This window comes from Actibacterium naphthalenivorans (assembly GCF_014196965.1).
In the GTDB taxonomy this organism is placed as follows: Bacteria; Pseudomonadota; Alphaproteobacteria; order Rhodobacterales; family Rhodobacteraceae; genus Actibacterium_A; species Actibacterium_A naphthalenivorans.
In genome coordinates this window covers 1,010,717-1,121,060 of sequence record NZ_JACIEQ010000001.1, presented here as the reverse complement: position 1 = coordinate 1,121,060, position 110,344 = coordinate 1,010,717, and the positions used below count along the sequence as shown (strand labels likewise).

Sequence of the window (110,344 nt, the reverse complement as noted above, 5' to 3'; positions counted from 1 at the left end):
CGCACGCAGGAGCTTGCCACGGCGCATGAACTCCTGCCGCAGAAGCTTGTAGTCGATATCAAACCCGAGCGCCTTCGCAGCCGCATAAAGGTTTGATCCGTCAATGAACAGCGCGAGCCGTTCGTCTCTGTAAAACATATACTGTCCTTCCGGTAGATGTCCCGCAGCGTGTGAGTGAGTGGTGGGAAATGCGAGAGACTGGCACAAAAAATGCTCGGAACGTCGAGGGGAGTTAGGGTATTCGGGCCGCTGCGGCAACCCTTGGCCCGTCATCAAACTGATACATTGTCCAAAAGGCCAGTCTGGAATTCCGATTTCGGCGATTCCCGGCCTATTCACCAGATGTCAGCGGCGCTACGACGCGCCCGGGGCGGCTTGCGACACTGCAAGGCCGGATAACATAGCGCTGACAAGGCAATCTGCTCTTGTCAAGCGTTTTGCGAGTCAATAGATAAGGCACTCCACTTTCCAGATGGATTGGAGTATCCCATGGCCCGCGTGACGGTCGAAGATTGCGTTGACAAGGTTCCGAACCGGTTTGAGCTGGTGATGCTTGCTGCCCACCGGGCGCGAGAGATCACGTCTGGCAGCGCCCTGACCGTGGACCGGGACAACGACAAGAACCCGGTGGTCGCCCTGCGCGAGATCGCCGAAGAAACCCAGTCTGCCGACGCTCTGCGTGAACGCATGATCGAAAGCAACCAGACCCAGATCGAAGTGGACGAACCCGAAGAGGATTCGATGGCACTTTTGATGGGTGGCGAGGCTGACAAACCCGCCGATGACGATATGTCTGAAGAAAAGCTGCTGCGCGCATTGATGGACGCGCAGGGCCAAAGGTAAGGGCGAACCGCCCTCATAGGATGCGGACCGGATGCCGAGGATCGATGTCGAAGACCTGATCGCTCTGGTCCGCAACTACAATCCCAAAACCAACGAAGCGCGGCTGCGCCTTGCCTATGACTATGGCGAGCGCATGCACGAAGGGCAGACCCGCCAGTCGGGCGACCCCTATTTCACCCATCCCGTCGCCGTGGCCGCCATCCTGACAGAGATGCATCTGGATGATGCGACGATCATCACCGCGCTGCTGCACGATACGATCGAAGACACCAAATCCACCTATGGCGAGATCGCGACGCTGTTCGGCGAAGAGGTGGCGGAGCTTGTGGATGGGGTCACCAAGCTGACCAACCTGCAACTGTCTTCGTCCGAGACCAAGCAGGCCGAAAACTTTCGCAAGCTGTTCATGGCGATGTCCAAGGATCTGCGGGTGATCCTCGTCAAGCTGGCCGACCGTTTGCACAACATGCGCACGATCAAATACCAGCGCCCCGAAAAGCAGGCCCAGAAAGCGCGCGAGACGATGGATATCTATGCGCCGCTGGCCGGCCGCATGGGCATGCAGTGGATGCGCGAAGAGCTGGAGGATCTGGCCTTTCGGGTGCTCAACCCCGAGGGGCGCAATTCCATCATCCGCCGGTTCATCACGCTGCAGCGCGAAACCGGCGATGTGGTGCATCAGATCACGCTGGATATCCGTACCGAGCTGGAAAAGGCCGGGATCGAGGCGGATGTCTTTGGCCGCGCGAAAAAGCCCTATGCGATCTGGCGCAAGATGCAGGAAAAGAACCAGGGCTTTTCCCGTCTGTCCGATATCTACGGCTTCCGCATCATCACCGACAGCGAGGCGGATTGTTACCGCGTGCTGGGGGCGATGCACCGCCGCTGGCGCTCGGTTCCGGGGCGGTTCAAGGATTACATCAGCCAGCCGAAATCGAACGGCTATCGTTCGATCCACACCACGGTTTCGGGGCGTGACGGCAAGCGGGTGGAAATCCAGATCCGCACGCGCCAGATGCACGAGGTGGCCGAGGCCGGCGTTGCGGCGCACTGGTCATACCGCGACGGCGTGCGCGCCGAGAACCCGTTTGCCGTCGATCCGGCCAAATGGCTGGCGGCGCTGACCGAACGGTTCGGCAATGCCGAGGATCACGATGAGTTCCTCGAGAACGTCAAGCTCGAGATGTATTCCGACCAGGTGTTCTGCTTCACGCCCAAGGGCGATGTGGTGAAGCTGCCCAAGGGGGCGACGCCGCTGGATTATGCCTATGCGATCCACACAAGGATCGGCGACAGTTGCGTGGGCGCCAAGGTCGACAACATCCGGGTGCCGCTCTGGACCCGGCTGAAGAACGGCCAGTCGATAGAGATCATCACCGCCGAAGGCCAGCGCCCGCAGGCCACATGGATCGACATCGTGGTGACGGGCCGCGCCAAGGCCGCGATCCGCAAGTCGCTGCGCGAGGAAGACCGCGAGCGCTTCATCAAGCTGGGGCGCGAACTGGCGCGGGTCGCGTTCGAGCATATCGGCAAGAAATCCACCGACAAGGCGCTGAAGACCGCCGCCAAGACGCTGGGGCTGGACGGGCCGAAAGAGGTGCTGGCACGGCTCGGCTCCGCCGAGTTGCGCGCGCAGGAGGTGGCCAAGGCGCTCTACCCCGAGCTGGCCGCTGTTACCGGTGACGAGGTGGACGCCTCTCGCGCCGTCGTCGGCCTGTCGGCGGATCAGAGCTTCAGCCGCGCGCAATGCTGCCAGCCCGTGCCGGGCGAACGGATCGTCGGCATCACCTATCGCGGCCGCGGTGTTATGGTGCATGCCATCGACTGCCCCGCCCTGGCCGAGCTGGAGGAAGAGCCCGAGCGCTGGATCGACCTGCACTGGCATTCGGGCAAGCATTCTGCCGCGCATACGGTGACGATGAATGTCACGATCCGCAACGACGCCGGCGTTCTGGGCCGGATCTGCACGCTGATCGGCGAGCAGAAGGCCAATATCTCGGATCTGCACTTTGCCGACCGCAAGCCCGATTTCTATCGCCTGCTGATCGACGTCGATCTGCGCGATGTCGAGCATCTGCACACCGTCATGACCGCGATGGAAGCCGAGAGCGACGTGGCCGCCATTGAGCGATATACCGATCCCGACCGCAAACCCTGAACCGCCGGAAGGAGCCCTGGCTTGGTTTTCAAGCGCCGCGAAAAACGCTCTGTGCTGCAATCCGTGATCGGCTTCATCTATCCGCGTGGCGGGTGGGGGCGGGCCTTTCACTACATGCGTCACAGGGTGCGGCGGCTGCCAGACAGCCCGCAGCGCATCGCACGGGGGGTATCTGCGGGGGTGTTCACCACCTTCACGCCGTTCTATGGCCTGCACTTTGTCGTCGCCGTGCTGATCGCGCGGATCATAAACGGCAATTTGCTGGCGGCGCTGGCGGGCACGTTCTTCGGCAACCCGCTGACCTATATTCCGATCGGTGTGATCTGTCTCAAGGTCGGGCATTTCCTGCTGGGCACCCGGTTCGACGAGGATCTCGACAGATCGCTCGTGGCCAAGTTCTTTGACGCGGCCTATGACCTTTATGAAAATTCCATCGCCCTCTTCACCTCTGCCGAGGCCGACTGGAGCCATCTTGCACGGTTCTTCCACGAGGTCTTCGTGCCCTATATGGTCGGGGGTGTCCTGCCGGGGCTGGTCGCGGCGGTGGTGGCCTATTATCTGAGTGTGCCGGTGATCGCCGCCTATCAAAAGCACCGCCGGGGCCGGATCGCGAAGAAGCTGAAAGAGCTGCGGGAAAAGGCGGCGGCGGCCGCGGCGAAAGAGAATTCATAGCCGCGCCTGGGCGGTTCGAACGGGAAGGGACAAGAGATGGCGGAAGGTCTGGTCAGGCCGCTGGGGCGGCTTCGGCTCGGGGTCAATATCGATCACGTGGCCACCGTGCGCAACGCGCGCGGCAGTGCCTATCCCGACCCGGTGCGCGCCGCGAAACTGGCCGAAGAGACCGGCGCCGACGGTATCACCGCCCATCTGCGCGAGGATCGACGCCATATCTCGGATGCCGATATCGAAGGGCTGATGGCGGCGCTGACCCTGCCGCTGAACTTCGAGATGGCCGCGACGCAAGAGATGCAGGCCATCGCCCTGCGCCATCGGCCCCACGCCGTGTGCATCGTTCCCGAAAAGCGCGAGGAGCGCACCACCGAGGGCGGGCTGGAGGTGGCGCGCGAAGAGAACCGGCTGGCGCATTTCATCGCGCCGCTGGCCGAGGCCGGTTGCCGGGTGTCGATATTCATCGCCGCCGACGCGCGCCAGATCGAGGCCGCGCATCGCATCGGTGCCGCGGTGATCGAGCTGCACACCGGCGCCTATTGCGACGCCCATGCCGAAGGCCGGTTCGAGGAACGCGACGCCGAGCTGGCGCGCCTGCGCGAGATGTCGGCCTATGCCCATTCGCTGGGGCTGGAGGTGCACGCGGGCCACGGGCTGACCTATGACACGGTGCAGCCCATCGCAGCCTTCCCCGAGGTGATGGAGCTGAACATCGGCCATTTTCTGATCGGCGAGGCGATCTTTCGCGGGCTTGGCCCGGCGATCGGCGAAATGCGCCGCCTGATGGATGAGGCGCGGGCATGATCGGACAAGCCGGCCTGATCTGTGATATGGCGGGCTATCCCCCCGTCTGCGCGGCGCGTTCCTGATGATCCTCGGCATCGGCACCGATCTGGCGAATATCGAGCGGATCGAGCGTACGCTCAACCGATATGGAGACCGGTTCCGCAACCGCGTGTTCACCGAAACCGAACAGCGCAAGGCCGAGCGTCGCGCCGACACGCCGGGCACCTATGCCAAACGCTGGGCCGCGAAAGAGGCCTGTTCCAAGGCGCTGGGAACCGGCCTGCGCATGGGGATTTCGTGGAAGGACATGGCGGTGTCGAATATCGACACCGGCCAGCCGCAGATGCATGTCACCGGCTGGGCGGCCGAGCGGCTGGCGCAGATGACGCCGGCGGGCCACCGCGCCATCATTCACGTGACCCTGACCGATGATCACCCCTGGGCGCAGGCTTTCGTGGTGATCGAGGCGCGGCCCGTGGCTTGACTCCCCATCCCCGCCCGCTCATGTAGCGGTGAACCAGTTAAAAGGCAGGGCAGAACGCATGGCGACCACGGACAAGAAGGCAGAAGGCGGCATCGTCGAGACGATCAAGACGGTGGTCTATGCGCTGCTGATCGCGGGTGTGTTCCGGACGCTGTTCTTTCAGCCGTTCTGGATTCCCTCAGGCTCGATGAAAGACACGCTGCTGGTCGGCGACTTTCTGTTCGTGAACAAGATGGCCTATGGATATTCGCAATATTCCTGCCCGTTCAGCCTGTGCCCGATCAATGGGCGGCTGTTCGGCTCCGAACCCGAGCGGGGCGATGTGGTGGTGTTTCGCCATCCGGTGAACGGGTCCGACTTCATCAAGCGGCTGATCGGCCTGCCGGGCGACACGATCCAGATGGTCAACGGCGTGCTGCACATCAACGGCGAGGCTGTGAAGCTGGAGGCGGATGGTACCTTTGCGGAGCCTTTCGCCAAGCAGGGGCCGGTGGGCTATTACCCGCGCTGCTCCAACAGCCCGGTGGGCGAGGGCGGCACCTGTGAAAAGGAAAAATGGACCGAGACCCTGCCCAACGGTGTCCGCCACAGCATCCTGAACGTGGGCAACGGCTTTGGCGACAACACCAAGGTGTTCGCGGTGCCCGAGGGCCAGTATTTCTTCATGGGTGACAACCGCGACAATTCCGAAGATAGCCGCTATGCGCAGGTCAGCGGCGGCGTGGGCTTTGTGCCGGCCGAATATCTGATCGGCCGGGCCGACCGGGTGATGTTCTCTTCCGCCGGACGGTCGCTGTTCTTCTTCTGGACGTGGCGCCCGGACCGTTTCTTCAAGGCGGTCGAGTGAAGCTGTCGGTCGAGATCAGCGCCTTTTCGGGCAGGCTGGGCCATGCTTTTACCCGGCCGGAGCTGTTGCTGCGCGCCCTGACCCATTCCTCGATCTCGTCGGCGACGCGGCCCGACAATCAGCGGCTGGAGTTTCTGGGCGACCGGGTGCTGGGGCTGGTGATGGCAGAGGCGCTTCTGGCGGCCGATCCGGAGGCAGCCGAGGGGCTGCTGGCGCCGCGGTTCAATGCGCTGGTGCGCAAGGAAACCTGCGCCGATGTCGCGCGAGAGATTGATCTGGGTGTGGTGCTGAAGCTGGGCCGTTCGGAGATGCTTTCAGGCGGGCGGCGCAAGGAGGCGCTGCTTGGCGACGCGATGGAGGCGGTGATTGCCGCCGTCTATCTCGATGCCGGGTTCGAGGCCGCGCGGGATGTGATCCTGCGGCTCTGGGGCGCGCGCGTGACCGCTGTCGAGGCCGATGCGCGCGATGCCAAGACGGCGTTGCAGGAATGGGCGCAGGCGCGCGGCCAGCAGCCGCCGCGCTATATCGAGCTGTCGCGCGAGGGGCCGGATCACGCGCCCGTCTTCACGATCGCCGCGCGTCTGGAAAGCGGCGAGGAGGCGACAGCCGCCGCCGGTTCCAAACGCCAGGCCGAACAGGCGGCCGCCAAGACGCTGCTGAAACGAATGGAGCCGGAACATGGCTGAGACACGCGCGGGCTTCGTGGCCCTGATCGGCGAGCCCAACGCGGGCAAATCCACCCTTCTGAACCGGATGGTGGGGGCCAAGGTTTCCATCGTCACCCACAAGGTGCAGACCACCCGCGCCCGCATTCGCGGCGTGGCGATGCAGGGCGACGCGCAGATCGTGTTCGTCGATACGCCCGGGCTGTTCCGGCCGCGCCGGCGGCTCGACCGCGCCATGGTGGCGGCGGCCTGGGGCGGGGCCGCGGATGCCGATATCATCGTTCTGCTGGTCGAGGCGCATCGCGGCGTGACCGAAGGCGTCGAGGCGATCCTGGAGGCGTTGCGCGAGCGGGTGAACGAGGGGCGCACCGTGGTTCTGGCGATCAACAAGATCGACCGGGTGAAGGCCGAGGTGCTTCTGGCCCTGTCGGCCAGGCTGAACGAGGCCTACCCCTTTGCGCAGACCTTCATGATTTCCGCCGAGCGCGGGCATGGGGTGGATGATCTGCGTGAATGGCTGGCGGCGCATCTGCCCGAGGGGCCGTGGCTGTATCCCGAGGACCAGATCGCCGATCTGCCGATGCGGATGATCGCCGCCGAGATGACGCGCGAAAAGCTGACCCTGCGCCTGCATCAGGAACTGCCCTATCAGATGACCGTTGAGACCGAGAACTGGGAAGAGCGCGACGATGGCTCTGTCCGGATCGACCAGGTGATTTATGTGGTGCGCGACGGGCACAAGGGCATCGTGCTGGGCAACAAGGGCGAGACCATCAAGGGCGTCAGCCAGGCCGCCCGCGCCGAGATCGCCGAGTTTGTCGGCCGCCCGGTGCATCTGTTTCTGCAGGTCAAGGTGCGGCCGAACTGGCTGGAGGAATCCGAGCGCTATTCCGAGATGGGGCTGGACTTCAAAGACGGGAACACATGATCCGGCTGACCGCCGATTTCTGGGTGCGGGCCTATCTGGCCCGGTTGCGGCTGGCCGACATTCCGGCCTTTGTGACGGCCAGGGGAGATCCGACCGCGGGCGCGGTTGTGGTGAAGCTGAACACGCTGGACGGGCAGGCACAGGCGTTTCAGAGGTCTTTCGATCTGACAAGCGGCGAGCGGGTCTGGGTGGTGCTGGCGCAAGGGGACGAGGCCGAGGTTGACGCCTCTGTCGCGCGGCAGCGCGGGTTTGACCCGGATCTGTGGGTGATCGAGGTCGAGGACCGCGCCGGCCGTCATTTGCTGGACGAACCGGGGCTTTCGTGACTTTCTTGCCTCCGGCGGGGATATTTTCGGAAAGATGAAGCCGGAATGCGGGTGCGGTGATGGAATGGCGGGATCAGGGGGCCTTGCTGAGCGTTCGGCGCTATGGGGAAAGTTCCGCCATCATCGAGGTGTTCACCGCCGAGCACGGGCGCCATGCCGGGGTCGTGCGGGGCGGGGCGGGCCGGAAGATCGCGCCGGTGTTGCAGCCGGGGGCGCAGCTTGATCTGACATGGCGGGCGCGGCTGGAGACGCATCTGGGCAGTTTCACCGTGGAACCGGTTCGGTCGCGCGCGGCGGCGGTGATGGGGGACCGGCTGGCGCTGTCGGGGCTGAACGCGGTGACCGCGCTGCTGGGCTTTGCCCTGCCGGAGCGCGAGGCGCATCCGGCGCTTTATGCCCGTTCGGTGACGATGCTGGATCTGCTCAGCCATGCCGATGCCTGGCCCTTGGCCTATCTGCGCTGGGAAATGGCGCTGCTGGAGGAGATGGGGTTTGGTCTCGATCTGACCCGTTGCGCGGTAACCGGCAGTCGGGATGATCTGGCCTATGTTTCGCCGAAGACCGGCCGGGCGGTCAGCGCGGAGGCGGCCGGCGAGTGGGCCGACCGGCTGTTACCATTGCCGTTTTGCCTGTTGGGGCAGGGGCCGGTCAGCGCGGCCGAGGTCGGCGAAGGGTTGCGGGTGACCGGGCATTTTCTGGCGCATTGGCTGGCGCCATCGCTGGGCAACCGGCCCTTGCCCGAGGCGCGGGCGCGGCTGATCGATCTGCTGGAGCGCGCCGCGGGCTGATCTGTCGTGCCAGTGTCATGCTGGGGCGGTTATCTGGCGGGGTGGCGTGCGTGGGGGCTGAGCATGACGTTCATTCTTGAGGTTACGGTCGCGGGGCCGGGTGCGGGGCGCCTGTTCGCGCCGATCGGCCTGATGACGCCGCATCTGCGGCCGGAGGTTTTCGTATTGGAAGGGGCCGGCTACCACCTGGCGGCCGAGGCGCGGACCGGCCAGTGGGTTGCGGTGCTCGAGGGCGTGACCGGCCCGGTGCGGTTCTGCACCAGTTTCGCGTCCGGGGGCGAGGCCTATCCCGAGGCGCTTTTCGTGCATCGGCCCAACCGTTTCACCGAGGCGGCGGAGGCATTGATCGGCGCCGCCCGCGCCACCGCGCAGGCGGCCGGCGGCGGGCAGGCCGGGCTGCGGGCCATCGTCAACGACGTGGCGGCGCAGTTTTCCTATGGTCACCCGGAGCAGCGGTTCTATGACGGTGAAGACAGTATTCCGGCGCTCTGCGGGCTGACCGAAGGTTCCTGCGTCGACATCAACACCTATCTGATCGCGTCTTTGCGGGCGGCGGGGTATGAGGCAGGCTATGTCACCGGCTATTTCTTCCCCGAGGAAAAGCGCGGGCGCTGTGACGACATGCATTGCTGGGTCGTCACCCGGCATGACGGCGCGGTGCAGGAGTGGGACATTGCCCATCATCTAAAGCTGGGGCTGCGCGAGATTGCGCCGGGGCTGAACCCGAAGCCCGGTGTGCGGGTGCCGGTGGCGCATTCGATGGGGCTGGACATTCCGGCGCTGGGGCTGACGGGGCTGAAGCTGCTGTCGCAACCGATGTGGCTGGCGCCCGACGGCACGGCGCGTTGGGCCGAGGTCGAGATTGCGCTCAAGGGTTACGACATGCTTGCCGCGCTTGGCGGAACGGGCCCCGAAAGGCCCGCCGGCGGTTAGCCCAGAAGGCGGCGCGCGATCACCTGGGCCTGGATTTCGGCCGCGCCTTCGAAGATGTTCAGGATGCGCGCGTCGCACAGGATGCGGCTGATCTGATATTCCAGTGCGAAGCCGTTGCCGCCGTGGATCTGCAGCGCGTTGTCGGCGCAGGCCCAGGCCACGCGGGCACCCAGCAGCTTGGCCATGCCGGCCTCGAGGTCGCAGCGCTTGTCGTGATCCTTTTGCCAGGCGGAGTGATAGGTGAGCTGGCGTGCGACCATGATTTCCACCGCCATCATCGCCAGCTTGCCGGAGACGCGCGGGAAACTGATCAGCGGCTTGCCGAACTGCTTGCGGTCAATGGCGTATTGCATGCCGACCTCGAGCGCGTTCTGCGCCACGCCGATGGCGCGGGCGGCGGTCTGGATGCGGGCGCTTTCGAAGGTTTGCATCAGTTGTTTGAAGCCCTGCCCCTCGACCCCGCCCAGCAGGTTCTCGGCCTTGACCTTGAAGCCGTCGAAGCCGAGTTCGTATTCCTTCATGCCGCGATAGCCCAGCACCTCGATCTCGCCGCCGGTCATGCCGGGGGTGGGGAAGGGATCGGCATCGGTGCCCGGCGTCTTTTCGGCCAGGAACATCGACAGGCCCTTGTAGTTGGCGGTGGCCGGATCGGTACGGGCCAGCAGCGTCATCACATGGGTGCGCGCGGCGTGGGTGATCCAGGTCTTGTTGCCGGTCACGACGTATTCGTCGCCCTCCCTGACCGCGCGGGTGCGCAGGCTGCCGAGATCCGAGCCGGTGTTGGGCTCGGTGAAGACGGCGGTGGGCAGGATTTCGGCGCTGGCCAGCTTGGGCAGCCAGTGTTCCTTTTGCGCATCGGTGCCGCCACACAGGATCAGCTCCGCCGCGATTTCGGAGCGGGTGCCAAGCGACCCGACGCCGATATAGCCGCGCGACAGTTCCTCGGACACCACAACCATCGAGGCCTTGGACAGGCCGAAGCCGCCGAACTCTTCGGGGATGGTCAGGCCAAATACGCCCATTTCGGCCAGTTCCTCGATGATCTCCATCGGGATCAGCTCGTCCTTGAGGTGCCAGTCATGGGCATTGGGCGCCACGCGATCATCGGCGAAGCGGCGGAACTGTTCGCGGATCATCTCCAGCTCTTCGTCCAGACCGGAGGCGCCGAAGGTGGCGTGGCCGGCATTGTCCTGCATCAGCGCCACAAGGCGGGTGCGCGCGGCCTGGCTGTTGCCCGCATTGCACAGGGTCATCACCGCGTCGGTCATCAACAGCCGCTGGTCGTCCTGGCCCAGGCCGATATCCTGCAGCCGGGCGATTTCGCCCTGGCTCATCGGGATGCCGCCGTAGATCTGCCACAGGTATTCGCCGAAGGCGATCTGCAGGATCAGCTGTTCCATCTCGCCGAACCTGCCCTCTTCGTGCAGCCGCCCGGCCCAACTGTGCATCTGCCGCAATGCCTCGACATAGGTTGCCAGCCACGACAGGGCATGCGCGCCATGCTGGTGCGCCTCCAGCGCCGCGGCGGACACGCGCCCCTCTATGCTGACGCGCGCGCGCAGCGTTTCGGTGGCCTTTTCCAGCAGCGCGCCGGCGGGGGCGATGGCGGCCTCCGTCAGGGCCAGAAGATCGGGCAGCAGGGCGTTCGCGGCGTCGTTCTGGGGCAGTTCCTGTCCGTCATGGGGCATGAGTCGGCTCCTTTTTCCGGGGTTCCGCTGGAAATAGTGTTTTTGCAGTTGCAGCGCAACAAAAATTCAATGAGCGCTGGCGTTTTGAAGCAATATGTCGCGCGTATAATTGCGGTGCGGCGTGGCACGATCCACGATATAGCCGGGGAAACCTGAAAGGCACCCGATGGACAGCATGATTTTCGGACTACCCGTTGTTTTCTTCGCGGCAGCGGTGGCGGTGGCGCTGTTTGCCGGGGTGGTGAAGGGCGCGGTGGGCTTTGCCATGCCGATGATCATGATCTCGTGCTATTCGATCTTCCTGCCCGCGCCGACGGCGCTTGCCGGGCTGATCATGGCGACGGTGCTGACCAATTTGGCGCAGGCGTTCCGGCACGGATGGCGCGCGGCTCTGGGATCGCTGCGCAAATACTGGCGGCTGATCGGCATGGTGGTGCTGTTCATCGGGCTCAGCGCGCCGCTGGTCAGGGTGCTGCCGCCGAATGTGCTCTATCTGCTGCTGGGCGTGCCGATCTTTGCGTTTTCACTGTCGCAGCTTCTGGGCCGGCAATTGATCGTCAATGCCGTGCATCGCAACCGGGCCGAGATGTTGATGGGCGCGGTCGGCGGGTTCTTCGGTGGCATTTCGGGGGTCTGGGGGCCGCCGGTCATCGCGTATCTTCTGTCGTTCAACACCGAAAAGACAGAGATGGTGCGCGTGCAGGGGGTGGTGTTCCTGATCGGCGCCATCGTGCTTCTGGCGTCGCATCTGACCACGGGGGTGCTGAATGCGCAGACCTTGCCACTGTCGGCGGTGCTGGTGATCCCGGCGCTCGGGGGCATGTGGATCGGCTTTCGCGTGCAAGACAGGCTTGACCCCGCGAGGTTCCGCAAGGCCACGCTGTTCATTCTGGCCATCGCGGCGCTGAATCTGATCCGCAAGGGGCTGATGGGATAGAAAAGGCCCCGCGCGGGGCGGGGCCTTTGTTTGTCTGTCGCTTCGGCCGGATCAGCCGATGGCGGCGGCTTTCACGTCATCGTCGATGAACGGCACGTATTGCGCGAAATTGTCGGCGAACATGGCCACCAGTTTCTGCGCCTGCGCGTCATATTCCTCGTTCACGCTCCAGGTTTTGCGCGGGTCCAGCAGAACCTCCGCCACGCCGTCCACGTGCACCGGAACCTCGAAGCCGAAGTTCGGATCCTTGCGGAACTCGGCATCGTTGAGAGAGCCGTCCAGCGCCGCGGTCAGCAGCGTCCGGGTCGAACGGATCGGCATGCGCGAGCCAACGCCATAGGCGCCGCCGGTCCAGCCGGTGTTCACCAGCCAGCAGGTGGCGCCGTGCTTGGCGATCTTCTCGCGCAGCAGGTTGCCATAGGCTTCGGGGCGGCGTGGCATGAAGGGGGCGCCGAAACAGGTGGAGAAGGTGGGCTCGGGCTCTGTCACGCCCTTTTCGGTGCCGGCCACCTTGGAGGTGAAGCCCGACAGGAAGTGATACATCGCCTGGGCCGGGGTCAGCCGCGCGATCGGGGGCAGCACGCCGAAGGCATCGCAGGTGAGCATGATGATGTTCTTGGGATGCCCGCCCAGTGAGGTTTCAGAGGCGTTGGAGATGTATTCCAGCGGATAGGCGCAGCGCATGTTGGCGGTCAGGCTGTCATCCTCGAAATCCAGTTCCTTGGTCTCGGGGTCGAACACCATGTTCTCGATCACCGTGGCGAACCTGGTGGTCGTGGCGAAGATCTCCGGCTCTGCCTCGGCGCTGAGGTTGATGGTCTTGGCATAGCAGCCGCCTTCGAAGTTGAAGGTGCCCTTGTCCGACCAGCCATGTTCGTCATCGCCGATCAGGGTGCGCGACGGATCGGCCGACAGGGTGGTCTTGCCGGTGCCGCTCAGGCCGAAAAACACCGCGGTGTCCACCGGGTTGTCGATGGCGTGGTTGGCCGAGCAGTGCATCGCCATGATGCCCTTGCCGGGCAGGATGTAGTTCAGCAGGGTGAAGACCGATTTCTTGTTCTCGCCGGCATATTCGGTGCCGCCGATCAGGATCAGCTTCTGATCGAAGTTCAGCGCGACGACGGTCGAAGACCGGCAGCCATGCTTTTCGGGATCGGCCTGGAAGCTGGGGCAGTTGATGATCGTGTATTCCGGCACGAAGCTGTCCAGCTCTTCGCGCGAGGGGCGGCGCAGCAGGTGGCGGATGAACAGGCCGTGCCAGGCCAGTTCGGTGACCATGCGCACGTCAAGCCGATGCTCGGGATCGGCGCCGCCGTAGAGGTCTTCGACGAAGTATTCGCCGCCCTTCATGTGCTCGAGCATATCGGCATGCAGCTGATCGAACGCTTCGGGCGTCATCGGCTTGTTGTTTTCCCACCAGATCGTGTCTTCGACCGACGGGGTGCGCACCACGAACTTGTCCTTGGGCGAGCGGCCGGTATGTTCGCCCGTCGACACCAGAAGGGCGCCGCCATTGCCAAGTGTCCCTTCGTTCCGCTTCAGCGCGGCTTCGACCAGCGCAGGATTCATGAGGTTGTAGTGAACCTGACCCAGCCCGCTGATGCCCTGATCTTCGAGACGCTGCTTGGGGTTAACCCGTCCAATCGTCATATGCTCGCTCCTGACGCCGTCGCTCGCGGCGGTCCCTTAAACTGACTTCGGCGGCGCGCTGGCCGCCGACCCGCGCTGAACGGCGCGGGTGGCACCGTATATCACGCAGCTTCCGTGAGGGAACAGGCTCTGGGCCGTAGGTTAGCGCAAACCGAGCGAAGTTTAGCGCAACCGGAGTCGTGAAGTGATGCAATTTAGCAATGCGTCACCTTTTTTCGGTTGTAGTCGGGCACGTGCCGCCGGTGATTCGCAGTTAGGAGTTGATTCCATGGGGGGAATTGGGAAAAATATGGCAAAAAATAGGCACAGAGCAGTATAAAGGTAATTCCCACATGTCTAGGATTGCGCTCGTTGACGACGACAGGAATATCCTGACTTCGGTTTCCATGACCCTAGAGGCTGAAGGGTTCGAGGTGGAGACCTACAATGACGGCCAGTCGGCCCTTGATGCATTCAACAAGCGGCTGCCGGACATGGCCGTGCTCGACATCAAGATGCCCCGGATGGACGGGATGGATCTGTTGCAGCGGCTGCGCCAGAAAACCAGCATGCCGGTGATCTTCCTCACCTCAAAGGATGATGAGATCGACGAGGTGCTGGGCCTGCGCATGGGCGCCGACGACTATGTGAAAAAGCCGTTTTCCCAGCGCCTTCTGGTCGAGCGTATCCGGGCGCTTCTGCGCCGGCAGGATGTGATCGCGGGCGATGAGGTGGCGACCACCGAAGAGACCAAGGTCATGATCCGCGGCGAGCTGACGATGGACCCGCTGCGCCACGCGGTGAAATGGAAGGGCAACGACGTGTCGCTGACGGTGACGGAGTTCTTGTTGCTTCAGGCTCTGGCCCAGCGGCCCGGCTTTGTCAAAAGCCGCGATCAGCTGATGGATGTGGCCTATGACGATCAGGTTTATGTGGACGACCGCACGATCGACAGCCATATCAAGCGTCTGCGCAAGAAGATGCGCCAGGCCGACGATGAGTTTTCGGCGATCGAAACGCTTTACGGCATCGGTTACCGTTACAACGAAGAATAAGCTTTCACGAAACGCCCGCACCGGGGGTGCCCTTGCGCGATTCCAGATCATCCAGCGAAGGCTATGTTCTCTTGGGAGAGGACTGGGTTGCGCCGCCTCGGGACGATGGCGAAATCCGGGCGCGGCGGCGCAAGCGGGGCATCATCTCGCTGAACCGCTCGCCGCTGGCGCGCAAGATCATGACGTTCAACCTGTTGGGGCTGATCGTGCTGGTGGCCGGTGTGCTCTACATGAACCCCGGCCGCGACAGCCTGGTGCAGCAGCGCGAAGAGGCGTTCATAAACCAGGCCGAGCTGATCGCCGATGTGTTCGAGGCGCAGCTTCCCAGGGTCGGCCCGGTCAGCTTTGCCTCTGGGGATGGTGTCGATGCGGTCGAAACCATGGCCGGTCTGGATCTCGGCCGGGGAGTCGAGGTGTTTTTGTTCGAGAACTCCGATGCGCTTGTGGCCTCTTCGGTCGGGATGCCGCGCCGCGCGCCACCCCCGCGCGAGGCGGATGAGCGTTCGACGCTGATCACCGATTTCCTTGACAGGATCCTGCGGGGCATGTCCCGCGTGATCCGCCCGCAGAAGACGCCGCCGCCGCAGATCGGCCCTGCCGACCACGCGCGCCGGCTGGTGCCTCATACCCTGGCGGGCGCGACCGTTTCCCAGACGGCGACGGATGGCAATGGCGATACGGTATTCTCGGTCGCCACGCCGGTCATGCGCGACGGGCAGGTTCTGGGCGTTGTCGCCGTCACCTCGGCCGCGGGGGCGATCGATCAGCTTGTCAGGGTCGAGCGTGAGCAGGTTCTGCAGATGTATATCATCGCGATGCTGGTTTCGGTCGGTATGTCGCTGGTGCTGGCCAGCACGATCGCCAATCCGCTGTCCGATCTGGCGGCGGCGGCGGAAATCGGGCGCGACAAGAACTCTCAGAAATTCAGCCCCAGCCGGGTGCGCATCCCCGATCTGACGGCGCGCCCCGATGAGATCGGGCGCCTGTCGGGCGCGCTGCGCGGCATGGTGACGGCGCTGTATGACCGGATCGACGCGAACGAACAATTCGCCGCCGATGTCGCGCATGAGATCAAGAACCCGCTCGCCTCGTTGCGGTCGGCGGTGGGTACGCTGCATGTCGCCAAGCGCGAGGATCAGCGGATAAAGCTGCTGAACGTGATCGAGCATGACGTGCGCCGGCTGGACCGGCTGGTCAGCGATATCTCCAACGCCTCCCGGCTCGACAGCGAGTTGGTGCGGGAGGAGGAGGAAAGCTTCAACCTGCTGAAACTGCTGGAAAGCCTGGCCAATCACCTTGGCAATGATGCGCGCGAGAAGGGCGTTGATTTCATTTCCGATCTGCCGCCGGAGCCGATCATCATCAATGGTCTGGAGGCGCGGCTGGCGCAGGTTTTCGTGAACCTGATCACCAATGCGATCTCCTTCTGCGAAGAGGGCGACGCGGTGCGCATCTGGGCGCGCAAACGTGAAAACCGCGTGCTTGTGGTGATCGAGGATACCGGCCCCGGCATTCCCGATCAGGCGTTGACCAAGATTTTCAACCGCTTCTATTCCGAACGCCCCGTGGGCCAGTTCGGCAACCATTCCGGCCTGGGGCTGGCCATCTCCAAGCAGATCGTCGAGGCGCACGGCGGCGTGATCTGGGCCGAGAACATCCGCCCCACCGATGCCGATATCACCTCTGACCCGCTCGGCGCGCGTTTCGTCGTCGGCCTGCCGGTCTAGGCCGGTTGCGGCCGGGTGACCGGAATGTCACCGCCCGATGCCCCCGCCATCCTGCACGCAAGCTGCGTGGCGCTTGGCGCGTGCGGGGTGCTGATCCTGGGTGCCTCGGGCGCGGGCAAATCGGCGCTAGCGCTGGAGCTTGTGGCGCGGGGGGCGATGCTGGTGTCGGATGACCGCACCCGCCTGGAGCTGCGCGATGACATCCCGGTGGCCACCGCACCCGACGCCATACGTGGCATGATCGAGGCGCGTGGCGTCGGGCTGCTGCGGGCCGAGACGGTGCCCTGCGCGGCCATCACCCTTGCCGTGGATATGGACCGGGTGGAAACCGAGCGCCTGCCGCCGCGACGCGAGGTCACGCTTCTGGGCCGGCCGATCACCTTGCTTCACAAAGCGGAACATGCCCATTTTCCCGCGGCGATCGTGCAATATCTTAAGGGAGGGAGAGCAGCATGAGCGATACTGTCACATCCCGCCCGCCCGCGGCGGCGGATCATCAGCTGGTGCTGGTCACCGGGCCGTCGGGCGCCGGGCGCTCCACCGCGCTTGCCGCGCTGGAGGATCTGGGCCACGAAGCCATCGACAACATGCCGCTGTTGCTGATCCCGCGCCTGCTGGAGGGGCCGCCGCACGGGCCGCCGCTGGCGCTTGGCGTCGATACCAGAAACCGCGATTTCAGCGCCGCCGCCCTGAGCGATCTGTTCGCGCAGCTTCAGTCCGATGCCCGGGTTCAGGTCGTGCTTTTGTATCTGGACTGTTCGGCCGAGGTGCTGCTGCGCCGCTTTTCCGAAACCCGCCGGCGGCACCCGATGGCGCCCGCCGAAAGCCCGGCCGACGGCGTGGCGCGCGAACTGGACCTGCTGGCCCCGATCCGGGCCCAGGCCGATATGCTGATCGACACGTCAGAGCTGACGCTGCACGATCTGCGGGCCGAGCTTGCGCTCTGGTTCGGGCAGAAGGACGGATCGCGGCTGGCGGTCTCCGTTCATTCCTTTTCCTACAAGCGCGGGGTGCCGCGCGGCGCCGATATGGTGTTCGACTGCCGGTTCCTGCGGAACCCCTATTGGGAGCCGTCGCTGCGCGGGCTGAACGGCCAGTCGGCCGAGGTGGCGCAATACGTTGCCGCCGACCCGCTGTTCCACCCTTTCTTCGACAAGGTGCGCGACCTGACGGAACTGCTGCTGCCGGCCTACCGCGATGAGGGTAAATCGCATTTCTCGATCGCCTTCGGGTGCACCGGCGGGCAGCACCGTTCCGTCACAGTGGCAGAAAAACTTACCGATGCGCTTGCGGCGGCCGGATGGCGGGTGTCTAAAAGACATCGTGAACTCGAGCGGCAGGCCGGGAGCGGCGCTGCCATTCAGCAGACGGGGAAGACCGCTTGATCGGTATTGTGATTGTCGCGCATGGAGGACTGGCCAGGGAATACCTTGCGGCGGTCGAGCATGTTGTCGGCAAGCAGGACGGAATTCTGGCCATCTCGATCGAGCCGGATCATGATCGCACCGCCAAGCAGGCCGAGATCCGCGCCGCCGCGGATTCTGTGGATGACGGGCACGGCGTGGTTGTGGTGACAGACATGTTCGGCGGCTCGCCCTCGAACCTTTCGCTGAATGCCTGTGACCGGGACAACCGCAAGATCCTCTACGGGGCCAATCTGCCGATGCTGATCAAGCTGGCGAAATCCCGGCGGATGAATGTGGACGATGCCGTTGCCTGCGCGCTGACGGCGGGCCGCAAGTACATTGATTGCTTTGATGGCCACGCAGGTTGAAAGACAGGATGGCAATGCGGACTCTGGATATCGTCAACGAAAAGGGCCTGCATGCGCGCGCCTCGGCGAAATTCGTGGAAACGGTGGAATCCTTCGATGCGCGCGCCGAGGTCCGGCGTGACGGGCTGAGCGCGGTGGGAGATTCGATCATGGGGCTTTTGATGTTGGCAGCTTCCAAAGGAACCTCTATTGAGGTTGAAACCAGCGGGAACCAGGCCGACCTGCTGATGGACGCCCTCGCGGCACTTGTCGCCGACAAGTTCGGCGAAGAGTACTGAGACTGTGGCAGGGAGATCCGGACCCTTTGGTTGAGAGCTATCGACATAAGGCAATACCGGTGGCCAGCGCCGCCAGGGGCGCCCCGCCCCCGACCGAACAGCCCTATGACAAGCGCCGCCTCTCTTATGCCAATACCTTTACCAATCCGTGGAAGGCCAACACCATCCGCACGATGGAATGGCTGACCGGCAAGCTGACCCTGCTGCGACTGATCCGCCGGTTCGAGGCGATGGGCGCGCCGCACGGGCAGGCGTTCTGGAAACAGGCGCTCGAGGTGATGGGCATCGCGATCAACACCCCGCCGGAACAGATCGCCCGCATCCCGGCCGAGGGGCCGCTGGTGGTGGTGGCGAACCATCCGCACGGGCTGGTCGATGGCATGCTTCTGGCCGAGATGGTCGGGCGGGTGCGCACGGATTACAAGATTCTGACCCGCTCGCTTCTGACCGGGGTGCAGGAGGTGGATCAGTTCATGATCCCCGTGCCGTTTCTGCATGAAGAGGACGCGCTGCAGAAGAACCTGCAGATGCGGCAGCGGGCGATGGATCTGCTGAACGCGGGCGGCGTGATCATCCTGTTCCCCTCCGGCGTGGTGGCCACGGCCGATACCCCTTTCGGGCCGGCGATCGAGGCAGAGTGGAACCCGTTCACCGCCAAGATGATCCAGCGCTCGGGCGCGAGGGTCGTGCCGATCTATTTCCCGGGCCAGAATTCGCGCCTCTACCAGATCGCCAACCGGCTGTCGCCGACCCTGCGGCAGGGGCTGTTGCTCTATGAGGTCGTGCATGCGCTGAACCGGCCGCAGGCGCCGGTCGTGGGCGATGTGATCGAGCGTACCGATATCGAAAGCTGGTCGGGAAACCCGCGCGGGTTCGTCACCTGGCTGCGCAGCCGCACCTTGTCGCTGGCCGGCTGACAGGGTGCCGGATCAGCGTGTCGGCACCGGCGTTTCGCCGCGGTAGTCGTAGAACCCGCGCTGCGTCTTGCGGCCCAGCCATCCGGCCTCGACATATTTGGTCAGCAGCGGGCAGGGGCGGTATTTGGTGTCGGCCAGCCCGTCATGCAGCACGTTCATGATCGCAAGGCAGGTGTCCAGCCCGATGAAATCGGCCAGTTCCAGCGGCCCCATCGGATGGTTCGCGCCCAGCTTCATCGACTCGTCGATGGATTTGACAGACCCGACCCCTTCGTACAGCGTATAGACCGCCTCGTTGATCATCGGCATCAGGATGCGGTTCACGATGAAAGCCGGAAAATCTTCGGCGCTGGCGGCAGTTTTACCAATGTTTTCAACAACTTTCAGGCAGGCCTGATAGGTCTGTTCATCGGTGGCTATGCCGCGGATCAGCTCTACCAGCTGCATCACGGGCACGGGATTCATGAAATGGAAACCCATGAATTTCTCGGGCCGGTCGGTGCGTGACGCCAGCCGGGTGATCGAGATCGAAGAGGTGTTCGACGTCAGGATCGTTTCGGGCTTCAGATGCGGCAGAAGATCCTCGAAGATCGCGGTTTTCACGGTTTCGCGTTCCGTGGCCGCCTCGATGATCAGGTCCGACGGGCCAAGATCGGTCAGCTTCAGCGTGGTCTTGATGCGCGCCAGGGCGGTGGCCTTGTCTTCGGCGGTGATCTTTTCGCGGCTGACCTGGCGTTCGAGGTTCTTGTCGATCTGGGCGAGGGCGCGCGACAGGTTGTCTTCGGAAATATCGTTCAGAAGAACATCATACCCGGCAACCGCCAGAACATGCGCAATCCCGTTGCCCATCTGGCCCGCGCCAACAACTCCGACCGACTTGATATCCATGGATTTCCCTCTGCGGATCACGGCCCGACCATAGGCCCCCCGCCGAGGCCGGCGCAAGCCTGAAGGCGCATCGGCATTCGATTCAAATGCACGGTTTAGGGGTTTGGAAAGGGTCGCGGCCCAGTCTTGGAATCGGGTGAGTCGAAATGCAACAGAGTGGGTGGCGTGATGTATGAACATCCGGGCGCTGGGGCGCTGAATTATTTTCCGTGCCGGTACGGCAATTCAAAGCTTATGTTCCGAGGCCCGCGGCGCAGGCTGGAAGGCGTGTTCTGCGCCATGACCGGCGGAACCGAGACCTATGGGAAATTCGTGAAAACGCCGTTTCCGGCGCTGGTGGAGGAGTTGACGGGGCACAGGATCGTCAATCTTGGCTGTGCCAACGCCGGGCCCGATATCTTTTCAGGCGAGGCGGCGGTGCTGACCCTGTGTGCGCCGGCGCGGGTGACGGTTGTTCAGGTGCTCGGGGCGCAGAACATGTCGAACCGGTTCTACGCGGTACATCCGCGGCGTAATGACAGGTTCCTGCGCGCCTCGCCGCAGCTCAAGGCATTGTTTCCAGAGGTGGATTTTACCGAGTTCCATTTTACCCGGCACATGCTGACAACCCTGAAAACCGTCTCGCTCCGGAAATTCGCGGCGGTCGAGGCAGAGCTGAAGACGGCCTGGGTGGCGCGGTTGAAATCCCTGACCGCGCCTCTGGCCGGGGCGAGCGTGCTGTTGCACGTGACCGGCGTCGGGTCGCGGGGTTTCGCGGATGGCGGGCTGGGGCCGGAGCCGCTGTTCGTCGATGACGCGATGGTGGCCGAGGTGGCGCCGGGGTTTTCGGAAACGGTGCGGGTGCGGGCCAGCGCCGCGGCGGTGGCGCGGGGAACGGAGGGGATGGTGTTTTCACCGCTGGAGGAGCCGGCGGCGATGGCGCTGCCGGGGCCGGAGGTTCACGCCGAGATCGCCGCCGCGCTGGCGCCGGCGATCGACCGGTTCATGGGCCCTGCCTGACGAAACAGGCCCGCCGGAAAGGGCGGGCCTGATCGTGCATTCGGTACATTTCGCACCGTGGTTCGGTACGAAAGCGGCTTACAGCTTGTCGATGATCTCTGGTACTGCCTTGAAGAGATCGGCGACGAGGCCGTAATCGGCGACCTGGAAGATCGGGGCGTCTTCGTCCTTGTTGATGGCGACGATGATCTTGCTGTCCTTCATGCCGGCGAGGTGCTGGATCGCGCCCGAGATGCCGACCGCGACATAGAGCGCCGGGGCCACCACCTTGCCGGTCTGGCCCACCTGCCAGTCGTTCGGCGCATAGCCCGAATCGACCGCCGCGCGCGAGGCGCCAACGGCGGCGCCCAGCTTGTCGGCCAGCTGCTCGATCAGCGCGAAATTCTCTTCCGAACCCACGCCGCGCCCGCCCGAGACCACCACGCCGGCCGAGGTCAGCTCGGGCCGGTCGGAGGCGGCGACCTTGTCTTCCACCCATTCCGAAAGGCCCGGATCGGCCGCCGCGCCGATGGGCTCGACAGCCGCCGAACCGCCCGCGCCCGCCGCGTCGAAGGTCGAGGTGCGGATCGTCAGCACCTTTTTCGCATCCGTCGATTTCACCGTCTGGATCGCGTTGCCGGCATAGACCGGCCGCTCGAACGTATCGCCCGAAACCACGCCCGACACATCGGAAATCACCATCACATCCAGAAGCGCCGCCACCCGCGGCATGATGTTTTTCGCGCTCGCCGTGGCCGGGGCAACGAAATGTTCATACTCCCCCGCCAGGCTGACGATCAGAGCGGCGACCGGTTCGGCCAGACCGTTGCCATAGATCGCATCATCGGCGCAGAGCACCCGTGCCACGCCATCAAGTTCCGCCGCGGCCCCGGCCGCATCCGCACAGGAGGCGCCAGCGCACAGAACCGTCACATCGCCCAGCTGTTTCGCGGCGCTCAGCGCCTTTGCGGTCGCGTCCACGGCCAGGGCGCCGCCCGTGAGTTCCGCCAGAAGAAGTACAGCCATCAGATCGCTCCCGCCGCTTTGAGTTTCGCCACCAGCTCGTCCACCGAGCCGACCATTTCGCCGGCCTGGCGCGCGGCGGGTTCGGCGGTGCCGACCACCTGCAGGCGCGGCGTGACATCGACGCCGTAATCGGCCGCCGTCTTTTCCTCCATCGGCTTCTTCTTGGCTTTCATGATGTTGGGCAGCGACGCATAGCGCGGCTCGTTGAGCCGCAGATCCGCGGTGACGATCGCCGGAAGCGTGACCTTGATGGTCTGCAGCCCGCCATCGACCTCGCGGGTGACGGTGGCATGATCGCCCTCGACCGTCAGCTCCGAGGCGAAGGTCGCCTGGCCCCAGCCCAGCAGCGCCGCCAGCATCTGGCCGGTCGCGTTCATGTCATTGTCGATCGCCTGCTTGCCCGCGATCACCAGACCGGGCTCCTCGGCGTCGATCACGCCCTTGAGGATCTTGGCCACCGCCAGCGGCTCGATGTCCTGATGCACGTCATCGGCGGCCACCACAAGAATGGCGCGATCGGCGCCCATCGCAAGCGCCGTGCGCAGCGTCTCCTGCGCCTGCTTCACGCCGATCGAAACCGCAACAATCTCGGTCGCGACACCCGCCTCTTTCAGACGGATCGCCTCTTCCACCGCGATCTCGTCGAACGGGTTCATCGACATCTTGACATTCGCAAGATCGACACCGCTCCCGTCCGCCTTCACGCGAACCTTCACGTTATAGTCGATCACGCGCTTGACAGGTACCAATACCTTCATTTGCGGGGTCTCCTCCGGTCTTAATCCAACTTTGCGGTTTTTGTTATCGACTCTGCGGAGGGGAAAACAGGATTAATTCGACGGGGAGCAAAATTTCGGCAAAACCGCCGCGCCGTTTTCAGATGTTTCGCCGCCGATGCCGAGAGGCGCGGGCTAGCGGTTCGCGCCCGGCACCCAGAGCACATCATCCTTGCCGCCGTTGTTGGCGACACGGGCGGCGACGAAGAACCAGTCGGACAGGCGGTTGAGGAATTTGACGGCCGCCGGGTTGACCGGCTCCGCCGCCGCCAGTTCGACGCAGAGCCGCTCGGCCCGGCGCGATACGGTGCGGCACAGGTGCAGATGCGCGGCCAGGGCGGAGCCGCCGGGCAGGATGAAGCTGCGCAGCGGTTCCAGCGCGGCGTTCATCGCGTCGATCTCGGCCTCCAGCCGCGCGACCTGGCTGTCGGCCATGCGCAGCGGCGGAAATTCCGCCTCGGCATCCTTATCCATGTCGGGCCGGCACAGATCGGCGCCGAGATCGAACAGATCGTTCTGGATCGCGGCCAGGCGGGCATCCATCGCATCGGCCGCGTGCAGGCGGGCCAGGCCGACGGTGGCGTTGGTTTCATCGACGGTGCCATAGGCGGTGACGCGCAGCGCGTGTTTGGCGATCCGCGCGCCGTTGCCCAGGGCGGTTTCGCCCTGATCGCCGGTTTTGGTGTAGATCTTGTTCAGGACAACCATCAGCGCCTCACATCCGGCGGACATAAACGAAAAGCAGGATCAGGGCCACCGCCACGGCCTGGCCGATGATGCGGTAGCGCATGATGCGGTTGGCGTGCATGCGGTTGAACGCGCCGCCCCTGGCGAAGCCGCCGATCCCCAGCAGAAGGATCGCCGCCACCGCGAGGCAGGCCACGGCGACGAGGATGAAAAACGGGTCTTGCAGCATGCGCATGTCCTTTCCTGTTCGCTGGGAAATAGCGGCCCGGCGGACAAAAGCGAACCGCTATTTCGTCGCGGTCAGCTTTTTGCCAGCACCCGGTCCAGCAGCCGTGTGGGCAGCAGGCGCCGCATCAGGTTGGCGGCATAGGTTGGCGTGGTGACGAAATAGCGCGGGTGGGGGCGGCGGCTTTCGAGGGCATGGATCAGTTTCCGGGTGACGGCCGAGGCGGGCAGTTCGAACCCGTCGGAGCCGCCGTCGTAGAGCCGTTTGAGCAGGCTTTCCCGATATTGATCGGCGCGGGCGGAGGCCTGCCAGTTCACCCATTTTTCGAAATGGGGGATGGAATTGGTGCGGATGTTCGAGGTGACGGGCCCCGGTTCGATCAGGATGATCCGGATCGGCGTATCGCGCATCTCGAGGCGCAGCGTGTCTGTCAGCCCTTCGAGCGCGAATTTGCTCGAGGCATAGGCGCCGCGCCATTTCAGCGACACGAAGCCGAGCACGGAGGAGTTGTTGACGATCCGGCCGTGACCCTGGGCGCGCATCACCGGGATCACCCGGCGCGTCAGGTCGTGATAGCCGAAAACGTTGGTTTCGTAGATCTCGCGCAGCGCGCCGCGGGGCAGATCCTCGACCGCGCCGGGGCAGGCGAAGGCGCCGTTGTTGAACAACGCGTCGAGCGTGCCGCCGGTGCGCGCCAGAGCCTCGGCCAGGGCCGCCTCGATGCTGGATTCATCGGTATAGTCGAGCGGGAAGCTTTCCAGCCCCTCGTCGCGCAGGCGGGCGCAGTCGGTTTCCTGCCGGCAGGTGGCGAAGACGCGCCAGCCGTGTTTCGCCAGCCCGTGCGCCGCGTCATATCCGATGCCCGAGGAGCACCCGGTGATGAGGATGGAATTCCGGCTCATGCGCCTGCCTGTTGTCTGCCCGCGCGCAGGCTAGGGCAAATGCGGCGGCGCGGCAATCAGCCTTCGGGGGCGAGGAAGCGCTCGGCCATGAAGCCGCGCAGGCCGGTCGCCTGGACCTGAAGCTCGACCCATCCGTCGGTGGGGGCGGAGACGAGGGTGGCCCTGGTGCCGCGGGTCAGGGCGGTGATGACCTCGGCGCCGGTGGAGGGGCCGGCGCGCAGGTTCACCCGGCTGCCGGTGACGGTATAGACCGTGCCGCCGGGTGTCGCCGGGGCGGCGGTCTGGCGGGGCTCGGCGGGCGTGTAGCCGGCAGGGGCGTCACGCTTGTCGATGGTGCGCAGGGCGGGGGCGGAGCCGGAGCCGAAGGAGACGGGCGTGACCTTTATGCCGCCGGCGTCTTCCGGCGGCAGGGCGGGGGCCGGGGCCCGGGCCTTGGCGGGCGCGGCGGCGGGGGCCGGCTCGGCGGTTGCCTCTTCGGCGGAGGTGACGAAGCGCGCGGCGCTCATCACCGGCGCGGGTTCTCCGTAGAGGGTGAGCACGGCGTAGAGCGCGGCGCAGGTCCAGAATATCAACCGAAACATTTAACTTCCCAGAATGGCACTTGTTGTGGGGCGAACTCATGACGGCGGCGTCGGTTCCGAAAAAGGGGAATGAACGGCCGTTCTGCCCCGTTTGCTTGCTTGTGGCGGCGCGCGGGCTTGGCTATCACCAGATGCATGGATGATCAGACCGACGACCCCAAGATGGAGCATTCCGAACTGGCCGAGCCACTGCGCCGGGCCATCGGTGAACGCTATCTGACCTATGCGCTTTCAACGATCATGGACCGCGCGCTGCCCGATGCGCGCGACGGGCTGAAGCCGGTTCACCGGCGAATCCTCTATGCGATGCGCGAATTGCGGCTGGCCTCGACCGGGGGATTCCGCAAATCCGCCAAGATCAGCGGCGACGTGATGGGCAACTATCACCCGCATGGCGATGCCGCGATCTATGATGCCATGGCGCGGCTGGCGCAGGATTTCAACGTGCGCTATCCGCTGGTCGACGGGCAGGGCAATTTCGGCAATATCGATGGCGATAACCCGGCCGCCAGCCGGTATACCGAGGCGCGGCTGACCGCGGCGGCCGAGGCGCTGATGGAGGGGCTGGCCGAGAACGCGGTGGATTTCCGCGACAATTACGATGGCACGCTGACCGAGCCGGTGGTGCTGCCCGCGTCTTTCCCGAACCTGCTGGCCAACGGGTCGAGCGGCATCGCGGTGGGCATGGCCACCAACATCCCGCCGCACAACATCGAAGAGCTGATCAATGCCTGCCTCTATCTGATCAAGTCGCCCAATGCCCGCGACGAGACCCTGATCGAGCATATCCCCGGCCCCGATTTCCCCACCGGCGGCGTGATCGTCGAGCCGCGGGAAAACATCATCGAGGCCTATCGCACCGGGCGCGGCAGTTTCCGTCTGCGCGCGAAATGGGAGGTCGAGGATCTGGGCCGTGGCCAGTGGCAGATCGTGGTGACGGAGATCCCCTATCAGGTGCCCAAGTCGCGCCTGATCGAAAAGCTGGCCGAGCTGATCCAGACCAAGAAGATCCCGATCTTCGGCGATGTGCGCGACGAATCGGCCGAGGATGTGCGGCTGGTGATCGAGCCCAAGACCCGCAACGTGGACCCCGAGATGCTGATGGGGATGCTGTTCCGCAACTCGGACCTCGAGGTGCGCTTCAGCCTGAACATGAACGTGCTGATCGATGGGCGCCAGCCGAAGGTGTGCAGCCTGAAAGAGGTGCTGCGCGCCTTTCTGGATCACCGGCGCGAGGTGTTGCTGCGGCGCAGCCAGCATCGGCTGGAGAAGATCGACCACCGGCTCGAGGTTCTGGAAGGGTTCCTCATCGCCTTTCTCAACCTCGACCGGGTAATCGACATCATCCGCTATGATGACGAGCCCAAGGCGGCGCTGATGCGCGAGGATTGGGGCAAGGATCATGTGCGCGCGGTATCGGAAAAGGATTACGTGTCGCCCGCTGCCGGGGGCACGGGCGAGCTGAGCGAGGTGCAGGCCGAAGCGATCCTGAACATGCGGCTGCGTTCCTTGCGCCGTCTGGAAGAGCTGGAGCTGCGGCGCGAGCGCGACGCGCTGATGGAAGAGCGCGCCGGGCTGGAGGATCTGCTGGAAAACGAGACCGTGCAGTGGGACAGCATTTCCGCCCAGCTGCGCGAGACCCGCACGAAATTCGGCAAGAGATCCGAGGGCGGCGCGCGGCGCACCCGGTTCGCCGAGGCGGGCGCGGTGGAAGAGGTGCCGCTGGAGGCGATGATCGAGCGCGAGCCGGTGACCGTGGTCTGCTCCAAGATGGGGTGGATCCGCGCGATGAAGGGGCATGTGGCGCAGGACACGGCGCTGAAGTTCAAGGACGGCGACGAGGGCCGCTTTGTCTTTCATGCCGAGACGACCGACCGCCTGTTGCTGCTGGGCACCAACGGACGGTTCTATACGCTGCCCGCCTCGCAGCTTCCGGGCGGGCGCGGCATGGGCGAGCCTGTGCGGCTGATGGTCGATCTGCCGAACGAGGCCGATATCGTGGATCTGTTCATCCACCGGCCGGGGTCGAAGCTGCTGGTGGCCTCTTCGGCGGGCGACGGGTTCGTGGTGCCGTCGGACGAGGTTCTGGCGCAGACGCGGACCGGCCGGCAGGTGCTGAACGTGCGCGGCGACACGGTGGCCAGGGTCTGCCGTGCGGTGGCGGGTGATCACGTGGCCTGTGTCGGCGAGAATCGCAAGGTTCTGGTGTTCGCGCTGGAGGAGCTGCCCGAGATGACGCGGGGCAAGGGCGTGAGGCTGCAGAAATACAAGGATGGCGGGCTGAGCGACGCGACGACCTTTGTTCTGGCCGATGGATTGTCGTGGAAGGATCCGGCCGGCCGGACCCGCACCGAAACCGATCTTGGCGAATGGATCGGCAAGCGGGCGGCAAGCGGCCGGATGGCGCCGCGCGGGTTCCCGCGGGACAACCGGTTTACGCAGTAAGGGGGGAGCATGGTTGTGACGCGGACCCGGGCGCGGGCGATTCTGGGCGCGGCGGCGCTTGTGGCGCTGGCCGCCTGTGCCGGGACACAGCCCGGCGACCCGCTGGAGCCGCCGGCGCTGCTGGGCGATTTCCGGCTCGGTCACAATATCGTGGTGGCTGACGAGGCGCAAAAGCTGCCCCCCTCGCGCAAGGCGACGGCGGATGAGTGGGAAGCGGCGGTGAAAACAGAGGTCGAGCGCCGCTTCGGCCGGTATGAGGGCGAAAAGATCTATCACATCGGGGTCAGGGTGGATGGCTATGCGCTGGCCGTGCCGGGGATTCCGATCATCCTTTCGCCCAAGTCGGCGCTGGTTTTCACCGTCAATATCTGGGACGACGCGGCGGGGCAAAAGCTCAATGCCAAGCCCGAGCAGATCGCGGTGCTGGAAAGCGTCACGGGCAAGACGCTGGTGGGCTCGGGCCTGACGCGGAGCCGCGAGGAACAGATGCAGGATCTGGCGCAGAACGCGGCGAAGGCGATCGAGCGCTGGCTGGTGAAGAACCGGGCTGACTGGTTCGGGCAGGAAGAGCCGGAGCCGGTTGCCGAAGAAGCCGCGGCGGGGGGCGGCGAGGATGCCTGAGCCTCGCCGCCGGCCGGAACCGCGAACTGGCGCTTGATTTCTCCTCCATCTGCCAATAATTAGCCCGCGATGTTGAATCGGGCCATGTCCGGCCCCCTAATCCATGAGGCGCCAGAGGAATGGCTAAGGAAAAGTTTGAGCGTACCAAACCGCACGTTAACATCGGCACGATCGGGCATGTTGACCACGGCAAGACGACGCTGACGGCGGCGATCACGAAGTATTACGGTGATTTCAAGGCCTATGATCAGATCGACGGCGCGCCGGAAGAGAAGGCGCGCGGGATCACGATCTCGACCGCGCATGTGGAATACGAGACGGAAACCCGTCACTACGCGCATGTGGACTGCCCCGGGCACGCCGACTATGTGAAGAACATGATCACCGGTGCGGCGCAGATGGACGGGGCGATCCTGGTCGTGAACTCGGCGGACGGCCCGATGCCGCAGACGCGCGAGCACATCCTGCTGGGGCGCCAGGTGGGCATCCCCTACATGGTCGTCTACATGAACAAGGTCGACCAGGTGGATGACGAGGAGCTTCTGGAGCTGGTGGAGATGGAGATCCGCGAGCTGCTGTCGTCCTACGACTATCCGGGCGACGACATTCCGGTGATCAAGGGCTCGGCGCTGGCGGCGCTGGAAGGCCGCGATCCCGAGATCGGCGAGAACTCGATCCGCGAGCTTCTGGCGGCGGTGGACGAATACATCCCGACGCCCGAGCGCGCGGTCGACCAGCCGTTCCTGATGCCGATCGAGGACGTGTTCTCGATTTCCGGCCGCGGCACGGTTGTGACCGGTCGGGTCGAGCGGGGCGTCGTGAACGTGGGCGACGAGCTTGAGATCGTGGGCATCACCGACACCAAGAAGACGACCTGCACGGGCGTGGAAATGTTCCGCAAGCTGCTCGATCGTGGTGAGGCCGGCGACAACATCGGCGCGCTGCTGCGCGGCATCGACCGTGAGGGCGTGGAGCGCGGGCAGGTTCTGTGCAAGCCGGGTTCGGTGACGCCGCACACGAAGTTCGAGGCCGAAGCCTATATCCTGACCAAGGAAGAGGGTGGCCGGCACACGCCGTTCTTCGCGAACTACCGGCCGCAGTTCTACTTCCGGACGACGGATGTGACCGGCACCGTGACGCTGCCCGAGGGCACCGAGATGGTGATGCCGGGCGACAACCTGAAGTTCGAGGTCGAGCTGATCGCGCCGATCGCGATGGAAGAGAAGCTGCGCTTCGCCATCCGCGAAGGCGGCCGCACCGTCGGCGCAGGCGTCGTTTCCAAGATCATCGAGTAAACCATTCCCAGAAAATTTGCGACGGGCCGCCCTTTGGGGCGGCCCTTTTTTCATGCCGTTGTTACAAGAATCGGGATCAGTCTTCTTTTGGACGGGTTTGCGCAGAAACGGGCGGGCATGGAGTTTTTTCAAATTGAGATTTCGGAGCAGGCTGAGCGGCTCGACTACAACGCGTTGACGGACGAAGAGAGGGGAACCCTGTTTCAGGGGCTGGTCCACAACCCGGCAACGCATGACATTTTCCGCATTCTGCTGTCGCCCGTCGAACGCCCCGCCAATCCCGACTGGAGCGAGCGGCAAAAACGCCGCAAGCGATACGATTTGGTGGACCGCATTCTGGTGGAAATGCAGCCCGGATCCAGACAGATTCGTATCGCGGGGATTTATCCGGCCTCTATCGCGGCAGACGGTGCGGGGGCGTTCGATTTCGAGGCCGAGGCCGGTGCGAAAATTCTGGAAGTTGCCGATGCCCGGCTGCGTTTTGCCGGGCCGATCAAGAACTGGTGGCGAAAGCGGCGCCCGCTTGTGGTGGCGCAACGGACGGATCGCGTTGCCCAATGGGTTTACAGCCGCGACTGGATCACCAGGGGGAGCCAGTGTCAGGGCGAGCTGTTGTGCGAAGTGCCAAAATCGCTGACGGGTGCGGCGCGCAGCATCCAGTGCTATGCGGATTTCAAGGATAGCGGCGGGCGCGCTGTCGAGCGGTCGACCCGGCGGGTCAAGGTCCCCGACCCGATTTAAGCATCCATGACGCAGTTCGTTCCGTTACACTCTTGATTCCCGCCGCGCGGTGACGTAATCGGTCACTCGGCCTTAGGGGTTTAGCTCAGTTGGTAGAGCATCGGTCTCCAAAACCGAGGGTCGTGGGTTCGAGTCCCCCAACCCCTGCCAGGCCTTTCGCGCAGAAGATTGCCGCCGCGCGCCGCGGAGGGCGCAGGTGCCGGGGCGTGACGCCGCGGCCGGGCGGAGTGCCCCTTGTAAAGCGGGCCGGATGCGCGTATCTCCGCGCCGTTGACAGACAGATCAGGAAGACACATGGCGAAGGCTAACCCTCTTCAGTTTATTCAGCAGACCCGGTCGGAGATTGCCAAGGTGGTCTGGCCGACGCGGCGCGAGGTTCTTCTGACCACGGCGATGGTGTTCGCCCTGGCCGCGCTGACGGCGGTCTTCTTTTCGCTGGTGGATCTTGCGATCCGCAGCGGGCTGGCGGCGATGCTGGGCCTTTTCGCCTGAGTTTTTTGGCAGGACCGCCCTTGAAAAGGCCTCTCAAGGCCGGTATGGCGGGTCCACCTTCATAAACCGGCGTGCATCGATTCGGGTTGCGCGCTGTTTTTTGTTCGGGGGAGGGTGGGTTAACCACCTGATGGAATTCAAAGTTTCGGCCAAAGCGCCGAAAGACGTGAGGTAACAGGCAAGATGGCGAAGCGGTGGTATTCGGTGAGCGTGCTCTCGAATTTCGAGAAAAAGATCGCCGAGCAGATCAAAACTGCCGTTGCCGAGAACGGTCTCGAGGACGAGATCGAGGAGGTTCTGGTGCCCACCGAAGAGGTGATCGAGGTGCGCCGGGGCAAGAAGGTGACGGCGGAGCGGCGGTTCATGCCCGGCTATGTGCTGGTGCGGATGGAGATGTCGGACCGGGGCTATCACCTGATCAACTCGATCAACCGGGTGACCGGGTTTCTGGGGCCGCAGGGCCGCCCGATGCCGATGCGCGACGCCGAGGTGAACGCGATCCTCAACCGGGTTGAGGAAGGCGAGGCCGCGCCGCGGTCGCTGATCACTTACGAGATCGGCGAGCTGGTGAATGTGACCGATGGCCCGTTCGAAGGGTTCTCGGGCATGGTCGAGGATGTGGATGACGACAACCAGCGCCTGAAGGTGACGGTGTCGATCTTTGGCCGGGCAACCCCGGTCGAGCTGGAATTCACCCAGGTTTCGAAAGAGGCCTGAGTGCTGTGCGTGGGAGGTGAGCGGGCGCGCCCGTGACACCGGACCACTAAACCGATGCGCCGCCCTCGCGTGGGTCTGGCGTGGTGAGAAGAAGGAGAAGGCCAGATGGCCAAGAAGCTCGCAGGTACGATGAAGCTGCAGGTGAAAGCCGGGCAGGCCAACCCGTCGCCCCCCGTGGGGCCGGCGCTGGGCCAGCGCGGCATCAACATCATGGAATTCTGCAAGGCGTTCAACGCCAAGACGCAGGACATGGAGCCCGGTGCGCCGTGCCCGACCGTGATCACCTATTACCAGGACAAATCCTTCACCATGGACATCAAGACGCCGCCCGCGTCTTATTTCCTGAAGAAGGCCGCCAAGCTGAAGTCGGGTTCGAACACGCCCGGCCGCGCGGTTGCGGGGTCCGTGACGGTTGCTCAGGTGAAAGAGATCGCCGAAGCGAAAATGAAGGATCTGAGCGCCAATGATGTCGAGGCCGCGATGCAGATCATTCTGGGTTCGGCCCGCTCGATGGGTATCGAGGTGAAGGGGTAATCGTCATGGCAAAATTCGGAAAACGGACGCGCGCGGCGCGTGAGGCATTCGCCGCCAAGGAAAACGTGACGGTCGAAGAGGCGGTTGCGCTGGTGAAGGGCAATGCCAAGTCGAAATTCGATGAGACCATCGAGATCGCGATGAACCTGGGCGTCGATCCCCGCCATGCGGACCAGATGGTGCGCGGCGTTGTCAGCCTGCCCAACGGCACCGGCAAGACGGTGCGCGTTGCCGTGTTCGCGCGCGGCCCCAAGGCCGATGAGGCGCAGGCCGCCGGCGCGGATATCGTGGGCGCCGAGGATCTGATGGAGACCATCCAGTCCGGCAAGATCGAGTTCGACCGTTGCATCGCGACGCCGGACATGATGCCGATCGTCGGTCGCCTGGGCAAGATCCTGGGCCCGCGCAACCTGATGCCGAACCCCAAGGTGGGGACGGTGACGATGGATGTGGCCGATGCCGTGAAAGCGGCCAAGGGCGGCGAAGTTCAGTTCAAGGCCGAAAAGGCCGGCGTGGTTCATGCCGGTGTCGGCAAGGCGTCGTTCGATGAGGCCAAGCTGGCCGAGAACATCCGCGCCTTTGTCAATGCGGTCGGCAAGGCACGGCCCGCGGGCGCGAAGGGGACCTATATGAAAAAGGTCTCGCTGAGCTCGACCATGGGCCCCGGCGTGTCGATCGACGTGGTGTCGGCCACGGGCAACTGAGCCCGCGGTGGGGGCAACCCCACCCGATGAGATTCCCCTGGCCTTCGGGGCGGGGGATGGCAGGGTGGCAACGCCCTGTCCTGTCCGAGACGGAGGGTGCCCCCCGGGGCTTAATTTCCTTCCCGAGATGGGGAACGAGACAGATTTCCGGGGTTATCCTCGGGCGATCCTGGCCTCGGGACCCTTGCGGACCCGAACGCCCCGGAGATTTCCGGGGCAAAACTGAGCCGGAGGGCGTAAGCCTTCCTGAATTGGAGTGAAACTGTGGATAGAGCCCAGAAAGAAAAACTGGTCGAGGAACTCGGCCAGATCTTTGAAAGCTCTGGCGTTGTTGTGGTTGCACACTACGCGGGACTCACGGTTGCTGAGATGCAGGACCTGCGCGCGCAAATGCGTGAAGCGGGCGGGTCTGTACGCGTTGCCAAGAACAAGCTCGCCAAGATCGCCCTTGAAGGAAAGCCCTGCGCAAGCATCGCGGACCTTCTTTCGGGCATGACCGTACTCACCTTCTCGGAAGATCCCGTGGCTGCTGCCAAGGTCTCCGAGAAATACGCCAAGGACAACAGCAAGTTTGTCATCCTGGGCGGTGCAATGGGTGAGACGGCTCTGGATCCGGCCGGTGTGAAAGCCGTGGCCTCGATGCCGTCCCGTGAGGAGCTTATCGCTTCGATCGTGGGCTGTATCGGCGCCCCTGCCTCGAACATCGCCGGCGCTATTGGCGCGCCTGCTTCGAACATCGCGAGCATCCTCTCGACGATCGAGGAGCGTGCGGAAGCCGCTTAAGCAACATCGGAGCTCGCGTGGGGTTGAACCACCTCGCGTTGGAACACATCTGAAAGAACGGAAACCTGAAAATGGCTGATCTGAAAAAACTGGCTGAAGAGATCGTGGGCCTCACGCTTCTCGAAGCACAAGAACTGAAAACCATCCTGAAAGACGAGTACGGCATCGAGCCGGCTGCCGGTGGCGCCGTCATGATGGCGGGCCCTGCTGGCGATGCCGGCGGTGCCGCTGCTGAAGAGCAGACCGAATTCGACGTGATCCTGAAGGCCGCTGGCGGCCAGAAGATCGCCGTCATCAAAGAGGTCCGCGCGATCACCGGCCTCGGTCTGAAAGAAGCCAAGGAACTGGTCGAAGCTGGCGGCAAGGCCGTCAAGGAAGCCTGCTCCAAGGACGAAGCCGAAGAGATCAAAGGCAAGCTCGAAGCGGCTGGCGCCGAAGTCGAGATCAAGTAATCGGGCGCGGCGGTGGCCGCGATCCTTTGAAAAAGGCTGGGCCCGGAGGTTTTTCGGGCCCGGCCGAACCTGTCTTAGAAAGGGCCTCGATCCGGGGTCGGGGCTCTTTCTAAGGCGCGGTTCAAGGTTCGGGAGCAGCCGGTGGGACGGCTGCAGGAATGGAATCTGACCCCCTTCATTCGTGAGCGGAGCGTTGCTGTGGCCCGACGGCATGGCGCGACGCGATAGACGAAAGGTGATGAAGCACATGGCGCAATCGTTTGTTGGCCAGAAACGACTCCGCAAGTTCTACGGCAAAATCCGTGAAGTTCTGGAAATGCCGAACCTCATCGAGGTTCAGAAATCCTCTTACGATCTGTTCCTGAAGTCGGGCGACCAGCTCGAGCCGACCGATGGCGACGGCATTCAGGGCGTGTTCCAGTCGGTTTTCCCGATCAAGGATTTCAACGAGACCGCCGTGCTTGAGTTCGTTCGCTACGAACTGGAGAAGCCGAAGTATGACGTCGAGGAATGTCAGCAGCGCGACATGACCTACAGCGCGCCGCTGAAGGTGACGCTGCGGCTGATCGTGTTCGATGTCGATGAGGACACCGGCGCCAAGTCCGTCAAGGACATCAAGGAGCAGGACGTGTTCATGGGCGACATGCCCCTGATGACGCCGAACGGCACCTTTGTGGTGAACGGCACCGAGCGGGTGATCGTTTCCCAGATGCACCGTTCGCCCGGCGTGTTCTTCGACCATGACAAGGGCAAGACGCATTCCTCGGGCAAGCTTCTGTTCGCCTGCCGGATCATCCCCTATCGCGGATCGTGGCTGGATTTCGAATTCGACGCCAAGGACATCGTGTTCGCCCGCATCGACCGGCGCCGCAAGCTGCCTGTCACCACGCTGCTTTATGCGCTGGGGCTGGATCAGGAAGGCATCATGGATGCCTATTACGAAACGGTTGATTACAAGCTGCAGAAGAACAAGGGCTGGGTCACCAAGTTCTTCCCGGAGCGTGTGCGCGGCACCCGCCCGACCTATGATCTGGTGGATGCAAGCACCGGCGAAGTGATCGCCGAGGCCGGCAAGAAGGTGACCCCGCGCGCGGTCAAGCAACTGGTCGATGCCGGTAATGTGTCCGACCTGCTGCTGCCGTTCGATCAGATCATCGGCAAGTATGTCGCCAAGGACATCATCAACGAGGAAACCGGCGCGATCTATGTCGAGGCCGGCGATGAACTGACCTGGGAGGTGGACAAGGACGGCGAGGTGACCGGCGGCAGCCTGAAAGAGCTGCTGGATGCGGGCATCACCGATATTCCGGTTCTGGACATCGATAACATCAACGTCGGCCCCTACATCCGCAACACGATGGCCGCCGACAAGAACATGCATCGCGACACGGCGCTGATGGATATCTACCGGGTCATGCGCCCGGGCGAGCCGCCCACCGTCGAGGCCGCGTCGGCGCTGTTCGACACGCTGTTCTTCGATTCCGAGCGCTATGACCTTTCGGCCGTCGGCCGGGTGAAGATGAACATGCGCCTCGCGCTCGACGCGCCGGACACCCAGCGCACCCTGCGCAAGGATGACATCATCGCCTGTATCAAGGCGCTGGTCGAACTGCGCGACGGCAAGGGCGATATCGACGATATCGACCACCTTGGGAACCGTCGTGTGCGTTCCGTCGGCGAGCTGATGGAAAACCAGTACCGCGTCGGCCTGCTGCGCATGGAACGCGCGATCAAGGAGCGCATGTCCAGCGTCGAGATCGACACGGTGATGCCGCAGGATCTGATCAACGCCAAGCCGGCCGCGGCCGCGGTGCGCGAATTCTTCGGCTCCAGCCAGCTGTCGCAGTTCATGGACCAGACCAACCCGCTGTCGGAAGTCACCCACAAGCGCCGCCTTTCGGCGCTCGGGCCGGGCGGTCTGACGCGTGAGCGCGCGGGCTTTGAGGTGCGCGACGTGCATCCGACCCACTATGGCCGGATGTGCCCGATTGAAACGCCGGAAGGCCCGAACATCGGCCTGATCAACTCGCTGGCCACCTATGCCCGCGTGAACAAGTACGGCTTTATCGAAACGCCTTACCGCAAGGTGGTGGACGGGCAGGTGACCGATGAGGTCAACTACATGTCCGCGACCGAGGAAATGCGCCACACCGTGGCGCAGGCCAACGCCAACCTCGATGCGGATGGCCGGTTCGTGAACGATCTGGTGTCGACCCGCCGGTCGGGCGAATACACGCTGCAGCCGAACATGAATGTCGATCTCATCGACGTTTCGCCGAAGCAGCTTGTGTCGGTCGCGGCATCGCTGATTCCGTTCCTGGAAAATGACGACGCCAACCGCGCGCTGATGGGTTCGAACATGCAGCGCCAGGCCGTGCCGTTGCTGCAGGCGGATGCACCGCTTGTGGGTACCGGCATCGAAGAGGTCGTGGCCCGCGATTCGGGCGCCGCGATCATGGCCCGCCGTGGCGGTATCATCGACCAGGTGGATGCCACCCGGATCGTTGTGCGTGCCACCGAAGATCTGGAGCCGGGCGATCCGGGCGTGGATATCTACCGTCTGCGCAAGTTCCAGCGTTCGAACCAGAACACCTGCATCAACCAGAAGCCTCTGGTGAAAGTGGGCGACACGGTCGGCAAGAACGAGGTCATCGCCGATGGCCCCTCGACCGATCTGGGCGAGCTGGCCCTGGGCAAGAACGTGGTCGTCGCGTTCATGCCGTGGAACGGCTACAACTACGAGGACTCGATCCTGATTTCCGAGCGGATCGCGCGCGATGACGTCTTCACCTCGATCCATATCGAGGAGTTCGAGGTCGCCGCCCGTGACACGAAACTTGGCCCGGAAGAGATCACCCGCGACATTCCGAACGTCGGTGAAGAAGCGCTGCGCAACCTCGACGAGGCGGGCATCGTCTACATCGGCGCAGAGGTCGGGCCGGCGGATATTCTGGTGGGCAAGATCACGCCGAAGGGCGAAAGCCCGATGACGCCGGAGGAAAAACTTCTGCGCGCCATCTTCGGCGAGAAGGCATCGGATGTGCGCGACACCTCGCTGCGGCTGCCGCCGGGGGATTACGGCACGGTCGTGGAAGTGCGCGTGTTCAACCGCCACGGCGTCGAGAAAGACGAGCGTGCGCTGCAGATCGAGCGCGAAGAGGTCGAGCGCCTGGCCCGTGACCGGGATGACGAGATGGTCATTCTGGAGCGCAACATCTACGCCCGTCTGAAGGGCATGATGCTGGGCAAGGTCGCGGTGAAGGGGCCGAAGGGCGTCAAGCCGAACTCGGAAGTCACCGAAGAGCTGCTGGACACGCTGTCCAAGGGGCAGTGGTGGCAGCTTGCCCTTGGCGACGAGGCCGAGGCGAGCCAGATCGAGGCGCTGAACGCCCAGTTCGAGGCGCAGAAACGCGCGCTGGAGCATCGGTTCGAGGACAAGGTCGAGAAGGTGCGCCGCGGCGACGACCTGCCGCCGGGCGTGATGAAGATGGTCAAGGTGTTCATCGCGGTGAAGCGCAAGCTTCAGCCGGGTGACAAGATGGCCGGCCGCCACGGCAACAAGGGTGTGATCTCGCGCGTTGTGCCGATGGAGGACATGCCCTTCCTGCAGGACGGGACGCCTGTCGATTTCTGCCTGAACCCGCTGGGCGTGCCGTCGCGCATGAACGTCGGTCAGATCCTGGAAACCCACATGGGCTGGGCCGCGCGCGGCCTGGGGCTGAAGATCGGCGATGCGCTTGGCGAGTACAAACGCTCGGGCGATCTGACCCCGGTGCGCGAGGCGATGCGCATCGCCTATGGCGACGATGTCTATGAAGAAGGCGTCGCCGGCATGGACGAGGACCGTCTGCTGGAGGCCGCGGGCAATGTGACCCGGGGTGTTCCGATCGCGACGCCGGTGTTCGACGGCGCGAAGGAGGCGGATGTCAACGACGCGCTGCTGCGCGCCGGGTTCAGCGAATCGGGTCAGTCGATCCTGTTCGACGGGCGGACCGGCGAGCAGTTCGCGCGGCCGGTGACGGTGGGCGTGAAGTATCTGCTGAAGCTGCATCACCTGGTGGATGACAAGATCCACGCGCGGAGCACGGGCCCCTACAGCCTTGTCACGCAGCAGCCGCTGGGTGGTAAGGCCCAGTTCGGTGGCCAGCGTTTCGGGGAGATGGAAGTCTGGGCGCTGGAGGCCTACGGTGCCGCCTATACGCTGCAGGAGATGCTGACCGTCAAGTCGGATGACGTGGCGGGCCGGACCAAGGTCTACGAATCCATCGTCAAGGGCGAGGATAACTTCGAGGCCGGCGTGCCGGAAAGCTTCAACGTGCTGGTGAAGGAAGTTCGGGGTCTCGGCCTGAACATGGAACTTCTGGATGCGGAGGACGAATGAGCCTGATGTCTGAGATAGACATTTCGGCGGCATACAAGGCTGGTGCCCGGTCGGAAGACCGGCGCCATGCCTTCGTGGCCGGCTGCGCCAGAAGCGGGACAACAGCGTTGACCCGTCTTCTGAACCGGCACCCGGATATCTGCATCGGGCATGAGCGTTTCGCGAAGCTGTACAAGACCGGCGGCCTGACCCCCGCCCATTTCGAGCCGGAGCGGTTTCTGAGCGTTCAGGACGGCGATACCCATTACGACGCATTGTCGGGGTTTCGCGCGGCCCACGGCGCGGGGATCGGGGCGGCGAAGCTGGTGGGGGACAAGATCCCGCGGATAACCGACGATTTCGAGACGCTGTTCGCGGCTTTCCCGGGGTGCAAGGTTGTCTATATTCTGCGTGATCCGTTCTCGGTGGCCGAAAGCTATGAGCGGCGGGCGAAAGACCCTCAGGATGGCTGGGCGCCGACGCGCGGTTTTCTTGCCGCGATGCAGGAGTGGAACGACAGCCTGCTGCGCACCAAGAAAGAGCTGGGCCGGCGCCCGGATCAGGTGGGCATCTTCTGTTTCCACGATCTGCTGATCGCGGGAACGAGCCTGCCGCGGCTTTACCGCTTTCTCGAGGTGGATGCGCCGCGGGAAGATCCGCTTGACGAGGTGATTACGCTGTCGCCGCCCACCGACCAGAACCCGATGCTGCGCAAGGCTGTGGCTGAACACGCAAATTTCCGTATCTATCGTTGGCTCCTCGACAAGGCCGACGCCCAGGACAAGAGTTTTACCTGACCCGTTCAGGAGAAGGAACGATCATGAACCAGGAACTGACGACAAACCCGTTCAACCCGCTGACCCCGCCGAAGCAATTCGACGAGATCAAGGTCTCTCTGGCCTCGCCGGAGCGTATCCTCAGCTGGTCTTATGGCGAGATCAAGAAGCCTGAGACGATCAACTACCGCACGTTCAAGCCTGAGCGTGACGGCCTGTTCTGCGCGCGTATCTTTGGCCCGATCAAGGATTACGAATGCCTGTGCGGCAAGTACAAGCGCATGAAATATCGCGGCGTCGTCTGCGAGAAATGCGGTGTCGAGGTGACGCTGCAGAAGGTGCGCCGTGAGCGGATGGGCCATATCGAGCTGGCCGCCCCCGTCGCCCATATCTGGTTCCTGAAATCGCTGCCCAGCCGCATCGGCCTGATGCTGGACATGACGCTGCGCGACCTGGAGCGGGTGCTGTATTTCGAGAACTACGTGGTGATCGAGCCCGGCCTGACCGATCTGACCTATGGCCAGATGATGACCGAGGAAGAGTTCATGGACGCGCAGGACGCGTTCGGCATGGACGCGTTCACCGCCGGCATCGGCGCCGAGGCCATCCGCGAGATGCTGAGCCAGATTGATCTGGAGGCCGAGGCCGACCGTCTGCGCGAAGAACTGAAGGAAGCCACCGGCGAGCTGAAGCCCAAGAAGATCATCAAGCGCCTGAAGGTGGTTGAAAGCTTCCTGGAATCCGGCAACCGCCCGGAATGGATGATCCTGACCGTCGTGCCGGTGATCCCGCCCGAGCTGCGCCCGCTGGTGCCGCTGGACGGTGGCCGGTTCGCCACCTCGGATCTGAACGATCTGTATCGCCGGGTGATCAACCGGAACAACCGCCTGAAGCGGCTGATCGAGCTGCGCGCGCCCGATATCATCGTGCGCAACGAAAAGCGGATGCTGCAGGAATCGGTCGATGCGCTGTTCGACAACGGCCGCCGGGGCCGGGTGATCACGGGGGCCAACAAGCGCCCGCTGAAATCGCTTTCGGACATGCTGAAGGGCAAGCAGGGCCGGTTCCGCCAGAACCTTTTGGGGAAACGGGTCGACTTCTCGGGCCGTTCGGTGATCGTGACCGGGCCGGAGCTGAAGCTGCATCAGTGCGGGTTGCCCAAGAAGATGGCGCTGGAGCTGTTCAAGCCGTTCATCTACAGCCGGCTTGAGGCGAAGGGGCTTTCGAGCACCGTCAAGCAGGCCAAGAAGCTGGTGGAAAAAGAGCGCCCCGAGGTGTGGGATATCCTCGACGAGGTGATCCGCGAGCACCCGGTCATGCTGAACCGGGCGCCCACGCTGCACCGGCTTGGCATTCAGGCGTTCGAGCCCACGCTGATCGAAGGCAAGGCGATCCAGCTTCACCCGCTGGTGTGCTCGGCGTTCAACGCCGACTTCGACGGCGACCAGATGGCTGTTCACGTGCCGCTGAGCCTCGAGGCCCAGCTGGAAGCGCGTGTGCTGATGATGTCGACCAACAACGTGCTGTCGCCCGCCAACGGCGCGCCGATCATCGTGCCGTCGCAGGATATGATCCTGGGCCTCTATTACATCACGCTGGAACGCAAGGGCATGAAGGGCGAAGGCATGGTCTTCGGTTCGGTCGAAGAGATCGAGCATGCCCTGAATGCCGGCGAGGTGCATCTGCACTCCAAGATCCAGGCGCGGATCAAGCAGATCGACGATGAGGGCAACGAGGTTTTCAAGCGGTTCGAAACCACGCCGGGCCGGGTACGGCTTGGCGCGCTGCTGCCGCTGAACGCCAAGGCGCCGTTCGATCTGGTGAACCGTCTGCTGCGCAAGAAAGAGGTGCAGCAGGTCATCGACACCGTCTATCGCTATTGCGGCCAGAAGGAGTCGGTTATCTTCTGCGACCAGATCATGACCATGGGCTTCCGCGAGGCGTTCAAGGCCGGCATCAGCTTTGGCAAGGATGACATGCTGATCCCCGACAGCAAGTGGGATATCGTCAACGGCGTGCGCGATCAGGTCAAGGAATTCGAACAGCAGTACATGGACGGCCTGATTACCCAGGGCGAGAAGTACAACAAGGTTGTCGATGCCTGGTCGAAATGCTCGGACGAGGTCGCCGCGGCGATGATGACGGAAATCTCGGCGATGCGCTTCGATGACGCGGGCGCCGAGAAAGAGCCGAACTCTGTCTACATGATGTCGCACTCCGGTGCGCGGGGTTCGCCTGCCCAGATGAAACAGCTGGGCGGCATGCGCGGCCTGATGGCCAAGCCCTCGGGCGAGATCATCGAAACGCCGATCATCTCGAACTTCAAGGAAGGTCTGACCGTTCTTGAATACTTCAACTCGACCCACGGCGCCCGGAAGGGTCTGGCCGATACCGCGCTTAAGACCGCGAACTCGGGCTATCTGACCCGGCGTCTGGTGGACGTGGCGCAGGATTGCATCGTGCGTCAGCGCGATTGCGGCACCGATCTGGCGATCACCGCCGAAGCGGCCGTGAACGACGGCGAGGTCGTTTCCTCGCTGGGCGAACGTCTGCTGGGCCGCGTCTCGGCCGAGGATGTTCTGCGCCCGGCCACCGACGAGGTGATCGTGTCGCGCAACGAACTGATCGACGAGCGCAAGGCCGATGCCATCGAAAAGGCCGGTGTCGCCAGCGTGCGGATACGTTCGCCGCTGACCTGCGAGGCCGAAGAGGGCGTCTGCGCCATGTGCTATGGCCGTGACCTTGCACGCGGTACTATGGTGAACACCGGCGAGGCCGTGGGCATCATCGCGGCGCAGTCGATCGGCGAGCCCGGCACCCAGCTGACGATGCGGACCTTCCACATCGGCGGTATCGCCCAGGGTGGCCAGCAATCGTTCCAGGAAGCCAGCCATGCCGGCAAGGTGGAGTTCCGCAACGCCAACCTGCTGGCGAATGCGGCGGGCGAGAATATCGTCATGGGGCGGAACATGGTGCTGGCGCTGATGGACGAGAACGGCGTCGAGCGGGCCAGCCACAAGCTGGGCTATGGCACCAAGGTTCATGTGGCCGACGGCGCCACGATCGCGCGCGGCGACAAGCTGTTCGAATGGGATCCTTACACCCTGCCGATCATCGCCGAGAAGGCCGGTGTGGCGAAATTCGTCGATCTGGTCTCGGGCATTTCGGTGCGCGAAGACACTGACGATGCCACCGGCATGACCCAGAAGATCGTGTCGGACTGGCGCTCGGCGCCCAAGGGCAACGATCTGAAGCCGGAGATCATCATCGTGGATCCGGCCAGCGGAGAGCCTGTGCGCAATGACGCGGGCAACCCGGTGACCTATCCGATGTCGGTGGACGCTATTCTGTCGGTCGAGGACGGGCAGGAGATCAAGGCCGGTGACGTGGTCGCGCGTATCCCGCGCGAAGGTGCGAAGACGAAGGACATCACCGGTGGTCTGCCGCGTGTGGCCGAACTCTTCGAGGCGCGGCGCCCCAAGGATCACGCGATCATCGCCGAGATCGATGGTTACGTGCGCTTTGGCCGCGACTACAAGAACAAGCGCCGGATCACGATCGAGCCCAGTGACGACACGATGGAGCCCGTCGAATACATGGTGCCCAAGGGCAAGCACATTCCGGTTCAGGAAGGTGACTTCGTTCAGAAGGGCGATTACATCATGGACGGCAACCCGGCGCCGCATGACATTCTGGCGATCATGGGGGTCGAGGCCCTGGCTGATTACATGATCGACGAGGTGCAGGATGTGTATCGTCTGCAGGGCGTGAAGATCAACGACAAGCATATCGAAGTGATCGTGCGCCAGATGCTGCAGAAATGGGAGATCCAGGAAAGCGGCGATACCACGCTTCTGAAAGGCGAGAACGTGGACAAGGCAGAGTTCGACGAGGCCAACGCCAAGGCGATCTCGAAGGGTGGCCGCCCGGCGCAGGGTCAGCCGATCCTGCTGGGTATCACCAAGGCGTCGCTGCAGACCCGGTCGTTCATCTCGGCCGCGTCGTTCCAGGAAACCACCCGCGTGCTCACCGAAGCCTCGGTGCAGGGCAAGCGCGACAAGCTGGTCGGCCTGAAGGAGAACGTCATCGTGGGCCGCCTGATCCCGGCCGGTACGGGCGGGGCCACGCAGCGCGTGCGCCGCATCGCCGCCGAGCGGGACCAGAAGGTGCTCGACGCCCGTCAGGCAGAGGCGGAGGCCGCCGCGGCCCTTGCCGCGCCGATCGACGACATGATGGGGGGCGACGATTACGGCCTGGTGGACACGCCCGAAAGCCGGAACGAGTAAGCCCCGGCCGGCCCTCGGCCAGCGCTGAAATCTGCAACGGGCGCCTTCGGGCGCCCGCTGTGTTTTGCGGGGCGCGCCCGCCGGCGGCCGATGGCGTGAATCAATCCTTGAGCGCTGTTGACAAGGCTTCCGACTCTCCATATACCGCGCCCACTCGGACCGTCGGGAAAGCCCCGTGCGGTCTGAAATCAGAACTGAAGTGGTCAAGATCCGGGCCCCAAGGCCCCGATCCTCTGGAATTCCACCGCGTCGTTCCCGCGAACGAGGGGACGCAGCGGTATTTGCGCGTTTTGTCGAATCAGGGCGCGCTTCGAATTTGAATGGTTGCAATACGGGGAACCGGTATGCCGACGATCCAACAGCTGATCCGCAAGCCGCGGCAGCCGAAAGTTAAGCGCCAGAAATCCATGCATCTGCAGGCTTGTCCGCAGAAGCGTGGTGTCTGCACACGCGTTTACACGACTACACCGAAGAAGCCGAACTCGGCCATGCGGAAGGTTGCCAAGGTGCGCCTGACCAATGGTTTCGAGGTCATCAGTTACATCCCGGGCGAAAGCCACAACCTTCAGGAACACTCTGTGGTCCTGATCCGTGGCGGCCGGGTAAAAGACCTTCCGGGTGTTCGCTACCACATTCTGCGTGGTGTGCTGGATACCCAGGGCGTCAAAGACCGTAAGCAGCGTCGTTCGAAATACGGCGCCAAGCGTCCGAAGTAAGGAGAGACTGGTATGTCCCGTCGTCACGCTGCCGAAAAGCGCGAAGTCCTGCCCGACGCCAAATATGGCGATCGGGTTCTGACCAAATTCATGAACAACCTGATGATCGACGGCAAGAAATCGGCCGCCGAGCGTATCGTGTACAGCGCGATGGAGCGGGTTGAGACCAAGCTGAAGCGCTCGCCGATCGAAGTGTTTCAGGAAGCGCTTGATAACGTGAAGCCCTCTGTCGAGGTGCGTTCGCGTCGTGTCGGCGGTGCCACCTATCAGGTGCCCGTTGAGGTGCGCCCCGAGCGCCGCGAGGCGCTGGCGATCCGCTGGCTGATCAAGGCCTCCCGCGCGCGGAACGAGAACACGATGGAAGAGCGTCTGGCCGGAGAGCTGATCGACGCCGTTCAAAGCCGTGGCTCCGCCGTGAAGAAACGCGAAGACACCCACAAGATGGCCGACGCGAACAAAGCGTTCAGCCATTACCGCTGGTAACATTTCAGGCCTAGGACCGAACCAATGGCACGTGAATATCCCCTCGAACGGTACCGCAACTTCGGTATCATGGCGCATATCGATGCAGGCAAGACCACCTGCTCGGAGCGTATCCTGTTCTACACCGGCAAATCGCACAACATCGGTGAGGTGCATGATGGCGCCGCCACCATGGACTGGATGGAGCAGGAGCAGGAACGCGGCATCACCATCACCTCGGCTGCGACGACCACGTTCTGGGAACGCACCGAGGACGGCAAGACGCCCGACACGCCCAAGCATCGCCTGAACATCATCGACACCCCCGGCCACGTGGACTTCACCATCGAAGTCGAGCGTTCGCTGGCCGTGCTCGACGGTGCGGTCGCGGTTCTGGACGCCAACGCCGGCGTCGAGCCCCAGACCGAAACCGTCTGGCGCCAGGCCGACCGGTACAAGGTTCCGCGCATCGTGTTCGTCAACAAGATGGACAAGATCGGTGCCGATTTCTTCAACTGCGTTCACATGATCGCAGACCGCACCGGTGCGCGCCCCTGCCCGATCCAGCTGCCGATCGGCGCCGAGACCGAGCTTGAGGGGATCGTCGATCTGGTGACCATGAAGGAATGGGTCTGGGCCGGCGAAGACCTTGGTGCTTCGTGGGAACTGCGCCCGATCCGCGCCGAGCTGGCCGACAAGGCCGCCGAGATGCGCAGCGAGATGATCGAGATGGCCGTCGAGATGGATGACGATGCCATGGAAGCCTATCTCGAGGGCGACGAGCCCGACGTGGCGACCCTGCGCAAGCTGATCCGCAAGGGCACCCTGTCGATGACCTTCGTTCCGGTTCTGTGCGGTTCGGCGTTCAAGAACAAGGGTGTTCAGCCGCTGCTGAACGCTGTTGTCGATTACCTGCCCAGCCCGCTGGACGTTGTCGACTACATGGGCTTCAAGCCCGGCGACGAAGAAGAGACCCGCAACATCCCCCGCCGTGCGGATGATGACATGGCGTTTTCGGGCCTTGCGTTCAAAATCATGAACGACCCGTTCGTCGGCTCCCTGACGTTCACCCGGATCTATTCGGGTCAGCTGAAGAAGGGCGACACCATGCTCAACTCCACCAAGGGCAAGAAAGAGCGTGTGGGCCGGATGATGATGATGCATTCGATCAACCGCGAGGAGATCGAAGAGGCATTCGCCGGCGACATCATCGCGCTGGCCGGTCTGAAGGACACCACCACGGGTGACACGCTGTGCGCGGTCAACGATCCGGTGGTTCTGGAAACCATGACCTTCCCCGATCCGGTGATCGAGATCGCTGTCGAGCCCAAGACCAAAGCCGACCAGGAGAAGATGTCTCAGGGTCTGGCCCGTCTGGCCGCCGAGGATCCCTCGTTCCGCGTGGAAACCGATCTGGAATCCGGTCAGACGATCATGAAGGGCATGGGCGAACTTCACCTGGACATCCTGGTCGACCGCCTGAAGCGCGAATTCAAGGTCGAGGCCAACATCGGTGCGCCGCAGGTGGCCTACCGCGAGACGATCGGTCACGAGGCCGAGATCGACTATACCCACAAGAAACAGTCGGGTGGGTCCGGTCAGTTCGCGCGCGTCAAGATGGTCATCTCGCCGACCGAGCCGGGCGAAGGCTATTCGTTCGAATCGAAGATTGTCGGCGGCAACGTCCCGAAGGAATACATTCCGGGCGTCGAGAAGGGGATCAAGTCGGTCATGGATTCCGGCCCGCTGGCTGGCTTCCCGGTGATCGACTTCAAGGTCGCGCTGATCGACGGTGCCTATCACGATGTGGACTCCAGCGTTCTGGCGTTCGAGATCGCGGCACGGGCTGCCATGCGCGAAGGTCTGAAAAAGGCCGGGGCCAAGCTGCTGGAGCCGATCATGAAGGTCGAAGTGGTGACCCCGGAGGAATATACCGGCGGCATCATCGGCGATCTGACCTCGCGTCGGGGCCAGGTGCAGGGGCAGGAGACACGCGGCAACGCCAATGTCGTCAATGCCTTCGTGCCGCTGGCCAACATGTTCGGCTACATCAACAACCTGCGCTCGATGTCTTCGGGCCGGGCCAACTTCTCGATGCAGTTCGACCATTACGAGCCGGTTCCGCAGAACATCTCGGACGAAATTCAGGCGAAATACGCTTAACCGGGTGGCGGGGTGAACCCCGCCCTACCCACCAACTGTAGGGCGGGCTCCCCGCCACCCGAAGAATAGAGGAGGCCATCATGGCTAAGGAAAAGTTTGAGCGTACCAAACCGCACGTTAACATCGGCACGATCGGGCATGTTGACCACGGCAAGACGACGCTGACGGCGGCGATCACGAAGTATTACGGTGATTTCAAGGCCTATGATCAGATCGACGGCGCGCCGGAAGAGAAGGCGCGCGGGATCACGATCTCGACCGCGCATGTGGAATACGAGACGGAAACCCGTCACTACGCGCATGTGGACTGCCCCGGGCACGCCGACTATGTGAAGAACATGATCACCGGTGCGGCGCAGATGGACGGGGCGATCCTGGTCGTGAACTCGGCGGACGGCCCGATGCCGCAGACGCGCGAGCACATCCTGCTGGGGCGCCAGGTGGGCATCCCCTACATGGTCGTCTACATGAACAAGGTCGACCAGGTGGATGACGAGGAGCTTCTGGAGCTGGTGGAGATGGAGATCCGCGAGCTGCTGTCGTCCTACGACTATCCGGGCGACGACATTCCGGTGATCAAGGGCTCGGCGCTGGCGGCGCTGGAAGGCCGCGATCCCGAGATCGGCGAGAACTCGATCCGCGAGCTTCTGGCGGCGGTGGACGAATACATCCCGACGCCCGAGCGCGCGGTCGACCAGCCGTTCCTGATGCCGATCGAGGACGTGTTCTCGATTTCCGGCCGCGGCACGGTTGTGACCGGTCGGGTCGAGCGGGGCGTCGTGAACGTGGGCGACGAGCTTGAGATCGTGGGCATCACCGACACCAAGAAGACGACCTGCACGGGCGTGGAAATGTTCCGCAAGCTGCTCGATCGTGGTGAGGCCGGCGACAACATCGGCGCGCTGCTGCGCGGCATCGACCGTGAGGGCGTGGAGCGCGGGCAGGTTCTGTGCAAGCCGGGTTCGGTGACGCCGCACACGAAGTTCGAGGCCGAAGCCTATATCCTGACCAAGGAAGAGGGTGGCCGGCACACGCCGTTCTTCGCGAACTACCGGCCGCAGTTCTACTTCCGGACGACGGATGTGACCGGCACCGTGACGCTGCCCGAGGGCACCGAGATGGTGATGCCGGGCGACAACCTGAAGTTCGAGGTCGAGCTGATCGCGCCGATCGCGATGGAAGAGAAGCTGCGCTTCGCCATCCGCGAAGGCGGCCGCACCGTCGGCGCAGGCGTCGTTTCCAAGATCATCGAGTAAACCAAGACCTCCGGGTTCGACGTGGGGCGGGGAATGACCCTCGCTCCACCTATCAACTCTAAGCCGCGAAAGGCACCGACATGCAGTCGCAAAACATTCGCATCCGGCTGAAGGCCTTCGATTACCGTGTGCTGGATGCCAGCACGCAGGAAATCGTGAACACTGCCAAGCGCACCGGCGCTCAGGTTCGTGGCCCGATCCCGCTGCCGAACAAAATTGAAAAATTCACGGTTCTGCGTGGTCCCCACGTTGACAAGAAATCCCGTGATCAGTGGGAAATCCGCACGCACAAGCGGCTTCTCGACATCATCGACCCGACCCCGCAGACCGTGGACGCGCTCATGAAGCTCGACCTGGCCGCCGGTGTCGACGTCGAGATCAAGGTTTAAGGAGGGTATCCCGAGATGCGCTCTGGTGTAATCGCGAAGAAGGTCGGGATGACCCGGCTGTTCATGGAGGACGGGAAGCAGATTCCCGTGACCGTCCTTCAACTCGACAACCTGCAGGTCGTGGCACAGCGCACGGCCGAGACGGATGGCTATACCGCCGTTCAGCTCGGCGCGGGCACGGCCAAGGCCAAGCGGACATCGGCCCCGATGCGCGGCCATTTCGCCAAGGCCAATGTTGCGCCGAAGCGGAAGATCGCGGAATTCCGCGTGGCCCCGGAAAACCTGATCGGCGTGGGTGAGGAAATCACCGCCGACCATTATTTCGCGGGTCAGTTCGTGGACGTTTCGGGCACCTCGATCGGTAAGGGCTTTGCCGGTGCGATGAAGCGGCACAACTTCGGGGGTCTGCGGGCTTCTCACGGTGTGTCGATCAGCCACCGCTCGCACGGTTCGACGGGTCAGTGTCAGGATCCGGGCCGGGTGTTCAAGGGCAAGAAGATGGCCGGTCACATGGGTGCTGCCCGTGTCACCACCCAGAACCTTCAGGTCGTCAAGACCGACGCCGACCGTGGCCTGATCATGGTCAAGGGCGCGGTTCCCGGCTCCAAGGGGGGCTGGGTCACGATCAAGGACGCTGTCAAGAAGCCGGTTCCCGAGAATCTGGTTCTGCCGGCGGCTCTGAAATCGGCCAAGGTTGAAGCCGCCGCTGAAGAAGCGCCCGCCGAAGGAGGCGAAGCATGAAACTTGAGGTGATCAATCTGGACGGCGGCAATGCCGGCACCGTTGATCTCGGCGACGAGATCTTCGGCCTGGAGCCGCGTGCGGACATCCTGCACCGTGTGGTCCGCTGGCAGCGCAACAACGCGCAGGCCGGCACCCACAAGGTGAAGACCCGCTCGGAGACCAGCTACTCGACCAAGAAGATCTATCGCCAGAAGGGCACCGGCGGCGCACGCCACGGTGACCGCAACGCGCCGATCTTCCGCAAGGGTGGTATCTATAAGGGCCCGACCCCGCGCAGCCACGGCCACGAGCTGACCAAGAAGTTCCGCAAGCTTGGCCTGTGCCATGCGCTGTCCGCCAAGGCGGTTGCGGGTGAGCTGGTCATCATCGACACCGCCGATCTGGCCGAAGCCAAGACCTCGGCGCTGGCCAAGGCGGTGAAGAACCTGGGCTGGAAGCGCGCGCTGGTGATCGACGGGGCGCAGGTGAATGAAAACTTCGCCAAGGCCGCGCGGAACATCGAAGGTCTCGATGTGCTGCCGTCGGTCGGCGCGAATGTTTATGACATCCTGAAGCGTGACACGCTGGTGCTCACGAAGGCGGGTGTCGAAGCACTGGAGGCTCGACTGAAATGAGCGCGAAGGCAGAACATTACGACGTGATCCGCAAGCCGGTCATCACCGAGAAGGCCACGATGGCGTCCGAAAACGGCGCCGTGGTGTTCGAAGTGGCGATGGAGGCGAACAAGCCGCAGATCAAGGAAGCCATCGAAAACCTGTTTGGTGTCAAGGTGAAGGCCGTGAACACGACCATCACCAAAGGCAAATCCAAGCGGTTCCGCGGCATGCTGGGCAAGCGCAAGGACGTCAAGAAGGCCTATGTCACCCTGGAAGAGGGTAACACTATCGACGTCTCTACGGGCCTCTGATAGAAGGCTGCGAATCTTCGGCCCCGGTTCTCCGGGGCCGAGGTTGTTTCTAACCGGGGCATAACGCCTCCAAGCTAACGGAAGACAGAAAGCATGGCACTCAAGTCGTATAAGCCGACGACGCCAGGCCAGCGTGGGCTGGTTCTGATCGACCGTTCGGAGCTTTGGAAAGGACGTCCGGTCAAATCCCTTACCGAGGGTTTGGCCAAGAAGGGCGGCCGGAACAACACCGGACGGATTACAATGCGCCGCCGCGGCGGTGGCGCGAAGCGTCTTTACCGCGTCGTGGATTTCAAGCGCACGAAATTCGATGTGGCCGCAACCGTCGAGCGGATCGAATATGACCCGAACCGGACGGCCTTCATCGCGCTGATCAAATATGACGACGGCGAGCAGGCCTATATCCTGGCGCCGCAACGTCTTGGCGTTGGCGACCAGGTGATCGCGTCGGCCAAGGCTGATGTGAAGCCGGGCAACGCGATGCCCTTCAGCGGCCTGCCGATCGGTACGATCGTGCACAACGTCGAGATGAAGCCCGGCAAGGGCGGCCAGATCGCACGTGCCGCCGGCACCTATGCCCAGTTCGTGGGCCGCGACGGTGGCTATGCCCAGATCCGCCTGTCTTCGGGCGAGCTGCGGATGGTGCGTCAGGAATGCATGTGCACCGTCGGTGCCGTGTCGAACCCCGACAATTCCAACCAGAACCTCGGCAAGGCCGGCCGCAACCGCCACAAGGGCATCCGCCCGTCGGTGCGTGGTGTGGTCATGAACCCGGTTGATCACCCGCATGGTGGTGGTGAGGGCCGCACCTCGGGTGGCCGTCATCCGGTCACGCCCTGGGGCAAGCCCACCAAGGGTGCCCGCACCCGTGATAGGAACAAGGCGTCGGGCAAGCTGATCATCCGCTCGCGTCACGCCAAGAAGAAGGGCCGCTAATCATGTCGCGTTCTGTTTGGAAAGGCCCCTTCGTCGACTCTTACGTGCTGAAGAAAGCCGAGAAGAGCCGCGAATCCGGCCGCAACGAAGTTATCAAGATCTGGTCGCGCCGCTCGACGATCCTGCCCCAGTTCGTGGGCCTGACGTTTGGCGTCTACAACGGCCAGAAGCACATTCCGGTCAACGTGTCGGAAGACATGATCGGCCAGAAATTCGGTGAATACGCGCCGACGCGGACCTATTACGGCCACGCGGCCGATAAAAAAGCGAAGAAGAGGTAATCGGTCATGGGTAAGGAAAAGAACGCCCGCCGCGTGGCCGAGAACGAGGCAATGGCGAAAACCCGCATGCTTCGCACCTCGCCGCAGAAGCTGAACCTGGTGGCGCAGATGATCCGTGGCAAGAAGGTGGACAAGGCTCTGGCCGATCTGACCTTCTCGAAAAAGCGGATCGCCGATGACGTGAAGAAATGTCTTCAGTCCGCCATCGCCAATGCCGAGAACAACCACAATCTGGATGTGGACGAGCTGGTCGTGGCCGAGGCCTATGTTGGTAAGAACCTGACCATGAAGCGCGGTCGCCCGCGGGCCCGTGGGCGGTTCGGCAAGATCGTCAAGCCGTTCTCGGAACTCACCATCAAGGTGCGTCAAGTTGAGGAGCAAGCGTAATGGGTCATAAGGTCAATCCGATCGGCATGCGCCTGCAGGTCAACCGCACCTGGGACAGCCGCTGGTACGCCGACACGAAGGACTACGGGAACCTCCTGCTGGAGGATCTCCGGATGCGTGAGTTCATTCGTGAAGAGTGCAAGCAGGCCGGCGTCAGCCGCATCATCATCGAGCGCCCGCACAAGAAGTGCCGGGTGACGATTCACACAGCGCGCCCGGGCGTGATCATCGGCAAAAAAGGCGCCGATATCGAAACCCTGCGCAAGAAGCTGGCGGCGATGACCGACAGCGAGCTGCACCTGAACATCGTCGAGGTGCGCAAGCCCGAGCTGGACGCCCAGCTGGTGGCCGAAAGCATCGCACAGCAGCTGGAGCGCCGGGTTTCCTTCCGCCGCGCCATGAAGCGCGCCGTGCAGAACGCCATGCGCATGGGGGCCCTGGGTATTCGTGTGAACGTCGCCGGCCGTCTGGGCGGTGCCGAGATCGCGCGGACCGAGTGGTACCGCGAGGGCCGGGTGCCGCTGCACACGCTGCGCGCCGACATCGACTATGCCAACTACGAGGCGGAAACGCCCTATGGCATCATTGGTATCAAAGTCTGGATCTTCAAAGGTGAGATCATGGAGCATGACCCGTCTGCCCGTGACCGTCGCCAGCAGGAGCTTCAGGAAGGTCCCGCGCCGCGTGGCGCCGGCGGCCGGCGCTAAGGAGTAGATGAGATGCTGCAACCAAAGCGTACAAAATTCCGCAAGATGCACAAAGGCCGCATCAGCGGGCAGGCCAAGGGCGGGTTCGACCTGAACTTCGGCACCTTCGGTCTCAAGGCCACCCAGCCCGAGCGTGTGACCGCGCGTCAGATCGAGGCGGCTCGCCGCGCGATGACCCGGCACATGAAGCGTCAGGGCCGTGTCTGGATCCGTATCTTCCCCGACACGCCCGTGTCGTCGAAGCCCACGGAAGTCCGGATGGGTAAGGGCAAGGGCTCGGTCGATTACTGGGCCGCCAAGGTCAAGCCCGGCCGCGTGATGTTCGAGATCGACGGCGTGACCGAGGCTGTCGCGCGCGAGGCTCTGCGCCTGGCCGCGATGAAGCTGCCGCTGAAGACCCGCATCGTTCAGCGCGAAGACTGGTAAGTTCCGGTCAACGGAAATCGAAAGCCCCCGCCGAGCGATCGGCGGGGGCTTTTGCTTGTGCGTACGTCGCGCGGGGGGGGCGGCTGGCCGCTCACTCCCAGCTATAGTTGAAGCTGACCGAGATCCGCTCTTCTTCGGCCATGTTCATCGGCACCTCGTGGCGCAGCCAGCTTTCCCAAAGCAGCACTTCGCCGGCGGTGGGCGCCACATAGATGAACTGCCGCAACTCTTCGCGCGCATCCTTGCGGCGGGCGGGGGCGGCCATCATCCGGGCCGAGCGCGGATCCTCCAGCTTCAGCGCCGAGGCGCCGCCGGGCATCGCCACATAGGTGGTGCCCGAGATCACCGAATGCGGATGCAGGTGAGAGCTGTGGCTGCCACCCTCGGGCAGGATGTTGATCCAGATATCCTCGAGCTTCAGCTTGCGGCCCTCGAGATCGAATTCCAGATCCTCGGCGAAGGCGGCCACGTGTTTGTCGAGGGTCGTCACCAGATCCTGAAACACCGGAAAGCGCCAGGGCAGGTCGGTCAGCGAGGCATAGCTTGTGTAGCCGGGATAGCCGTTGGCTTCGCACCAGTCGTGCCCGGCCTCGTCATCCTCGGCGATGGAGTAACACGCGGCCTCCAGTTCGGAGGTTTCAATGGCGTCGCCGAACTCGGTCAGGGCGGCGCGGTAGAGGCGGGTGACGAAGAGGGAATCGATCTTTGGCATGGGATGTGTCATAGACCAGCGCGCCCGGCGGGGCGAGGGGGGATGGTTGCGCCGGAGCCCGGGCCGGGGCGGAGTTTTCCCTCAGATCCGGCTTTTCCGATCAAAGGGGTTGATGTGGAGGCGAACCCCGTGTATTGCGCAGCCTTCACCAAGAACTCCACTGGAATCAGGGTGACCCGCGCAGTTGCGCGTAGGGGCCTGCCGGTGATGTTGAAAGGACGAAACCATGAACGCACAAGACCTGCGTGACAAATCGCCGGACCAGCTTCGTGAAGATCTGGCCAGCCTGAAGAAAGAGGCGTTCAACCTGCGCTTTCAGCAGGCCACCGGCGCGCTCGAAAACACCGCCCGCATGCGGATCGTCCGTCGTGACGTTGCCCGTGTGAAGACGGTTCTGAACCAGAAAGCCGCTGAAGCGGCGGCGAATTAAGGAGCACGACACATGCCCAAACGCATCCTCGCAGGCACCGTGACGAGCGACCAGAATGACCAGACCGTAACGGTTTCGGTCGAGCGCCGCTTCACGCATCCGGTTCTGAAGAAGACCATTCGTAAGTCCAAGAAATACCGGGCTCACGATCCGAAGAACGAATTCAAGGTTGGCGACGCCGTCCGCATTCAGGAATGCGCGCCGATTTCGAAAACGAAACGCTGGGAGGTGGTTGCCAACTGATCCGACGCGGCGCGCGTCAATCCTTGTGGCTCTCTTCGCTGAATACGGCGATGAAGCGGGCAAGGGCTGAAGCGTGTCTCTGAAGATTATCGGTTATCACATTCCGGTTTGATCGAAACCCTGGGGGAAGTCCCCAAAGGTCGGGAGAAACCACATGATCCAGATGCAGACCAATCTGGATGTAGCTGACAACTCCGGCGCTCGCCGGGTGCAGTGCATCAAGGTTCTGGGTGGTTCCAAGCGTAAATACGCCTCCGTCGGCGACATCATTGTCGTCTCGGTGAAGGAAGCCATCCCGCGCGGTCGCGTGAAGAAAGGGGACGTCCGCAAGGCCGTCGTCGTACGCACCGCCAAAGAAGTTCGCCGCGAAGACGGCACCGCCATCCGGTTCGACCGGAACGCCGCGGTGATCCTGAACAACAACAACGAGCCGATCGGCACCCGTATCTTCGGCCCGGTCGTTCGTGAGCTGCGCGCCAAGAACTTCATGAAAATCATCTCGCTTGCTCCGGAGGTGCTGTAATGGCTGCCAAACTCCGCAAAGGTGACAAGGTCATCGTGCTGGCCGGCAAGGACAAGGGCAAGTCGGGCGAGATTTCGTCGGTTGACCCGAAGGCCGGCAAGGCCGTGGTCGAGGGCGTGAACATCGCCATCCGCCACACCAAGCAATCGCAAAACAGCCAGGGTGGCCGCGTTCCCGTCGCCATGCCGATCGACCTGTCGAATCTGGCCCTGAGCGACGCGAACGGCAAGGCCACCCGCGTCGGCTTCCGCGTGGAAGAGGGCAAGAAGGTTCGTTATGCCAAAACCACCGGGGAGGCTGTCTGATGCTTGACGTTGCAACCTATACCCCGCGCCTGAAGGCGGTCTACAAGGATCAGATCCGCGCCACTCTGAAGGAAGAGTTCGGCTATTCCAACGACATGATGATTCCGCGCCTCGACAAGATCGTGCTGAACATCGGTTGTGGCGCCGAGGCGGTGAAGGATTCCAAGAAGGTCAAATCGGCCGAAGCCGACCTGACCGCGATTGCCGGCCAGAAGGCCGTGATCAACAAGGCCAAGAAGTCGATCGCCGGTTTCCGTGTCCGCGAAGACATGCCGCTGGGCACCAAGGTGACCCTGCGCGGCGACCGGATGTATGAATTCCTGGATCGTCTGATCACCGTCGCCATGCCGCGTATCCGCGACTTCCGCGGCGTTTCCGGCAAATCCTTCGATGGCCGCGGCAACTATGCCATGGGCCTGAAAGAGCACATCGTGTTCCCCGAGATCGATTTCGACAAGGTCGATGAGGTTTGGGGCATGGACATCGTGATTGCCACCACCGCGAAAACCGACGCGGAAGCGAAGGCGCTGTTGAAGCATTTCAACATGCCCTTCAACAGCTGAAGCAGCGGGAGAGAGAGAACATGGCTAAGAAAGCAATGATCGAACGCGAGAAGAAGCGCCAGAAGCTGGTGGACAAATACGCCGCCAAGCGTGCCGCTCTGAAAGAGATCGCGAATAACGAAGACCTGCCGATGGAAGAACGTTTCAAGGCGCGTCTGAAACTGGCGAAACTGCCCCGCAACTCTTCCGCGACCCGGCTGCACAACCGTTGTGAGCTGACCGGTCGTCCGCATGCGTATTACCGCAAGCTGAAAGTGTCGCGGATCATGCTTCGGGAACTCGGCTCTCAGGGCCAGATCCCCGGCATGGTTAAGTCCAGCTGGTAAGGAGGGTTTGATATGTCAGTAAACGATCCTGTCGGCGATATGCTCACCCGTATCCGCAACGCGCAGCTGCGCGGGAAATCCACCGTCCGCACGCCGGCCTCCAAGCTTCGCGCCTGGGTTCTGGATGTGCTCAAGGACGAAGGCTATATCCGCGGCTATGAAGAAGCCACCAGCACCCTCGGGATGCCGGAGCTTGAAATCAGCCTCAAATATTACGAGGGCACCCCTGTGATCCGCGAGCTCAAGCGGGTCTCGAAGCCGGGCCGCCGCGTTTATATGAGTGTCAAGGATATCCCGTCGGTCCGTCAGGGCCTGGGTGTCTCCATCGTCTCCACGTCCAAGGGCGTGATGTCGGATGCAGCAGCACGGTCGGCCAACGTTGGCGGCGAAGTGCTCTGCACGGTCTTCTAAGGGGGTTTGGTATGTCTCGCATTGGTAAAAGACCGGTCGAGCTGCCGTCGGGTGTTTCGGCGTCCGTCTCCGGCCAGACCGTTGAAGTGAAGGGCCCCAAAGGCGCCCGCAGCTTCACCGCGACCGACGATGTCACCCTGAAGGTGGAAGACAACACGGTCACCGTCACCCCGCGCGGGTCGTCCAAGCGGGCGCGCCAGCAATGGGGCATGTCGCGCACCATGGTTCAGAACCTGGTGCAGGGCGTGAGCGGCGGTTTCACGAAAGAGCTTGAGATCCAGGGTGTGGGTTACAGGGCGCAGATGCAGGGCAACACCCTGAAGCTGTCGCTGGGCCTGAGCCACGAGGTCAACTTCGAGGTGCCGGCCGGTGTAACCGTCACCGCCCCGAAGCAGACCCAGATCATGATCGAGGGCACCGACGAGCAACTGGTCGGTCAGGTCGCAGCAAACATTCGCGAATGGCGCAAGCCCGAGCCTTATAAAGGCAAGGGTATCCGCTATAAGGGCGAATTCATCTTCCGCAAGGAAGGCAAGAAGAAGTAAGGACGCAAAATGGCAAACAGTAAACGAGATCTGTTTCTGAAGCGCCGTCTGCGCGTTCGGAACAAACTGCGGAAGATGGCCAATGGCCGTCCGCGCCTGTCGGTGCATCGCAGCAACAAGAACATCAGCGTGCAGCTGATCGACGATGTGAACGGCGTGACGCTCGCCTCGGCCTCCTCGCTCGAGAAGGATCTGGGCGTCGTTGGCAAGAACAACGTCGAAGCTGCGGCCAAGGTTGGTGCGGCAATCGCAGAGCGGGCCAAGAAGGCCGGCATCGAAGACTGCTTCTTCGATCGTGGTGGTTTCCTCTTTCACGGGAAGGTCAAGGCTCTGGCCGAAGCTGCCCGTGAAGGCGGCCTGAAGTTCTAAGGAGACGACAGATGGCAAGAGATCCAAAACGCCGGGACAATCGTCGCGAACGCGAGGAAACCCCGGAATTCGCCGATCGTCTCGTGGCGATCAACCGCGTATCCAAGACCGTGAAGGGTGGTAAACGCTTCGGCTTTGCCGCGCTTGTGGTCGTGGGTGATCAGAAGGGCCGTGTCGGCTTCGGCAAGGGCAAGGCCAAAGAGGTGCCCGAGGCGATTCGCAAGGCCACCGAACAGGCCAAGCGCAACCTGATGCGTGTGCCGCTGCGCGAAGGCCGCACGCTGCATCACGACATGGAAGGCCGCCATGGCGCCGGCAAGGTCGTGATGCGCACCGCGCCGCAGGGTACCGGCATCATCGCCGGTGGTCCGATGCGGGCTGTGTTCGAAATGCTGGGCATTCAGGATGTGGTCGCCAAGTCGATCGGCAGCCAGAACCCCTACAACATGATCCGCGCCACCCTCGACGGCCTGACCAAGGAAAGCTCGCCCCGTCTGGTCGCGCAGCGCCGTGGCAAGAAGGTCGCCGACATCCTGAAAAAGCCTGAAACCGACGCCGAAGCGCCGGTTGCGGCCGAAGCGTAAGGAGAGGGTCACATGGCAAAGACCATCGTTGTAAAGCAGATCGGCAGCCCGATCCGCCGCCCCGCCATCCAGCGCCAGACGCTGGTGGGCCTGGGCCTGAACAAGATGCACCGCACGCGCGAGCTGGAAGACACTCCGGCAGTGCGGGGCATGATCCGCAAGATCCCGCATCTGGTGGAAATCGTCGAAGAGCGCGGCTGAAGCCGGGCCGGCCTCCCCGCGCAAGCGGGGATCGCCGGCTTTCGCCGCTGCATTAGAAGCGTTGTTCCCCGCCGGGGCGGGGATGACAGTCAGAAACGCCGTGGTCGGCCGCTCCCGTCGCTGGGGGCCGCATCCGGCAAAGGAGAAGCGACATGAAACTGCATGAACTGCGCGACAACGCGGGCGCGACCAAATCCCGCAAGCGGATCGGCCGGGGCCCCGGCTCGGGCACCGGCAAGACCGGTGGCCGTGGTATCAAGGGTCAGAAATCCCGTTCGGGTGTGGCGATCAAGGGCTATGAGGGCGGCCAGATGCCGCTTTACCAGCGTCTGCCGAAGCGTGGCTTCAACAAGCCCAACCGCAAGAAATTCGCCGTGGTGAACCTGGGTCTGATCCAGAAGTTCATCGACGAGGGCAAGCTGGACGCCGGCGCGGCCATCACCGAAGACGCGCTGATCGCAAGCGGCCTGGTTCGCCGCAAGCTGGATGGCGTCCGGGTGCTGGCCAAGGGCGATTTCACCGCCAAGGTCGATCTCTCGGTCACCGGCGCGTCGAAGTCTGCCGTGGACGCGGTGGCCAAGGCTGGCGGCTCTCTTTCGGTCACGTCTGCGACTGCGGCCGAATAAATGGTTGTGGGCGGCGCGTTCGCCGCTTACATCACACTCAGGTTTTCCTAGCGCCGCCTGACCGGAAACCGGTTTGGCGGCGCCGTCATGAAAGAGACAGGGCATGGCATCTGCAGCAGAGCAAATGGCCGCGAACATGAGCTGGGGGGCCTTCGGCAAGGCCACCGAGCTGCGGCAGCGGATCTTATTCACCATCGGCCTTCTGATCGTCTATCGCCTTGGCACCTATATTCCGGTTCCGGGCATCGACGGCGGCGCGCTGCGTGATTTCATGGAACAGGCGGCGGCCGGCATCGGCGGCATCCTGTCGATGTTCACCGGCGGCGCGCTGGGGCGGATGGGTATCTTCGCCCTGGGCATCATGCCCTATATCTCGGCCTCGATCATCGTGCAGCTTCTGACGGCGATGGTTCCCCAGCTCGAGAGCCTCAAGAAAGAGGGCGAGCAGGGGCGCAAGAAGATCAACCAGTACACCCGCTACGGCACGGTGCTTCTGGCCACGTTCCAGGCCTATGGCCTGGCCGTCAGCCTTGAGGCGGGCGGGCTTGTCACCGATCCGGGCTGGTTCTTCCGCGCGGCCACCGTGATCACGCTGGTCGGCGGTACCATGTTCCTGATGTGGCTGGGCGAGCAGATCACCGCGCGCGGCGTGGGCAACGGCATTTCGCTGATCATCTTCGTGGGCATCATCGCCGAGGTTCCGGGCGCGGTGGCGCAGTTCCTGAGCCAGGGCCGGTCGGGCGCGGTTTCGCCTGCCGTGATCGTCGGGGTGATCGTGATGGTGATTGTCGTCATCGCCTTCGTGGTGTTCATGGAGCGCGCCCTGCGCAAGATCCATATCCAGTATCCGCGTCGTCAGGTCGGGATGAAGATCTATGACGGCGGCTCCAGCCATCTGCCGATCAAAGTGAACCCGGCCGGCGTGATCCCGGCGATCTTCGCCTCGTCGCTGCTGCTGATGCCGACCACGATCGCCACTTTCTCGCACGCGCAGACCGGGCCGTTCATGTCGACGCTGCTGGCCTATTTCGGGCCGGGGCAGCCGCTCTATCTGCTGTTCTTCACCGCGATGATCGTGTTCTTCACGTATTTCTACACCTATAACGTGGCGTTCAAGACCGACGAGGTGGCCGACAACCTCAAAAGCCAGAACGGCTTTGTGCCCGGTATCCGGCCCGGCAAGAAAACCGCGGAATATCTCGACTACGTGGTGGCGCGGGTTCTGGTGCTGGGCGCCGGTTATCTGGCGCTGGTCTGCCTGTTTCCGGAAATCCTGCGTTCGCAGCTCAACATTCCGTTCTACTTTGGGGGCACTTCGGTGCTGATCGTGGTTTCCGTGACGATGGACACGATCAACCAGGTTCAGTCGCATCTGCTGGCACATCAGTATGAAGGGCTGATCGAAAAATCTCAGCTGCGGGGCAAACGCCGCAGCGGCAAGAAGGGGACAGCTCGCCGATGAACATCATTCTTCTGGGCCCGCCGGGTGCGGGCAAGGGAACCCAGGCCCGCAAGCTCGTGGACGAGCGGGGCATGATCCAGCTCTCGACCGGGGACATGCTGCGCGATGCACGCAGCTCGGGAACCGAGATGGGCAAGCGCGTGGCCGAGGTGATGGATCGCGGCGGCCTTGTCACCGACGAGATCGTGATCGGCCTGATCAAGGAGAAGCTGGAAGGCGAACAGGCCGGCGGCTTTATCTTCGATGGTTTCCCGCGGACCCTGGCCCAGGCCGATGCGCTGGCGGAACTGCTGGGCAACCTGGATCAGAAGCTTGATGCGGTGATCGAGATGCGCGTCGACGATACGGCGCTGGTGGCCCGTATCACCGGCCGTTACACCTGCGGCAATTGCGGCGAGGTTTATCACGACGAAACCAGGCCCACCAAGGTTGAGGGCATTTGCGATGTCTGCGGCTCTACCAACCTCAAGCGCCGCGCCGATGACAACGAGGAAAGCCTGCGCACCCGCCTGATGGAATATTACAAGAAGACCTCGCCCCTGATCGGCTATTTCTATGCCAAGGGCGATCTTTCGGTGGTGGACGGTCTGGCCGATATCGATGTTGTGGCGAAGTCGATCAAGGCAGTGCTTGACAAAGCGTAAATACGCCCCTTGACCCGGCGCGGAAAACGCCATAGGCACAGCGTCTCGAACAAGAATCGCTTTGCCTGTCGTGGAACAGCGCCCAGCCGACAGCAAGAGATTTAAGCATGGCACGAAGGCAGGACGCCTTCGTGTGACAGTTGTGAAAAAAGGTTCTGGCGCTACGGAACCGCAACAAAAGGAAAAACCGTCTTGGCACGTATTGCTGGCGTCAACATCCCGACGGGGAAACGCGTCCCCATCGCACTGACCTATATCCACGGCATCGGCCCGGCCGCCGCAGGCACGATCTGCGAAGCGGTCGGCATCGAAGCCTCCCGCCGCGTGAACGAACTGTCGGATGCCGAGGTTCTGGCCGTTCGCGAGTACATCGATGCGAATTTCACCGTCGAAGGTGACCTGCGCCGCGAAGTGCAGATGAACGTGAAGCGCCTGATGGATCTTGGCTGCTATCGCGGCCTGCGCCATCGTCGCGGCCTTCCGGTCCGCGGCCAGCGCACCCATACGAACGCCCGCACCCGCAAGGGCCCGGCAAAAGCCATCGCCGGCAAGAAGAAGTAAGGGGAGCGCTCAGACATGGCACGTGAAAAGACACGCACGAAGAAGAAAGAGCGCAAGAACATCGCCGCAGGTGTGGCGCATGTGAACAGCTCGTTCAACAACACCAAGATCCTGATCTCCGATGTGCAGGGCAACGCGATCTCGTGGTCGTCCGCCGGTACGATGGGGTTCAAGGGATCGCGGAAATCGACGCCCTATGCCGCTCAGATGGCTGCCGAAGACGCAGGCAAGAAGGCACAGGAACATGGTGTGAAGACCCTCGAGGTCGAGGTGCAGGGCCCCGGCTCGGGCCGTGAGAGCGCGCTGCGCGCTCTGGCTGCCGTCGGGTTCAACATCACCTCGATCCGCGATGTGACGCCGATTGCCCACAATGGTTGCCGCCCGCCGAAACGCCGCCGGGTCTGACCAGACTTATCAATTTCGGGCCGTGCTGACGCGCGGCCCGAATCCGTATTATTACCTCGGGCGTTTCCTGCTTTGGACATGGGCCGGAAACAGGGATTGAGGAGACACGCATGATCCACCGAAATTGGCAAGAACTGATCAAGCCGACCCAGCTGGAAGTGAAGCCGGGCAACGATCCCGCGCGTCAGGCGACGGTGATCGCCGAACCGCTGGAGCGCGGTTTCGGCCTGACCCTTGGCAACGCGCTGCGCCGGGTTCTGATGTCGTCGCTTCAGGGTGCCGCCATCACCAGCGTGCAGATCGACAACGTGCTGCATGAGTTTTCCTCGGTCGCGGGTGTCCGCGAGGATGTGACCGACATCGTTCTGAACCTGAAGGGGGTTTCGATCCGCATGGAGGCCGAAGGGCCCAAGCGCCTTTCGATCGCCGCCAAGGGCCCCGCCGTAGTGACCGCCGGCCAGATTTCCGAATCGGCCGGGATCGAGGTTCTGAACAAAGACCACGTGATCTGCCACCTGGACGAGGGCGCCGACCTGTTCATGGAGCTGACCGTGAACACCGGCAAGGGCTATGTCGCCGCTGACAAGAACCGCCCCGAGGATGCGCCCATCGGTCTGATCCCGATCGACGCGATCTATTCGCCGGTCAAGAAGGTCGCCTATGACGTGCAGCCCACCCGCGAGGGCCAGGTGCTGGACTATGACAAGCTGACCATGAAGGTGGAAACCGACGGCTCGCTGACGCCGGATGACGCGGTGGCCTATGCCGCGCGTATCCTGCAGGATCAGCTTTCGATCTTCGTGAACTTCGAAGAGCCCGAGCAGGCCGGCCGCATGGACGAGGACGACGGGCTCGAGTTCAACCCGCTGCTTCTGAAGAAGGTCGACGAGCTGGAGCTTTCGGTGCGGTCCGCGAACTGCCTGAAGAACGACAACATCGTTTACATCGGCGATCTGATCCAGAAGACCGAGGCAGAGATGCTGCGCACGCCGAACTTCGGCCGCAAATCGCTGAACGAGATCAAGGAAGTGCTGTCTGGCATGGGCCTGCACCTGGGCATGGATGTCGAGGAATGGCCGCCGGAAAACATCGAGGATCTGGCCAAGAAGTTCGAAGACCAGTTCTGAGATTGACAGATTCGGGGGCCGTGGCGTAAACGGCCCCCGTAAAATGCCCGCGCAGGCGGGGAACATATGGGCCAAAGCCCCAAGGAGAGCGGCGCCAGGACCAGGCACCGCCGGACAAAGCAAAACGACGACTTAGGAGATTAACATGCGTCACGCTAAAGGCTACCGCCGCCTGAACCGCACCCATGAACACCGCAAGGCGCTGTTCGCGAACATGGCCGGCTCTCTCATCGAACACGAACAGATCAAGACGACTCTGCCCAAGGCCAAGGAGCTGCGCCGGATCGTCGAAAAGTTGATCACGCTGGGCAAGAAGGGCGATCTGCATTCGCGCCGTCTGGCCGCATCGCGGCTGAAGCAGGATGCCTATGTCGAGAAACTGTTCGAGGTGCTCGGCCCGCGCTACAAAGACCGCAACGGCGGCTATGTGCGCATCCTGAAGGCCGGTTTCCGCTATGGCGACATGGCACCGATGGCGATCATCGAATTCGTCGACCGTGACGTGGATGCCAAGGGCGCCGCGGATCGCGCCCGCCTGGAAGCGGAAGAGGCGATGGAAGGCTGAGCCTTCCCCATCGACCGGAAATGAAAAACCCCGCCAGTTGATGGCGGGGTTTTTTCGTTGTGTCAGACGGGCTTACTGCGCGCGGCGGGCGTCTTCCTGCACGGGGCCGATTTCCAGCCGTCTGGTCACATCTGCGATCATTTGTCTGAGCTGCTCATCCACGACGGGGGTTGCGCCCAGGAACTCCAGCAGGTCTGTACGCACGCCCTCGGGCAAACGCATGACCTGTGTGAAAAGGTTGGGATGTATCGCCTTCACTGGCTACTCCGGGGTCTGAATTAACTGCGAGTCACGGTGTTCAATTTATGGTTGACCGCGTTTCCTGCAACTTGTCTAAAAAGACATGTTCGAAAAGTCAGTCTTTGATCGGGAACTTCAGACGCTGGATGCCTTGGCGCCCATGGGGTATTTTCTCGGACTTCATATCCGGTTTACCGCGCCGCTGATGACGTTGCAGACCTATGACCAGGCTTGGATGGACCACTATACCGAAAACGGCTATGTCCTTCGCGATCCGATGACCGCGTGGGGCTTCAGCGCCACCGGCTCGACCCGGTGGAGCAGTGAAAACGTACCGGACCCGTTTGGCATATTCCAGCAGGCGGCAAAGTTCGGATTGAGGTATGGCGCGACGATCTCCTGCGGGCCCATAAGCTCCAGGACTATTGCAAGTGTGGGGCGAGCAGATCGGGAATTTTTTGATGCCGAGATCGAACAGATAGAAGCACTGGTCCATCGGCTTCACGACATGACCGAGCCACCGCAAGAGCTTACCAAAGCTCAGATCGAAGCGCTTAAATGCATTGCGGATGGCGACAGGCATGCGGCTGCGGCCGCAAAACTCGGAATTTCGGAAAGTGCACTCAAGGCACGGCTGTCGTCAGCTCGACTGCGGCTCATGTCACGCACCACTGCCGAAGCCATTCAGCGCGCAAAGGACTACAGGCTGCTCTGAACGGCACACGCCTTCCGCAAGGTTCTGACGACTTAACCCAACCCTGCAGGAGGCTATCATGCTTACCACCACTCTCTCGTTCGAAAACCTTCACAACCATGGCGAACTTTTTGCGAACATGCTTCGCGCCCGGCGCGAACTGTTCATTGTCCACAACAAGTGGGACCTGCCCGAAGCCATGGGCATGGAATATGATCAGTACGACACCCCGGCCAGCCGCTGGGTCGTCGTGCATGATGAACTGGGGCAGGTTCTGGCGGGCAACCGCCTGACACCGACCACTGCGAAATGCGGCATCTACACCTACATGATCCGCGATGCGCAGAAGGGGCTTCTGGAAACCATCCCGTCGCATCTTCTGTACGAAGAGGCGCCGGTTTCGGAAACCGTCTGGGAAAGCTCCCGCCTGTTTGTGTCTCACAACGTGCCGGCGGGGATCCGACGGCGGGTTCATGCGCAGCTCGTGCTCGAGATCTCCAAGGCGGCCCGGAACCTGGGTGCGACCCAGTGCCTGACCCTGCTGAACGCGAACTGGCCCCGCTGGGCCGGGCGCGTCGGCGTGGACATGACAGCGATGGGGCCGGTGATGAACATCGCCGAGGTCGATAATCAGGTTGTTTCGATGAACTTCGCATCCAACCTGCACTGACCCCTGCGCCGCCTGCCGCCCTTCGGGGCGGCGGGCACCACGATCTTCGGTTGAACTTGGCCGCCGCGCTTCGCATATCCGGGGGGCATCCTTGCAGGAGCCTTCGATGACCCGGTTCGCGCCTTTCCTTATTGTCCTTCTGTCCGCCCTGCCGCTTCGGGCGGAAACCACCGTGCCGCGATCGGCGGCCGAGATCACGCTCAGCTTCGCGCCGATCGTGAAACAGGCCGCGCCTGCCGTGGTCAACATCTATGCCAAACGCGTGGTGGCCACCCGGGTCAGCCCCTTTGCGGATGATCCGTTTTTCGGTGAGTTTTTCCGCGGGCAGGGGCGCACCGTGCCACGGGTGCAAAACTCGCTCGGGTCGGGGGTGATCCTGTCTGCGGATGGCATCGTGGTGTCGAACTATCACGTCGTCGGCCAGGCCACCGAGATTCGCGTGGTGCTGAACGACCGGCGCGAGTTTGACGCGGAGGTTCTGTTGGGGGATCAGGAATCCGACCTCGCGGTGCTGAAGCTGAAGGATGCAGAGAACCTGCCCGCGCTGGCGCTGCGCGATTCCAATACGGTCGAGGTGGGCGACCTGGTGCTGGCCATCGGCAACCCCTTTGGCATCGGCCAGACGGTTTCCAGCGGTATCGTGTCGGGGCTGGCGCGCTCGGGCATTTCGGTGGGCAGCGGGCGCGGCTATTTCATCCAGACCGACGCGGCGATCAACCCCGGCAATTCCGGCGGCGCGCTCGTTGACAGCCAGGGGCGGCTGGTGGGGATCAACACCGCGATCCTGACCCGTTCCGGCGGGTCGAACGGTATCGGCTTTGCGATTCCGGCCAATCTGGTTCAGCGTTTCGTTGCCGCGGCGGCGGCGGGGGAAACCCGGTTTGCCCGGCCCTGGGCGGGCGTGTCTGGCCAGGCGGTGGACGGGGCGATGGCCGAAGCCCTGGGCATGACCATCCCCGGCGGCGTGGTCCTGACCGAACTGCACCCCGACAGCCCGTTCCGCAAGGCCGGGCTGAGCGTTGGAGATGTGGTGATCGAGATGGGCGGCGAGCCGGTGAACAGCCCGCAGGAGATGATCTTTCGCATGACCGCCGAGGGGATCGGCGGCGGGCTGGATATCGTTTACCTGAGCGATGGCGCCGAACGACGGGCCCGTGTGGCGCTTGTCGCCGCGCCTGAGATGCCGCCGCGCGCGCCGCTGACGGTGCCCGCCCGAAGTGTGCTGGGCGGGCTGAGCGTGGTCAACATCAACCCCGCCGTCGCCTCCGAATACGGGCTTGCGATGGCGGCGGAGGGCGTGCTTGTCACCGATCCGGGCGATGTGGCCGGGCGGGTTGGCCTGCGCCCGGGCGATGTGCTGCTGCGGGTCAATGACACGGCCGTCCGCCAGACCCGCGACGTGCAAGATGCCGCGCGCGCCACCAGCCGCACCTGGCTGATCGAATACATGCGCGGCGGTCAGCGCGGCGTGTTGCGCTTTCGCGTCTGAGGCGCATGGATTAGGCTCTGCCAATGGCTGACCTGTTTGACCAGACCCCGGCGCCCGACGCCGCGCACAGCGCCCCGCGCCCGCTGGCCGACAGGCTGCGGCCAAAGCGGCTTTCAGAGGTTATCGGACAGGAGCATATCCTTGGCCCCGAGGGGCCTCTGGGGGTCATGCTGGCCTCGGGCAGCCTGTCGTCGGTGATCTTCTGGGGGCCGCCCGGTGTCGGCAAGACAACGATCGCGCGACTGCTGGCCGATGAAAGCGATCTGACCTTTATCCAGATCAGCGCGATTTTCACCGGCGTGCCGGAGCTGCGCAAAGTGTTCGAGGCGGCGAAGATGCGGCGCGCCAACGGGCAGGGCACGCTGCTGTTCGTGGATGAGATCCACCGTTTCAACAAGGCGCAGCAAGACGGGTTCCTGCCGCATATGGAGGATGGCACCATCCTTCTGGTCGGGGCCACCACCGAAAACCCGAGCTTCGAGCTGAACGCCGCGCTGCTGTCGCGCGCGCAGGTTCTGGTGTTGCAGCGGCTGGATCTGGCGCATCTGGAGCTTTTGGCCCAACGCGCCGAGCAGGAGCTGAGCCGGGCGCTGCCGCTGACCGGCCCGGCGCGCGAGGCGTTGCTGGAAATGGCTGATGGTGACGGGCGTGCGCTGTTGAATCTGATCGAACAGGTGATGGCGTGGAAGGTGGCCGGGCCGCTCGATCCCGATGCGCTGGCCACCCGGCTGATGAAACGGGCCGTGAAATACGACAAATCGGGTGACGAGCATTACAATCTGATCTCGGCCCTGCACAAATCGGTGCGCGGGTCCGATCCCGATGCCGCGCTCTACTGGTTCGCGCGGATGCTCGAGGGCGGCGAAGATCCGCGCTATCTGGCACGGCGCATCACCCGCATGGCGGTCGAGGATATCGGGCTGGCCGATCCGCAGGCCCAGACGATCTGCCTGCATGCCTGGGAAACCTATGAAAGGCTGGGCAGCCCCGAGGGCGAGCTGGCGCTGGCGCAGGCGTTGATCTACCTGTCGCTCGCGCCGAAATCGAACGCGGGCTACAAGGCCTACAAGAACGCCCGCGCCGCAGCCCGGAAAACCGGAAGCGAACCGCCGCCCAAGCATATCCTGAACGCCCCGACCTCGCTGATGAAGGAACAGGGCTATGGCGACGGCTACGCCTATGACCATGACGCCGAAGACGGGTTTTCGGGGCAGAACTATTTCCCCGACGGCATGAAGCACGGTGTTTACTACCTGCCGGTCGAGCGCGGGTACGAGCGTGAGCTGAAAAAGCGCGTGGACTACTTCGCCAAGCTGCGCGCGCGGCGGCAGGGCGGTTGACAAGCCCGCCCGCCCGGATGACAGAGGCGGCATGACTTGGACATTGGCACAAGTTGCACTCGGCGGCGCGCTCGGCGCGACCTGCCGCTATCTTACCGGCATCGCGGCGACGCGGGTGATGGGGCATGGCTTTCCCTGGGGGACGCTGGCGGTGAATATCGCCGGCTCGTTCCTGATGGGCGCGCTGGTGGTGGTTCTGGCCGAAAAGGGCGGCACCCGGTTCGCGCCGTTTCTGATGACCGGCCTGCTGGGCGGGTTCACCACGTTTTCGGCCTTTTCGCTGGATGCGATAACATTGTTCGAGCGTGGGCCGCATGGCATTGCGGCGGGTTATGTCGGGGCGTCGGTCGTATTGTCGCTTCTGGCGATTTCGCTGGGCCTGATGGCGGCGCGGGGGGTATTTGCATGAGCGGTGTTCAGACAGTCGAGGTGACGGCAGACGAGGATGATCAGCGGCTGGACCGCTGGTTCCGCCGCCGCTTTCCCCATATCGCACAGGGGCGGATCGAAAAGATGTGCCGCAAGGGCGAAATCCGGGTCGATGGCGGGCGGGTGAAGCCCGCCACGCGCGTCGGTGCCGGGCAGCAGGTGCGCGTGCCGCCCCTGCCGGAACCGGGCGAGATCGTATCGCAGCCGCGGACCAATATTTCGGACGATGACGTGAAGATGATCCAGGGCTGCGTGCTCTATCGTGACGATTACATCATCGCGCTGAACAAGCCGCCGGGCCTGCCCACGCAGGGCGGTTCGAAGCAGACCCGCCATGTGGACGGGATGGCCGAGGCGCTGCGCTTCGGGCTTGAGGAAAAGCCGCGCCTTGTGCACCGGCTCGACAAGGATACATCGGGCGTGCTGATCCTGGCGCGCACGCGGGCGGTGGCGGCGGCGCTGACCACCGCGTTCCGCGCGCGGGAGACGCGCAAGATCTATTGGGCCGCCGTTGCGGGCCAGCCTTCGCCGCCGATGGGCACCATCCGCTTCGGTCTGGTCAAGGCGCCCGGCCACGGCGCGCATGGCGAGGGCGAAAAGATGCTGTGCATCCACCCCAACGAGGTGGACCGGACGGAGGGCGCCAAGCGCGCCACGACCGATTACGCGGTGCTGACCTCGTTGGGCAAGCGCGTGTCCTGGGTGGCGCTGGTGCCGGTAACGGGGCGCACCCATCAGCTGCGCGCGCATATGGCGGAACTGGGCCATCCGATCATCGGCGACGGCAAATACGGCGGTTCCGGGCAGGAAAACCTCGGCGACGGCTGGGGCGCGCAACTGGGAGGAGAGATCAGCCGCAAGCTGCACCTGCACGCCCGCTCGCTCTCGCTTCAGCACCCGGTTACGGGCGCGAGGCTGCAGATCACGGCGCCGCTGCCGCCGCATATGAAAAAGACGTGGGAGACGTTCGACTGGCACGAACGGGATGTGCCCGCCGACCCGTTCGAGGATCAGGAATGAGCGATTTGCGGCTGGTTATCTTCGATGTGGACGGCACGCTGATCGACAGTCAGGCCCATATCAAGGGCGCGATGGCGGCGGCGTTTCTGGCCGAAAGCCTGCCGGGCCCGACGGATGAGGCGGTTCTGGGCATTGTCGGCCTGTCGCTGCCGGTGGCCATCGCCCAGCTTGTGCCCGAGCTTGAGCCCGCGCTGACCGATCGTCTGGTCACGGCCTACAAGGAGGCGTTCCATTCCCTGCGCGCGGCGGATTTCCCCTCGCCGCTTTATCCCGGCGCGCTGGAGGTGCTGGAGGGGCTGGCGGCGCAGGAAAACCTGCTGATGGGCGTGGCCACGGGCAAATCCCGCCGCGGGCTGGATCATGTGCTGGAGGCGCACGGGCTGCGGCGGTTCTTCGTGACCGAGCAGGTGGCCGACCACCACCCGTCGAAGCCGCATCCTTCGATGGTGCAGGCGGCGCTGGCCGAAACCGGCGTGGCGCCGGAAGATGCCGTGATGATCGGCGATACCAGCTTCGATATCGATATGGGCCAGGCGGCCGGGGTGCGCACCGTCGGCGTGGGATGGGGCTATCACGGCGCTGACCGGCTGGAGCGCGCGGATATCGTGATCGATGCCTTTTCCGCGCTGCCTGCCGCGCTTGAAACGGTCTGGAAGAGGTAAGCGATGAGTGAGTGGAAGCGGAAACGGTTCTGGAAGCAGGCCACCGAGACCGAGGCTGAGGGCGGGTTTTCCGTGCTGCTGGACGGGCGCCCGATCATGACCCCGGCCAAGGCCGCGCTGATCCTGCCGACCCGCCCCATGGCCCGCGCCGTGGCCGCCGAATGGAACGCGCAGGGCGATGAGATCGACCCGCGCGCCATGCCGGTGACCCAATCGGCCAATTCCGCGATCGACAAGGTGACGCCCCAGCGCGACGAGGTCGCTGCCCTGATTGCCGCCTATGGCGAGACCGATCTGCTGTGCTATCGCGCCGACGGGCCGGAAGGGCTGATTGCGCGGCAGGCCGAAGCCTGGGACCCGCTCTTGCAGCGCGCCGAGGCAGAGCTTGGCACCCCGCTTCTGGTTACCACCGGGATTATCCATCAAAGCCAGCCGGCCGAAAGCCTGAGCCGGTTCGCGGCGCTTGTCGCCGGGCAATCCGTTTTCGGGCTGACGGCGCTGCATGATCTGGTGGCGCTGTCGGGCTCTCTGATCATCGGGCTGGCCGCGATCCGGGGCTGGGATCTGCCCGAAAACCTCTGGCCCGTCTCGCGGATTGATGAGGCCTGGCAGGCCGAACATTGGGGTGTAGACGAGGAAGCCGCCGCGCTGGCCGAATCCAAGCGCGCGGCCTTTATGCAGGCGCACCGGTTTTTCACTTTGACACGTGCTGCGGCATAGGCGGCCAATTGCGCGGTGTACTGCACAGCGATTAATCAATCGGTAAAAAAACGGACCATAGAGGGTCGCTGTCCGGGCTTCCCCTACAGTACCCTTGACGGCATATGTTGATTTTGCCCAAACTTGCGGCGCTCCAGAGGCGAATTCCTATGCGGTTTCGCTTCGCCCTTAGGGGTTTGAATAAGCCTAAGCCATCCGCAGGGATGGATCATCAGGAAGAGGTAAACATGAATAAATCCGTATTTTTTGGCGCGCTGGCATTTGTCGGCCTGGCGGCCGGCGCTTCGGCCGCCGCGACGCTGGACGATGTCAAGGCTCGCGGCAAGCTGAACTGCGGCGTGAACACCGGGCTTGTCGGCTTTGCCGCGCCGGACGCGAACGGCGTGTGGGGCGGCTTCGACGTGGCCCTGTGCCGTGCGGTCGCCGCCGCCACGCTGGGCGATGCCTCCGCGATTGAATTCGTGCCGCTGACCGGCAAGACCCGCTTTACCGCGCTGGCCTCGGGTGAGATCGACATGCTGTCGCGGAACACCACCTGGACCTTCTCGCGCGATGTGGACCTGAAGTTCGAATTCGTCGGCGTGAACTATTATGACGGTCAGGGCTTCATGGTTCCCAAGGCGCTTGGCGTGTCTTCGGCCAAGGATCTGGACGGCGCGACCGTCTGCATCCAGACCGGCACCACCACCGAGCTGAACCTCGCCGATTTCTTCCGCGTCAACAACATCAGCTACGAGCCGGTTCCGATCGAAACCAACGCCGAAGCGCAGCAGCAGTATCTGGCCGGCGCATGTGACGTCTACACCACCGACGCATCCGGCCTGGCCGCCACCCGCGCCACGTTCGAAGCGCCGGGCGATCATGTTCTGCTGCCCGAGATCATTTCCAAAGAGCCGCTGGGCCCGCTTGTGCGCCACGGCGATTCCGAATGGGCTGACATCGTGCGCTGGTCGTTCAACGCGATGGTTTCGGCCGAAGAACTGGGCATCACCTCTGCCAATGTCGAAGAGATGGCGAGCGGCACCAACAACCCCGAGATCAACCGTATCCTGGGCACCGAGGGCAACCTGGGCGAGATGCTGGGCCTCGACGCGGAATGGGCCAAGCGCATCATTCTGTCGGTCGGCAACTATGGCGAAGTGTTCGAGAAGAACCTTGGCGAAGCCACTCCGATCGGCCTGGCGCGCGGCCTGAACGCGCAGTGGACCGATGGCGGCCTGCTGTACTCGCCGCCGTTCCGGTAAAAAATTCGAAGGGCGCGGTCATTCCGCGCCCTTCTCCTATCTACAGTATCCAAAAAAATCACCTGGGGCCGGAACGCGCAAAGAACGCGTCGGGGATCACCAGGGAAACGGGGAAAGCCTGAATGACCACATTATCCGACGCTCCGAAGGAGTCGTTTCGGCTGAGTATGCTGATATACGACTCCCGGTACCGGTCTTTGACGATCCAGTTCGTCGCGCTTCTCGGGTTCATGCTTGTCGTGGCCTGGCTGGTCAGCAACACGCTCCAGAACCTGGAAGCCTTGGGAAAGCCCATCGATTTCGGCTTTTTCAGCGAACCGGCAAGCTATGACATCAACCAGCGCCTGATCGACTACAACTCGCGCGATTCGCATCTGCGGGCGTCTTTCGTCGGGCTTCTGAACACGCTGCTGGTGGCGGTGATGGGCTGTGCGCTGGCCACCGTGATGGGCGTTGTCATCGGGGTGATGCGGCTTTCCAAGAACTGGATGCTGTCGCGGATCATGACAGTGTATGTCGAGCTGTTCCGGAACGTGCCCGTCCTGCTGTGGATCGTGTTCTTCATGGCGATCCTGATCGAGACTCTTCCCCCCCCGAACGCGTTCCGGGGGGAAACGCCCTCTGCGTCGATGTGGCTGTGGGATTCGATGGCCGTGACCAACCGGGGCATCTATATGCCCGAACCACTGTTCAGCCGCGGGCTGGGCGATGTGTCGTTCTTCGGGGCGTTCAACATCAGTCTGGAACTGATTGCGCTGGTGGTGGCGCTGATCGCGGGCTTCTGGGCCTCTGGCCGGATCAAGGCCCGCGCCGACCGCATTCAGGAAGCTACCGGCGACCGCCCGACAACATGGTATCTGCGCCTTGCCGTCGTGGTGCTGCCGTTCGCGGTAATCCTGATCCTGCTGGGCTTTCATCTTGGCTACCCCGCGCTCAAGGGCTTCAACTTTCAGGGCGGCATCCATATGCGCAATTCGCTGATCGCGCTGTGGCTGGCCCTGTCGTTCTACACCGCGGCTTTCATAGCGGAAAATGTGCGCGCCGGTATTCTGGCCGTATCCGGCGGCCAGACCGAGGCGGCAGAGGCCCTGGGCCTGCGTCCGAACCGGATCATGAGCCTTGTGGTGCTGCCGCAGGCGCTGCGGGTGATCATCCCGCCGCTGATCTCGCAATATCTGAACCTGACCAAGAACTCCTCGCTCGCCATCGCGGTGGGGTACATGGATATCACCGGCACGCTCGGCGGGATCACCATGAACCAGACCGGGCGCGAGCTGGAATGCGTGCTGCTGCTGATGCTCGTCTATCTGATCATCTCGCTGAGCATTTCGCTGGTGATGAACTGGTACAACAAACGCGTAAAGCTGGTGGAGCGGTAATATGGCAAATGTCTCGTATGTCCGTAAGACGATGCTGCCCGAAAAGGCGCCGCCGGTTACATCGTCGGGGGTTCTGGGCTGGATCCGGGAGAACCTGTTTTCCACCCCGCTGAATGTCATCCTGACGCTGCTCTCCGCGGGATTCGCGTTCTATGTTCTGGCGTCGATCCTGCCCTGGATTTTCCAGTCGAGCTGGACCGCCGGTTCGCTCGGCGAATGCCGCGAGGTGATCAAGGCGACCTATGGCCCCGACGCGCATGGCGCCTGCTGGGCCGTGATCCGGGAACGCTATCTGCAGCTTATCTTCGGCTTCTACCCGGCCGAGCTTTACTGGCGCCCGATCCTGGCCTTCGTGCTGGCGCTGGTGGCGCTGGCGCCGGTGCTGTTCAGCGGCCTTCCGCGCCAGATGATGCGGTTTTCGGCCGTTGCCCCGTTCCTCGTGCCGTGGCTGTTGTGGGGCGGTACGTTCTGGGTGCCACTGATGGTGATCGCCGGTATCGCCGTGGGCGTGATTGCCTATAACCTTCTGTCCAGAACCGTCGGAAGCCTGGCCGGAATCATCGCCGCAGGCGTGTTGCCGGTGCTGTGGTGGATCTTCGTCACCAGCCCGCTGGCGTCCGGGCTGCAATCGATCATCCCGCTGGGGATCGAGGCGATCCCGAGCCGCAGTTTCGGCGGCTTCCTGCTGTCGATCACCATCGGGCTTGTCGCCATCACTGCTTCGCTGCCCATCGGCATTGTGCTGGCGCTGGGGCGGCAATCCGATCTGCTGATCGTCAAGACCCTGTGCGTGGGCTTCATCGAGTTCATTCGCGGCGTGCCGCTGATCACCCTGCTGTTCGTGGCGTCGGTTCTGCTGAACTATTTCCTGCCGCCGGGCACGGATTTCGACATCATCGTGCGGGTCATGATCATGGTGACGCTGTTCGCATCGGCCTATATGGCCGAGGTGGTGCGGGGCGGGCTTGCCGCCCTTCCCAGCGGCCAGTACGAAGCCGCCGATGCGCTGGGGCTGGACTACTGGAAGTCGCAGCGGCTGATCATCATGCCGCAGGCGCTGAAGATCTCGATCCCCGGCATCGTCTCGACCTTCATCAGCGTGTTCAAGGATACCACGCTGGTGTCGATCATCGGCCTGCTTGATCCGCTGGGCCTGTCGAAAGCCATTCGGGCAGATGTGAACTGGAACGGCATCGTGTGGGAGCTTTACGGCTTCATCGCGTTCGTCTTCTTCATCTTCTGTTTTTCCATGTCCCGCTACTCGATGTATCTGGAGCGCAAGCTTCAGACAGGCCATCGCTAAAGGAGTGACGTAATGTCTGAACTTGCAGTCAGCCGCGAAGTCGATCGCAGCAAGATGACGATCTCGGATGAGGTTGCCATCCAGATTATCGAAATGAACAAATGGTACGGCACGTTCCACGTGCTGCGCGACATCAACCTGACCGTCAACCGGGGCGAGCGGATCGTCATCGCCGGCCCGTCCGGTTCCGGTAAATCCACGCTGATCCGCTGTATCAACCGGCTGGAGGAACATCAGGCCGGCAAGATCATCATCGACGGTACCGAACTGACCTCGGATCTGAAGAATATCGACAAGATCCGATCCGAGGTCGGGATGGTGTTCCAGCATTTCAACCTGTTCCCGCATCTGACGATTCTGGAAAACTGCACACTGGCGCCGATCTGGGTGCGCAAGGTGCCGAAGAAGGAAGCCGAGGAAACGGCGATGCATTTCCTTGAAAAGGTGAAGATCCCCGAGCAGGCGCTGAAATATCCCGGCCAGCTTTCGGGTGGTCAGCAACAGCGCGTGGCGATCGCCCGCAGCCTGTGCATGCGTCCGCGGATCATGCTGTTCGACGAGCCGACCTCGGCGCTTGATCCCGAGATGATCAAGGAGGTTCTCGATACCATGATCGAGCTTGCCGAAGAGGGCATGACCATGCTCTGCGTGACCCATGAGATGGGCTTTGCCCGTCAGGTGGCGAACCGGGTGATCTTTATGGATCAGGGCCAGATCGTGGAACAGAACGAACCCGAAGAGTTCTTCAACAACCCCAAATCCGATCGGACCAAGCTGTTCCTCAGCCAGATTCTGGGGCACTGAGACCGGGGCCTCTTACGATTTCTGTCGGCAATTCACGTATCTCTTGTCGAATTGCCGACAAAACTCTGCCCGCGCCGCGTGGCGACACTTCGCAAAACACTGAACCTGCTGCCTTTCGCATGGCTGGCCCGCTTTTTGCTTGTGGGTTGGGTGCCGGCCGCTTCCCGCGCCGGTCTTGACATGCAAGGCCCGAGGCGCGCGCAAGATCGCCGCGCCCCGGGCCGCGATCTGAAAGGCAGGTTTCCAATGGCAACTATCACGTTTTCTTCGCCCATCATGAAGAGAGACAAGACCGTCTACGCCGTCGCCGGCAACACGGACACGATTCTCGGCCTTGCCGAAGAGCACGGCATTCCCATCCCCTTCGAATGCCGTGATGGCAACTGCGGTTCCTGCCTGATCGAGGTGACCTATCTGGAGGACAAGCCGAAGATGGCCGTGGCCCTGACCGAAAAGGAAAAGGCGCGTCTGAAGGAGTTGAAGAAGGTCACCCAGAAAGAGATCACCGAGGCCGAGGTGAACGACCTGCCGCCGCACTACCGGCTGGCCTGCCAGTATATCGCCCGGCACGAAGACATCCGGATCACCTTTACCGGCGAGCCGGGCGGTGCCTGAGCCGGGGAGGGTGGCATGAAGAACGTCGAGGAATTCCTGGTCTATGCGATCCGGCTGGAGTTTGACGCGGCCCAGCGGTGCGACGAGCTGGCCGAGGTGATGGAGAGTTTCGACAACAAGGACTGCGCCAGACTGTTCCGTACCCTGGCGAAATTCGCGCGGCTTCATCTGGAAGATGCCAAGAACCGGGGTGGATTCCGCGACTTGCCCGATTGGCAGACCTATGATTTCAAATGGCCCGAGGGTGAAAGCCCCGAGGCCGCCGAGATCTGGGCCGCTGACCCGATGCTGGCCAAGGTTGATGCGCTGGAAAACGCGCTGCGCAGCGAAAAGCGCAGCCACGATTTCTACAAGCATATCCGTGACACCACCACAGACCCCGAGATTCGCGCGCTGGCCCGCGAGTTCGTCGAGGAAGAGGCGGAGCATGTGGCCATCCTCGAAGGCTGGCTGCGGGGCGAAGAGGTGCTGCCGGCGGCCTGATCGGGGAGGCCTATTCCGCTTCCTGCAACTCGCGCGGAACGATGAAATCCACCGCGCTGCCGGCGCCAAAGTCGATGTCGGCCCAGTCTCGCCCCTCGAATTCCGCGACAAGCGTGGCGCAGGTCGGGTAACGGGTGAAATCCCTGTGATCGGGCGGAGCGGCCAGCAGGCGCGCGGCAAATTCACCGATGCCGGGGTTGTGGCCCAGCATCAGAACCGGGCTGGCGGCGCAATGGCGCAGCACCTCGAGCATCTGTTCGGGCGCGGCGTGGTAAAGCGCGGGCTCGCGCCGCATCAGCGTGGTGTCGGGAAACAGGGGGGCCATCCGATCCCATGTCTCCAGCGTGCGGCGTGCGGTCGAGCTGACCACCTCGGCCGGGACATGGCCATGCTGGTTCAGCCAGGAGGCGATGGCCGGCGCGGCGCGCTGGCCGCGCTTGTTCAGCACACGGTCGTGATCATCCTGCAACGGGTCATCCCAGCTGGATTTTGCGTGGCGGACAAGGATCAGGCGCAGGGTCATGTGTGAAAAGCTGCCATGTGGAAAGCCGATTGTTCGGGCATCCTGCCATAGGTTTCGCTGACAGGACAGGCCCGCCGGACCGCGCAGCCCCGGGCCATGCAATCCTGCCCGGCGGGGCCGTCCAGAAAGGCATGGCAGGCGTTCAGATCATAGCCCTGATCGGTCAGGGCGCCAGCGGGGCAAGCGCTGCGGCAGGGTTGCCCGGCACATGTGTCACAGGGGCGGGGCGGCGGCGGGGGCAGCGCCAGGCGTCGCGGCAGGGCCAGCGCGCCGCGGTAGGATACGAACAGCCCCGCCACATCATGCACCAACAGCGAAACCGGCGAAGGCCAGGCCCGGCCCGACCGTTCTGCCCAGCGGATGAAAGGCTGGAACGGCGGCCCGCCGAAGGGAAACAGCGCGGTCGCGCCCAGTTCATCCGCCAAGGCGCCGATGACGCGTGTGGACCAACGGTCGAGCGGGTCGGGGGCGCCGTCGCCAAATTCCGGCGCGGCGCTGACGCGGGGCCAGAAGCCCGGCTCATCCGGCCCCAACAGAACCAGTGTCGCGCAGCCTGCGGGCGCGGCATCAGCCGGGCCGGGATGGAAGGCGCCGAAAATGTCCAGAGCCTCGGCCCGGACCCGTGTGCGAAGGGCGGCGAAACCCGGCACCTGCCTAGCGCGGCTGCCGGATCAGAGAGCCCGCGCCGTGTTCGGTGAACAGCTCCAGCAGGCAGGCGTTGGGCGCGCGCCCGTCCAGGATCACAACCGCGCGCACGCCGCCCTCGATCGCGGCCAGCGCGGTTTCGGTTTTCGGGATCATGCCGCCGGCAATCACGCCTTCCGTGGTCAAGGCGCGAATCTGGTCGGGCGTCAGCTCGGTCACCACCTCGCCGCTGGCATCCTTGACGCCGGCCACGTCGGTCAGCAGCAACAGCCGGTCGGCCTTCAGTGCGGCGGCGATGGCCCCGGCGGCGGTGTCGCCGTTGACGTTGTAGGTCTCGCCGTTGCGCCCGGCGCCAAGCGGCGCGACAACCGGGATCATCTCTGCCGTGAAAAGCTGGCGCAGCACGGCGGGGTTCATCTCGGACGGGGTGCCGACAAAGCCCAGATCGGGATCGGTCTGATCGCAGATCATCATGTTGGCATCCTTGCCCGACAGGCCCACGGCCTTGCCCCCCTGGCGGTTGATCGCCTGCACGATGCGCTTGTTCACAAGGCCGGAGAGCACCATTTCGACCACTTTCACAGTGGCCTCATCGGTGACGCGCTTGCCCTTCACGAAGTCAGACTTGATGTCCAGCTTGGCCAGCATCTCGTTGATCATCGGGCCGCCGCCATGCACGATCACGGGATAGACCCCGACCTGCTGCATCAGCACGATGTCGCGCGCAAAGCTTTCCATCGCCACGTCATCGCCCATGGCGTGGCCGCCGAACTTGATGACGACGACGGCCTCATCGTAGCGCTGCAGATAGGGAAGCGCTTCGGAAAGCGTCCGGGCGGTGGCGATCCAATCGCGGTTCATGGCGGTCTGCTTCTTCATGGGTCGGGTCCTTGGCTGCCCGTTGGTAAACCGGCACCGCCCGCGCGGCAAGGCCCCGCGGGCGCCGCGCGGGTTACTCCAGCGTGGCGATGATGGCGCGCAGCGTTTCGATCCCGTCGCCCTTTTCAGAGCTCGTCACGACGATCTCGGGGAAGGAGGCGGGGTGTTTCGACAGGGCACCGCGCACCTGGTTCAGCACGTTCTCAAGGTCTTTGGGCTTTACCTTGTCGGCCTTGGTCAGCACCGCCTGAAAGGTCACGGCCGATTGGTCGAGCAGGGTCAGAATCTCTTCGTCCACCGCCTTTACCCCGTGGCGCGCGTCGATCAGAACGAAGGCGCGGCGCAGGGTCTGGCGGCCGGAAAGATAGGCTTTCAGCAGGCGTTGCCATTTCTGGACGACGGGCAGCGGCGCCTCGGCATAGCCATAGCCGGGCAGATCGACCAGATAGTGGCTGTCGCCCAGTGTGAAGAAGTTGATTTCCTGGGTCCGCCCGGGCGTGTTGGACGCGCGCGCCAGCGCCTTGCGCCCGGTCAGCGCGTTGATCAGGCTGGACTTTCCGACGTTGGAACGCCCGGCGAAGCAAACCTCGAGCCGGTCGGCGGGCGGCAGCCCGTCCATCGCGACGACGCCTTTCAGAAACTCGGTCTCTCCGGCGAACAGCAGGCGGCCACGTTCGGCGGTGGCGGCATCGGGGGCGTCGGCGACGGGGAAGGGAAGCTGCATCACAATACCTCTACCGGGTCGTTCACGGCAATTCGCCCGCCTGTCACAACCCTTGCGTTAACGCCGAAATCGCGGTGGCCCCAGGCATCCTGCAGCACCCGCAGGGTGGGGGCATCGCGCAGGCCGGTTACGGGGCTGGCCTCGGTGGCGCGGCAGCGCTCGATCCGCTCGACCACCTCAAGCTCGGCGGTGCCGATGCGCAGGGTCCGGCCGATCCAGTCGAACTCCGCCCAGGGGGCGGGCCCGTCAAGCCACAGGTTGCCACGAAACCGGCGTGGATCGAGCGGCTGGCCGATCTCCTGCGAAAACGCCCGCAGCGACGCCAGGCTCATCAGCGAGACCGAGGCGAAGGGCGCATCCGTCATCCCCTGCTCGGGCGCACGCACCAGCCGCGTCGGCGCGGGCCGGTCCGCAGGGCAGAGCGGGGCGATCCACGCGACCAGCTGCGCCCCGTCATTGTCGGGGTCGATGGTGATCTCGGGCCGCTCGGGGTGGCTGAACGTGATCCGCGCGCCCGACATGCGCGCAGACACCGCCATCAGCCGGGGCGCGGCGGCGCATTGCGCAAAGTTGCGGCGCGGCTGCCATTGGCCGGTATCGCCGGTATCGCCCGTCAGCACCGCCCATGCCCTGTCCAGCGGCAGGGGGCGCGCCGGGCAGAGCGTGGTGGCCGCGATCTCTTCCTGGCCGATACCCTTGACCGGATGGCGCCGGATATGCGCCAGCCGCGCCATCACTTGGCGTCCGGTTTGGGTTTCTTGCGGAAGGTCGACTTGATGTTGCCGAACACGTCAGGCTTGTAGCCCTGGCTGCGCATGATCAGGTATTGCTGGGTGAAGGTGATCGTGTTGTTCGCGATCCAGTAAAGCACCAGCCCGCTGGCGAACCGGCCCAGCATGAACATGAAGATCCAGGGCATCCAGCCGAAAATCATCGCCTGCGCCGGGTCGGTCGGGGCCGGGTTCAGCTTTTGCTGCAGCCACATCGACAGGCCCAGAAGGATGGGCAGAATGCCGATCGACGCGATGGCCAGAATGGAATTCGCATCCGGCGCCGCATAGGGCAGCAGGCCGAACAGGTTGAAGATCGAGGTCGGATCGGGCGCGGAAAGGTCGCGGATCCAGCCGAGCCAGGGGGCGTGACGCAGCTCGATCGTGACGAAGATCACCTTGTAGAGCGAGAAGAAGATCGGGATCTGCAAAAGGATCGGCAGGCAGCCCGACGCGGGGTTCACCTTTTCCTTCTTGTAGAGCGCCATCATCTCTTGCTGCAGCTTCTGGCGATCGTCGCCGGCGCGTTCCTTCAGCTTCTCCATCTCGGGCTGAAGCTCTTTCATCTTCGCCATCGAGACGTAGGATTTATACGCCAGCGGGAACAGCAGCGCCTTCAGCAGGAAGGTCAGCGCGATGATCGACCAGCCCATGTTGCCGATGAACCCGTTCAGGAAATGCAGAACCGCGAAAATCGGCTTGGTGAGGAAGAAGAACCAGCCCCAGTCGATCGAATCGACGAAACGGAAGATGCCCGTGTCATTCTGATAGTGGCGGATTTCTTCCCATTCCTTGGCGCCGGCAAAGAGCATCGTGTCGGCCTGTGCGGTCGCGCCCGGCGCGACGGTCATCACCGGCAGGCGCGATTCGACCTGATAGATATCGGCCTGGGCCACGTATTTCGCGACAGAGGTGAAGGGCTGGCCGGGCGCCGGGATCAGCGTGGTCATCCAGTATTTGTCGGTGAAGCCGACCCAGCCGTTTTCCTGCACCTCGGTCACCTCGGCGCGGGCGCCTTCACGCTCGACGAAATCCATGTCGGGCATCTTGCCGTATCCGATCTCTTCCAACGAAGTATCGTTCTGGCGCACGACGCCCTCGTGCAGGATGAAGAATTTCTTCGTCTCCGGCTCACCATGGCGGGCGACGATGCCATAGGGCGCCAGGCGAATGGGGGCGCCGGTGTTGTTTTCCACGCTCTGGGTGATGCTGAACATGAAATTGTCATCCACGGCGATCACGCGGGTGAAGGTGAGGCCGGCACCATTGTCCCAGCGCAGGGTGATCGGGCTGTCGGGTGTCAGCGTGTCGCCCTGCGCGAGCGTCCAGCGCGTTTGCGGGCCGGGCACGGCGGCGCTGTCCAGATCTCCGGCGGGGGCCCAGCCGTAGAGCGCGTAATAGGGGCGGGCGGTGCCGACCGGCGAGAGCAATGCGACCTTCGGCGAGGTCTTGTCGAGGGTTTCGTGGTAATCGCTGAGCGACAGCGTGTCGATCCGCCCGCCCAGAAGCGAGATCGAGCCCGACAGGCGCGCGGTGTCGATCGTGACGCGAGGGGCATCGGCGGCGGCGGGAGCCGTGGCGGCGGGCACCGGGGTGGGGGTGCCGGAGACAGAGGCCGGCGGCACGGGCGCGATGCCCGGCGCGGTGGCGGTTACCTGATCGGCGGGCGCCGGGCTTTGCTGTTCCGGCGGGAACAGAAGGAACCAGCCCACGATCACCAGAAAGCTGAGCGCGGTTGCGAGGATGAGGTTTTTGTTCTGATCGTCCATTCTTGGCCGCCATCTGTCCTTGGAAAGGTGATGGAGGTTCAACAGAACGCCGCCCCGAAGGTCAAGCGGTTTTCCCACCGCACCCGGGCTTAGCCCGCCTGCCGCCCAAGGCTGGCGGCCTGTTCCAGCTTTTCCTGATGTTTCAGCATCCAGGCAATGGTGTCTTCGAAGGGAATCGGACGGGCAATGCCGAAGCCCTGCACATGGCGGCAACCAAGCTGGGCCAGCATCGCATGTTCACCCACGGTTTCGACGCCCTCGGCCAGCGTGTCCAGGCCCAGCCCCTCGGCCATGGTCAGGATGGCCGCGACCATATCCTGCTGTTCACGGTCCTGGTCGACGCGGGTCACGAAGGAGCGGTCGATCTTCAGCCGGCCCACGGCGAAGCGCCGCACCGAGGCGATAGAGGCGTGGCCGGTGCCGAAATCATCCAGATCAATCCCGCATCCCAGTGCCGACAGGGCGGAAATATTGCGCGATATCATATCGTCCCCGGCATCCGAGACGACGCTTTCCAGCACCTCGATCGTCAGCCGTTCCGCGGTCAGGCCGAACCGGTCCAGCTCCCACCGGATCTTGTCGACCAGCCGCGGGTTGCGCAGCTCTTCGCCCGAGAAGTTCACCCCCACCGCCGGCACATGCACGCCGGCCTTGTCCCAGGAGCGCACCGCGGAAAGGGCGTTGAACAGCATCTCTTCGCTCAGCCGTTCCGACAGGCCGGCACGGGCGATGGCGCCAAGAAAATCCGATGGGGGAATCGGGCCACGCTCGCGCTGCGGCCAGCGCGCCAGCGCCTCGAACCCGGTGACCGCGCCGGTATCGGTCGAAATCTGCGGCTGGAACCATGCGACGATCTGGCCGCTCTCCAGGGCGGCGGATACCTCATCGGCCAGGTCGTGGCGCAGGTCTGCCGCCACCTGCATTTCGGCGGAAAACGCGCGGATGGCGCCCGGCCCGCTTTGTCGTGCGGTGCGCATCGCGGTTTCGGCGGCGGCCAGCATCGCGGCGCCATCGGCGGCGGGGCTGCGGCTGGCAAGGCAGAACCCGACCGAACTGGACAGATGCGCCGCGGTCGCATCGATGCTGATCGGCTCGCGCACCACATCCTGAAGCCGCCCGGCGATCTGCAGCAGCGTTTCCAGATCGGCGCGGCGGACCGGGCCGAGGGCAATGGCAAAACGTCCCTCGCCCAGGCGGGCCACGATATCGGAGCCGCGCAGCGCCCCGGCCAGCCGGTCGGCGACCCGCCCCATGGCAAGCTCCGCCGCCGGTGTGCCGAAGCGTTCGCCCAATCCATCCAGCCCCTCGACCGCGACCACCAGGCAGGCGGTGGTCAGGCCGCGGTCAGATGGGTTTTTCAGCGTCTTGTCCAGCAGCGCGACCACGGTTTCACGTGCAGCCCCTTGGCCCGCCGCAGGCTCGCCCCGCGCCGCGGGCGCGCCGAAGAGCGAATAGAGCAGGGGAAACATCAGAGCCGCCACCAGAAGCGCCTGTTCGCCGCCGATCCAATAGGCCGCCAGCGTGATCGCGGGCAGAAAAGCCATGCTTTGCGGCGGGCCAAACAGCGCGGCCCCGGCAGCGCGGGCGCGGTGCGGCACGAAACCAGAAAACCGAGACATCGGCGAAGCGTCCTCTTGCGGCGTGACCTTTTGGATCACCACTTGCCGCTCAGGCTAGGGCCGGTCTCTGTTCGGGAGATTAATCGAGCCGGGGAATCTGATGAGAATTTTCATCAACTTCGGCGCTTCCCCGCACCAGCCCGGCGAAGTCGAACAGTTTCGGGTCCAGCAGGTGCGAGGGGCGGGCGTTCATCAGCGCACGGAACATCACCTGGCGGCGGCCGGGGCTGTTGGCCTCCCACCCGTCCAGGATCGCCTTGACCTGCTGGCGCTGCAATCCGTCCTGGCTGCCGCACAGATCGCAGGGGATGATGGGATAGTTCATCGCCGTGGCGAAGCGTTCGCAATCAGCCTCGGCCACATGGGCGAGCGGGCGATAGACGAACAGGTCGCCCTCTTCGTTCACCAGCTTGGGCGGCATGGTGGCCAGCCGCCCGCCGTGAAAGAGATTCATGAAGAAGGTTTCGAGAATATCGTCGCGGTGATGGCCCAGCACCACCGCCGAACACCCTTCTTCGCGGGCGATACGGTAGAGGTTTCCGCGCCTCAGCCGCGAACACAGGGCGCAGAAGGTGCGGCCTTGGGGCACCTTGTCCATCACGACCGAATAGGTGTCCTGATACTCGATCCGGTGCGGCACCTGCATCTTTTCCAGAAACTCCGGCAGCACGGTGGCCGGAAACCCCGGCTGGCCCTGATCGAGGTTGCAGGCCAGCAGATCGACCGGCAACAGTCCGCGCCACTGCAGCTCATGCAGGGCGGCCAGCAATGTATAGCTGTCCTTGCCGCCTGACAGGCATACCAGCCAGCGCGCGCCGCGTTCGATCATGCCATATTGCTCGATCGCCTCGCGCGTATAGCGCACGATGCGTTTGCGGAGCTTCTTGAACTCCGTCGTCGAGGGCGCGCCGTGGAACAGCGGGTGGATGTCATCAAGATCGTCGAGCATGAATCCGGCTTTAGTGGAGTTGCGGATTTCGGGCAAGGGGGCCGGTGGCGCGCCGCGCTTCAGCCCTTGTCTGCGTCCTGCTCCGGCACCGGGTCATAGCCATCGCCGCCGAACGGGTGGCACCGCCCGATGCGGCGCAGCACCAGCCAGCCGCCCCGGATCGCGCCGTGCTTTTCCAGCGCCTCCAGCGCATAGGCCGAGCAGGTCGGCTGATAGCGGCAGCTCTTGCCGACCCAGGGGCTGAGAATCAGCCGGTAGGCGCGCACCGGAAGCGACAGGAGCCAGGCAAGCGGGGTCATGTGGGGTTCCCGTGGATTTTCTGCAACGCGCGTTTCAGGTCGCGTTCCATGTCCAGATAGGGATGGCTGGCCGTGGTTTCAGCGCGGCCGATCAGCACATAGTCCCAGCCGGGCTGCCCGTCCGTGGGCAGAACGGCGCGGGCGATGGCGCGCAGGCGGCGCTTGGCGCGGTTGCGCGCCACCGCGTTGCCGACCTTTTTGGAACAGGTATAGCCGATGCGGATCGCGCCGCTTTCGCCCTCTCCGGGGGCACGTTTGCGGGCCTGAAGGACGAACCCTTTGCTGGCCTGCCGTTTCGCCCGTGCCGCGCGCAGGAAATCGGCGCGTTTGGTCAGGGTCGTCAGACAAACGGAAACCGCCGGGGGCCTTGTCGTGGCGTCCGGCCTGGTGCCTGCCACGTCTGCCTCCGGCGGTGTCATGTCGAAATGCCTTCCGGCAGGTCTCAGGCGCTGAGCGACTTCCGGCCCTTCGCACGGCGTGCGTTCAGGATCTTGCGGCCGGCCTTGGTGGCCATGCGCGCACGGAAGCCGTGGCGGCGGCTGCGAACAAGGTTGCTCGGTTGAAAAGTGCGTTTCATCGCTTTGGCTCCGTCAGGACAGGCCCAAACCCCGTATGGATTCGAAGGCCGTTTACGTTCGAAGCCCGTCCTTTAGGGGCTGCGCGCGCGTAAGTCAATTCGCAGTATGCGGGTTTTGTGCAACATTTCCGGGCGGCCTGCGCCCGCATGTTACAAAGGCCGGGAAATACGCCCCGATCCTGCAACATTGGATCACCCGTGATCAAGGCACCGTGAAAGGGCTGTCGCACGGGGCGGTGCCGCCGCATGTTAGGGCAAAGCCGAGGACATCAGATGGACAAGCCCCCGATGAGCGATGCGACCCAGCCCCGAAAATCCGCGACCCTGCGCCGCCTGCCGCTGATCGCGGTCGTCGTGGTGGCGGTGATCGGGGCGTTCACGCTGCGTGACTATCTGTCGTTTCAGGCGCTGGCCGAAAACCATGAGGCGCTGATGGCCTTTCGCGATGCGCATTACCTGTGGACGGCGCTGGGTTTCATGGCGTTTTACGTGGTGATCGTGGCGTTCTCGCTTCCGGGGGCGACGATCGCCACGCTGACCGGCGGGTTCCTGTTCGGGCTGGTCCCCGGCGTCCTGTTCAACGTCACGGCGGCCACGATCGGGGCCACCGGCATTTTCATGGCCGCGCGCTGGGGCATGGGCGAAAGGCTGGCCGCGAAGATGGAGGCCAGCGGCGGGCTGATCAGGCAGTTGAAGGCGGCGATCCGCGAAAACGAGCTTTCGGTGCTGTTCCTGATCCGGCTTGTGCCGGCGGTTCCGTTTTTCGTGGCCAATATCATCCCGGCGCTGGTGGGGGTGTCGGTTGCCCGGTTCGTTGTCACGACCTTTTTCGGCATCATACCGGGCGGCGTGGTCTTCACCTGGGTCGGCGCCGGGCTGGGAGAGGTGTTCGCGCGGGGCGAGACCCCGGATCTGGGCATCATATTCGAGCCGCATATCCTGGGCCCGATTCTGGGCCTGTGCATGTTGGCGGCGCTGCCGATGCTGGTGAAAGCGCTGCGCCGAATGGGAGGGTTGTAAGATGGAACGGATCGAAACCGATCTATGCGTCATCGGTGCCGGGTCCGCCGGGCTGTCTCTGGCGGCGGGGGCGGTGCAGATGGGCGCGCGGGTGGTGCTTGTCGAGGGGCACAAGATGGGCGGCGATTGCCTGAACTATGGCTGCGTGCCGTCCAAGGCGCTGCTGGCGGCGGGGGCGCGGGCGCAGGCGGTGCGCGATGTGGCCTTCGGCGTCACCGCAGCCGCGCCGCAGGTGGATTACGCCGCCGCGAAGGATCATGTGGCCCGCGTGATCGCCACCATCGCCCCGCATGACAGTGTAGAGCGGTTCGAGGGGCTGGGGGTGACGGTGATCCGCGCCTACGGGGCTTTCACCTCGGGCCGCGAGCTTCAGGCGGGGGACACGCTGATTTCGGCGCGACGCTTCGTGATCGCCACGGGCTCGTCGCCCTTCGTGCCGCCGATCCCCGGCATCGAGGATGTGCCCTGTTTCACCAATGAAACCATTTTCGATCTGCGCGAGAAGCCGGAGCATCTGATCATCATCGGCGGCGGGCCCATCGGCATGGAGATGGCGCAGGCGCATCTGCGGCTGGGCTGCGCGGTGACGGTGATCGAAGGCGCGAAGGCGCTGGGCAAGGACGACCCGGAACTGGCGGCGGTGGTGCTGGAACAGCTGCGGGCCGAGGGGGCGGAGATTGTCGAGGGCCAGCAGGCCGCGAAGATTTCGGGCGGGGCGGGGAACATATCCGTCGAAACCGGGGGTGGCGCGGTTTACACCGGCACGCATCTGCTGATGGCGGTGGGGCGCAAGGCCAATACCGATCGGCTGAACCTTGCGGCGGCGGGGGTCGAGGTGACGAAGGCGGGTGTCAAGGTCGGGCCGGATCTGCGCAGCACCAACCGGCGCATCTATGCGATCGGCGATGTGGCGGGGGGGATGCAGTTCACCCATGTGGCGGGGTATCACGCCGGTGTGGTCATCCGGTCGATCCTTCTGGGGCTGCCGTCGAAGGCGCGCACCGATCACATTCCCCGCGTGACCTATACCGACCCGGAACTGGCGCAGGTCGGCCTGACCGAGGCAGAGGCACGCGCGGCGCATGGCGAGAAGCTCAGCGTGGTGCGGTTCGATTACAGCGGCAATGACCGTGCCATTGCCACCGGCAAGACCACCGGCCTGATCAAGGTGATGGTGGTGAAGGGGCGCCCGGTGGGGGCCTCGATCGTGGGGGCGGAGGCGGGCGAGCTGATCGGGATCTGGGCGCTGGCCATCGCCAACGGGCTGAAAATGAGTGCCGTTACCAACATGGTGGCCCCTTATCCGACCCTGGGGGAGGTTAACAAGCGGGCCGCGGGTGCCTATTTTTCTCCGAAGTTGTTTGATAATCCCTGGGTCAAGCGGGCGGTGGGCCTCGTCCAGAAGGTTCTGCCCTGATCCGCCGTCAGAGGCTGCGCATGTTCCTGAAATCACTTTCCGGCCGGTTCCTGATGCTGACGGTGGCTTTCGTCATGCTGGCCGAAGTGCTGATCTTTGTGCCCTCGATCGCCCGGTTCCGCGAAGATTACCTTTTGTCGCATCTTGAACGGGCGCAGATCGCCTCGCTGGCGCTGCTGGCGGGGGAAGACATGATCGACGACGCGCTGGAGCAGGAGCTTTTGCGCAACGCCGGGGTCTTCAACGTGGTGCTGCGCCGCGACCAGGCGCGGCAACTCGTGCTGTCTTCGCCCATGCCGGGCGAAATCGCGGAAAGCTTTGATCTGCGCGCCGACAGTTCGCTCGATCTGATGCGCGATGCTGTGCTGCGCCTGCTGGACCCGCAGGACAGGGTGATCCGCGTGATCGGCCAGCCGGTGCAGGATGCCGGGCTGCTGATCGAGGTCACCATGGCCTCGGGGCCGCTGCGCATGGCGATGATCGACTACGGGTTGCGCATTCTTGCCCTCTCGGCGGTGATTTCGGTGATCACGGCCTCGCTGCTGTTCTTCGCGGTGCGCCGCATTCTGGTGATGCCAATCCGCAGGTTGGTGGACGCGATCCAGAGCTACGCCGGCGCGCCGGAGGACAACCGGCGGATCATCGAGCCCAGCTCGCAGGTGTCGGAACTGCGCGAGGCCGAGATTGCCCTGCAATCGATGGAGCACCAGCTGACCTCGGCCCTGCGCCAGAAAGAGCGGTTGGCCCAGCTTGGCGGGGCGGTGGCCAAGATCAGCCACGATCTGCGGAATATCCTGACCACCGCCCAGCTTTTCGCGGACAGGATGGAAAACAGCCAGGACCCGGCCGTCAAGCGCGCCGCGCCCAAGATCGTCGGCTCGATCTCGCGCGCCGTGAACCTGTGCGAAACGACGCTGGCCTTCGGCAAGGCCGAAGAGCCGCCTCCGGCGCTGAACCGCATCTTTCTGGCCGCCATCGTCAACGATGTGGTCGACAGCGAGCGGCTGGCGGCCGGCGACCACGACATCAGCTTCAGCGAGGATGTGCCGGCGGGGCTGGTGCTGCGGGCGGATGGCGAACAGTTGTTCCGGGTCTTGTCCAACCTGATCCGCAACGCGCGGCAGGCCATCGTGGCCAGCGGCCGCACCGGCGAGATCAACATCCGTGCCGACGAGGATCTGCATGAATGGACGATCCAGGTCGCCGACACCGGCCCCGGCCTGCCGCCCAAGGCGCGGGACCATCTGTTTCAGCCGTTCCAGGGCGGCACGCGCAAGGGCGGCACCGGGCTCGGCCTTGCGATTTCCGCCGAACTGATCCGCGGGCACGGCGGGCGGCTGGCCCTCGAACGGTCCGACGGGGAAGGGACGGTGTTTGTGATCCACCTGCCCAAGGGTGTGGCGATACATGAGGCGGCAGCGGAATGATTTCTGATTTCGCTCTTGCAAACCCCGCGGAGCGCCGCTAAATCACGCCTCCACGCGCTGGTAGCTCAGTTGGATAGAGTACTTGACTACGAATCAAGGGGTCGGGGGTTCGAATCCTCCCCAGCGCGCCAATTTACCAGTGTGGGATTTCAGGCAAAGCTGACTTTCATGTCAGTTGCCTTGGCGGCGAAGTCGCCGGAAACCATGGCCTTCATCGCCTCCTCCATCATCCGGGCCCACCAACACGCAGCCGGCAGAAAAAAGGCGGCGCGGATCACGCCATCGGTCGCTCTCGTGGCGGACTGAGTACCAAGATCAACGCGGTCGTGGATGAGGTGGGCCTGCCGATCCGGCTGACACTCCGCCCCGGCCAGGCCAGTGACAAAGCCGCCGCGCCTGAGCTGATTGACAGTTTCACGCGCACGGCCCATGTCGTGGCCGACCGCGGCTATGATGCGATGGCCCTGGTCGAGCGGATCGAGGCCGGGACTGAACACCTTATGTGTCTCGGCCCTGCTATAAATGCCCCGTCACCGATCCCGGCCAGGACCGGCGACGGGGTGGGATTCAGCGCTGAACATCTTGTGGCCTGACCACGTTTTCTAGCAGGCTGATCCCGCCTCTCCTCACCGTCTCGAACAGTTGACGGCGGCCCGCTGTGCGGGACCGCGAAGCATAAGGAAGAGAGAGTGACATGATAGCAGCAACGACTGTGGTCGGGATAGATGTGTCCCGCGACTGGCTGGACGGGTTTTGCGTTCCCGGCGAGCAAAGGTTCCGGTTGGCGAACTCGGTCGAGGGTCACGACCAGCTGATCGCGGCGATCCGGGAGATGCCCGGTGCGGTCAAGACCGGCTTCGAGGCGACAGGGGGTCAGGAATGGGTACTCTGGGCCAGGCTCGTCGCGGAAGGGATCGAGGCAACGCAACTGCCCCCGGCACAGATCAAGGCCTTTGCCCTTTCCCGGGGGACAAGGGCGAAGACAGACCGGATCGATGCCGAACTCATCGCCCGGTTCATGCTGTCCCGACCAGAAGCAGGGCGAATGCTGCCGAGCGAGAACCTGCGTATTCTCAGAGCCTTGACGACACGGAGGGCCCAGATCGTCGACATGCGCAAGCGGCTGTTGGCGCAGATCGCCGCGCGCAAAAAGCAAGACGTCCCCGCCGGGGTCGAGGGCATGGACGAGGATCTCAAGGCCATGCTGGATACCCAGGTTGGTGACCTTGAACGCCGGATCGAATGCGCCATCGCGCAGGAGGAGACTTCTGCTGCTAAGGCAAGGCTCCTGCGATCCATCCCCGGCATCGGTCCGGTCTCTGCGGCCATGTTGATTGCGGAAATGCCGGAGCTCGGCCGGATGACCGCCGGCGAGGCCGCCGCCATGACCGGCCTCGCGCCAGTGCCTCACGACAGCGGAACGATGCGCGGCAAGCGCACGATCGCCGGAGGACGGCGGGCGCTGCGCCATGTGCTGTTCCAGGCCGCACTCGCTGCCGCCTGTCACAACCCGGTTCTGAAGCCAGTCGCACAGCGCCTCAAGACACGTGGCAAACCACACAAACTTGTCATCATCGCCATCGCCCGCAGGCTCGTCACCATCGCAAACGCCATCCTCAAAGCCGGAACCCCATGGCGGTCCCAACCCGTCCCGTAGACACAGTTGCTAGGCGAAGGCGTCGGTGCAACGGTCATGGCGAACAAGGCGGCAAGTGCCGCCCATCCGGTCATGATGCCAGACGCCAGCATTGGTGCTCCTCGGCCCGCGACGCGACTGGAACCGACCATCCCGAAAAATCGGGACTCGGGAAAAACGTCGCTTCAAGACCACAAGTACCGCAGAGGCAGAATATTCCGAAACAGGCGGCTGATGTACAGCCTGTGGTGGTCGGTGGAGCGATCAAGCCAGCATCGAGCGCAGCGCCTCCATCAGCTCGTTTTCGTCGATCGGTTTCTTGACGAATGGCACGTTCTGATAGCTGAAATCGCACATCATGGTCGTGTATCCGCTTGTCACGACGAAAGGGATGCCGCTCTGGTGAAGGGCATCCGCCACGGGTTGTGAGGACTGCCCGCGCAGGTTGAGATCCAGCGTGGCAACATCAGGCCTGAGATCCGCGACCGCCTGGAGGGCTTTCTGGACGCTCGGAACGATACCGACCACCTCTAGACCCTTTTCCTCGAGCAGGTTCTGCAGGTCGATGGCAAGGAGGATCTCATCCTCCACGATCAGAATTCGACGCCCTCTGAGTGCGTCAGGAGTGATCGGCACTGCGGCATCTTCCTTTCATGCCAATGGAAATTCTAGTCTCATGGTCAAACCGTCCGGCGCAAGGTTATGTTCCACCGTGCCGTCAAGTTCGTAGCTTCCCGCCTGTTCGATCAGCTTCATTCCGAATCCCGACGACGCGCTCGCCGCCACCCTGGGGCCGTCCCTTTCCCGCCAGATCAGGAACGCCCGCCTGTCGTTGTCCGCTCCGCCGATTTTCCAGGTGACTTGCAGCCTGCCTTCTTCGTTTGAAAGGGCGCCGTACTTGGCGGCGTTGGTGCCGAGTTCGTGCAGAACCAGCGCCAGGGACAAGGCCTGTCGGGGCGACAGCGCGACTGATGGCCCGTCAAGATCCAGCCGGCCGTCGCCCGGGCGCCCGTAGACCGAAAGCGTCGCCTCTGCCAGCCTGCCCAGGTCCGCGACCTTCCAGTCCGTCTCGAGCAACTGATCGTGGGCATGGGCCAGGGCGCGGATCCGGCCGACAAGCTGATCCCTGTAATCCTCGACCGTTCGTCCCTCGGTGGAGGGTTGCCGGGCAAGGGCCTGAACCACGGCCAGCGTGTTTTTCACCCGGTGGCTGAGCTCGTGTTTCAGCATTTCCTGATGGGTTTCCGCGCGCTTCCGGTCGCTGATATCGCGGAACAGGATACCCAGTTTCCGTTCGTTAACCGTACCGACGGGGAAGATATAAGCCTCGAAGTACCGGCCAAGCGCCCGCGCCGGGGCTTCAAAACGCTCCGCTTCGCGAGTCATCGAGATGCGGCCGAGAGTTTCGTACCAGTCCTGCTCCAGATCGGGAACGATCTCTCTCGCCGTCTTGCCGACCGGCGCATCCAGCCCGGTCTGCCGGTGAAAGGCCTCGTTGACCTCGAGGAACCGGCAGTCCGTGACGGTGTCCGTCCCGTCGAAGAGAACTTCGAGAACGCTGAACGCCTCGTCAATCGAGTTGAAGAGATCCTGGTACTCCTGCTGACTCGACTGAAGCCGCCGTTCGGTTTCCCGCCGTGACGTCACGTCGATGAAACTGAGGACGACGCCCTCGATCCGGTCCTCCACCGTCCGGTAGGGCCTGAGCCGCATCATGAACCACCGGCCGTCCTGGCTCTGCACTTCGGCCTCGACCATGGTCAGGTCGCGCAGCACGCGCCGCGCCTCGTCCTCGATTCCGTCATGGCGCAGGCGGTGCGTGAAGTCGGTGATGTTCCGTCCGACGTCCATGTCGGTGATGTTGAAAAGATCTGCCGTCGGCGGGGTGAACATCCGGATCCGGAGCTTGGAGTCGAGAAACAGCGTGCCGATCTCGGTCGCCATGGTGAGGTTGCGCAGGTCGCTGTGCGCGGTCGAGATGTTATCGAGCTTGCTCTTCAGCTCGGCATTCACCGTCTGAAGCTCCTCGTTCATCGACTGAAGCTCTTCCTTCGACGTCTCCAGTTCTTCCGACGTGGAGCGATATTCCTCGTTGATGGATTGCAGTTCCTCGTTCGCCGCCCGCAAATCCTCGATCGCCGTTTCATGTTCGGCCCGGCTGACGACCAGGGCCTCCTGCGCCGCCTCCAGCTCACTTATCAGGCCTCGCATGTCGTCGCTGTCCGAGGCCAACCTCTCTTCCGCGGTGGTGTCGTCCGAAAGCGCGGGGCCCGCGTCCAGGAACAGGACGAGTCCGCGGGCGGGACGGGAATCCGTCGACGGCACACGCGAGATCTGCATCGCGACGCGCCGGCGGTCTCCGTCGATGTCTATGGGAACAGGATGTGTCAAAAGGCCCGACTTGCCCAGGAACGCCCGGTCCAGTCCGACCTTGAGGTCAAGCCGCAGTTCGGGGCGCACGACATCTGAAAGCTTGCTCGAGAAAGAGCCGGCAGGGTGCAGGATGAACCGTCCGACATTGGGCGACAAGTGCAGGATCTGACCGCTTTCGTCGACCAGCACGCTTGGCGGTGCGTTTGTTTCGAGCGCGCGGGCATGTGTTTCCGCCGGGACCGGCTGCCGCGACTGCGCGGCGTCCACCGGGCGTCCGCCTGGCCGGTATACGTCTTCGGTGGATACGTGCGGCAGCGCGGGCATCTGCCGCCGTCCCGTGGCTTTCGCCCGGAAGATGCGCGCTTCCCGGTCGATGATGGCAAAGAATCTCGTCGCCGGATCCGCCGATTCAGCCGATCCCAGGAACAGGCATCCATTCGATTTCAGCCCGTAGTGGAACAGGTTCAGCAGCTGTTCCTGCAGGGCGCGTTCCAGGTAAATCAGCAGGTTACGGCAGACGATAAGGTCCAGCCGCATGAACGGCGGATCCTTCAGGACGCTGTGAGAGGCGAACAGCACGATGCCCCGCACCTCCTTGCGCACCCGGTAGTGCGTGCGCTCGTCCACGAAGAACCGGCTCAGCCGCTCCTCCGAGACGTCAGCCGCGATCGACTTGGGATACCGGCCTTCGCGCGCGGTCCCTAGGGCACCTTCATCGAGGTCGCTGGCGAAGATCTGGATCTGCGGGCAGACCTTGAGCTTTTCGGCCTCCTCCAGCAGGATGATCGCGAGGCTGTAGGCTTCTTCCCCTGTCGCGCAGCCCACTGACCAGACGCGCACATCCTGCTGCAGGCTGCCGGCGTCCTCGACCAGCGGGGAAAGTACCTTCGTCGTCAAGCACTTGAAATGGTCCTCATCCCGGAAGAACTGCGTGACCGAGATCAGCAGGTCGCCGAAAAGCTCCTGCGCCTCTTCGGGTGCGGTCCTCACGTATTCGCCGTATTCCCTGAGATCGGTGATCCGGCACACCTGCATCCGGCGCAGGACGCGCCGCATCACGGTGGCCCGCTTGTAACTTGAGAAGTCATGCCCGGTCCGGGCACGAAGGAAGGCAACGATCCTGCGCAGGTCGTTGGATGCGCTGTCCTGGTCCAAGGATCGCACCGCTTCTTTGCTTCTGGCAACCTCCGAGATCCGCTCGGCGAGGGTGCTGAGGGGCGCGATGAAACTGACAACTCCTGTCGCGATCGCGTTCTGCGGCATCGCGCTGAATTCGGCCTCCGACGGTTCCTGCGCGAAGACGACGCCGCCGGCCTCCTGTATGGCCCGGACGCCGGAGGATCCGTCATCGCCTGCGCCGCTCAGGATCACCGCCATGCCGTCGCCACGGGCCGAGGCGACAGACCGGAAGAACACGTCGACCGGCGCACGCCGGCCGCGCGGTTCCGTGAAATCGCGGGCATGAACGTTGTCACCTTCGATCACCAGTTCCTCGTCCGGGGCGATGACGTAGACGTGGTTTGCGCAGAGTTCTGGCGTGTCGTTGACCTGGTGCACCGGCATTCCCGTGCACCCGCCAATGATCTGGGCAAGAACGCTCGGATGCTCCGGGGACAGATGGACGATAATGACGTAGGCCAGCCCGAGATCCTCGGGCAATTGGCTGAAAAGGTGTCGAAGAGCTTTGACGCCTCCGGCCGAGGCTCCAATGGCGCAGATTGGGATATTGCTGCTGATGGCAGCTGAGGTGGGCGGCGGGTTTTCCGGGGCGCTCATGTATTCTCCATGGCGGCCCCGCACCGCTGCCGAATGCAGACTGGCAGGGCCACCGTTCGTCAATCTGTAACGCCGATCGGCCATTCTCTCCAGCCTTCGCGTATTCCATGTGATCGTGCGTTGCCTACTGGCCAGGGCCGCTTTCGTCCTGATTGCACTGGCCGGCCATTTCATCGTGGCCTTGAAACCCTGGCGCAATCAGTGCTGAAACCCCAACAGTCGCGCTCCGCAAATGTTCCCGGTGACGTGCGGAACCATCACTGGTTCAGAAACGTTTTGTTCCCGAAGCGAAACAATGGATAAGGGTCATGCAGCAGAATGTCCGTCGCGTTCTCGTGGTCGAGGATGATTATTTGCAGGCTCAGGACATCAGTCACTTTGTGCGCGGCACAGGTGGCCATGTTCTCGGACCGGTGCCTTCTCTGCAGCGCGGGTTCGATTTCGCCGACAAGGCCGATGCCGCCGTGCTGGACATCGATCTTAGCGGACAGAAGGTCTTTCCGCTCGCGGATTTGCTCATGTCGCGGAACGTGCCGATCGTGTTCTACAGCGGCCTCCCGGCCGAGGTGAACCTTCCCAGGCGCTTCTGGCGGGTTCCGATCGTCCGAAAGCCGGTAGTGAACCTGTCCGATGCCGCCATCATCACGATGTCCAATTTTAGTGGCGGCTCGGAAGACGATCTGTTGGTGATCCTGCCGAAGTTACGTCTTGCCGCGCGATTGATATACAATGACCCTGTGGTCGCCGACCGCCTCGTGGAGCGGCTCCTCGAGGACGCGATCGCGTATCTCAAGTCGGGTGGTGACATGTCGGGCGGGGACGTCAAAGTCCGGTGGCTGATGGACCGCCTGCGCCGGATCGTTTCTGATGGCGGCCGCGATTTGCTCAACTGACCTCTCCCCGACATAGCCATCACTTTTCGCCCCTGAACATTTCTCCGGACGACGGGGGGACTTGGCCCCCTGTCGCCGCCGGCACGAAGCACTGGTCTTGGGCAGCGTCGCCAAGGCCGGGAAGATCACGCGCCCGTGTCACGGTCCACGAATTTGTTGAACCGGCTAGGCTGACCGCCTTCGGTCTTATTCAGATGCAGAAAGGCCAGCTTGCGGTCCTCGAAGACGGTGAAGAATTCGCCCCATTCGATGGTCTTGAGACCGTCGTCGGGCGGGTGGAAATCGATCCGCAGCACGCCGCCGTCACCCGTCCCGGCGACACGGGTGGGATGGCCGCCGCGCGATTCCGTCCATTTGCGGATGACATCATGATCCGTCGTGATTTCTGCTTCGCTCATGTCATTTCATTTCTTTGGTGACACTCGGACTCTCGGGTTCAGGAAAACCGGCGCGGGCGTAGATCGCGTCCAGGGTTCGCGCGACGGTCACAAGCTGCGCGCACTCTGCGTCGAACCCCTCTCCGTGCGCCAGGCGGGAGAGCCAGTCCACAGCCGCGCGTCCGCCCCAGTCGTCGGGCGGGGCGGACAGAAGCCGCGTCTCGCAGCCGTCGTGGCGCCAGGCCTCGAAGTTGAAGAAGGACCCGCCCCTGTTCACGATCGAGACGCCGCCCTTCGTTCCGAAGAAATCCAGGCGCAGCACGCAGTCGCAGCCCGCAGGAAGGTTCCACGAACAGGCCAGCCGGATAGGCACCCCCGTCGCGGTGTCCAACGTGGCGAAGGCGAGATCCTCGACCGCCTCGCCTGCAGGATCCAGCGGCCGACCGGCTGCCTTCAAAGCTGCCGCCGTGCATTCGACCTGGGGCCAGTCGAGAAGCCAGAGCGCGAGATCCACCAGATGCACGCCCAAATCGATCAGGCATCCGCCCCCCGACAGCGCCCGGTTGCGGAACCAGGGTTTGTCGGGGCCGTAGGCGTTGTGGAAGGTCAGATCCACCGCGCAGATCTCTCCCATCCCGCCCGAGGCGATTTCCGCCGCGATGGCACGCACCGCCGCCGTGTGGCGATAGGACATGTCGGTGGCTAGCAACCGGTCCGCCGCCCTTGCGGCGGCGACGACGGCGGCCGTTTCTCCGGCATTCCGGCCAAGCGGCTTCTGGCAGAACACGGAGGCGCCCGCTTCCAGCGCCTGGATCGCCTGTTGCGCATGCAGCGCCGAGGGGGTCGCGATGACCACTCCGTCCGGCTGCAGGGCAAGAATTTCCTCAAGCGAATCCGTGCGCGTGGCGGTGGCCGCCAACGTGTCGCTCTCGGCCACCGCTTGCGGATCAAGATCGGCATAGGCGACGATCTCGCCCATGTCGGTGGCGGCCATGGCCTCCATCCGGTTGCGGCCGATCCAGCCGAGACCGAGGAATCCGAGCCGGGGGCGGGAACGAACCACATCGTCCCTCATGGCATCACCACGACGGCCTTGACGAAGCCCTTCGGCTTGTCGCGGGTTTCGTTCAACGCCTCGGCCAGGTTGTCGAGCGGGTGGTGGTGCGTCAACAGAGGTTCGGGGGCCAGTACGCCTTCCTTCACCAGTTCCATCGCCTCCCGCATCGCGGCGAGGTTGGTGGCCCGGTCGCGGACGTGGGCGTTGACGATGTCGAAGGCCTTCCAGTTCCACAGCTGCATGTTCACCTGGCGCGGCCCGTCCTGATGATAGCCCGCGATGACCAGCCGCCCCTCTTCGCGCAGCGTCTCGGCCGCGAGGTCGAGCGGCCACTGGTATCCCGTGCATTCGATGGCAATGTCGCAGCCGGCGCCGCCCGTCAGTTCATCCAGTCGGCCGAGGATCGCGTGGTGGTCATCCATCCCGACGGTGTCGCCGGCGCCCATCTTCCGGGCGAGTTCCAGGCTTTCCTCGCGGCGGGAGATCGCGATGACCCTGGCGCCCGCGCGGCTGGCCAGGCGGATGAGCACGGCGCCCAAGAAACCTATCCCGATGATCGCGACGGTATCTCCGGTGTCGATGCGGGCGGCACGGAAGATCGATACGGCGCAGCCGAGCGGTTCCGCCGGGATCGGCCGCTCGCCCAGTTCGGGGGGCACCGGCAGGGCGGCATCCTCCCGCACGGTTTCGTGGCTGGCGAAGCCGCGCGTGCCGAAGACCGCAACCCGCTCTCCAAGCCGCTCAGGCGGCACGCCGGTGCCGGTCGCTTCGACATGACCCCAGGCTTCGTGCCCCAGGTCGCCGGGCGGCAGCGGGAAGTCCATCCACTCCGGTCCCGCCCATGGCCCCAGGTTGGAGGCGCAGACACCGCAGCCTTCGATCTTGATCCGGACCTCGCCCGGCCCCGGCTCGGGCAGCGGAAGGTTCTTCAGTTCCGCCTCTCCAGCCCGTGTGATCTGCGCTGCGACCATCCGTGTCTGCAAACTGGCTCCGTCCATGGTTCCTACCTTCCGAATTTCTGGCTTACGAAGCGGACGAACAGGATCATCCCCGAAATGTTCCAAGCCAAGGCGCCGACATTCGGTCGAAGACCGGGGGCATGTCCCGAACCACTTCGTTTCCCACAGCGGAAGTCATTGAAGTCTCTGCACAAGAAGCTCCGGCCGGGTCGCGCTACGGCTATGTCACGGATTGTGCGGGAACATTCTGCGCCACCTCCTGTTCAGACCCTCGTTGATGCCCGGAAGGAGACCCACCATGAGCACTGTCCTGATCACCGGAGGCTGCGGCTTCATCGGCCGCCACGTCGCCGCGGAGCTGATCCGCGAAGGCCATGCCGTCAGACTGTATGACGCGATGATCGAGCAGGTCCACGGCGAGGCCGGGGCCGACCCGGTGGCGGATGTCCCGCCCGAGGCAGCGGTCATTCGCGGCGACATGCGTGATCAGCCGAAGCTGGCAGAGGCGCTAAGGGGATGCGACGCGGTGATCCACCTGGCCGCCGAGGTCGGCGTCGGCCAGTCCATGTACGAGATCGTCCGCTATGTCGGCGCCAATGATGTTGGCACCGCCGTGCTGCTGGAAGCCATCGCGGCGCATCCGGTCCAGCGCCTGGTCGTCGCGTCCTCCATGAGCATCTATGGCGAGGGCTACTACGTGCTGCCCAGTGGGGAGCTGTTCGACGGAGCGCGGCGGCGGCAGGTCAATCTGCACGAAGGCCTGTGGGAACCACGCGGTCCGGGCGGCGAGGCCCTGGCCGCTGTTGCGACGGATGAGACGAAACGACCCGACCTCGCCTCGATCTACGCCCTGACGAAATTCCAGCAGGAGCAGGCGGCGCTTATCTTCGGTGCGGCCTACGAGGTGCCGACAGTGGCGCTGCGGCTGTTCAACGTCTTTGGCGCAGGGCAGGCGCTGTCCAACCCCTATACCGGTGTACTGGCCAATTTCGCCGCGCGGCTGGCCAACGGTGAGCGGCCGACGATTTTCGAGGACGGGCAACAAAAGCGCGACTTCGTGCATGTCCACGACGTGGCCCGTGCCTTCCGGCTGGCGCTGGAATCCGAGGTCGCGGGAGAGGTCTTCAACATCGGCTCAGGCAATGCCTACTCGATCGAAGAGATCGCGAGCCTGCTGGCCGAGGCGATGGAGCGGCCTGATCTGCAGCCCGAGATCCTCGGCCGGTTCCGCGCGGGCGATATCCGCAACTGCTTTGCCGACATCGGGCGCGCCCGTGAAATGCTGGGCTTTGCGCCGGAGTTCCGTCTGGAAGAGTCCCTCGGGCCCTTCGTGGACTGGGTGCGGCAGTCCCCTGCGATGGATCGCGGTGGCCAGATGCGCAACGAACTCGAAGTCAGGGGACTGGTATCATGAGCCGCTTCGGCTTCGTCGAATGGTTTCGCCCGGGCGACCGGGAGAGGGTGGAGGCGGTGCTGCCGATGCTGGAGGAAACCGGTGCCTCGTGGCTGCGCACGCATCTGTCCTGGGCCGATTACCACGCGCCTGGCGGGCCCGAATGGTACGACTGGCTGATCCCGCGCCTGTCGCGCAACCTCGAGCTGGTGCCCTGTGTCCACTACACGCCACCGTCGCTGTCGCGCACGGGGCGCACGTCGGGCGCGCCGAAGGTTCTGAAGGACCTGCCGGATTTCTGCGACACCGTGATGAGCCGCTATGGCGCGCATTTCGAGCACCTGGAGTTGTGGAACGAGCCCAACAACCTGCTGGATTACGACTGGCGCGAGGACCCGGGGTTCGAGCTGTTCTGCGAAATGATCGACATGGCTGCCTACTGGATCCGGGAACGCGGCTGGAAACCGGTGCTGGGCGGGCCCTGTCCGTTCGATCCCTATTGGCTGGACCTGATGGGCCAGCGCGGGATCCTGTCCTACATGCACGCGGTCGGATTTCACGGCTTTCCAGGAACCTGGGACAGCGAAGAGGGATCCTGGACCGGCTGGGACATGCATCTGGGAGAAATGCGCGCAATCCTCGACAGGCATAACCGGGACGCGGAGATCTGGATCACGGAGACCGGCTATTCGACCTGGCGTCGCGACGAGATGGAGCAGGTACGGCGTTTCATGCAGGCGCTCGACGCGCCCGCCGCGCGGATCTTCTGGTACGGCTGGCAGGATCTCCAGCCCGACGTGGCGGTGCAGGAAGGCCTGTGGTTCGATCCCCGGCACTATCATCTGGGCGCGATCACCGCCGACGGACAGCCCAAGCTGCTGGCACGCATGCTGGCCGAGGGCGGGGTCGCGCGGCTGCGCGAGGTCACCCGGCTGTCCTTTCCGGCACTGGCCGGTGGCAAACGGCCCGTGGTGGTGACCGGCGGCGCGGGTTTCATCGGGTCCAATCTCAGCGAAAGTCTCCTTGCGGACGGACAGGAGGTCCTGGTGCTCGACAACCTCTCGCGACCGGGTGTGGAGGAGAACCTCGGCTGGCTCAGCGCCCATTTCGGGGCCCGGGTCCATCCCGCGCCGTTCGACCTGCGCGATACGCAGGCATTGAACAGCGCTGTCCGGGACGCCGCAGCGGTTTTCCATCTGGCGGCGCAGACCGCCGTGACCACCAGCCTCGACACCCCGGTCGAGGATTTCGAGGTGAACGCGCGCGGGACCCTGAATGTGCTGGAGGCCGTGCGCGCCTCGGGACGCGAGATACCTTTGGTCTTCGCCTCGACGAACAAGGTTTACGGGGCCCTCGCCGACATCGACCTGCATGAAACGGCGGAGTGCGTGGTGCCCGCCGATGCCGCGCAAGGCCGGGGCGTGACCGAATGTCGTCCGCTCGATTTCTGCACCCCCTATGGCTGTTCCAAGGGCGTGGCGGACCAGTACGTGATGGATTACGCGCATAGCTACGGGCTGAAGGCCGCGGTGCTGCGGATGTCCTGCATCTACGGTCCGCGCCAGTTCGGTACTGAAGACCAGGGATGGCTCGCGCATTTCCTGATCTCGGCGCTGCGCGGCGATCCCCTGACGATCTACGGTTCCGGCCGACAGGTCCGCGACGTCTGCGAAGTCTCGGACGCCGTGGCTGCCTATCGCATGGTGCACGACCGCATCGATGCGCTGTCGGGCCGGGCGTTCAACCTCGGCGGCGGTCCCGCCAATGCGATCAGCTTGCGACAGGCCCTGGCAGAGATCACCCGCGTCACCGGCGTGACACCCGAGGTCGTCTACCGGGACTGGCGGCAGGGCGATCAGCCCTGGTTTGTCGCCGACACCGCCGCTCTGACAGCGGCGACAGGCTGGCGGGCGCGGACCGACTGGCGCCAAGGCATCGCGCGACTGGCGGGCTGGCTGGCCGAACACCGCGTCCACCCGGAACCCGAAAGGATCCTCGCATGAGCCTGAACATTCTCGTGACCGTCGACGCCGTCGGCGGGGTCTGGCGCTATGCGGTGGACCTGGCCGCCGCCCTGGCAACCGAGGGATACGGCATCGCCTTTGCCGGGTTCGGACCCGAACCCGACGCTGCGCAACGCGCTGAGGCGCGGTCGATCGGCACGCTCGACTGGAGCGACGCCCCGCTCGACTGGATGGCCACAGGACCACAGGATCTGGCGAAGGTTGCGAGCTGGCTCATGTCGGTGGCGCACAAGAGGCGGACGGACCTGATGCATTTTAACCAGCCCGCCCTGGCTGCGGGATTGCGCGGCGGACCGCCGAGGCTCGGGGTGACGCATTCCTGCCTCGCCACGTGGTTCCAGGTCATGGAAAACGGTTGCGTGCCCGACCGCCTGTCCTGGCAGGTGGACATGACCCGAGCGGGATTGCGCAACCTGGACCGGATCGCCGCGCCCTCGGCCGCCCATGCCGCCCTGACGGAGCGGGTGTACGACCTGCATGGGATCGTCGCCGTTCCGAATGCTGGACGGTCGCCGCTGATCGCCCCGGACGAAGGAGACGGAAGCGTCATCGCGGTGGCGCGCTGGTGGGACCGGGCCAAGAACGGGGCGGTGTTGCACCGTGCGGCGTTGCTGAGCGGTGCGACGGTGACAATGATCGGCGATGCCGAGGGGCCGAACGGCCAGCGCTTTGAGCCGAACTGCGCCCCGGCGCCGACTGCGCAGCCCCATGACGCCACATTGCAACGCATCGCCCGGAGCAGCCTGTTCGTCTCGCCCTCCTTGTACGAACCCTTCGGTCTCGCCGCGCTCGAGGCCGCGCGGGCGGGGCGTCCCTTGCTCCTAGCGGACATCCCCGTCTACCGCGAGATCTGGGGCGAGGCCGCGCGCTTTTTCAACCCGCACGACCCGGCCGAACTGGCGCGGGCGATGACGAACCTGCTGGATGATCCCGCGACACGGCTGGCCCTTGGCCGGGCGGCCCAGGACCGGGCGCTGCGCTATTCGATGGACGAACAGGTGCAAAAGACGACCGCGCTCTACGCGGGCATCATCGCGGACGCGCAGGTGACATCATGAAATTCACGTTCTTCACTCACTCGCTGGTTTCAGACTGGAACCACGGCAACGCGCATTTCCTGCGCGGTGTGATGCGGGCGCTTCAGGCTGCGGGGCACGAATGCCTTGCCCTCGAACCTGCCGATGGCTGGTCACGCAGTAACCTGATCGCCGACCGGGGCGAGGCCGCCCTACGCGCCTTTCACGCCACCTTTCCCGATCTGCGCAGCGAAAGTTACGGCGGTCTGGACGAAGTGGCGGAGGTGCTGGAGAAGAGCGATGTCGTTGTCGTTCACGAATGGACCGACCCGCAGGTCGTGGCGGATCTGGGACGAATGCGGGCCCGTGGGGCGCCGTTCCGCCTTTTGTTCCACGACACGCATCATCGCGCCGTGTCGGCGGGAGAGGAGCTTCGCACGCTCGACCTGTCGGCCTATGACGGCGTGCTGGCTTTCGGCGAGACCTTGCGCCAACGCTACTTGGCCGAAGGCTGGGGAAGCCGCGTCTTTACCTGGCACGAGGCCGCGGACGACACCGTGTTCCGCCCGCTTCCCGAGATCGCGCCGGAGCGCGACCTGATCTGGGTCGGAAACTGGGGCGACGGCGAACGCTCGGCGGAGCTGCACGAATTACTCGTGCGTCCGGTGGCCGAACTGAACCTGTCGGCGACCGTGCACGGGGTGAGATATCCGGAGGACGCGCGGCGGGCCCTGTCTGCGGCGGGCATCGACTATGCGGGATCCATCGCGAACGCGGACGTTCCCGAGGCCTTCGCCCGTCACCGCGTGACGGTCCACATACCCCGCCGACCCTACGTAGAGGCGCTGTCCGGCATTCCCACCATCCGCCCCTTCGAGGCGATGGCCTGCGGCATCCCGCTGGTCTGTGCCCCGTGGGAAGACTCAGAGGGGCTGTTCCGTCCCGGGACGGACTATCTGATCGCCGCGAACGGAGAGGACATGAAGTGCCGCTTGCGGGACATCCTTGCCGACCGCGCCCTGGCGCAAAACCTTGCCGCCTGCGGACTGGAAACGATCCGCGCCCGCCATACCTGCCGCCACCGCGCGGCAGAACTTCTGGCAATCCTCGACACGATCGGAACCCGCACCAGGGAGACTGCCTGATGACCACAATCGCCTTCTACGGATCAAGCCTGCTGTCGTCCTATTGGAACGGCGCCGCGACATACTACCGGGGCATCATCCGTGCTCTGGCCGCGCATGGCTGCGAAACGACCTTTTACGAACCCGACGTGTGGGACCGGCAGAAGCACCGAGACATGGATCCGCCGGACTGGAGCCGCGTCGTCATCTGGGAGGGCACGCCCCAGGGGCTGCGCCGGGCGGCGGAGGGGGCCGCGCGGACCGATGTGGTCGTTGTCGCCTCGGGCATCGGATACGAGGATGACGCGTTGCGCCGCGCGGTGCTGGACCGGGCCGCGCCTGATGCGCTGCGGGTGTGGTGGGATGTCGACGCCCCGGCCACGCTGGCCGCCATGCGGGCCGATCCGTCGCATCCGCTGCGCCGGGATCTGCCGGACTTCGAAACCGTTCTGACCTACGGCGGCGGGCAGCCGGTGATCGATGCCTACCGCGCGCTTGGCGCAAGGGATTGCGTCCCGATCTACAACGCGCTCGACCCCGCGACACACTTCCCTGTGCCGCCCGACCCGCGCTTCGCCGCCGAGCTGGGGTTTCTTGGCAATCGCCTGCCGGACCGGGAAGCGCGCGTGGCGGAGTTCTTCCTTTCGCCTGCGCGGGCGAGGCCGGACCGGCACTTCATACTTGGCGGATCGGGGTGGAACGGATCCGAGCTGCCGCCGAACGTCCACGCCATAGGCCACGTCGGCACGGACGATCACAACGCCTTCAACGTGACGCCCCGCGCCGTGCTGAACATCGCGCGCGACAGCATGGCCGAAACCGGCTTTTCCCCGGCGACGCGGATCTTTGAGGCCGCGGGCGCGGGGGCCTGCCTGATCACCGACGCCTGGGAAGGGATCGAGCTGTTCCTCGCCCCCGGCCGCGAGGTGCTGGTCGCCCGCGACGGAGCCGACGTCACGGACATCCTGCGCGACCTCACGGCCGAGGACGCGCAACGGATCGGAGAGGCCGCACGGCAGCGGGTCCTCTCCGCGCATGCCTACGGAAACCGTGCGGAGGAGGTCACCGCCCTCTTCGCCAGACTCGCGCAAAGGGAGCTTCAGCCATGAGTGCACCGCTCGACATCGTGATCTTCGGCCTGTCCCTGTCTTCGTCCTGGGGGAACGGACACGCAACCACCTACCGCGCCCTTCTGCGCGGGCTTGCGGCAGGAGGCCACAGGGTTCTGTTCCTGGAGCGGGACGTGCCGTGGTATGCCTCGAACCGCGACCTGCCCGAACCGGATTTCTGCGACTTCGCGCTCTATGACGGCCTCGACGACCTGGACCGCTGGCAGGACCGGATCGCGCGGGCCGATGCGGTCATAATCGGGTCGTACGTGCCGGATTCCGTGGCGCTGCTCGACCGGCTGGCGGAATCGGTGCGTGGCCGGCTGGTCTACTACGATATCGACACGCCGGTGACGCTGGCGGCTCTGGAGTCCGACGGTGCAGAATACATCAGGCGCCGGCAGCTGCCGCTGATCGATCTCTACCTGTCCTTCGCCGGCGGCGCTGCGCTGGACCGGCTGCGAGATCTGGGCGCACGTAAGGTGGCGCCGCTCTACTGTTCGGTCGATCCCGAACGTTACCGCCCGGAGGACGTCGAAGAGAAGTGGGACCTCGGGTATCTGGGCACATACAGCCCTGACCGGCAGCCGGGTCTGGAAGAGCTTCTGATCGAACCCGCACGGCGTCTGCCGGAATGCCGTTTCGTGGTCGCCGGGTCGCAGTTTCCCGATGATGTGGACTGGCCGTTCAACGTCGAGCGGCTGGAACATGTCGCGCCACCGGATCACGCCGCCTTCTACAACGCGCAGCGGTTCACGCTGAACCTCACGCGCTCGGCCATGCGCAAGATCGGCCATTCGCCCTCGGTGCGGCTGTTCGAGGCCGCGGCCTGTGGCACCGCGATCATCTCGGACCCCTGGCCGGGGATCGAGGAGGTGCTGGTACCCGAAAAGGCGATCCTTCTGGCGGATCGGACCGAGACGGTCGTGACGGCGCTGTCGATGTCCGAAAGCAGAAGGAAGGCGCTGGCGAAAGCCGCCCGGGACAGTGTTCTGGCCGATCATACCGGTCAGGCGCGGGCGCGCTATCTCGCGTCGCAACTCGGGGCACTGCCCGCCACGTCGGGGGTGCCGGCATGACCTTGGTCCGCATTCCCCTTACGGCCCTTGTCGCGGGCGGGGCCGGGTTCGTCGGCTCGCATCTCTGCGACGCCCTGCTGGCGCGTGGCATACGTGTTGTCTGCGTCGACAACTTCCATACCGGTCGGCGCAGCAACGTTGCGCCACTGGAGAACGACCACAACTTTCGGCTGGTCGAGGCCGACGTCGCCACCGATCCGCTGCCGGAGGAGCCTGTCGACTGGATCTTCAATCTCGCCTCTCCGGCCTCGCCGCCGCATTACCAGGCCGATCCGGTCCGCACGATGATGACCAACGTGGTGGGCACGCGCAACCTGCTTGCCCTGGCCGCGCAGTCGGGCGCGCGGTACCTCCAAGCCTCCACCAGCGAGGTTTACGGCGACCCCGAACTGCACCCGCAGCGCGAGGATTACTGGGGTCACGTCAACCCGATCGGCATCCGTGCCTGCTATGACGAGGGCAAGCGGGCGGCGGAGTCGCTGTGCTATGACCACCGGCGGGACCTCGGTGTGGATGTCCGCGTCGCGCGGATATTCAATACCTATGGCCCCAGGATGCGGTCCGATGACGGGCGGATCGTATCGAATTTCCTGGTCCAGGCGCTGGAGGGCAGGGACCTCACCGTCTATGGCGACGGCAGCCAGACGCGCAGTTTCTGCTACGTGAGTGATCTGGTGCGCGGGCTGATCGCCCTGGCGGCGGTGGAGGCGACCCCGGCAGGTCCCGTCAATCTTGGAAATCCGGCCGAGATCTCGGTCCTCGACCTGGCGCGGCTGATTCTGCGGGCCATCCCCTCGTCATCGGAGATCGTGTTCCATCCGCTGCCCTCGGACGATCCCAGACGTCGCCAGCCCGACATCGGCCTGGCGCGCGACCTTCTGGGCTGGGAGCCCAGGGTGCCGTTCCATGAGGGCCTTGCCAGCACAGCGGCATGGTTCGCAATCCCCGAGCATCGCAGCGTCGCCGGAGACGACGTGGCAAGAGCGGCGGAATGACGGATCTGGGCACCCGCATCAGGGACCTGCAACCCTGGTTCCACAATCTCCGTCTGGGCGGGATCGAAACCGCGCCGGACCATCCGCTCGGGGACTACCCTTCGTTCAAATGGCAGGGTTTCCGCCATATCGTGCCCGATGACCTGACAGGCCGCACGGTGCTCGACATCGGCTGCAATGCCGGGTTCTATGCGATCGAGATGGCCCGGCGCGGCGCAGCGCGCGTGGTCGGGATCGACAGCGACCCGCGCTACTTGGCGCAGGCAGAGCTGGCGGCAAGGACAGAAGGGGTCGAGATCGACCTGCGCCAGATGTCCGTCTACGACGTCGCGGAGCTTGGTGAACGCTTTGACATGGTGATCTTCATGGGCGTCTTCTACCACCTCCGACACCCGCTGCTGGCGCTCGATCTGTTGTGGGAACACGCTGCGGGCGACATCATGCTGTTCCAGTCGATGCAGCGGGGCAGCGACGCCGTGGCCAAACCTGCCCCGGACTACGCCTTCGAGGATGAAACACCGTTCGACCGCAACGACTGGCCCAGGCTGCATTTCATCGAACATCGCTACGCGCAGGACCCGACCAACTGGTTCGTTCCGAACCAAGCGGCGAGCGAGGCGATGCTGCGCAGTGCGGGGTTTCAAATCGAGGCGCATCCCGAGCCCGAGGTCTATCTCTGCCGTCGCGGTCCCCGGCCAGAGGCGGTCGATCCACCCCCATGCGGCGGACGCTGACGGGGTCGGCATGGCACTCCTGAGCTGGATACAGCAGTATATGGATCTTCTGAACCTGGTACTCAATGCACTGATGCTGCTTGTCTGGGTCGTCTACCTGCACCTGATCCTGATGGGGTTCCTGCGGCAGAGGCAGTGCATTCTGCATCTCGATCTGGGGGCCGCGACGGACGAGAACGCCCGCTGCATCGTCACCAACATGGGGTCCGAGCCGGTATATCTGGCGGCGGTGGTCATCGATCTGTCCTTCGAGAACCGGCAGGAGCGCTATGTCATCACCGACCGGAGCGAGATGCCCCTGGACCAGGCCGACCGCCCGCTCGAGCGGACGATCAAGGGCCCGCTGGCAGGCGGCGAGGCGCTTGACCTGGGTAGCTTCCGTGACCTCGTGGGCCGCAGCGTCGCGACGAAGGCCATCGACGAGACGATGGAAGCCCTGACGGCGGTCACCGTGACGGCCGTTGCGGTATCGAACCACGCGCAATCCCTGACAGGTGGCTACAAGCGGTTCGACGTGTACTGGGATGGTCATATCCGCATGTTCCGGCCCAACAGCGTGATCACCTCACAGGTGCGCGGGATCTGGCGACGGCGGGACCTGGCCGGCGCCATCGCCGGGTATTGAACATATCGCTCGAGCGATCATTGCCCGGTGAGCCATGCCCGGTAGCTCTGATTGGCGCGACCACCCAGCCCGAGGCGGTCCCTCAGCCACGTCGCCGCGCAGGATCATGCCGTCCGCCCCTTCTCCATGACCTCCTGCAGGGTGGCCTGTGCATCCGCGTCCTCGCTAAGTAAGGTGCAGGATCGCGGCCCGGGCGCCTTCGCGGGTGAACAGGACAGCAGTCGCGCGCCCGATGCCTGAGTCGCCCCAGTGATCAGCGCCACGCGCCCCTCGAGCCGACCGGACCCCGGGTCGCGGGGGGCGTGGTTGGGCTGCTGCGACATTTCGTGTTAGCGCCCGGGCCCCTGGTCCTGCACAGGGTTGTCCGAAAATTGGGTCATGTCTCAGATCCTTTCATTTGATGGTCACGACAGGGCCACACCCAGACCGATCAGGCTGAGCACCCTGAGGAGCACGGCCAGGACGGCAAAGGATTTGCCGGACGTGGATGAAACGCCTGCAGGCTCCTGCTTGTGCTCGGCGGCAGACGCGCGCGCCGTCTCGCATCGTGCGGCCTGTTCAACCTGCGCCTTGGTCGGTGGTGTGCCGGCCGCTTCCGGAAGCAGGCAGGCGACAACATCCACGTGGTGCGCGCCTTTGAGGACGCCGGCGTCCCCCCGAAAGCGAAGGTGTGAGGGCCATTGTGGACACGGATTGCCACGCATTCCTTGTACGCTGCGGCCAACTGCGCGTCTGGGATAGAATGTGAAACTCGGCCTGACCGTTACCCCCTTTGACGGGGAGACCCCTGCGAGCATCATTTCGCGGATCGCGGCGAGAAACGGGATCGTTCCACCGGGTCTGTGTTCGGATTTGGGGTCGAGGTGGCCTTTTCTTTGCTCCGGATATCCGGAGCAGCTGTCTGGCCTTGCCGGTGTTGCAGGGCGCGGGCTCGCGAAGCTGGAGTGCTGGAACCGGGAAAAGATCGGGATCGGGCGCTACCGGGTCTGGCAGACCCGAAGCAGTACCGGCGTCTTTCGGTGGACTTCGCTGTTACTATACAAAGCGATATTTGCGTGGGTCAGAAATGTCTGACATTTGGGTTGGTATTGCTTGGCAAAGCCTGAGAGGCTACCCAAGATTTTAAGGTTGTTCCGCTCGCCAGAGTCATTTGCGCATGGCATTCGACACCTGGTTCTCAACTGATTTCACGGGCGTTGTCGTCCAGTCAGGTGGCACGCGCACCGAACAACTTCGTTCTTCTGCCATATCGGAAAGCAGGCGCTTTCCAAGGTCTTTAGGGGGGCGACGGTTCTCTTTGAACGAGTCGCTGCGCGCACATCCGGGCGTCGCGCCTGTACGGGCTTGCTTTGGTGTGCGGGCCGTGGCTCGTCTTGCCGGGCAGCCTGGCCATCCGACCTAGCTGCTCAGGCGTCCCCACAAGTCATACTCGCCCGCCTCGTCTACCTCGACACTGACGATATCGCCCGGTTTCAACTCTTCGAACCCTTCGTCGATGAAGAGGTTGCCGTCGATCTCGGGCGCGTCGGCCATGGTGCGGCAGGTGGCGGCCTCGTCGTCCACCTCATCCACGATCACCTGCAGCACCCGGCCGACCTTGGCGGCCAGCCTGGCCTCGGAAATCGCCTGTGCCTTTTCCATGAACCGGTCCCAGCGCTCTTGCTTGACCTCGGGCGCGACGTGATCGGGCAGGGCGTTCGACCGGGCGCCGGCGACATTCTCGTACTGGAAACACCCGACGCGATCCAGTTGGGCCTCGTCCATCCAGTCCAGCAGGGTCTGGAAT

The 110,344-nt window shown here is 63.9% G+C and carries 122 protein-coding genes, 2 tRNA genes and 1 pseudogene (2 of these 125 cut by a window edge); 95 read left to right on the top strand and 30 right to left on the bottom strand.

The annotated features are described in order from the left end of the window. Positions 1 to 138, bottom strand: partial view of a LabA-like NYN domain-containing protein gene (locus tag GGR17_RS05565; RefSeq protein ID WP_037210072.1) — the start only. 435 nt of this gene lie to the left of the window's left edge; 138 of the gene's 573 nt are visible here — the first part of the coding sequence; its start codon is at positions 136 to 138; its stop codon lies beyond the left edge, outside the window. A 351-nt stretch (positions 139 to 489) separates the two neighbouring features. Here GGR17_RS05565 and rpoZ point away from each other — a divergent pair, with 351 nt between their 5' ends. From rpoZ to GGR17_RS05510, 11 genes are all read left to right on the top strand, one after another. Next, entirely contained in the window at positions 490 to 843 is a 354-nt protein-coding gene (gene rpoZ, locus GGR17_RS05560) for a DNA-directed RNA polymerase subunit omega (RefSeq protein ID WP_037210071.1), read from the top strand. 31 nt (positions 844 to 874) lie between these two features. Beyond that, entirely contained in the window at positions 875 to 3,001 is a 2,127-nt protein-coding gene (locus tag GGR17_RS05555) for a RelA/SpoT family protein (RefSeq protein ID WP_054537777.1), read from the top strand. A gap of 21 nt (positions 3,002 to 3,022) precedes the next feature. Beyond that, on the top strand, positions 3,023 to 3,673 hold the full coding sequence (locus tag GGR17_RS05550) for a DUF2062 domain-containing protein (RefSeq protein WP_054537778.1): 651 nt from the start codon (positions 3,023 to 3,025) through the stop codon (positions 3,671 to 3,673). 36 nt (positions 3,674 to 3,709) lie between these two features. Further along, positions 3,710 to 4,474, top strand: a complete 765-nt coding sequence (locus tag GGR17_RS05545) for a pyridoxine 5'-phosphate synthase (RefSeq protein ID WP_054537779.1) — start codon at positions 3,710 to 3,712, stop codon at positions 4,472 to 4,474. A gap of 64 nt (positions 4,475 to 4,538) precedes the next feature. After that, a complete protein-coding gene (acpS, locus tag GGR17_RS05540; protein WP_037210066.1) occupies positions 4,539 to 4,940 on the top strand; it encodes a holo-ACP synthase in 402 nt (133 codons plus the stop codon). Between the two features lie 58 nt (positions 4,941 to 4,998). After that, on the top strand, positions 4,999 to 5,787 hold the full coding sequence (gene lepB, locus GGR17_RS05535) for a signal peptidase I (RefSeq protein ID WP_054537780.1): 789 nt from the start codon (positions 4,999 to 5,001) through the stop codon (positions 5,785 to 5,787). Then, positions 5,784 to 6,473, top strand: coding sequence for a ribonuclease III (rnc, locus tag GGR17_RS05530; protein ID WP_054537781.1), 690 nt, complete (start codon positions 5,784 to 5,786; stop codon positions 6,471 to 6,473). The genes lepB and rnc overlap by 4 nt, the downstream gene beginning before the upstream one ends. Beyond that, positions 6,466 to 7,380, top strand: a complete 915-nt coding sequence (gene era, locus GGR17_RS05525) for a GTPase Era (RefSeq protein ID WP_054537782.1) — start codon at positions 6,466 to 6,468, stop codon at positions 7,378 to 7,380. Before rnc ends, era begins: the two co-directional genes overlap by 8 nt. Continuing rightward, a complete protein-coding gene (locus tag GGR17_RS05520; protein ID WP_054537783.1) occupies positions 7,377 to 7,706 on the top strand; it encodes a DUF1491 family protein in 330 nt (109 codons plus the stop codon). Before era ends, GGR17_RS05520 begins: the two co-directional genes overlap by 4 nt. Before the next feature lie 56 nt (positions 7,707 to 7,762). Beyond that, positions 7,763 to 8,494: a DNA repair protein RecO gene (recO, locus tag GGR17_RS05515; protein ID WP_173585950.1), complete on the top strand. Its 732-nt coding sequence runs from the start codon at positions 7,763 to 7,765 to the stop codon at positions 8,492 to 8,494. A 63-nt stretch (positions 8,495 to 8,557) separates the two neighbouring features. Further along, positions 8,558 to 9,427, top strand: a complete 870-nt coding sequence (locus tag GGR17_RS05510; protein WP_082386494.1) for a transglutaminase-like domain-containing protein — start codon at positions 8,558 to 8,560, stop codon at positions 9,425 to 9,427. Here GGR17_RS05510 and GGR17_RS05505 read toward each other — a convergent pair. After that, positions 9,424 to 11,115, bottom strand: a complete 1,692-nt coding sequence (locus tag GGR17_RS05505) for an acyl-CoA dehydrogenase family protein (RefSeq protein ID WP_054537785.1) — start codon at positions 11,113 to 11,115, stop codon at positions 9,424 to 9,426. The genes GGR17_RS05510 and GGR17_RS05505 overlap by 4 nt on opposite strands. A 166-nt stretch (positions 11,116 to 11,281) precedes the next feature. On the opposite strand from GGR17_RS05505, the gene GGR17_RS05500 reads away from it, so the two are divergent. Further along, positions 11,282 to 12,052, top strand: a complete 771-nt coding sequence (locus tag GGR17_RS05500) for a sulfite exporter TauE/SafE family protein (protein ID WP_037210059.1) — start codon at positions 11,282 to 11,284, stop codon at positions 12,050 to 12,052. Positions 12,053 to 12,103: 51 nt separating this feature from the next. Here the strand turns inward: GGR17_RS05500 and GGR17_RS05495 are convergent, their stop codons facing one another. Then, complete coding sequence (locus GGR17_RS05495) at positions 12,104 to 13,702, bottom strand: phosphoenolpyruvate carboxykinase (RefSeq protein WP_054537786.1); 1,599 nt, start codon at positions 13,700 to 13,702, stop codon at positions 12,104 to 12,106. Positions 13,703 to 14,034: 332 nt separating this feature from the next. On the opposite strand from GGR17_RS05495, the gene GGR17_RS05490 reads away from it, so the two are divergent. From GGR17_RS05490 to GGR17_RS05460, 7 genes are read left to right on the top strand one after another with little or no spacing between them, the layout of a single operon-like run. Further along, entirely contained in the window at positions 14,035 to 14,736 is a 702-nt protein-coding gene (locus GGR17_RS05490; protein ID WP_037210057.1) for a response regulator transcription factor, read from the top strand. 26 nt (positions 14,737 to 14,762) lie between these two features. Then, the gene (locus GGR17_RS05485; RefSeq protein ID WP_054537787.1) at positions 14,763 to 16,463 is read left to right on the top strand and encodes a sensor histidine kinase; all 1,701 of its coding nucleotides are present in this window, start codon (positions 14,763 to 14,765) and stop codon (positions 16,461 to 16,463) included. Positions 16,464 to 16,487: 24 nt separating this feature from the next. Further along, a complete protein-coding gene (locus GGR17_RS05480) occupies positions 16,488 to 16,919 on the top strand; it encodes an HPr kinase/phosphorylase (RefSeq protein ID WP_054537788.1) in 432 nt (143 codons plus the stop codon). Continuing rightward, a complete protein-coding gene (gene rapZ / locus GGR17_RS05475; RefSeq protein ID WP_054537789.1) occupies positions 16,916 to 17,848 on the top strand; it encodes an RNase adapter RapZ in 933 nt (310 codons plus the stop codon). Before GGR17_RS05480 ends, rapZ begins: the two co-directional genes overlap by 4 nt. Further along, on the top strand, positions 17,845 to 18,237 hold the full coding sequence (locus tag GGR17_RS05470) for a PTS sugar transporter subunit IIA (RefSeq protein ID WP_037210054.1): 393 nt from the start codon (positions 17,845 to 17,847) through the stop codon (positions 18,235 to 18,237). Before rapZ ends, GGR17_RS05470 begins: the two co-directional genes overlap by 4 nt. 8 nt (positions 18,238 to 18,245) lie before the next feature. Beyond that, positions 18,246 to 18,515, top strand: coding sequence for an HPr family phosphocarrier protein (locus tag GGR17_RS05465; RefSeq protein WP_037210053.1), 270 nt, complete (start codon positions 18,246 to 18,248; stop codon positions 18,513 to 18,515). 59 nt (positions 18,516 to 18,574) lie between these two features. Beyond that, complete coding sequence (locus GGR17_RS05460) at positions 18,575 to 19,432, top strand: lysophospholipid acyltransferase family protein (protein ID WP_255353364.1); 858 nt, start codon at positions 18,575 to 18,577, stop codon at positions 19,430 to 19,432. A 12-nt stretch (positions 19,433 to 19,444) separates the two neighbouring features. On the opposite strand, the gene GGR17_RS05455 is transcribed toward GGR17_RS05460, so the two are convergent. Beyond that, on the bottom strand, positions 19,445 to 20,320 hold the full coding sequence (locus GGR17_RS05455; protein WP_054537790.1) for a 3-hydroxybutyryl-CoA dehydrogenase: 876 nt from the start codon (positions 20,318 to 20,320) through the stop codon (positions 19,445 to 19,447). Positions 20,321 to 20,488: 168 nt separating this feature from the next. Between GGR17_RS05455 and GGR17_RS05450 the strand changes: the two genes are divergently transcribed. Next, entirely contained in the window at positions 20,489 to 21,319 is an 831-nt protein-coding gene (locus GGR17_RS05450) for a DUF6473 family protein (protein ID WP_157445492.1), read from the top strand. Between the two features lie 78 nt (positions 21,320 to 21,397). Here GGR17_RS05450 and GGR17_RS05445 read toward each other — a convergent pair whose 3' ends face one another. From GGR17_RS05445 to GGR17_RS05420, 6 genes are all read right to left on the bottom strand, one after another. After that, positions 21,398 to 22,324: an electron transfer flavoprotein subunit alpha/FixB family protein gene (locus GGR17_RS05445; RefSeq protein WP_054537792.1), complete on the bottom strand. Its 927-nt coding sequence runs from the start codon at positions 22,322 to 22,324 to the stop codon at positions 21,398 to 21,400. Further along, the gene (locus tag GGR17_RS05440; RefSeq protein ID WP_054537793.1) at positions 22,324 to 23,082 is read right to left on the bottom strand and encodes an electron transfer flavoprotein subunit beta/FixA family protein; all 759 of its coding nucleotides are present in this window, start codon (positions 23,080 to 23,082) and stop codon (positions 22,324 to 22,326) included. The genes GGR17_RS05445 and GGR17_RS05440 overlap by 1 nt, the downstream gene beginning before the upstream one ends. Positions 23,083 to 23,235: 153 nt before the next feature. Continuing rightward, the gene (locus GGR17_RS05435) at positions 23,236 to 23,808 is read right to left on the bottom strand and encodes a cob(I)yrinic acid a,c-diamide adenosyltransferase (protein ID WP_054540280.1); all 573 of its coding nucleotides are present in this window, start codon (positions 23,806 to 23,808) and stop codon (positions 23,236 to 23,238) included. 7 nt (positions 23,809 to 23,815) lie between these two features. Continuing rightward, on the bottom strand, positions 23,816 to 24,016 hold the full coding sequence (locus GGR17_RS05430; protein ID WP_054540281.1) for a twin transmembrane helix small protein: 201 nt from the start codon (positions 24,014 to 24,016) through the stop codon (positions 23,816 to 23,818). A 71-nt stretch (positions 24,017 to 24,087) separates the two neighbouring features. Beyond that, positions 24,088 to 24,915 carry an SDR family NAD(P)-dependent oxidoreductase gene (locus GGR17_RS05425; protein WP_054537794.1) on the bottom strand — a complete coding sequence of 276 codons (828 nt, stop codon included), beginning with the start codon at positions 24,913 to 24,915 and terminating at the stop codon, positions 24,088 to 24,090. 56 nt (positions 24,916 to 24,971) lie between these two features. Then, the gene (locus tag GGR17_RS05420; RefSeq protein ID WP_054537795.1) at positions 24,972 to 25,496 is read right to left on the bottom strand and encodes an SH3 domain-containing protein; all 525 of its coding nucleotides are present in this window, start codon (positions 25,494 to 25,496) and stop codon (positions 24,972 to 24,974) included. 135 nt (positions 25,497 to 25,631) lie between these two features. On the opposite strand from GGR17_RS05420, the gene parC reads away from it, so the two are divergent. The 27 genes from parC to rplP all read left to right on the top strand — a co-directional run bounded on the left by parC (position 25,632) and on the right by rplP (position 53,076). After that, the gene (gene parC, locus GGR17_RS05415; protein ID WP_054537796.1) at positions 25,632 to 27,941 is read left to right on the top strand and encodes a DNA topoisomerase IV subunit A; all 2,310 of its coding nucleotides are present in this window, start codon (positions 25,632 to 25,634) and stop codon (positions 27,939 to 27,941) included. A gap of 9 nt (positions 27,942 to 27,950) precedes the next feature. Further along, complete coding sequence (locus GGR17_RS05410; protein WP_054537797.1) at positions 27,951 to 28,562, top strand: hypothetical protein; 612 nt, start codon at positions 27,951 to 27,953, stop codon at positions 28,560 to 28,562. Between the two features lie 119 nt (positions 28,563 to 28,681). Further along, complete coding sequence (gene tuf, locus GGR17_RS05405; protein ID WP_054537798.1) at positions 28,682 to 29,857, top strand: elongation factor Tu; 1,176 nt, start codon at positions 28,682 to 28,684, stop codon at positions 29,855 to 29,857. Between the two features lie 117 nt (positions 29,858 to 29,974). Continuing rightward, complete coding sequence (locus tag GGR17_RS05400; RefSeq protein ID WP_157445493.1) at positions 29,975 to 30,598, top strand: hypothetical protein; 624 nt, start codon at positions 29,975 to 29,977, stop codon at positions 30,596 to 30,598. Between the two features lie 74 nt (positions 30,599 to 30,672). Beyond that, positions 30,673 to 30,748 (top strand) — tRNA-Trp (locus GGR17_RS05395). A 144-nt stretch (positions 30,749 to 30,892) separates the two neighbouring features. Beyond that, positions 30,893 to 31,090: a preprotein translocase subunit SecE gene (secE, locus tag GGR17_RS05390; RefSeq protein ID WP_037210808.1), complete on the top strand. Its 198-nt coding sequence runs from the start codon at positions 30,893 to 30,895 to the stop codon at positions 31,088 to 31,090. Positions 31,091 to 31,273: 183 nt separating this feature from the next. Next, a complete protein-coding gene (gene nusG, locus GGR17_RS05385; RefSeq protein WP_037210810.1) occupies positions 31,274 to 31,807 on the top strand; it encodes a transcription termination/antitermination protein NusG in 534 nt (177 codons plus the stop codon). A 105-nt stretch (positions 31,808 to 31,912) separates the two neighbouring features. Continuing rightward, positions 31,913 to 32,341, top strand: coding sequence for a 50S ribosomal protein L11 (rplK, locus tag GGR17_RS05380; protein ID WP_037210812.1), 429 nt, complete (start codon positions 31,913 to 31,915; stop codon positions 32,339 to 32,341). Between the two features lie 5 nt (positions 32,342 to 32,346). Beyond that, on the top strand, positions 32,347 to 33,045 hold the full coding sequence (gene rplA / locus GGR17_RS05375; RefSeq protein ID WP_054537800.1) for a 50S ribosomal protein L1: 699 nt from the start codon (positions 32,347 to 32,349) through the stop codon (positions 33,043 to 33,045). A gap of 264 nt (positions 33,046 to 33,309) precedes the next feature. Continuing rightward, entirely contained in the window at positions 33,310 to 33,828 is a 519-nt protein-coding gene (rplJ, locus tag GGR17_RS05370) for a 50S ribosomal protein L10 (RefSeq protein WP_037210817.1), read from the top strand. Between the two features lie 71 nt (positions 33,829 to 33,899). Beyond that, a complete protein-coding gene (gene rplL / locus GGR17_RS05365) occupies positions 33,900 to 34,280 on the top strand; it encodes a 50S ribosomal protein L7/L12 (RefSeq protein ID WP_037210819.1) in 381 nt (126 codons plus the stop codon). Positions 34,281 to 34,527: 247 nt separating this feature from the next. After that, the gene (gene rpoB / locus GGR17_RS05360) at positions 34,528 to 38,661 is read left to right on the top strand and encodes a DNA-directed RNA polymerase subunit beta (RefSeq protein ID WP_054540282.1); all 4,134 of its coding nucleotides are present in this window, start codon (positions 34,528 to 34,530) and stop codon (positions 38,659 to 38,661) included. Beyond that, complete coding sequence (locus GGR17_RS05355; protein WP_054537801.1) at positions 38,658 to 39,437, top strand: sulfotransferase family protein; 780 nt, start codon at positions 38,658 to 38,660, stop codon at positions 39,435 to 39,437. The genes rpoB and GGR17_RS05355 overlap by 4 nt, the downstream gene beginning before the upstream one ends. A 23-nt stretch (positions 39,438 to 39,460) precedes the next feature. Next, a complete protein-coding gene (rpoC, locus tag GGR17_RS05350; RefSeq protein ID WP_054537802.1) occupies positions 39,461 to 43,702 on the top strand; it encodes a DNA-directed RNA polymerase subunit beta' in 4,242 nt (1,413 codons plus the stop codon). Positions 43,703 to 44,046: 344 nt separating this feature from the next. Beyond that, a complete protein-coding gene (gene rpsL, locus GGR17_RS05345; RefSeq protein WP_035253348.1) occupies positions 44,047 to 44,418 on the top strand; it encodes a 30S ribosomal protein S12 in 372 nt (123 codons plus the stop codon). Between the two features lie 12 nt (positions 44,419 to 44,430). Further along, positions 44,431 to 44,901: a 30S ribosomal protein S7 gene (gene rpsG, locus GGR17_RS05340; protein ID WP_037210829.1), complete on the top strand. Its 471-nt coding sequence runs from the start codon at positions 44,431 to 44,433 to the stop codon at positions 44,899 to 44,901. 24 nt (positions 44,902 to 44,925) lie between these two features. Beyond that, positions 44,926 to 47,043, top strand: a complete 2,118-nt coding sequence (gene fusA / locus GGR17_RS05335) for an elongation factor G (protein ID WP_054537803.1) — start codon at positions 44,926 to 44,928, stop codon at positions 47,041 to 47,043. Positions 47,044 to 47,123: 80 nt separating this feature from the next. Continuing rightward, positions 47,124 to 48,299: an elongation factor Tu gene (gene tuf / locus GGR17_RS05330; RefSeq protein ID WP_054537798.1), complete on the top strand. Its 1,176-nt coding sequence runs from the start codon at positions 47,124 to 47,126 to the stop codon at positions 48,297 to 48,299. 80 nt (positions 48,300 to 48,379) lie between these two features. Next, entirely contained in the window at positions 48,380 to 48,688 is a 309-nt protein-coding gene (gene rpsJ / locus GGR17_RS05325) for a 30S ribosomal protein S10 (RefSeq protein WP_037209276.1), read from the top strand. A gap of 15 nt (positions 48,689 to 48,703) precedes the next feature. Beyond that, positions 48,704 to 49,429, top strand: a complete 726-nt coding sequence (gene rplC / locus GGR17_RS05320; RefSeq protein ID WP_037209278.1) for a 50S ribosomal protein L3 — start codon at positions 48,704 to 48,706, stop codon at positions 49,427 to 49,429. Then, positions 49,426 to 50,046 carry a 50S ribosomal protein L4 gene (gene rplD / locus GGR17_RS05315; protein ID WP_054537804.1) on the top strand — a complete coding sequence of 207 codons (621 nt, stop codon included), beginning with the start codon at positions 49,426 to 49,428 and terminating at the stop codon, positions 50,044 to 50,046. The genes rplC and rplD overlap by 4 nt, the downstream gene beginning before the upstream one ends. Continuing rightward, positions 50,043 to 50,339 carry a 50S ribosomal protein L23 gene (locus GGR17_RS05310; protein WP_054537805.1) on the top strand — a complete coding sequence of 99 codons (297 nt, stop codon included), beginning with the start codon at positions 50,043 to 50,045 and terminating at the stop codon, positions 50,337 to 50,339. The genes rplD and GGR17_RS05310 overlap by 4 nt, the downstream gene beginning before the upstream one ends. A gap of 93 nt (positions 50,340 to 50,432) precedes the next feature. Next, positions 50,433 to 51,275, top strand: coding sequence for a 50S ribosomal protein L2 (gene rplB, locus GGR17_RS05305; protein ID WP_054537806.1), 843 nt, complete (start codon positions 50,433 to 50,435; stop codon positions 51,273 to 51,275). Positions 51,276 to 51,277: 2 nt separating this feature from the next. Continuing rightward, on the top strand, positions 51,278 to 51,556 hold the full coding sequence (gene rpsS, locus GGR17_RS05300; RefSeq protein WP_037209286.1) for a 30S ribosomal protein S19: 279 nt from the start codon (positions 51,278 to 51,280) through the stop codon (positions 51,554 to 51,556). 6 nt (positions 51,557 to 51,562) lie between these two features. Then, positions 51,563 to 51,943, top strand: a complete 381-nt coding sequence (rplV, locus tag GGR17_RS05295; protein WP_054537807.1) for a 50S ribosomal protein L22 — start codon at positions 51,563 to 51,565, stop codon at positions 51,941 to 51,943. Further along, the gene (gene rpsC, locus GGR17_RS05290) at positions 51,943 to 52,650 is read left to right on the top strand and encodes a 30S ribosomal protein S3 (protein WP_037209289.1); all 708 of its coding nucleotides are present in this window, start codon (positions 51,943 to 51,945) and stop codon (positions 52,648 to 52,650) included. The genes rplV and rpsC overlap by 1 nt, the downstream gene beginning before the upstream one ends. 12 nt (positions 52,651 to 52,662) lie before the next feature. After that, positions 52,663 to 53,076 carry a 50S ribosomal protein L16 gene (gene rplP / locus GGR17_RS05285; protein ID WP_037209291.1) on the top strand — a complete coding sequence of 138 codons (414 nt, stop codon included), beginning with the start codon at positions 52,663 to 52,665 and terminating at the stop codon, positions 53,074 to 53,076. Between the two features lie 91 nt (positions 53,077 to 53,167). On the opposite strand, the gene GGR17_RS05280 is transcribed toward rplP, so the two are convergent. Beyond that, positions 53,168 to 53,788: a TIGR02466 family protein gene (locus tag GGR17_RS05280; protein WP_054540283.1), complete on the bottom strand. Its 621-nt coding sequence runs from the start codon at positions 53,786 to 53,788 to the stop codon at positions 53,168 to 53,170. Between the two features lie 226 nt (positions 53,789 to 54,014). Here GGR17_RS05280 and rpmC point away from each other — a divergent pair, with 226 nt between their 5' ends. From rpmC to rplQ, 18 genes are all read left to right on the top strand, one after another. Further along, complete coding sequence (gene rpmC / locus GGR17_RS05275; protein WP_054537808.1) at positions 54,015 to 54,218, top strand: 50S ribosomal protein L29; 204 nt, start codon at positions 54,015 to 54,017, stop codon at positions 54,216 to 54,218. A 12-nt stretch (positions 54,219 to 54,230) separates the two neighbouring features. Continuing rightward, positions 54,231 to 54,461 (top strand): 30S ribosomal protein S17, encoded by a 231-nt coding sequence (gene rpsQ / locus GGR17_RS05270; protein WP_037209296.1) that lies wholly within the window; start codon positions 54,231 to 54,233, stop codon positions 54,459 to 54,461. 154 nt (positions 54,462 to 54,615) lie between these two features. Then, positions 54,616 to 54,984 (top strand): 50S ribosomal protein L14, encoded by a 369-nt coding sequence (gene rplN, locus GGR17_RS05265; RefSeq protein WP_011567679.1) that lies wholly within the window; start codon positions 54,616 to 54,618, stop codon positions 54,982 to 54,984. Further along, positions 54,984 to 55,289, top strand: coding sequence for a 50S ribosomal protein L24 (rplX, locus tag GGR17_RS05260; RefSeq protein WP_037209298.1), 306 nt, complete (start codon positions 54,984 to 54,986; stop codon positions 55,287 to 55,289). The genes rplN and rplX overlap by 1 nt, the downstream gene beginning before the upstream one ends. Further along, the gene (gene rplE / locus GGR17_RS05255; protein WP_054537809.1) at positions 55,289 to 55,852 is read left to right on the top strand and encodes a 50S ribosomal protein L5; all 564 of its coding nucleotides are present in this window, start codon (positions 55,289 to 55,291) and stop codon (positions 55,850 to 55,852) included. The genes rplX and rplE overlap by 1 nt, the downstream gene beginning before the upstream one ends. A 20-nt stretch (positions 55,853 to 55,872) precedes the next feature. Continuing rightward, complete coding sequence (gene rpsN, locus GGR17_RS05250) at positions 55,873 to 56,178, top strand: 30S ribosomal protein S14 (RefSeq protein WP_037209301.1); 306 nt, start codon at positions 55,873 to 55,875, stop codon at positions 56,176 to 56,178. A 12-nt stretch (positions 56,179 to 56,190) separates the two neighbouring features. Continuing rightward, positions 56,191 to 56,589: a 30S ribosomal protein S8 gene (gene rpsH / locus GGR17_RS05245; RefSeq protein WP_037209303.1), complete on the top strand. Its 399-nt coding sequence runs from the start codon at positions 56,191 to 56,193 to the stop codon at positions 56,587 to 56,589. Positions 56,590 to 56,600: 11 nt separating this feature from the next. Continuing rightward, complete coding sequence (rplF, locus tag GGR17_RS05240) at positions 56,601 to 57,134, top strand: 50S ribosomal protein L6 (RefSeq protein WP_054537810.1); 534 nt, start codon at positions 56,601 to 56,603, stop codon at positions 57,132 to 57,134. Positions 57,135 to 57,143: 9 nt separating this feature from the next. Continuing rightward, positions 57,144 to 57,503 carry a 50S ribosomal protein L18 gene (rplR, locus tag GGR17_RS05235; RefSeq protein WP_037209306.1) on the top strand — a complete coding sequence of 120 codons (360 nt, stop codon included), beginning with the start codon at positions 57,144 to 57,146 and terminating at the stop codon, positions 57,501 to 57,503. Between the two features lie 11 nt (positions 57,504 to 57,514). Then, positions 57,515 to 58,087, top strand: coding sequence for a 30S ribosomal protein S5 (rpsE, locus tag GGR17_RS05230; protein WP_054537811.1), 573 nt, complete (start codon positions 57,515 to 57,517; stop codon positions 58,085 to 58,087). A 12-nt stretch (positions 58,088 to 58,099) separates the two neighbouring features. Beyond that, positions 58,100 to 58,288 (top strand): 50S ribosomal protein L30, encoded by a 189-nt coding sequence (rpmD, locus tag GGR17_RS05225; protein ID WP_037209310.1) that lies wholly within the window; start codon positions 58,100 to 58,102, stop codon positions 58,286 to 58,288. 152 nt (positions 58,289 to 58,440) lie between these two features. Continuing rightward, positions 58,441 to 58,914: a 50S ribosomal protein L15 gene (gene rplO / locus GGR17_RS05220; RefSeq protein ID WP_054537812.1), complete on the top strand. Its 474-nt coding sequence runs from the start codon at positions 58,441 to 58,443 to the stop codon at positions 58,912 to 58,914. 103 nt (positions 58,915 to 59,017) lie between these two features. Continuing rightward, the gene (secY, locus tag GGR17_RS05215; protein WP_054537813.1) at positions 59,018 to 60,376 is read left to right on the top strand and encodes a preprotein translocase subunit SecY; all 1,359 of its coding nucleotides are present in this window, start codon (positions 59,018 to 59,020) and stop codon (positions 60,374 to 60,376) included. Next, on the top strand, positions 60,373 to 61,020 hold the full coding sequence (locus GGR17_RS05210; RefSeq protein WP_054537814.1) for an adenylate kinase: 648 nt from the start codon (positions 60,373 to 60,375) through the stop codon (positions 61,018 to 61,020). Before secY ends, GGR17_RS05210 begins: the two co-directional genes overlap by 4 nt. A gap of 192 nt (positions 61,021 to 61,212) precedes the next feature. Beyond that, positions 61,213 to 61,581, top strand: coding sequence for a 30S ribosomal protein S13 (gene rpsM / locus GGR17_RS05205; protein WP_037209316.1), 369 nt, complete (start codon positions 61,213 to 61,215; stop codon positions 61,579 to 61,581). A 15-nt stretch (positions 61,582 to 61,596) separates the two neighbouring features. After that, complete coding sequence (gene rpsK, locus GGR17_RS05200) at positions 61,597 to 61,986, top strand: 30S ribosomal protein S11 (RefSeq protein ID WP_037209318.1); 390 nt, start codon at positions 61,597 to 61,599, stop codon at positions 61,984 to 61,986. A 110-nt stretch (positions 61,987 to 62,096) separates the two neighbouring features. Further along, positions 62,097 to 63,113 carry a DNA-directed RNA polymerase subunit alpha gene (locus GGR17_RS05195; protein WP_037209320.1) on the top strand — a complete coding sequence of 339 codons (1,017 nt, stop codon included), beginning with the start codon at positions 62,097 to 62,099 and terminating at the stop codon, positions 63,111 to 63,113. Between the two features lie 145 nt (positions 63,114 to 63,258). After that, positions 63,259 to 63,678, top strand: a complete 420-nt coding sequence (gene rplQ, locus GGR17_RS05190) for a 50S ribosomal protein L17 (protein WP_054537815.1) — start codon at positions 63,259 to 63,261, stop codon at positions 63,676 to 63,678. 72 nt (positions 63,679 to 63,750) lie between these two features. On the opposite strand, the gene GGR17_RS05185 is transcribed toward rplQ, so the two are convergent. Beyond that, positions 63,751 to 63,936, bottom strand: a complete 186-nt coding sequence (locus tag GGR17_RS05185) for a hypothetical protein (protein ID WP_054537816.1) — start codon at positions 63,934 to 63,936, stop codon at positions 63,751 to 63,753. An 85-nt stretch (positions 63,937 to 64,021) separates the two neighbouring features. On the opposite strand from GGR17_RS05185, the gene GGR17_RS05180 reads away from it, so the two are divergent. The 14 genes from GGR17_RS05180 (at position 64,022) to GGR17_RS05115 (ending at position 76,770) form a co-directional block, all read left to right on the top strand. After that, the gene (locus GGR17_RS05180) at positions 64,022 to 64,633 is read left to right on the top strand and encodes a helix-turn-helix transcriptional regulator (RefSeq protein WP_037209324.1); all 612 of its coding nucleotides are present in this window, start codon (positions 64,022 to 64,024) and stop codon (positions 64,631 to 64,633) included. Positions 64,634 to 64,691: 58 nt separating this feature from the next. Further along, on the top strand, positions 64,692 to 65,282 hold the full coding sequence (locus GGR17_RS05175) for an acyl-homoserine-lactone synthase (RefSeq protein ID WP_054537817.1): 591 nt from the start codon (positions 64,692 to 64,694) through the stop codon (positions 65,280 to 65,282). A 106-nt stretch (positions 65,283 to 65,388) separates the two neighbouring features. Further along, entirely contained in the window at positions 65,389 to 66,771 is a 1,383-nt protein-coding gene (locus GGR17_RS05170) for a trypsin-like peptidase domain-containing protein (RefSeq protein WP_054537818.1), read from the top strand. 23 nt (positions 66,772 to 66,794) lie between these two features. Beyond that, positions 66,795 to 68,111, top strand: coding sequence for a replication-associated recombination protein A (locus GGR17_RS05165; RefSeq protein WP_054537819.1), 1,317 nt, complete (start codon positions 66,795 to 66,797; stop codon positions 68,109 to 68,111). Between the two features lie 31 nt (positions 68,112 to 68,142). Beyond that, positions 68,143 to 68,520 (top strand): fluoride efflux transporter CrcB, encoded by a 378-nt coding sequence (gene crcB, locus GGR17_RS05160; RefSeq protein WP_054537820.1) that lies wholly within the window; start codon positions 68,143 to 68,145, stop codon positions 68,518 to 68,520. Continuing rightward, positions 68,517 to 69,560 (top strand): RluA family pseudouridine synthase, encoded by a 1,044-nt coding sequence (locus tag GGR17_RS05155; protein WP_054537821.1) that lies wholly within the window; start codon positions 68,517 to 68,519, stop codon positions 69,558 to 69,560. Before crcB ends, GGR17_RS05155 begins: the two co-directional genes overlap by 4 nt. Beyond that, complete coding sequence (locus GGR17_RS05150) at positions 69,557 to 70,222, top strand: HAD-IA family hydrolase (protein WP_054537822.1); 666 nt, start codon at positions 69,557 to 69,559, stop codon at positions 70,220 to 70,222. The genes GGR17_RS05155 and GGR17_RS05150 overlap by 4 nt, the downstream gene beginning before the upstream one ends. Positions 70,223 to 70,225: 3 nt before the next feature. Next, entirely contained in the window at positions 70,226 to 70,942 is a 717-nt protein-coding gene (locus GGR17_RS05145; RefSeq protein WP_054537823.1) for an ATP12 family chaperone protein, read from the top strand. Between the two features lie 227 nt (positions 70,943 to 71,169). After that, the gene (locus tag GGR17_RS05140) at positions 71,170 to 72,186 is read left to right on the top strand and encodes an amino acid ABC transporter substrate-binding protein (protein ID WP_037209338.1); all 1,017 of its coding nucleotides are present in this window, start codon (positions 71,170 to 71,172) and stop codon (positions 72,184 to 72,186) included. 122 nt (positions 72,187 to 72,308) lie between these two features. Further along, a complete protein-coding gene (locus GGR17_RS05135; RefSeq protein WP_054537824.1) occupies positions 72,309 to 73,565 on the top strand; it encodes an amino acid ABC transporter permease in 1,257 nt (418 codons plus the stop codon). Between the two features lies 1 nt (position 73,566). Next, complete coding sequence (locus GGR17_RS05130) at positions 73,567 to 74,868, top strand: amino acid ABC transporter permease (protein ID WP_054537825.1); 1,302 nt, start codon at positions 73,567 to 73,569, stop codon at positions 74,866 to 74,868. Between the two features lie 12 nt (positions 74,869 to 74,880). After that, positions 74,881 to 75,672 (top strand): amino acid ABC transporter ATP-binding protein, encoded by a 792-nt coding sequence (locus tag GGR17_RS05125; protein WP_037209343.1) that lies wholly within the window; start codon positions 74,881 to 74,883, stop codon positions 75,670 to 75,672. A 246-nt stretch (positions 75,673 to 75,918) separates the two neighbouring features. Continuing rightward, a complete protein-coding gene (locus GGR17_RS05120; RefSeq protein WP_054540284.1) occupies positions 75,919 to 76,287 on the top strand; it encodes a 2Fe-2S iron-sulfur cluster-binding protein in 369 nt (122 codons plus the stop codon). A gap of 15 nt (positions 76,288 to 76,302) precedes the next feature. Further along, positions 76,303 to 76,770: a ferritin-like domain-containing protein gene (locus GGR17_RS05115; RefSeq protein ID WP_054537826.1), complete on the top strand. Its 468-nt coding sequence runs from the start codon at positions 76,303 to 76,305 to the stop codon at positions 76,768 to 76,770. Between the two features lie 10 nt (positions 76,771 to 76,780). Here the strand turns inward: GGR17_RS05115 and GGR17_RS05110 are convergent, their stop codons facing one another. The 11 genes from GGR17_RS05110 to rpmH all read right to left on the bottom strand — a co-directional run bounded on the left by GGR17_RS05110 (position 76,781) and on the right by rpmH (position 85,524). After that, positions 76,781 to 77,293: a SixA phosphatase family protein gene (locus GGR17_RS05110; protein WP_054537827.1), complete on the bottom strand. Its 513-nt coding sequence runs from the start codon at positions 77,291 to 77,293 to the stop codon at positions 76,781 to 76,783. Further along, on the bottom strand, positions 77,290 to 77,943 hold the full coding sequence (locus GGR17_RS05105; protein ID WP_054537828.1) for a hypothetical protein: 654 nt from the start codon (positions 77,941 to 77,943) through the stop codon (positions 77,290 to 77,292). The genes GGR17_RS05110 and GGR17_RS05105 overlap by 4 nt, the downstream gene beginning before the upstream one ends. A 4-nt stretch (positions 77,944 to 77,947) precedes the next feature. Further along, the gene (gene argB, locus GGR17_RS05100; protein ID WP_037209348.1) at positions 77,948 to 78,817 is read right to left on the bottom strand and encodes an acetylglutamate kinase; all 870 of its coding nucleotides are present in this window, start codon (positions 78,815 to 78,817) and stop codon (positions 77,948 to 77,950) included. Positions 78,818 to 78,890: 73 nt separating this feature from the next. Continuing rightward, positions 78,891 to 79,541, bottom strand: a complete 651-nt coding sequence (gene yihA / locus GGR17_RS05095) for a ribosome biogenesis GTP-binding protein YihA/YsxC (protein WP_054537829.1) — start codon at positions 79,539 to 79,541, stop codon at positions 78,891 to 78,893. Further along, the gene (locus tag GGR17_RS05090; protein ID WP_157445494.1) at positions 79,541 to 80,275 is read right to left on the bottom strand and encodes an MOSC domain-containing protein; all 735 of its coding nucleotides are present in this window, start codon (positions 80,273 to 80,275) and stop codon (positions 79,541 to 79,543) included. The genes yihA and GGR17_RS05090 overlap by 1 nt, the downstream gene beginning before the upstream one ends. Beyond that, positions 80,275 to 82,080: a membrane protein insertase YidC gene (yidC, locus tag GGR17_RS05085; protein WP_054537831.1), complete on the bottom strand. Its 1,806-nt coding sequence runs from the start codon at positions 82,078 to 82,080 to the stop codon at positions 80,275 to 80,277. The genes GGR17_RS05090 and yidC overlap by 1 nt, the downstream gene beginning before the upstream one ends. Before the next feature lie 89 nt (positions 82,081 to 82,169). Then, positions 82,170 to 83,699 (bottom strand): bifunctional diguanylate cyclase/phosphodiesterase, encoded by a 1,530-nt coding sequence (locus GGR17_RS05080; protein WP_054540285.1) that lies wholly within the window; start codon positions 83,697 to 83,699, stop codon positions 82,170 to 82,172. Between the two features lie 79 nt (positions 83,700 to 83,778). Next, the gene (ttcA, locus tag GGR17_RS05075; protein ID WP_037210839.1) at positions 83,779 to 84,648 is read right to left on the bottom strand and encodes a tRNA 2-thiocytidine(32) synthetase TtcA; all 870 of its coding nucleotides are present in this window, start codon (positions 84,646 to 84,648) and stop codon (positions 83,779 to 83,781) included. 59 nt (positions 84,649 to 84,707) lie between these two features. Further along, positions 84,708 to 84,947 carry a membrane protein insertion efficiency factor YidD gene (gene yidD / locus GGR17_RS05070; RefSeq protein ID WP_054537832.1) on the bottom strand — a complete coding sequence of 80 codons (240 nt, stop codon included), beginning with the start codon at positions 84,945 to 84,947 and terminating at the stop codon, positions 84,708 to 84,710. Next, complete coding sequence (rnpA, locus tag GGR17_RS05065) at positions 84,944 to 85,366, bottom strand: ribonuclease P protein component (RefSeq protein ID WP_037210844.1); 423 nt, start codon at positions 85,364 to 85,366, stop codon at positions 84,944 to 84,946. The genes yidD and rnpA overlap by 4 nt, the downstream gene beginning before the upstream one ends. Positions 85,367 to 85,389: 23 nt before the next feature. Then, entirely contained in the window at positions 85,390 to 85,524 is a 135-nt protein-coding gene (gene rpmH, locus GGR17_RS05060; RefSeq protein WP_037210846.1) for a 50S ribosomal protein L34, read from the bottom strand. A gap of 273 nt (positions 85,525 to 85,797) precedes the next feature. On the opposite strand from rpmH, the gene GGR17_RS05055 reads away from it, so the two are divergent. The 6 genes and pseudogenes from GGR17_RS05055 (at position 85,798) to GGR17_RS05030 (ending at position 91,045) form a co-directional block, all read left to right on the top strand. Continuing rightward, positions 85,798 to 86,544: a TVP38/TMEM64 family protein gene (locus GGR17_RS05055; protein ID WP_235974402.1), complete on the top strand. Its 747-nt coding sequence runs from the start codon at positions 85,798 to 85,800 to the stop codon at positions 86,542 to 86,544. 1 nt (position 86,545) lies between these two features. Next, positions 86,546 to 87,961 carry a dihydrolipoyl dehydrogenase family protein gene (locus tag GGR17_RS05050; RefSeq protein WP_054537833.1) on the top strand — a complete coding sequence of 472 codons (1,416 nt, stop codon included), beginning with the start codon at positions 86,546 to 86,548 and terminating at the stop codon, positions 87,959 to 87,961. Between the two features lie 20 nt (positions 87,962 to 87,981). Next, entirely contained in the window at positions 87,982 to 89,388 is a 1,407-nt protein-coding gene (locus GGR17_RS05045) for a sensor histidine kinase (protein ID WP_054537834.1), read from the top strand. Between the two features lie 54 nt (positions 89,389 to 89,442). Continuing rightward, a tRNA-Arg gene (locus GGR17_RS05040) sits at positions 89,443 to 89,519 on the top strand. A 126-nt stretch (positions 89,520 to 89,645) separates the two neighbouring features. Further along, positions 89,646 to 89,846 (top strand): annotated as a pseudogene (locus tag GGR17_RS20620) (transposase); the annotation flags it as partial. A 236-nt stretch (positions 89,847 to 90,082) separates the two neighbouring features. Further along, a complete protein-coding gene (locus GGR17_RS05030) occupies positions 90,083 to 91,045 on the top strand; it encodes an IS110 family RNA-guided transposase (RefSeq protein ID WP_207642690.1) in 963 nt (320 codons plus the stop codon). A gap of 243 nt (positions 91,046 to 91,288) precedes the next feature. On the opposite strand, the gene GGR17_RS05025 is transcribed toward GGR17_RS05030, so the two are convergent. Together GGR17_RS05025 and GGR17_RS05020 are read right to left on the bottom strand one after the other, a co-directional pair. Then, positions 91,289 to 91,660: a response regulator gene (locus GGR17_RS05025; protein ID WP_054537836.1), complete on the bottom strand. Its 372-nt coding sequence runs from the start codon at positions 91,658 to 91,660 to the stop codon at positions 91,289 to 91,291. 15 nt (positions 91,661 to 91,675) lie between these two features. Beyond that, a complete protein-coding gene (locus GGR17_RS05020; RefSeq protein ID WP_082386496.1) occupies positions 91,676 to 95,173 on the bottom strand; it encodes a CheR family methyltransferase in 3,498 nt (1,165 codons plus the stop codon). Between the two features lie 308 nt (positions 95,174 to 95,481). Between GGR17_RS05020 and GGR17_RS05015 the strand changes: the two genes are divergently transcribed. Continuing rightward, positions 95,482 to 96,066, top strand: coding sequence for a response regulator (locus tag GGR17_RS05015; protein ID WP_054537838.1), 585 nt, complete (start codon positions 95,482 to 95,484; stop codon positions 96,064 to 96,066). Positions 96,067 to 96,191: 125 nt separating this feature from the next. Here GGR17_RS05015 and GGR17_RS05010 read toward each other — a convergent pair whose 3' ends face one another. Genes GGR17_RS05010 through GGR17_RS05000 form a run of 3 tightly spaced genes read right to left on the bottom strand, consistent with a single transcriptional unit; the run spans position 96,192 to position 98,498 of the window. Continuing rightward, positions 96,192 to 96,464, bottom strand: a complete 273-nt coding sequence (locus GGR17_RS05010; RefSeq protein ID WP_054537839.1) for a hypothetical protein — start codon at positions 96,462 to 96,464, stop codon at positions 96,192 to 96,194. A 1-nt stretch (position 96,465) separates the two neighbouring features. Beyond that, a complete protein-coding gene (locus tag GGR17_RS05005) occupies positions 96,466 to 97,518 on the bottom strand; it encodes a Gfo/Idh/MocA family protein (protein WP_054537840.1) in 1,053 nt (350 codons plus the stop codon). Further along, entirely contained in the window at positions 97,515 to 98,498 is a 984-nt protein-coding gene (locus GGR17_RS05000; protein ID WP_054537841.1) for an MDR/zinc-dependent alcohol dehydrogenase-like family protein, read from the bottom strand. The genes GGR17_RS05005 and GGR17_RS05000 overlap by 4 nt, the downstream gene beginning before the upstream one ends. A 259-nt stretch (positions 98,499 to 98,757) precedes the next feature. On the opposite strand from GGR17_RS05000, the gene GGR17_RS04995 reads away from it, so the two are divergent. Genes GGR17_RS04995 through GGR17_RS04955 form a run of 9 tightly spaced genes read left to right on the top strand, consistent with a single transcriptional unit; the run spans position 98,758 to position 108,558 of the window. Continuing rightward, complete coding sequence (locus tag GGR17_RS04995) at positions 98,758 to 99,873, top strand: NAD-dependent epimerase/dehydratase family protein (RefSeq protein ID WP_054537842.1); 1,116 nt, start codon at positions 98,758 to 98,760, stop codon at positions 99,871 to 99,873. Next, positions 99,870 to 101,855: an NAD-dependent epimerase/dehydratase family protein gene (locus GGR17_RS04990; RefSeq protein ID WP_054537843.1), complete on the top strand. Its 1,986-nt coding sequence runs from the start codon at positions 99,870 to 99,872 to the stop codon at positions 101,853 to 101,855. Before GGR17_RS04995 ends, GGR17_RS04990 begins: the two co-directional genes overlap by 4 nt. Beyond that, positions 101,852 to 102,934 (top strand): glycosyltransferase, encoded by a 1,083-nt coding sequence (locus GGR17_RS04985; RefSeq protein WP_054537844.1) that lies wholly within the window; start codon positions 101,852 to 101,854, stop codon positions 102,932 to 102,934. Before GGR17_RS04990 ends, GGR17_RS04985 begins: the two co-directional genes overlap by 4 nt. Continuing rightward, positions 102,931 to 104,037, top strand: coding sequence for a CgeB family protein (locus GGR17_RS04980; RefSeq protein WP_054537845.1), 1,107 nt, complete (start codon positions 102,931 to 102,933; stop codon positions 104,035 to 104,037). Before GGR17_RS04985 ends, GGR17_RS04980 begins: the two co-directional genes overlap by 4 nt. Beyond that, the gene (locus GGR17_RS04975) at positions 104,037 to 105,125 is read left to right on the top strand and encodes a CgeB family protein (protein ID WP_054537846.1); all 1,089 of its coding nucleotides are present in this window, start codon (positions 104,037 to 104,039) and stop codon (positions 105,123 to 105,125) included. The genes GGR17_RS04980 and GGR17_RS04975 overlap by 1 nt, the downstream gene beginning before the upstream one ends. Beyond that, positions 105,122 to 106,204, top strand: coding sequence for a CgeB family protein (locus GGR17_RS04970; RefSeq protein ID WP_054537847.1), 1,083 nt, complete (start codon positions 105,122 to 105,124; stop codon positions 106,202 to 106,204). The genes GGR17_RS04975 and GGR17_RS04970 overlap by 4 nt, the downstream gene beginning before the upstream one ends. Continuing rightward, positions 106,201 to 107,199 carry a UDP-glucuronic acid decarboxylase family protein gene (locus GGR17_RS04965; protein ID WP_054537848.1) on the top strand — a complete coding sequence of 333 codons (999 nt, stop codon included), beginning with the start codon at positions 106,201 to 106,203 and terminating at the stop codon, positions 107,197 to 107,199. The genes GGR17_RS04970 and GGR17_RS04965 overlap by 4 nt, the downstream gene beginning before the upstream one ends. After that, a complete protein-coding gene (locus GGR17_RS04960) occupies positions 107,196 to 107,933 on the top strand; it encodes a TIGR04290 family methyltransferase (RefSeq protein WP_054537849.1) in 738 nt (245 codons plus the stop codon). The genes GGR17_RS04965 and GGR17_RS04960 overlap by 4 nt, the downstream gene beginning before the upstream one ends. Before the next feature lie 10 nt (positions 107,934 to 107,943). Then, a complete protein-coding gene (locus tag GGR17_RS04955) occupies positions 107,944 to 108,558 on the top strand; it encodes a hypothetical protein (RefSeq protein ID WP_054537850.1) in 615 nt (204 codons plus the stop codon). Positions 108,559 to 108,962: 404 nt separating this feature from the next. Here the strand turns inward: GGR17_RS04955 and GGR17_RS04950 are convergent, their stop codons facing one another. Both GGR17_RS04950 and rimO read right to left on the bottom strand, forming a co-directional pair. Next, entirely contained in the window at positions 108,963 to 109,181 is a 219-nt protein-coding gene (locus GGR17_RS04950; protein WP_054537852.1) for a hypothetical protein, read from the bottom strand. Positions 109,182 to 109,956: 775 nt separating this feature from the next. Beyond that, positions 109,957 to 110,344 carry the final stretch of a 30S ribosomal protein S12 methylthiotransferase RimO gene (rimO, locus tag GGR17_RS04945; protein WP_054537853.1) on the bottom strand. Its footprint extends 986 nt past the window's final position, so only the last 388 of its 1,374 coding nucleotides appear in the window; its start codon lies beyond the right edge, outside the window; it ends in the stop codon at positions 109,957 to 109,959.

Coding starts and splice junctions, on each gene's coding strand:
- rplQ (WP_054537815.1), top strand. CDS start 63,259: ATGCGTCACGCTAAAGGCTACCGCCGCCTGAACCGCACCCATGAACAC.
- GGR17_RS05495 (WP_054537786.1), bottom strand. CDS start 13,702: ATGACGATTGGACGGGTTAACCCCAAGCAGCGTCTCGAAGATCAGGGC.
- GGR17_RS05545 (WP_054537779.1), top strand. CDS start 3,710: ATGGCGGAAGGTCTGGTCAGGCCGCTGGGGCGGCTTCGGCTCGGGGTC.
- crcB (WP_054537820.1), top strand. CDS start 68,143: ATGACTTGGACATTGGCACAAGTTGCACTCGGCGGCGCGCTCGGCGCG.
- GGR17_RS05030 (WP_207642690.1), top strand. CDS start 90,083: ATGATAGCAGCAACGACTGTGGTCGGGATAGATGTGTCCCGCGACTGG.
- GGR17_RS05510 (WP_082386494.1), top strand. CDS start 8,558: ATGACGTTCATTCTTGAGGTTACGGTCGCGGGGCCGGGTGCGGGGCGC.
- GGR17_RS05045 (WP_054537834.1), top strand. CDS start 87,982: ATGTTCCTGAAATCACTTTCCGGCCGGTTCCTGATGCTGACGGTGGCT.
- GGR17_RS05210 (WP_054537814.1), top strand. CDS start 60,373: ATGAACATCATTCTTCTGGGCCCGCCGGGTGCGGGCAAGGGAACCCAG.
- GGR17_RS05195 (WP_037209320.1), top strand. CDS start 62,097: ATGATCCACCGAAATTGGCAAGAACTGATCAAGCCGACCCAGCTGGAA.
- GGR17_RS05400 (WP_157445493.1), top strand. CDS start 29,975: ATGGAGTTTTTTCAAATTGAGATTTCGGAGCAGGCTGAGCGGCTCGAC.
- rplD (WP_054537804.1), top strand. CDS start 49,426: ATGAAACTTGAGGTGATCAATCTGGACGGCGGCAATGCCGGCACCGTT.
- GGR17_RS05465 (WP_037210053.1), top strand. CDS start 18,246: ATGGCAATGCGGACTCTGGATATCGTCAACGAAAAGGGCCTGCATGCG.
- GGR17_RS05280 (WP_054540283.1), bottom strand. CDS start 53,788: ATGCCAAAGATCGATTCCCTCTTCGTCACCCGCCTCTACCGCGCCGCC.
- lepB (WP_054537780.1), top strand. CDS start 4,999: ATGGCGACCACGGACAAGAAGGCAGAAGGCGGCATCGTCGAGACGATC.
- GGR17_RS05435 (WP_054540280.1), bottom strand. CDS start 23,808: ATGGTTGTCCTGAACAAGATCTACACCAAAACCGGCGATCAGGGCGAA.
- rpsH (WP_037209303.1), top strand. CDS start 56,191: ATGTCAGTAAACGATCCTGTCGGCGATATGCTCACCCGTATCCGCAAC.
- GGR17_RS04980 (WP_054537845.1), top strand. CDS start 102,931: ATGAAATTCACGTTCTTCACTCACTCGCTGGTTTCAGACTGGAACCAC.
- tuf (WP_054537798.1), top strand. CDS start 28,682: ATGGCTAAGGAAAAGTTTGAGCGTACCAAACCGCACGTTAACATCGGC.
- era (WP_054537782.1), top strand. CDS start 6,466: ATGGCTGAGACACGCGCGGGCTTCGTGGCCCTGATCGGCGAGCCCAAC.
- GGR17_RS05500 (WP_037210059.1), top strand. CDS start 11,282: ATGGACAGCATGATTTTCGGACTACCCGTTGTTTTCTTCGCGGCAGCG.
- GGR17_RS05450 (WP_157445492.1), top strand. CDS start 20,489: ATGTATGAACATCCGGGCGCTGGGGCGCTGAATTATTTTCCGTGCCGG.
- GGR17_RS05135 (WP_054537824.1), top strand. CDS start 72,309: ATGACCACATTATCCGACGCTCCGAAGGAGTCGTTTCGGCTGAGTATG.
- GGR17_RS05445 (WP_054537792.1), bottom strand. CDS start 22,324: ATGGCTGTACTTCTTCTGGCGGAACTCACGGGCGGCGCCCTGGCCGTG.
- fusA (WP_054537803.1), top strand. CDS start 44,926: ATGGCACGTGAATATCCCCTCGAACGGTACCGCAACTTCGGTATCATG.
- GGR17_RS05175 (WP_054537817.1), top strand. CDS start 64,692: ATGCTTACCACCACTCTCTCGTTCGAAAACCTTCACAACCATGGCGAA.
- GGR17_RS05155 (WP_054537821.1), top strand. CDS start 68,517: ATGAGCGGTGTTCAGACAGTCGAGGTGACGGCAGACGAGGATGATCAG.
- rnpA (WP_037210844.1), bottom strand. CDS start 85,366: ATGACACCGCCGGAGGCAGACGTGGCAGGCACCAGGCCGGACGCCACG.
- rpsG (WP_037210829.1), top strand. CDS start 44,431: ATGTCCCGTCGTCACGCTGCCGAAAAGCGCGAAGTCCTGCCCGACGCC.
- yihA (WP_054537829.1), bottom strand. CDS start 79,541: ATGCAGCTTCCCTTCCCCGTCGCCGACGCCCCCGATGCCGCCACCGCC.
- GGR17_RS05505 (WP_054537785.1), bottom strand. CDS start 11,115: ATGCCCCATGACGGACAGGAACTGCCCCAGAACGACGCCGCGAACGCC.
- parC (WP_054537796.1), top strand. CDS start 25,632: ATGGATGATCAGACCGACGACCCCAAGATGGAGCATTCCGAACTGGCC.
- GGR17_RS05110 (WP_054537827.1), bottom strand. CDS start 77,293: ATGACCCTGCGCCTGATCCTTGTCCGCCACGCAAAATCCAGCTGGGAT.
- GGR17_RS05125 (WP_037209343.1), top strand. CDS start 74,881: ATGTCTGAACTTGCAGTCAGCCGCGAAGTCGATCGCAGCAAGATGACG.
- ttcA (WP_037210839.1), bottom strand. CDS start 84,648: ATGCTCGACGATCTTGATGACATCCACCCGCTGTTCCACGGCGCGCCC.
- rplC (WP_037209278.1), top strand. CDS start 48,704: ATGCGCTCTGGTGTAATCGCGAAGAAGGTCGGGATGACCCGGCTGTTC.
- rpsJ (WP_037209276.1), top strand. CDS start 48,380: ATGCAGTCGCAAAACATTCGCATCCGGCTGAAGGCCTTCGATTACCGT.
- rpoC (WP_054537802.1), top strand. CDS start 39,461: ATGAACCAGGAACTGACGACAAACCCGTTCAACCCGCTGACCCCGCCG.
- GGR17_RS05020 (WP_082386496.1), bottom strand. CDS start 95,173: ATGAGCGCCCCGGAAAACCCGCCGCCCACCTCAGCTGCCATCAGCAGC.
- rplV (WP_054537807.1), top strand. CDS start 51,563: ATGGGTAAGGAAAAGAACGCCCGCCGCGTGGCCGAGAACGAGGCAATG.
- rpoZ (WP_037210071.1), top strand. CDS start 490: ATGGCCCGCGTGACGGTCGAAGATTGCGTTGACAAGGTTCCGAACCGG.
- rpmC (WP_054537808.1), top strand. CDS start 54,015: ATGAACGCACAAGACCTGCGTGACAAATCGCCGGACCAGCTTCGTGAA.
- GGR17_RS05310 (WP_054537805.1), top strand. CDS start 50,043: ATGAGCGCGAAGGCAGAACATTACGACGTGATCCGCAAGCCGGTCATC.
- GGR17_RS04975 (WP_054537846.1), top strand. CDS start 104,037: ATGACCACAATCGCCTTCTACGGATCAAGCCTGCTGTCGTCCTATTGG.
- rpsC (WP_037209289.1), top strand. CDS start 51,943: ATGGGTCATAAGGTCAATCCGATCGGCATGCGCCTGCAGGTCAACCGC.
- rplB (WP_054537806.1), top strand. CDS start 50,433: ATGGCACTCAAGTCGTATAAGCCGACGACGCCAGGCCAGCGTGGGCTG.
- rpsN (WP_037209301.1), top strand. CDS start 55,873: ATGGCTAAGAAAGCAATGATCGAACGCGAGAAGAAGCGCCAGAAGCTG.
- tuf (WP_054537798.1), top strand. CDS start 47,124: ATGGCTAAGGAAAAGTTTGAGCGTACCAAACCGCACGTTAACATCGGC.
- GGR17_RS05010 (WP_054537839.1), bottom strand. CDS start 96,464: ATGAGCGAAGCAGAAATCACGACGGATCATGATGTCATCCGCAAATGG.
- rpsQ (WP_037209296.1), top strand. CDS start 54,231: ATGCCCAAACGCATCCTCGCAGGCACCGTGACGAGCGACCAGAATGAC.
- GGR17_RS05005 (WP_054537840.1), bottom strand. CDS start 97,518: ATGAGGGACGATGTGGTTCGTTCCCGCCCCCGGCTCGGATTCCTCGGT.
- GGR17_RS05120 (WP_054540284.1), top strand. CDS start 75,919: ATGGCAACTATCACGTTTTCTTCGCCCATCATGAAGAGAGACAAGACC.
- GGR17_RS05430 (WP_054540281.1), bottom strand. CDS start 24,016: ATGCTGCAAGACCCGTTTTTCATCCTCGTCGCCGTGGCCTGCCTCGCG.
- rplX (WP_037209298.1), top strand. CDS start 54,984: ATGGCTGCCAAACTCCGCAAAGGTGACAAGGTCATCGTGCTGGCCGGC.
- argB (WP_037209348.1), bottom strand. CDS start 78,817: ATGAAGAAGCAGACCGCCATGAACCGCGATTGGATCGCCACCGCCCGG.
- yidC (WP_054537831.1), bottom strand. CDS start 82,080: ATGGACGATCAGAACAAAAACCTCATCCTCGCAACCGCGCTCAGCTTT.
- GGR17_RS05000 (WP_054537841.1), bottom strand. CDS start 98,498: ATGGACGGAGCCAGTTTGCAGACACGGATGGTCGCAGCGCAGATCACA.
- GGR17_RS05170 (WP_054537818.1), top strand. CDS start 65,389: ATGACCCGGTTCGCGCCTTTCCTTATTGTCCTTCTGTCCGCCCTGCCG.
- GGR17_RS04985 (WP_054537844.1), top strand. CDS start 101,852: ATGAGCCTGAACATTCTCGTGACCGTCGACGCCGTCGGCGGGGTCTGG.
- rpoB (WP_054540282.1), top strand. CDS start 34,528: ATGGCGCAATCGTTTGTTGGCCAGAAACGACTCCGCAAGTTCTACGGC.
- GGR17_RS05015 (WP_054537838.1), top strand. CDS start 95,482: ATGCAGCAGAATGTCCGTCGCGTTCTCGTGGTCGAGGATGATTATTTG.
- GGR17_RS05520 (WP_054537783.1), top strand. CDS start 7,377: ATGATCCGGCTGACCGCCGATTTCTGGGTGCGGGCCTATCTGGCCCGG.
- GGR17_RS05480 (WP_054537788.1), top strand. CDS start 16,488: ATGTCACCGCCCGATGCCCCCGCCATCCTGCACGCAAGCTGCGTGGCG.
- GGR17_RS04995 (WP_054537842.1), top strand. CDS start 98,758: ATGAGCACTGTCCTGATCACCGGAGGCTGCGGCTTCATCGGCCGCCAC.
- rplA (WP_054537800.1), top strand. CDS start 32,347: ATGGCAAAATTCGGAAAACGGACGCGCGCGGCGCGTGAGGCATTCGCC.
- rplE (WP_054537809.1), top strand. CDS start 55,289: ATGCTTGACGTTGCAACCTATACCCCGCGCCTGAAGGCGGTCTACAAG.
- GGR17_RS05425 (WP_054537794.1), bottom strand. CDS start 24,915: ATGAGCCGGAATTCCATCCTCATCACCGGGTGCTCCTCGGGCATCGGA.
- GGR17_RS05050 (WP_054537833.1), top strand. CDS start 86,546: ATGGAACGGATCGAAACCGATCTATGCGTCATCGGTGCCGGGTCCGCC.
- rplK (WP_037210812.1), top strand. CDS start 31,913: ATGGCCAAGAAGCTCGCAGGTACGATGAAGCTGCAGGTGAAAGCCGGG.
- GGR17_RS04990 (WP_054537843.1), top strand. CDS start 99,870: ATGAGCCGCTTCGGCTTCGTCGAATGGTTTCGCCCGGGCGACCGGGAG.
- GGR17_RS05555 (WP_054537777.1), top strand. CDS start 875: ATGCCGAGGATCGATGTCGAAGACCTGATCGCTCTGGTCCGCAACTAC.
- GGR17_RS05355 (WP_054537801.1), top strand. CDS start 38,658: ATGAGCCTGATGTCTGAGATAGACATTTCGGCGGCATACAAGGCTGGT.
- rplR (WP_037209306.1), top strand. CDS start 57,144: ATGGCAAACAGTAAACGAGATCTGTTTCTGAAGCGCCGTCTGCGCGTT.
- GGR17_RS05440 (WP_054537793.1), bottom strand. CDS start 23,082: ATGAAGGTATTGGTACCTGTCAAGCGCGTGATCGACTATAACGTGAAG.
- GGR17_RS04960 (WP_054537849.1), top strand. CDS start 107,196: ATGACGGATCTGGGCACCCGCATCAGGGACCTGCAACCCTGGTTCCAC.
- rplP (WP_037209291.1), top strand. CDS start 52,663: ATGCTGCAACCAAAGCGTACAAAATTCCGCAAGATGCACAAAGGCCGC.
- rplO (WP_054537812.1), top strand. CDS start 58,441: ATGAAACTGCATGAACTGCGCGACAACGCGGGCGCGACCAAATCCCGC.
- rpsS (WP_037209286.1), top strand. CDS start 51,278: ATGTCGCGTTCTGTTTGGAAAGGCCCCTTCGTCGACTCTTACGTGCTG.
- rpsL (WP_035253348.1), top strand. CDS start 44,047: ATGCCGACGATCCAACAGCTGATCCGCAAGCCGCGGCAGCCGAAAGTT.
- GGR17_RS05410 (WP_054537797.1), top strand. CDS start 27,951: ATGGTTGTGACGCGGACCCGGGCGCGGGCGATTCTGGGCGCGGCGGCG.
- secE (WP_037210808.1), top strand. CDS start 30,893: ATGGCGAAGGCTAACCCTCTTCAGTTTATTCAGCAGACCCGGTCGGAG.
- GGR17_RS05080 (WP_054540285.1), bottom strand. CDS start 83,699: ATGTCTCGGTTTTCTGGTTTCGTGCCGCACCGCGCCCGCGCTGCCGGG.
- GGR17_RS05150 (WP_054537822.1), top strand. CDS start 69,557: ATGAGCGATTTGCGGCTGGTTATCTTCGATGTGGACGGCACGCTGATC.
- rpsK (WP_037209318.1), top strand. CDS start 61,597: ATGGCACGTGAAAAGACACGCACGAAGAAGAAAGAGCGCAAGAACATC.
- acpS (WP_037210066.1), top strand. CDS start 4,539: ATGATCCTCGGCATCGGCACCGATCTGGCGAATATCGAGCGGATCGAG.
- rplF (WP_054537810.1), top strand. CDS start 56,601: ATGTCTCGCATTGGTAAAAGACCGGTCGAGCTGCCGTCGGGTGTTTCG.
- rplN (WP_011567679.1), top strand. CDS start 54,616: ATGATCCAGATGCAGACCAATCTGGATGTAGCTGACAACTCCGGCGCT.
- GGR17_RS05490 (WP_037210057.1), top strand. CDS start 14,035: ATGTCTAGGATTGCGCTCGTTGACGACGACAGGAATATCCTGACTTCG.
- rpmH (WP_037210846.1), bottom strand. CDS start 85,524: ATGAAACGCACTTTTCAACCGAGCAACCTTGTTCGCAGCCGCCGCCAC.
- yidD (WP_054537832.1), bottom strand. CDS start 84,947: ATGACCCCGCTTGCCTGGCTCCTGTCGCTTCCGGTGCGCGCCTACCGG.
- GGR17_RS05090 (WP_157445494.1), bottom strand. CDS start 80,275: ATGGCGCGGCTGGCGCATATCCGGCGCCATCCGGTCAAGGGTATCGGC.
- GGR17_RS04970 (WP_054537847.1), top strand. CDS start 105,122: ATGAGTGCACCGCTCGACATCGTGATCTTCGGCCTGTCCCTGTCTTCG.
- rplL (WP_037210819.1), top strand. CDS start 33,900: ATGGCTGATCTGAAAAAACTGGCTGAAGAGATCGTGGGCCTCACGCTT.
- nusG (WP_037210810.1), top strand. CDS start 31,274: ATGGCGAAGCGGTGGTATTCGGTGAGCGTGCTCTCGAATTTCGAGAAA.
- GGR17_RS05165 (WP_054537819.1), top strand. CDS start 66,795: ATGGCTGACCTGTTTGACCAGACCCCGGCGCCCGACGCCGCGCACAGC.
- secY (WP_054537813.1), top strand. CDS start 59,018: ATGGCATCTGCAGCAGAGCAAATGGCCGCGAACATGAGCTGGGGGGCC.
- GGR17_RS05145 (WP_054537823.1), top strand. CDS start 70,226: ATGAGTGAGTGGAAGCGGAAACGGTTCTGGAAGCAGGCCACCGAGACC.
- GGR17_RS05455 (WP_054537790.1), bottom strand. CDS start 20,320: ATGGATATCAAGTCGGTCGGAGTTGTTGGCGCGGGCCAGATGGGCAAC.
- GGR17_RS05140 (WP_037209338.1), top strand. CDS start 71,170: ATGAATAAATCCGTATTTTTTGGCGCGCTGGCATTTGTCGGCCTGGCG.
- rpsE (WP_054537811.1), top strand. CDS start 57,515: ATGGCAAGAGATCCAAAACGCCGGGACAATCGTCGCGAACGCGAGGAA.
- GGR17_RS05130 (WP_054537825.1), top strand. CDS start 73,567: ATGGCAAATGTCTCGTATGTCCGTAAGACGATGCTGCCCGAAAAGGCG.
- rpmD (WP_037209310.1), top strand. CDS start 58,100: ATGGCAAAGACCATCGTTGTAAAGCAGATCGGCAGCCCGATCCGCCGC.
- GGR17_RS05420 (WP_054537795.1), bottom strand. CDS start 25,496: ATGTTTCGGTTGATATTCTGGACCTGCGCCGCGCTCTACGCCGTGCTC.
- GGR17_RS05180 (WP_037209324.1), top strand. CDS start 64,022: ATGTTCGAAAAGTCAGTCTTTGATCGGGAACTTCAGACGCTGGATGCC.
- GGR17_RS04955 (WP_054537850.1), top strand. CDS start 107,944: ATGGCACTCCTGAGCTGGATACAGCAGTATATGGATCTTCTGAACCTG.
- GGR17_RS04965 (WP_054537848.1), top strand. CDS start 106,201: ATGACCTTGGTCCGCATTCCCCTTACGGCCCTTGTCGCGGGCGGGGCC.
- GGR17_RS05055 (WP_235974402.1), top strand. CDS start 85,798: ATGGACAAGCCCCCGATGAGCGATGCGACCCAGCCCCGAAAATCCGCG.
- GGR17_RS05115 (WP_054537826.1), top strand. CDS start 76,303: ATGAAGAACGTCGAGGAATTCCTGGTCTATGCGATCCGGCTGGAGTTT.
- rapZ (WP_054537789.1), top strand. CDS start 16,916: ATGAGCGATACTGTCACATCCCGCCCGCCCGCGGCGGCGGATCATCAG.